Genomic DNA, 113,257 nt, shown 5'->3' with positions numbered 1-113,257 from the left:
CCGGGGATCTCGCCGGCTTTGATCTCTTCGCCGTTCGCCTCGATCGGCCGGTCGGTCCCGACGCAGAGATCCGTGCTGTACTTGGCCGGCGACGCAGGACGCCGCTCGGACCGCCAGACATTGAAGGTCGGACTTGTGCTGGGGTGCAGGCCAGCTGCCTTGCGCCACGCGATGAACCGCCGGATGGTGGCACCGAGCGTCGCCGGGTCGCCCCGATGCTCCATGATCGCCACCCTCGTGGCGGGCACGTCCCGTATCGTCACGTCGTCACTTGTAAAAGTCTTCATGAGCTTGCACCTCGCATTGTCGAGAGGCCCGAAGGCCGCAAGCCACGGCTCCCAGTCGGGAGAGTTGCGGAACGACCTCGGCGATTGCCCGAACCGTTGCCGAAAGGCGCGGGCGAAGGCGTCCGGTGCGTCGTAACCGGCATCCATCGCGATGTCCGTGACGCTTTGGGCGCCTGTGTAGGCCAGCAGGTAGGAAGCACGCTTCATACGGGCCAGCTGGACATAGCGATGCACGGACAGCCCGAAGGTCGCCGTGAACTGCCGATGGAAATGAAACCTCGAGAACGCCGCAACACCGCTCACCGTTTCCAGGTCCAGATCATCGTCGAGATGCCGGTCAATGTGTTCCAGCACCCGCCGCATCCGGGCCTGATAGTTTTGCAGCGCCGCCTTCATCGTCGTATCCTTCGTGGCGGCTTCATCTAGCCGCTGACGGCCATCACGTGCTCGACCGATCTTGCGGTTCTCACCCGCCGCCCATCAGCTCCTTCGCCAGCGACATGTAGGCCGGCAGCGTCACCGGATCATTGGCGGCGTTGCCCGCCACGGGGTGCGAGGCGTAGCGGGCGATCACCATTTCGGCCTTGGGATCGATGTAGATGCCCTGGCCATACACGCCGCGCGCCATATAGGCGCCGTGGGGATTGTGCGTGACCCACCATTGATTGCGGTAGGAGGCCCCTGGCAGCGTGGTGTAGCCGGCCGGCTTGAACTTTTCGGGATCGCCGCCGCGCGCGATGTCCTCGACCACGGATGACGGCACGATCTGGCGGCCGTTGAAACGGCCGTGATGGCGCATGGTCTCGCCGAAGCGGGCGAGATCGCGCAACGTGGTGGAGAGCCCACCGCCACCGCTTTCGGTGCCGATGCGGTCGACGTGATAATGCGCGTCCTCCTCCGCGCCGATTCGAGTCCAGATCCGCTCGGAGAGCAGGTCGGACAGCGTCATGCCGCTGGCGCGCCGGCAGATCCAAGCGAGCACGTCGGTGTTGACGGTCTTGTAGGCGAAGGCCTTGCCGTGCTCGCCCTGCTTCTTCTGCGCCATGAGAAAATCGAAGATGGTGGTCGGGCCGTCATAGCCCGGCTCGATCGGCGCCATGCCGTTGGCGCGCCGCAAGCCCCACACGGCGGAATTCTTGTCGGTGTAGATCTCGGTGTATGCAAGGCCTGTGGTCATATCCATGACCTCGTGCACGCGCGCATCGCCGAAGCCGCTCGGCTTCAGCTCCGGCACATAGTCGGTGACGGGCGCCTGCGGATCGATTTTGCCCTCGGTGACCAGCATGCCGGCCAGCACGCCGGTGAACGACTTCGTCACCGACATCGCGATGTGCGGCTTGTGCGGCTTCAACGCGCCGAAATAGCGCTCATAGATCAGCTTGCCCCGATGCAGCACGGCGATGCCGTCGGTGTAGGTTTCCTCCAGCATGGTCGCGAACGTCATGGGGCGGCCGTCCATCGTGATCGAGGCGACCGCGCCGATGTCATGGTCCTCCTGCGGCAGTACCGACGCCGGCCCTGCCCCGCGCCACACGTTCACGGTCGGCACCAGCTGGCGGATGTTGCTCCAGGCCCAGCGCAGCTCGGGGAAACTGCGGAACGAGCCATTCTGGAAGGCGATGGTGCGGTCGGGGGCTGGAGGAAAGCCGCGCATCCAGCCGAGGGTTTCGGGGTCGGTTTCGGTGGCGGTGGGTGGGAGGCTGGACATAAACTCGGGCTCCGAAGAAAACGACGCGACGTCGTATCACGGGACCACGTGGCCCACATCCAGCGTTTCTGCCGGGGTGCTCCGATGATCAGGACGTTGGCCGGAAGTTGGACTTGCGCAGCTTTGCACTATACCGCGTCGACTTCGGCAAGCCCTCGCATGAGGTTCGGCGTCGACCAGGTCGCGACGCCGGTCCCCGCAAAGTCGCGGTCCGTCGTCCAAACGTCAGCCTCGACGCTCCAGGCCAGCGCCAGCACGTGCGCATCGCGCACCGATCCGTTGCGGCCCGGCATCGCGTCGCGAAGGGCCTCTTCGCATCGGGCAAGAACAGGCTCCAGTGCGGCGACGGGAACGACCGTGAGCACCTCCGCGAGATCGTCAAGGACGCCGAGCAGCTCGGGGCGCTTCAATGCGAGCTCAATGCGCCGGCGCGCCTCCTGGACGACACGATCGGTCGTAACCAGGATCGCACTCGTGGTGGCCATCAGGATCGCGCCAGAACTTCGACCGCGAACCGCGGCGATCAGAATGGCCGCGTCGACGACGATCGTCGTCGCTGGCTGTCTCACGGCTTCGACTTGCGGGACTTGCCGCGCTTGCCCGTCAGGGCGTTCACGGCCGCGACCGACCAATCGACCGGATCGACATCGCCGAATGCCGCCAGCGCCGCGTCGTCCGCGCGCGCATCGCGGCCCTTGGCCAGCGCCGTCGCCCGCTTCAACACGGCGGCAAGGCGATCCGGATCAGCCGACTTGAGAGGAATAAGCAGCCCCACGGTCCGCTCGCCCGATTTCACGGCCGTCGGCCCCGGCAACGCGCCGATGGCTTCGCCGGAAATCTTCTGGAGATCGCGGATGCTGATGTGCGTCATGAAGATTACATGCGTCTATATGTAAATGATTGCAAGGTTTACATCGGTCGCTGGCCGCATGGGAGTTGAGTGCACTTGGGAGTTGAGTGCACTGTCACCGTAATTCCCCAGGATTTGTTCAGGAAGGAGCAGTAATCGATCCACCACCGTGTGATCGACGCCGAGAACCGGTCGCGCGCTAACTTCTTCGAGCAGCGCGCGACCGAATATTTGAAGGCCACAAGGTCGCGAGGGTTGGGTGGGCCTGACGGCGTATGTCAATGACGAGGTCCAGCGTCATGCGCGCGTTCGGATTAGCTCTCGGGATCTCGAAAGTGAGGAGTCAGAAGCCTCGCGCGCCGTTTCGCCCTATGGGCCCCCACAAGGGTCCTACTTGAAGCATGGGGAGTTTTATGCACTGTAATTCCTCCCGCTACCTCCGAACGGACTTGGCGGCTAAGCTGTCATCGCGCCGTCGACTGACGGCGCGATGTGGACGGATGGATTCGTGATATTTCCGCCGACGACGTCAATATAGGCGTGTGGTGATTACGCCTCCGGCCAATCCCCCGCGAGCGGCGCATAAGGTCAAGTGACTGCCGGCGTCTCAATCTTCAAGCGCGCCCGGATGGCATCGATCTTTGGTTCGAGCAACGTGCGATTTTTCTCGACGTAGATCGAACTCAGGCCGCGTCGTACGACAATCTCAGAAATGAAACCTAGTCTTTCTCCAAGTTTAGCGAAATAAAGGTGCGGATCCGTCGTATCAATTAAGACCAACTTGATTGCTGAGACAATCGCATCTTGCTTCACGGACGGACATTGACACCGCTGCTGGATGAAAGCCGACATTCCATCTGCATTATCGTGAATAAAACCGAAGACGATCGACTCTGGTGTGCCATCAGGCAACTCGATTACGTTGTCATTAGGTTCGACGAGCGGAGGATTGTCGCCATCGATGACTGCAACTGCTGGCACAACGACGGTAGGATTGGCGTTGTGGTGCTTAGAGCCGCCATGCTCGTTGTGCCTTCTCGAAGCGCCTTATCTCCTTTTCGTCGAGCAGCCCCTCGAGCGCCGCAACAAGGAACTCCAACTCCTTTTCCGCGAGGTCAGCCAAGTGGAAAGCGTAACGATTCATTTCGCGCTGGTTGAGAAGCGTGTCCTCGATGCGAAATTCGCCGCCATCTGCTCCGAGCGCACTTCCTTCGATGCTATCAATTACCTCCGCCTCGTCCTTCACTTGACGAGCGTTTCTGTCGGAAATCTCCTTCTTTAAATCTCGCAACGCCTGCAGAGAGATATTGTCACCTTTCATATCCTTCTGAAGCTTAGCAAGCCTCTCGAAGTCCTGAATATCGTCTCTCGTTGACTGCCCTTCCCACCATCTCTTTGAGATGTAGCCCCCGACGCTGAGTACTGCCCCCACTACGGCTCCCAACCCGACCAATAAGAATTGATCCATAGCGGTGCTCATTCGACGTCGGGGGCAGGCTCAAGGCAGGAAGGACACAACGATGCTCGGATGACACGACACCAAATCAGCGGATGCGGATAAACTGCCCTACTCCCACTCAATCGTCCCAGGCGGCTTGCTGGTCACGTCGTACACCACCCGGTTCACGCCCTTCACCTCGTTGATGATGCGCGTTGCGGTCTCGCCTAGAAACTTCATGTCGAACTGGTAGAAGTCTGCGGTCATGCCGTCGGTGGAGGTGACGGCGCGCAGGCCGACCACGAAGTCGTAGGTGCGGCCGTCGCCCATGACGCCCACCGTCTTCACCGGAAGCAGCACGGCAAAGGCCTGCCAGATTTCGTCGTAGAGGCCGTGCTTGCGGATCTGATCGATGTAGACGGCGTCGGCCTTGCGCAGGATGTCGAGCTTGTCCTTCGTGATCTCGCCGGGACAGCGGATGGCAAGGCCCGGGCCAGGGAACGGATGGCGGCCGACGAAGATTTCGGGCAGGCCGAGCTCGCGCCCGAGCTTGCGGACCTCGTCCTTGAACAGCTCGCGCAAGGGCTCGACCAGCTTCATGTTCATGCGCTCGGGCAGACCGCCCACATTGTGGTGCGACTTGATCGTCACCGAGGGGCCGCCGGTGAAGGAGACGCTCTCGATGACGTCAGGATAGAGCGTGCCCTGCGCGAGGAAATCGGCGCCGCCGATCTTCTTGGCCTCCGCCTCGAACACCTCGATGAAGAGGCGGCCGATGGTCTTGCGCTTGGTTTCGGGATCGGTGACGCCTTCGAGCTCGCCCAAAAATTGCTTCGAAGCATCCACGTGCACGAGCGGGATGTTGTAGTGGTGGCGGAACAGATCGACCACCGTCTTGGCTTCATCGAGGCGGAGCATGCCGTGGTCGACGAACACGCAGGTGAGCTGGTCGCCGATGGCTTCGTGAATCAACACGGCCGCGACCGCAGAATCGACGCCGCCGGACAGGCCGCAGAGCACCTTTCCCTTGCCGACCTGGGCGCGGATCTTCTGGATCTCCTCCTCGCGGAAGGCGCGCATGGTCCAGTCGCCGGAGAGGCCTGCGATCTTGCGCACGAAATTGCGGATCAGTTTTGCGCCGTCGGGCGTGTGCACCACTTCGGGGTGGAACATCAGGCCGTAATATTTGCGCGTCTCGTCCTGAATGATCGCGAACGGCGCGTTCGGCGAGGTGCCGGCGACGGAAAAGCCCGGCGGCATTTTGGTGATGCGATCGCCATGGCTCATCCAGACCTGGTTCTTGCCTCCGAGCGACCAGACGTCCTCGAACAGCTTGCTCTCTGCCTTCACCTCGACATCGGCGCGGCCGAATTCGCGGTGATGGCCGCCCTCGACGGTGCCGCCGAGCTGCTCCGCCATGGTCATCTGGCCGTAGCAGATGCCCATCACCGGCACCCCTGATGCGAAGATCAACTGCGGCGCGCGGGGCGAGCCGGCCTCATGCACCGACTCCGGCCCGCCGGAGAGGATCACCGCTTTCGGCTTCATCTCCAGAAAAGCCTGTTCGGCCTTGTTGAACGGGACGATCTCGCAATAGACGCCGTCCTCGCGGACGCGGCGCGCGATCAGCTGCGTCACCTGGCTGCCGAAATCGACGATGAGAATCTTGTCATGCGCCGAGGCCACCGAGGGCGTCGACGCGGAGCGGTCGTGCTGTGCTGCTGTCATGGCAAGCAAATACGCGACCATGCCCCGGGCCGCAACCGCGCGCCGACGCGCGCCCACATTCTTCTTTGGGCATGGACAAACGGATATAGGTAAGTATTATTGACATAATATGCCGCGCAGCGCCGATCAGGGAGGATGCCATGCCACAGCACCATCAGCCATCAGAGCTCGCCGCGCTCGGCCGGACCTGGGTCGAGGCCTGGAATGCGCGCGATCTCGAACGCGTGCTCACGCTCTACGACGAAGCCGCCGAGATGACCTCGGACCGCATTCCCATGATGGGGTTCGACGCCAGCGGCACCGTGCGCGGCAAGGACGCGCTTCGCGCCTATTGGGGCAAGGCGCTCGGGCTGTTGCCGGAGCTGCATTTCACAGTGATCGATGTGTTCGTCAGCCCCGACAGCGTGGTGGTGCATTACGAGAACGAGCGTGGAAAAAGGATTTGCGAGTATCTGCGGGTGAATGCCGCCGGGCTGATCGTGCAGGGATCGGCCAACCATTTGCCGCATTGAGGGCTCGTTGTAGTATGGGGATCGCCGCCTCACCCACCGCGCGAAAGCGGGGAATCCAGTACGCCGCGGCTTCTCCGCATCATATCGCCGCCTCTGGAATACTGGATCGCCCGCTCCAGTGCGCAAGTGCGCACAAGGCGGGCGATGACAGCGAGTGGAGGCACGTCCGTGCCTCAAACAGCCAAGCAATCCAGACTGGGGCGAACGGGTACGGTAACAACACGCACGCTAGCACCGACACAGGACCACCGCCATGAAACTCCCAGCCTCCCCCTTCACCGTCACCGACTGGAGCAAGGTGGAACCGACGCTGCATCCCGGCGAGACCGGGCAAGCCAAATGGCGCACGCTGAACATCGGCGACCTGCGCATGCGGATGGTGGAGTATTCGCCCGGTTACCTCGCCGATCACTGGTGCGACCGCGGCCACGTGCTCTACGTGCTCCAGGGCGAGCTCGACAGCGAGTTGCGCGACGGGCGCAAGTTCAAGCTGACGGCGGGAATGAGCTACCAGGTCTCGGACTTCGGGGACGCCGCGCATCGCTCCTCGACGGCCGTGGGCGCGACGCTGTTCATCGTGGATTGAGGGCCTTGGGCGGGCCTTTGTGCACCGCAAAATAGCAAAGTCCGGGGGACTCGCGACGAGCGCGTGCCGTCTTGAAGTTGCCCCAATAATTCGCTAGATTGTGATCATCGATCCTTGGCCGAACGACTGGGCCGCTCCGCCTCATTTCCAATGGGTGAGCACGTTTCAGGTATTTCTCCAAAATCGACCAAACGGGACGACGGGCGCAAATCATTGCGCACTAGTCCCCCTGAATGCATCCTCAATGAAGGGAAATGACTATGGCAATGGGCACAGTGAAGTGGTTCAACAACCAAAAGGGTTTTGGTTTCATCCAGCCGGACAACGGCGACAAGGACGTTTTCGTCCACATCAGCGCAGTTGAGCGCGCTGGTCTGAGCACCCTCAACGAGGGTCAGAAGGTTTCCTTCGACATCGTCGCGGACCGCCGCAGCGGCAAGTCCTCGGCTGACAACCTCCGCGCCGGCTAGTCCGCCGCGCACCTCGCAGTCTGACCGCGGACGTACCGGCCAGATCGCAGGAATCTCGAAGCCCCGTCACCGGCCTCCGGTGGCGGGGTTTTCGTTTGGGCAGGATGGTGTTGTCTCGGCGACGGGCGCGACGCTGTTCGTGAGGTCGTCATTCCGGGGCGCCCGGAGGGCGAGCTATGATGCGCAATGCGCATCATAGTTCGATGCTTTGCATCGCCCCGGAATGACGGCTCGTGATCAGCCGGCCTTCTTCAGCACCGACACGAAGAACCCGTCCGTGCCGGTCCGGCGCGGGGTCATCAGCCAGCCCTCGTCCGAGCGAAGCGCGGCTTGCGCGAAATCCTCGGCCTTGTCCCACAGCACGCTGGCGGTCTGCTCGGGCGGGACAACGGCAAACTCGGGATGGCGCGCGACGAATGCCCTCACCTGCTCGCCATTCTCCTCAGGCAGCACCGAGCAGGTGATGTAGGCGATGCGGCCGCCCGGCTTCACCAGCGGCACGGCGCGCTCCAGCACCTCGGCTTGGTCCTTGAGACGGATCTCCAGCGCGCCCGGGCGTATGCGCCATTTGGCGTCGGGGTTGCGGCGCCAGGTTCCGGTTCCCGTGCAGGGGGCGTCGATGACGACGAGATCGGCCGAGGCATGGATGTCCTGGAGCGGATCGGCCTCGCCCTTGGGCGTGCGGACATCGGCATTGTGGACGCCGGCGCGCGACAGCCGCTCGTGGATCGGCGCCAACTGCCGCTTGTCGCTGTCGGTCGCGATCAGCCGGCCCTTGCCCTGCATCATGGCGGCGAGCGCCAGGGTCTTGCCGCCGGCCCCCGCACAGAGATCGATCACCTGCTCGCCCGGTTTTGCCGCGGTGAGACTGGCCGCAAGCTGCGATCCCTCATCCTGCACTTCAACGCCGCCCTTGATGAAATCCTCTTCGGCCTGGATGCCGGGATTGCGCGCATCGGCCGAAAGCGCGATGCGCAGGCCGGTTGCCGACCACGGTGTCGGTTCCGCATGAAGATGAGCAAGCGCCCGCAGCACCTTGTCGCGATTGGATTTTAGGGTGTTGACGCGCAAATCGAGCGGGGCCCGGCTCGCCATTGCGGCGGCCTCCGCCGCGCGGTCCTCGCCGAACGCTTTGGCCAGATACGGATCGAGCCACTCCGGATAGTCGCCGGCGATCGCGGCGGGCGCGTTCTTCAGGGAGCGCGAGGCGAGCGCCGCCTGCTCGGCCTCCGTCAGCGGCGCCGGCGCGAACCGGCTGCCGTCGAACAATGCGGCCATAGTCGCCGCGTCCATGTTGCGCTCGAGGCGGAGCATGCCGATCAGCCGCGCCCGCGCGGTGTCGGCATCCATCAGGAACGCGCTCGAGGCGTAGCGGCGCAGCACGTCCCAGACCAGACCCGCAATGGCGGCGCGGTCGCCGGAGCCGGCGAAGCGGTGCGCGGTGCCCCACTCCTTCAGCGCCTTGGCCGCGGGCACGCGGTCTTTTTCGATGGTGTCGATCAGCTCGATGGCCGCGGACAGCCGGGCAGCGGGGGTCATTTCAAATCTTTCAGGTCAGGATTGGTTGTTTTTGCGCATGATCTTGTCGGAAAACCGGTATCCACTTTTCCGGATCATGCGCGCGCCTAGATCAGCAACAGCATCTTCAGCGCGAAGTAGATCCACATCGCCAGCAGCACAAGCACACCCGCAGCAACACCATTTGAACGGACATCGGAATCTTCGGCGGGACCGCCGCAGCGTCCATTAGCCACCACCGTTGCCGCTGACAATCAACGAGTTGAACCGGCGTTCCCGCTCAAGCGACCAACTGCCGATAGTTAAAGCGATTTCGGCTCCCGCGAGCCCGGCGAGATGGCGCCATGACCACCAATCTGATCAGCCTCCTCATCGAGTCGCCCGACGGCCGGCTCGGTATCCTGATGTCGGCGCTATCAGGCATCGCGGCCGCATTGGCGGTGGCGCTGGCGATGACGGTCTATTTCCGCATGAGCTATCGGACCTGGCGCGACGTCGTCAGGCATGGCCTCGCCGCCACGTCCGCCGCCGTCCTGTTCGTCTTTGTCGCCTACGACACCCGCCACGCCGCGCTGGCCTATCTCGGCCTCAACCCGTCCAAACCCGCGGTCGAGTTCGAGATCCGCATGCCCAGGGAGACCCTGACGGCGGCGTCGGATACCCAGATCGAGCTGCACACCGACCGCAACCAGACGCTGGCGCTGGTCGACGGCGTGAGTGACCTTGCCGACGGACGCGCTCTGTTGCGCGGCGCCGTGGCGCTCAACCACCGCACCGCGGACCGGGTGCTGGTCGTGAGCCTGCCCGGCAAAGGCACGTTCGAATTCCGCCTCCGCCTGCCCGCCGAGCCGCACCGCTCCGAGCAGTTCGGGCCCTGGCATCTCGCCGACCGCGTCGCCTCGCCGCTGGCGGGCAGCCTCGCGCCGCAGGACGCCTATACGATCCGCTACCGCGTGTTTTAAACTTTGTTCATTGCGATGCATGCCTGCGCCGTCATCGTTCCGACGCGCGACGACGGGTATGCTGATCCCATGTCCGAATTTCGCCTGACGCAGATTTCCGACACCCATCTCGGCCGGCGCTTTCCCGGCCTGATCGCCAACTTCCACCGCGTCAGCGAGCATATCGACGCTGATCGGCCCGATCTCGTCGTCAACACCGGCGATGTTTCCTTCGACGGGCCGACCAGCCGCGACGATGTCGAGTTTGCCAAGAGCCTGCACGACGCGCTGCCGGTCGCCTGCCGTTACCTGCCGGGCAATCACGACATCGGCGACAATCCCACCGCGATCGGGCCGGCACCCAAGCCGCCGGTCAGCGAGACGCACCGCGAACAATTCTGCGCCCTGATCGGCGAAGACCATTGGTCATTCGAGGCCGCGGGCTGGCGCTTCATCGGCCTCAACTCGCTGGTGATGAATTCGGGGCTTGCCTTCGAGGCCGAGCAGTTCGACTGGTTGGCGTCGGAAATCTCGCGCGCGAGCTGCAGGCCGGTCGCGCTGTTCCTGCACAAGCCGCTGTTTCTCGACCGGCCCGACGATGCCGAAACGCCGGACACCTCGATCCGGTACGTGCCGCAGCCGGCACGTGCGCGCCTGATCGAGATGTTTTCCCGCGTCGAGCTGCGCCTCATCGCCAGCGGTCACGTGCACCAGCGGCGCGACTTCACGTTCCGCCATACCCGGCACATCTGGGCGCCATCGGCCGGCTTCGTCATCAACGACAAGCGCCAGGACCGCGTCGCGATCAAGGAAACCGGTGTCGTCGAGTACCGCTTCCAGCCCGACCGTCTCGAGGTCCGCCACGTCCGGGCGCCCGGCCAGGTCGATGTCGATATTGAGGAACTCCTCGCGCAGATGGGCGCGCAGTAGCGACGATCGTCAGGCAACGCTCTTGAGGTCCTGCTGGATCGCGGCAAGCAGGGATTGCAGCGCCTCGCTGGTCACCGGCTTGGCCGCGCCGGAAGCAGGCCGATCATTGGGCGGCTTGGCCGCCCTGAGCGGACGTCTCGGAAATGGCGACGGAAGCGTGAGCATCGCGGATTGCGCGATGGCGCTCTCATAGTCGGCATGAACGAACTTGCCATGAATGACGTCGTCGCGACGCCCCATGACGAACATGATCGCCCAATAACCGGCGGCCAACAGCATGACGCAGAAAACACTGATCTCTAACATCGCAACACCCAAAATATGCGCGATGATTCAATGCCTTCGCTCAGCCGTCAATGAACCGCCGGTCACACCTGCGGCTTTTGCCGGCAGGTGTGGCCGATCGGTCACTCTTTGTTAACCATCTCCGGCCCCGAGAGTGGCGCCGTTGCAACCAGGCCTTGCAGCTAAGCCTTGTCCGGCCCGACCCGGACCAACTGCTTGCCGAAATTGGCGCCCTTGAGGAGCCCGATGAAGGCGCCGGGCGCGCTCTCCAGGCCCTCGGTGACGAACTCCTTGTACTTCACTCGGCCGTCGCGGACCCAGGCCGACATGTCGCGCAGGAAGTCGCCATGGCGGGCGGCGAAGTCGGAGACGATGAAGCCGCGGAAGGTCAGCCGCTTGGTCAGGATCGCGCGCATCATGGACGCGGCCCATTTCGGCGGCTTGGCCTCGGTGTCGTTGTAATGGGCGATCAGGCCGCACACCGGCACGCGCGCGAACGGATTGAGCAGCGGGAACACCGCCTCGAACACGGCGCCGCCGACGTTCTCGAAATAGACGTCGATACCCCCAGGGCAGGCGTCCTTCAGCTTCGCCGCCAGATCGGGATCGCGGTGATCGAGGCAGGCATCGAAGCCGAGCTCCTTCACGACGAAGTCGCATTTGTCCTTGCCGCCGGCGATGCCGATCGCGCGTGCGCCCTTGATCCTGGCGATCTGGCCCACGGCCGAGCCGACCGCTCCCGAGGCGCCGGCGACGACGACTGTCTCGCCTTGTTGCGGCTTGCCGATGTCGAGCAGGCCCGTATACGCCGTCATGCCGGGCATTCCGAGCACGCCGACAGCCGTCGAGATCGGCGCGAGCTTCGGATCGACCTTGGCAAGCCCCTTGCCGTCGGAGATCGCATGCGTCTGCCAGCCCGCGCGCGAGAGCACGATGTCGCCCTTGGCGAAGTTCGGATTGTTGGAGGCCGCGACCTCGCAGACCGTGCCGGCTTCCATCACCCCGTTCACGGGCACCGGCGTCGCATAAGACGGACCTTCGCTCATGCGCCCGCGCATATAGGGATCGAGCGACAGCCAGATCGTGCGCAGCAGGACTTCACCCTGCCCCGGCGTCGGGATCGCGAATTCCTCGATGCGGAAATCGGACGGCTTTGGCTCGCCGACGGGACGCGCGGCGAGAACGATGCGCTTGCCTTGGGACATGATGGCTTCCTCCAATTTTCTGTCGTTGCGAGCGAAGCGAAGCAATCCAGTCTCGTCAACACAAAAGGACTGGATTGCTTCGTCGCAAGAGCTCCTCGCAATGACGAGTTCGTGGCGCGCGCGAACCGCATACTCACTGTCATCGCCTGCCTTGTGCGCACTTGCGCACTGGGGCGGGCGATCCAGTATTCCAGAGACAGTAGTGATCAAGCCGAGAAGCCGCAGCGTACTGGATTCCCCGCCTTCGCGGGGAATGACAGCGGAATATGGCAAGCGCGCCAAATCCAGCGCGCAGCCGAACGCAGCCAACTAACCCCCACCCGGATAGTTCGGGGCTTCGCGCGTGATGGTCACGTCGTGGACGTGGCTTTCGCGCAGGCCTGCGCCGGTGATGCGGACGAACTGCGCCTTGGAATGCAGCTCGCTGAGGTCGCGCGCGCCGACATAGCCCATCGCGGCGCGAAGGCCGCCGGCGAGCTGGTGCATGACGTTGCCGACCGGGCCCTTGTAGGGCACCTGGCCCTCGATGCCTTCGGGCACGAGCTTGAGCGTGTCCTTGATGTCCTGCTGGAAGTAGCGGTCGGCCGAGCCGCGCGCCATCGCGCCGACGGAGCCCATACCGCGATAGGCCTTGTAGGAGCGGCCCTGCCACAAGAACACTTCACCGGGCGTCTCGTCGGTGCCGGCCAGCAACGAGCCGACCATGGCAATGTCGGCGCCGGCGGCAAGCGCCTTGGCCAGGTCGCCGGAGAACTTGATGCCGCCGTCGGCGATGACGGGGATGTTCGACTTCTTCGCCGCTTCCACCGCGTCCATGATCGCGGTGAGCTGCGGCACGCCGACGCCGGCGACGATGCGCGTGGTGCAGATCGAACCCGGGCCGATGCCGACCTTGATGCAGTCGGCGCCCGAATCGATCAGCGCCTGGGTGCCCTCCGCAGTCGCGACGTTGCCGGCGACGACCTGCACCGAGTTGGACAGGCGCTTGATGCGGTTCACGGCGTGAAGCACGTGGCGGGAATGGCCGTGCGCGGTGTCGACGACGACGAGATCGACGCCGGCATCGATCAGCCGTTCGGTGCGCTCGAAGCCAGTATCGCCGACGGTGGTGGCGGCGGCAACCCGCAGGCGGCCCTGCGCGTCCTTGCAGGCGAGCGGATGGGCGACCGCCTTCTCCATGTCCTTGACGGTGATCAGGCCGACGCAGCGATACTGGTCGTCGACGACGAGCAGCTTTTCGATGCGGTGATGATGCAGCATCCGCCTCGCTTCGTCCTGGCTGACATTCTCACGGACCGTGACGAGGTTTTCGTGCGTCATCAGTTCGGAGATTTTTTGCTGACGATTGGTCGCAAACCGGACGTCGCGGTTGGTGAGGATGCCGACCAGCTTGCCCGGCGTGGACTTGCCTGCGCCGGTGACGACGGGAATGCCGGAGATGCCGTGATCGCTCATCAGCTTGAGCGCATCGTCGAGCGTGGCGTCAGGGCTGATGGTGAGCGGGTTCACCACCATGCCCGACTCGTATCGCTTGACCTGCCGGACCTGGGCGGCCTGCCCCTCGGGGTCGAAATTGCGATGGATGACACCGATGCCGCCGGCCTGCGCCATGGCGATGGCCATGCGCGCCTCGGTCACAGTGTCCATGGCGGAGGCCATGATCGGAATGTTGAGCGGGATGGCGCGGGTGACGCGGGAGCGGATGTCGACCTCGCCCGGCATGACGTCGGACAGGCCCGGCTTCAACAGCACGTCATCGAACGTAAAGGCTTCGCGGATGCCTTGTTGCACCGTGGCCATGTGCCAACTCCTTCCTGCGGCCTTGCCGCAAATAGCTATGGATGAGCGCCGCCCTCGGCGTACCTTGCGGCAGCGCCGTCGAATCGGAGCCCATCAGTGGGGTTGACGCGGGTCGATAGCACGGCCGGGTGACGAATCAAAGCAATTCGGACCGCTGGCCAGCCATGCACAGGCTTTTTAGGCTAATTCAGCGCGCATAGCCCGTGCGCGACCCACCCGCCGTCATTCCGGGGCGCGACCAAGTCGCGAGCCCGGGATCTATCCCAAAGCGGTCTCTCGGCCCAATGGATTCCGGGCTCGCGCCAAGGAGGCGCGCTCCGGAATGACGAAGGGCGAGAGGTGTCACACCGTCGTTGCGCAGGATTTAGGTGCCATGCGCTGATCCGCAATGGTCCCCGCTCGGTGGCGGTGATAAGCCGCAATTCCACCCGTCCTGCCAATTTCAATTACCAATCCGTCATGATCGACAAGCAACGCGTCATTCCGCTGATCGTGGCCACCGCCCTGTTCATGGAAAACATGGACTCGACGGTGATCGCCACCTCGCTGCCGGCGATCGCGGCCGACATCGGCACCAGTCCGCTGACGCTCAAGCTCGCGATCACCTCCTATTTGCTGTCGCTCGCGGTGTTCATTCCGGCGAGCGGCTGGACTGCCGACCGCTTTGGTGCGCGCATGGTGTTTGCGATCGCTGTCGGGGTGTTCATGGTCGGCTCGGTCGGCTGCGCGCTCTCGACCTCGGTCCCCGATTTCGTGTTCGCGCGCATCCTCCAGGGAATGGGCGGGGCGATGATGACGCCGGTCGGACGCCTCGTGCTGTTGCGCTCGGTCAACAAGAGCGCGCTGGTCAACGCGATGGCCTGGGTGACGGTCCCTGCCCTGATCGGTCCCGTGATCGGGCCGCCGCTCGGCGGCTTCATCACCACCTACGCGTCGTGGCACTGGATCTTCCTGATCAACATCCCGATCGGGCTGCTCGGCATCTTCATGGCCTTGCGCTTCATCGATCCCATCAAGAGCGAGGAACGCGAGCCGTTCGATCTCTACGGCATGGTGCTCGCCGGAATCGGGCTCGCCGGCATTGCGTTCGGGCTGTCGGTTGCCGGCCTCAATCTGCTGCCGTGGAGCACCGTCGTCGCGCTTGTCGTCGGCGGATCGATCTCGATGACGCTGTATGTGCTGCACGCAAGGCGCACGGGATCGCCGGTGCTGGACTTTTCGCTGCTGAAGCTGCCGACGCTGCGCGCGGCCATTTTCGGCGGCTTCATGTTCCGGCTCGGCATCGGCGCGCTGCCGTTCCTGCTGCCGCTGCTGATGCAGATCGGCTTCGGCCTGTCGCCGTTCAAGTCCGGCCTCGTCACGTTCGGCTCGTCGCTCGGCGCCATGGGCATGAAGGCGCTGGCCGCGCGCATCATCCGCGCCTTCGGCTTTCGCAATCTGATGACGATGAATGCCATCATCAGCGCGGTTTTCCTCGCCGCCTGTGCGCTGTTCACGGTGACGACACCGCTGCTCATCATCATGATCATCCTGGTGGTCGGCGGCTTCTTCCGTTCGCTCGAGTTCACCGCGATCAACACGGTCGCCTATGCCGAGGTCGAGACCGCGCAGATGAGCCGCGCCACCACGCTCGTCAGCGTCAACCAGCAGCTGGCGGTCTCGGCCGGCGTCGCCGTCGGCGCCGCCTCGGTGGAGACGACGATGTGGCTCAGCCATGTCAGCGAACTCAACGCCACCGTATTCGCGCCGGCCTTCATCGTGGTCGCGCTGACCTCGGCGGCATCGAGCTGGTTCTTCTGGCAGATGCCCGACGATGCCGGCCACGAGATCTCCGGCCGCAAGGTCACCGAAATCTCCAGCCGCAAGGGCGCCGACAAGGGCGCGGCGAAGGCGGCCGTCAAGGCGGCGACCGAGGATACGCAGGACGCGCGGGACCAAAGGCTGGGGTGATCTCTCTTCTCGTCATTGCGAGCGAGGCGAAGCAATCCAGACTGCATCCGCGGAGACAGCCTGGATTGCTTCGTCGCAAGGGCTCCTCGCAATGACGGAGTTTACGGCTACGTCTTCGCTTCGCCCCGAAACCCGGTCGCGAGCACGTAGCGCTCGGACGAATCCTGCCGGCTGGCAGCCGGCTTGACGTGGCGCACGGTGGCGAAATCGCGCTTGAGCTGGGCGAGCAGATCGGCGTCGGCGCCGCTCTGGAACGTCTTGGCGAGGAACGTCCCGCCGGGCTTGAGCACGTCGCAGGCGAAGGCCGCGGCGGTCTCGATCAGGCCGACGATGCGGAGCTGGTCGGTCTTGCGATGGCCAGTGGTGTTGGCGGCCATGTCGGACATCACGACGTCGGCGCCGCCACCGAGCATGGCGTTGAGCTTGTCCGGCGCGTCGTTCTCCATGAAGTCGAGCTGCGCGAAGTCGACGCCGGCGATCTCCGGCATATCCAACAGGTCGATCGCCACGACCTTGCCCTTGCCGTCGACCGAGCCGACGCGCTTGGCCGCGATCTGGCTCCAGCCGCCGGGCGCAGCGCCAAGGTCGACCACGGCCATGCCGGGCTTCAGCAGGCGAAACTTGTCGTCGATCTCCAAAAGCTTGAACGCGGCGCGCGAGCGATAGCCCAGCGCTTTCGCCTTCACGACATAGGGATCGTTGAGCTGCCGCTCCAGCCAGAGCTTTGACGACAGTTTGCGCTTGCCGCCCGTCTTGACCTGGACATGCAAGCGGCCGGTGGTGTCCTTGGCCATCACCAGCTCCTGAGCGCGCCGTCCTCGCGCATCATCTCGACCAGCATGCCTTCGCGCAGGCCCCGGTCAGCGACGCGCAGGCGCGGCAGCGGAAAGGCGCGGCGGATCGCATCGAGAATGGCGCAGCCGGCCAGCACGAGATCGGCGCGCTCGGCGCTGATGCAGTTGTTGGCTGCGCGCTCCTCGTAGCTCATGCCGAGCAGCTTGCTGATAGTCGCGGTGACGTCGGCATCGTTCATCCAGATGCTGTCGATGCGGCGGCGATCGTAGCGCGCGAGGTTGAGATGAATGCCGGCGAGCGTCGTCACCGTGCCGGACGTGCCGAGCAGATGCATGTCGGTGAGATCGCGGCCGTGCTCCTGCGCAAACGGCGCCACGTGGCGTGCCACCTCCTGCTGCATCTGCGCGTAGATTTCCGGCGTGACGTCGCGGCCGCCGAACTGCTCGGCCAGCGTCACGACACCGAAAGGAATCGACATCCACGCCTTGATGCGCGGCTCCGGGTTCTCGCCGGCGGGATCGCGCTCGATCCGCACCAGCTCGGTCGACCCGCCGCCGATGTCGAACAGGATGGCGCCGCGTCCCCTGGGATGGACCAGCGGCGAGCAGCCGAGCACGGCGAGCGCGGCCTCGGTCTCGCGGTCGATCACCTCGAGCTCGATGCCGGTCTCGGCCGAGACGCGGCTGCGAAAGCCTTCCGCATTCGAAGCCGCGCGGCAGGCTTCGGTGGCGATCAGCCGCAAGCGCCGCGCTTTGCGCAGGTTGATCTTGTCGCGGCAGATGCTGAGCGCAACGATGGCGCGCTCGATCGCGGCCTCGCTGATGCAGCCGGTCGCCGAGACGCCCTCGCCGAGCCGGATGATGCGCGAGAACGAATCGACCACCCGAAAGCCGTCGCTGGTCGGACAGGCGATCAGGAGCCGGCAATTGTTGGTGCCGAGGTCCAGCGCCGCGTAGACGCCGGTTCCCGGCGCTTGCGCGGGGACGGCCGGTTCAGCGGCGAATGCCACCGCCGCCATCGACCCCTCCAGCTCACCGTGCGGCACAAGGCCGTCGCGGAGCCGCGTGTGGTCATTCATACAAACTGTCTTTCCGCGGCCGGTGAGGCCGATCTGGAATTGCTTTTTCGCCTGAAACATTAGCAGCGCGGCAGGTCTGCGCAACAACGCATCACATAGGACCATGCCCATTCGTGCGTTGTCGTGAACGGGTCCGTGGGCTATTTGGAGGGATCCGGTCCTTCAGGCGCCCACAAACCGCGCAATCGCCGGCTTTTCAGGTCAATCCCATGCAAGAACACACCAAATCGTCTACGCTCGAAAACGCTATTGCACTGCAAAAATACGGCGTCGGGCAGCCGGTCCGCCGCAAGGAGGATGACACGCTGGTGCGCGGCAAGGGCCGCTACACCGACGATTTCAACCTGCCCGAGCAGGCTCATGCCGTAGTCGTCCGCTCGACCCATGCCCATGGCGTCATTCGCGGCATCAACACCGACGCCGCCAAGGCGCTGCCGGGCGTGCTGGGGGTGTGGACCGGCACCGACCTCGATGCCGCCGGCTATGGCCCCTTCACCTGCGGCCTGCCGCTGAAGAGCCGTGACGGCTCGCCCCTGCTCCAGACCAACCGCCAGCCGCTGGCGACCGACAAGGTCCGCTTCGTCGGCGATCCCATCGCCTTCGTGGTGGCGGAGACGCTGGCCCAGGCGCGCGATGCGGCGGAGGCGGTCGAAGTCGACATCGACCCGCTGCCGGCGGTGACCGATCCCGAGGAAGCCGCCAAGCCGGGCGCGCCGCAGCTCTACGAGCACATCCCGAACAATGTCGCGCTTGACTATCACTATGGCGACACGGACAAGGTCAACGCCTCCTTCGCCAGCGCCGCCCATGTGACCAGGCTCGACATCGAGAACACCCGCGTCGCCGTCGTCTCGATGGAACCGCGCGTCGGGCTTGCCTCCTATGACAAGAAGGCCGAGCGCTACACCCTCCAGGTGCCGACGCAGGGGGTGGCGGGCAACCGCGCCAATCTCGCCAAGAACCTGAAGGTACCGAACGAGAAGGTGCGCATTCTCACCGCCAATGTCGGCGGCTCCTTCGGCATGAAGAACATCAACTATCCCGAATACATGTGCATCCTGTACGCGGCGAAGGCGCTCGGCCGCCCGGTGAAGTGGCTCGACGAGCGCTCGACCAGCTTCCTCTCCGACAGCCACGGCCGCGCGCAAAAGATCCATGCCGAGCTCGCGCTCGACGCCGAGGGGCACTTCCTCGCCGCCAAGCTCTCGGGCTACGGCAATCTCGGCGCCTACATCACCGGCGTCGCACCGGGACCGCTCTCGCTCAACACCGGCAAGAATTTTTCCAGCGTGTATCGCACGCCGCTGATGGCGGTCGACATCAAGACGGTGCTGACCAACACGACGTTGATGGGCGCCTATCGCGGCGCCGGACGGCCCGAGGCGAACTACTACATGGAGCGGCTGATCGACCGCGCCGCCGACGAGATGGGCATCAACCGTCTGACCTTGCGCAAGCGCAACTTCATCAAGCCGAACCAGATGCCGTTCCCGGCCTCCTCCGGCGTCACCTATGACAGCGGCGACTTCCAGGCGGTGTTCAACAAGGCGCTCGAAGTCTCCGACCACGAGAATTTCGCCAAGCGCAAGAAGGAGAGCAAGAAGGCCGGCAAGCTGCGCGGCATCGCGGTCGGCTCTTATCTCGAGGTCACCGCGCCGCCGAGCCCCGAGCTCGGCAAGATCGTGTTCGATGCTGACGGCTCCGTGCAGCTCATCACCGGGACGCTCGATTACGGCCAGGGCCACGCCACGCCGTTCGCACAGGTGCTGTGCGCGCAGCTCGGAATCCCCTTCGAGAGCGTCAAGCTGGTTCAGGGCGACAGCGACATCGTGCACACCGGCAGCGGCACCGGCGGCTCGCGCTCGATCACTGCGACCGGCATGGCGATCGTAGAGGCCTCGAAGCTCGTGATCGAGAAGGGCAAGCGCGCCGCGGCGCACATGCTGGAAGCGTCCGAGGTCGACATCGAATTCGAAGGCGGCAGCTTCACCATCGCCGGAACCGACCGCAGCATCGACATCATGGAGCTGGCCAAACGCCTGCATGACGGCAAGGTGCCGGAGGGCGTTCCCGACACGCTCGACGTCGACCACACCAGCGAGCCGGTGCCCTCCGCCTTTCCGAACGGCTGCCACGTCGCCGAGGTCGAGATCGATCCCGACACCGGCGTGGTGCAGATCGTGCGCTACAGCGCCGTCAACGATTTCGGCACGGTGATCAACCCGATGCTGGTCGCGGGCCAGCTCCATGGCGGCGTCGTCCAGGGCATCGGCCAGGCGCTGATGGAGCAGGTTCGTTACGACGAGAGCGGCCAGCCGATCACGGGCTCGCTGATGGACTACGCGCTGCCGCGTGCGGAGGACGCTCCCAACATGACGGTCGGCGACCACCCGGTGCCGGCCAAGAGCAATCCGCTCGGCAGCAAGGGCTGCGGCGAAGCCGGCTGTGCCGGCAGCATGTCGACAGTCGTGAATGCGGTGCTCGATGCCCTCTCCGACTACGGTATCAAGCACATCGACATGCCGCTGACGCCGGAGCGGGTCTGGCGGGCGATCCAGGATGCGAAGGGGAAGGCGGCGTAAGGGGCGCTCTCTTCCGCCTCCGCACTCTTACTGTCATCGCCCGCGAAGGCGGGCGATCCAGTATTCCGAGAAGTTAGTGATTGACCGATGGGCCGTGGCGTACTGGATTCCCCGCCTTCGCGGGGAATGACAGCGAATGTGAGGACGCGCTGTACCTCTTCCCCTACGCCGCTGCCTGCTCGCGCGGCTGGTAGATCGCGATGTGCTGGCAGTGCGCGAGCGGTGTCGTGCCGTTACTGACGACGAGTGCGTCGAGCTCGACGAAACGGTGGCCCTTCTTCTCATAGTTCGCTGTCACCTTGGCTCGTGCAATGATCTCGTCACCGGCGCGCGCGGCTGACAGAAGCTGCATGCGGCTGCCGACATGGATCCACGGGCCCAGAACGGTGTTGTCCACCAGCACCCGGTTCATGACCCGCTGGATCAGGCCGGGATGGCCAAGCCCCTCGCGCGCGAAGATCGGATCGGTTTCCCGGATGTCGGCGAGATAGTCAGCGGCCGCCTGACCAATCCACCGGCGGGGCTCGGTGCCAAGCCATTTGCCTGTCTCGAACGTCGCCGGGCTGACCGGCTTGCGCTCGGCTGCGGCCGGCACCTCGACATAATCGTTCAACGAGAACGCGGGCACAGTCGCCGGCAACGAGGCCGCTCCCGTGGCGCACAGCTCGCCGCGACTGAACGCCTCGATCGTCAGCACGTCGTTGTGCTCGGTCGCATCGACATCCGCGGTCTCACCGTCATAGACCGGCTTGATGAAGCGCGCCTCGACCAGCCCGCGCGCAAGGAATTCGCGGCCCCAGCGCGCCACCGGCACGTGCATCATATAGGCGAATACATCGACGCCCGGGACCAGCCCGCCGGAAAAGCCGAAGCGGCGCGCCACCGTGTCGTCATGCATCTTGTTTTCGGATTGCTTGGCGGTGTTGTGGGCCTTGACGCGGTAGGTTTCGAGCCGGTTCGGCATGGGGTTTTCCCTGAATTCTTGTTGTTTCGGCGTCGATCGTAGGCCGCCGGGAACCACGGTCAATCCCCCTCGCCTTTGCAGCCCGAATGGGGTACCACGCGGCGAATGACTGATACCCCCAACCGCATCTATGTCGACGCCGACGCTTGTCCCGTGAAGGACGAGATCTACCGCGTCGCGGCCCGCCATGGCGTGCCCGTGAGCGTGGTCGCCGGCAATTTCATCCGCGTGCCCCAGGACCCACTGATTGAGCGGATTGCGGCAGGCGCCGGCATGGACGCGGCCGACGACTGGATCGCGGAACGAGCCAAACCCGGCGACGTCGTCGTCACATCAGACATTCCGCTCGCCAGCCGCTGCGTCAAGGCAGGCGCAGACGTGATCGCACCGAACGGAAAGCCGTTCACGGAAGAGTCGATCGGCATGACGCTGGCGGTGCGCAATCTGATGACGGATCTGCGCTCGGCGGGCGAAGTCACCGGCGGTCCGCGATCGTTCGCGCCGCGCGATCGTTCGACATTCCTTGCGGCGCTCGACCAGACGCTGCGCCGGATCCAGCGCCGCCGCACTGATGCGGCCGCAACGAACCAGAATTCAAGCCAGGGCTGACGATGGCGCCGCCGCTGATCCAACTGAAGGACATCAAGCTGACCTTCGGCGGCACGCCGCTGCTGAGTGGCGTCGAGCTCAATGTCGCGGCAAGCGAGCGGGTCTGCCTGATCGGCCGCAACGGCTCCGGCAAATCGACATTGCTGAAGATCGCGGCCGGCATCGTCGAACCCGACGGCGGCACGCGTTTCGTACAGCCCGGCGCGACCGTTCGCTATTTGCAGCAGGAGCCGGACTTCGGCGATCACAAGACCACATTGGCCTATGTCGAGGCGGGCCTCGCGCCGGGTGACGATCCATACCAGGCGCGCTATTTGCTGGAGCAGCTCGAACTCACCGGTAACGAGAACCCAGAAAACCTTTCCGGCGGCGAGGCGCGTCGCGCGGCACTGGCGTGCGTGCTGGCGCCCTCGCCTGACATTCTTCTGCTGGACGAGCCGACCAACCATCTGGATCTCTCCACGATCGAGTGGCTTGAAAAAGAGCTCGACAGCCGCCGCAGCGCACTGGTGCTGATCAGCCACGACCGCCGCTTCCTCTCCAATCTCTCGCGCTCGACCGCGTGGCTCGACCGCGGCCGGATCAAGCAGATCGACCGTGGCTTTGCCGCATTTGAAGCCTGGCGCGACGAGGTGCTTGCCGAGGAAGAACGTGACCAGCACAAGCTCGACCGCAAGATCGTCGACGAGGAACACTGGCTGCGCCACGGCGTCTCCGGCCGGCGCAAGCGCAACGTCAAGCGACTCGGCAATCTGCACGCGCTGCGCGACCAGCGTCGCAATTACCGCGGCACGGCCGGCAGCGCCAATCTCGCAGCGGCCGAGGCGGAGCAATCCGGCAAGCTCGTGATCGAGGCCAAGGGCATCACCAAGGCCTTTGGCGAGCGCATGATCGTCGACAATTTCTCGACCCGCATCCAGCGCGGCGACCGGCTCGGCGTCATCGGACCGAACGGCGCCGGCAAGACCACGCTGGTCAATCTGCTCACCGGTGGCGCGCAGCCGGACTCCGGCACGGTGCGGTTAGGGGCCAACCTGGAAATAGCGACGCTCGACCAGCATCGCGAAAGCCTCGATCCGAAATCGACCTTGGCCGAAGCGCTGACCGGCGGCCGTGGCGACCAGATCATGGTCGGTGGCAAGCCGAAGCATGTGGTCGGCTACATGAAGGACTTTCTGTTCGCGCAGGAGCAGCGCGGCACACCGGTGGAGGTGCTCTCCGGCGGCGAACGCGGCCGGCTGATGCTGGCGCGCGCGTTGGCAAAGCCCTCGAACCTGCTGGTGCTCGACGAGCCGACTAATGACCTCGATCTCGAGACGCTCGACGTGCTCGAGGACATGCTCGGCGATTACGAGGGCACGGTCATCCTGATCAGCCATGACCGCGACTTCCTCGACCGCGTCGTCACCTCGGTGATCGCGCCGGAAGGCGACGGCAAGTGGGTCGAATATGCCGGCGGCTACAGCGACATGCTGACGCAACGCGGCGCCGACCTCAAGCGCGAGACGGCGAAGACGCAAGCCCCTGCGGAAAAGAAGGAGGATCGGCCCGCAGCGCCCGCCTCTGCACCCAAGCGGCGATTGAGCTTCAACGAGAAGCATGCGCTGGAAATGCTGCCGAAGAAGATGGAGACGTTGCAGGCCGATATCGCCAAGCTGCAACGCGTACTCGACGATCCCAATCTCTACGCTAAGGATCGCAAGACATTTGACGATACATCGGCCGCCATCGCCAAGGCGCATGACGAATTGTCCGCCGCAGAAGAGCGCTGGCTCGAACTGGAAATGCTCCGCGAAGAGATTGAACAGGTTTAACCCATGACAACCACTCTTGCCGCCAAGATCGCCCGCGAATACGGCACGCCCTGCGCCGTCATCGACATGGACAAGGTCGAGCGCAACATCGCGCGGATCCAGAAGGCCTGCGACGATGCCGGCATCGCCAACCGGCCGCACATCAAGACCCACAAGAACCCGACCATCGCGAAGATGCAGGTCGCGGCCGGCGCGAAGGGCATCACCTGCCAAAAACTCGGCGAGGCCGAGATCATGGCCAATGCCGGCATCGACAATATCCTGATCAGCTACAATCTCCTCGGCGAAGAGAAGATGGCGCGCCTCGCCGCGCTGCAGGCCAAGGCCAACATGACAGTCGCCGCCGACAATTCGACCGTGGTGGCCGGCCTGCCCAAAGCCGCGGCGGCATCGGGCCGGCCGCTGTCGGTGGTGGTCGAGTGCGACACCGGCCGCAAGCGCGCCGGCGTCGAGACGTCGGCCGAAGCGATCGCGCTGGCGCGCGAAATCGCGGCGTCCAAGGGGCTGCAATTCGCCGGCTTCATGCTCTATCCGACCGAGACCGGCTGGGCCGACGCGCAAAAATTCTACGATGAGGCGCTGGCCGGCGTACGCGCGCATGGGCTAGAGGCCACCATCGTCTCGACCGGCGGCACGCCCAACCTCAAGAACATCGGCAAGCTCAAGGGCGGCACCGAGCATCGCTTCGGCACTTACATCTACAATGATCGCATGCAGGTCGCCGCCGGCGTCGCCACCTGGGACGATTGCGCGCTGCACATCTATTCGACGGTGGTGAGCCGCGCCGCACCCGAGCGCGGCATTCTGGATGCCGGCTCGAAGACACTGACGTCGGACACCGGCGGGCTCGACGGCCACGGCCTGATCCTGGAGCATCCCGAAGCCAAGATCGCGCGCTTCGCTGAGGAGCACGGTTTCCTCGACCTGTCCCGCAGCAACACGCGGCCCAATGTCGGCGACGTCGTGCGCATCGTGCCGAACCACGTCTGCGTCGTCGTCAACATGATGGACGAGGTGGTGATGGTGCGCGGCGAGGAGATCATCGGCACGCTGCCGGTGGCAGCACGCGGGAAGCTGCGCTAGAACTGATGAAATGACGTCCGGTGGACGGCCCACGGTTCACCTCTCCCCAGCGGGGAGAGGTCGGATTGTGCCTGGCGATGCGAAGCATCGTCCAGTGCAATCCGGGTGAGGGCCGCAGCATTCGGTGAGTCTGTAACCCCTCACCCGGATCGCATCTCTCGATGCGATCCGACCTCTCCCTACGGGAGAGGTGACTTAAGCTCCGCCGCGCTCATCGATTCAACAAAGACTCATCTTGCGCTAAGCGCCGATCAGCGCTTTCAACTCCCGATCCAGCCCGTCACGAAACAGCTCGATCGGACGCGCCAATCGGCCGGCCGGCGGGCGGTGCACGATCCACGCGCGTACGGCCGGCTTGAAATCCCGAACCGCGACCGGCCTGAGCTTGTCGCGAAATGCGCTCCGCCTCAACCCAATCGGCGTCACCAGACCGACGCCGAGGCCGCGCGCGACCAGCGACAGGCGAAGCTCGCTGTCGAGGGCCTCCACCGCGATGTTGAAAGGCAAATGCTCGGCGTCGAACTGACGCTTCAGTGCGTCGCGAAATCCGCAACCATCCTGGTTGATCACCCAGGACATCTGCGACAGTCGCTCCATGTCGACGATGCGCGGCATCTTGATGTCGCGTGCGACGACGAACAGGACCGGCTGCGCACCGAGATCGTCGGCCAGGAGATCCGCCGGGGGCACGGCGCCGTCAGGCAGACAAATCGCGGCCGCATCGAGCTCGTTGCGACAGACGCGCTCGACCTGATGCGGCGACCAGCCGGAAACAACCCGCACGGCCAGAGCCGGAAATTCGGCACGCACCGCGTCTAGCGGTGCGGTGAGCCCGGCCTCGGACAGAAACGGCGTGAGACCGAGCCTGAACTCGCCGCGCACGACGCCGTCATTCGCAACACCGGACTTGAGGTCATCCAGCATCCTGAGCAGGCGCCTGCCCTGCTCATAGGCTTCATGGCCCGCGGCCGTCGGCTTGAGCGGTTTGGAGAGCCGATCCAGGAGCTGCGCACCCAACATCTCCTCGAGATTCTGGATGCGCCGGGTCACACCGGGCTGAGTGAGATTGAGACGGGCCGAGGCCGCAACGATCGATCCGGTCTCGACCACCGCGACGAAAGCGACGAGGTCATGGGTATTCATAACGAACTCGCATATTCTTTATAGGCTTATTTGAATTGTAGCATATTGTCCCGGCCGGTTAAAGGACCCGCACCATCGTTGCGAGGTCCACATGACCATTTCAGAAACCACCAGGCTTGCGCCTTCCAAGCAACTCTCCGAGCGGCCCCTGATCTGGCTCGGCGCGATCACCACCGGCGTTGTCGTCACCAATTTATTCGCACCGCAGATTTTGGTCGGTCTGATCGGCCGATCGCTTGCGATGCCAGACTGGCAGACGGGCCTCGTCAGCACGCTGACGCTGCTCGGTTATGCGCTCGGCCTGCTGTTGCTGGTCCCGCTCGTCGATCTCATCGAAAACCGCCGCCTTATCCTGCGCACGCTCGGCTGCGCCATCCTCGCCGCAATTGCGACGGCGCTGGCGCCGACGCCAACGCTGCTGCTGCTTGCCAGCTTCGTTCTCGGCGCCTCTTGTGCGGCGATCCAGATGATAGTCCCGCTGGTCGCGTCCATGGTCGCGCCGGAGCGTCGCGGCCAGGCCATCGGCGAGGTCATGAGCGGACTGATGATCGGCATCCTGTTGTCGCGGCCAGCGGCAAGCTTGATCGCCGATCTCTGGAGCTGGCGTGCCTACTACATCCTCTCAGCCGGCCTGATGGCACTGCTTGCCGGCGCGCTTGGCCGCTATCTGCCAGTACTTCAGCCGACGGCGCGCACGAGCTACGGCGAATTGCTGCGCTCCTTTCCGACACTGCTGCGGGAAGAGCCCGTGCTCCGTGTCCGGGCCTGGACCGCGGCACTGGTCATGGCCTCCTTCACCGCCTTCTGGTCTGCAGTCGCGCTGCGCCTGCCGGACGCGCCGTTCGGCCTCGACGCCAGGGGAATTGCCGCGTTCGCGCTGATCGGAGTGGTCGGCGCCGCGGCAACGCCGATCGCCGGCCGCTGGGGCGACAAGGGCTGGGCACGCCCCATGTTGCTCGCGGCCCACCTGCTCATCATCGGCTCGCTCGCGCTCTGCGCCTGGGCTGGCGTGCTGGAATCCGGTATCACCGCCCTGTGCATGTTGGGCTTTGGCACCATCCTGCTCGACGTCGGCATCACCACCGACCAGACGCTTGGCCGCCGCGCAGTCAACCTGCTGCGTCCCGAAGCACGCGGCCGCATCAACGGCCTGTTCGTGGCGCTGTTCTTCGTCGGCGGCGGGATCGGCGCCGCGGCAGCATCGCTGGCCTGGAGCTACGGCGGCTGGACGGCGGTCTGCACGGTCGCGGCTAGCTTCGGCGTGCTCGGTCTCGTCACGGATCTCATGACTCGAACCGGGACGTCGTGATCGCCCAGATCAGAAAGACGATCGCGCAATCCATCGCAGCGCGCCTCGCCCCGCGGCGGCGCCGGTCGCGAATGAGGCTTGCAGCAGGTATCCGCCGGTCGGCGCTTCCCAGTCCAGCATCTCGCCGGCGGCGAAGACGCCCGGAAGCTTGCGGATCATGAAATCAGGGTCGAGCTCCTCAAAGGCGATGCCACCGGCGCTGGAGATCGCGCGCGCAATGGGCGCGACGCCGGTGAGCTCGATCGGCACGGCGTTGATGAATTCCGCCAATCGTTGCGGCGGCATTGCCGATAGTGACTGGCCCGTGCCGATGGCGGCTTCCTGGAGCAGACCGACGGCGACGGGCGGAAGCTGCGCGGCCTTGCGCAGGAAGTTGGAGAAGGATTGCTTGCCGCGCGCGGCGGACAGGCGCTTGACCAGTTCGGCCCGACCGACATCCGGACGCAATGCGACGTGCAGGACCGCCTCGCCCTTTGCGGTCACCGCCTCACGCAACTCGGCCGACAGCGCATAGATCGCTCCGCCCTCGATTCCCGCGAGCGTGATGGTCGCCTCACCGCGCAGGCTGTGCGGGCCGAACGACAGCGCGATTCCCTTGAGCGGCTGGCCCTCGAAGCGCGTGCGGAAGACGTCGGACCAGGCGACAGTGAAGCCGCAATTCGCCGGTCGCAGTGGCGCAATCTCAACGCCCTTGTCGGCCAGGAGCGTGGTCCAGCCGCCGTCGGAGCCCAGCCGCGGCCAGCTCGCGCCGCCGAGCGCCAGCACCGTGGCGTCGGCGGCAACAGCGGACGTGCCGCCCGGTGTTTGAAACAGCAAGCGGCCCTCGGCGTCCCAACCGGTCCAACGGTGACGAAACGCGAAGCGCACGCCCGCTGCATCGAGCCGGCGCAGCCAGGCACGCAGCAACGGCGATGCCTTGAACGCCTTTGGAAATACGCGCCCGCTGGTGCCGACGAAGGTCGGCTCGCCCAACGCCTCGCACCAGGCGCGCAACGCTTCCGGCGGAAACGCTTCGATCGCTGATTGCAGGTTCGGCATCGCCTCGCGATAGCGCGCCATGAACTGCGGCAGCGGCTCGCTGTGAGTGAGATTGAGCCCGCCGCGGCCGGCCATCAGCAATTTGCGGCCCGCCGACGGCATGGCGTCGTAGACGGTGACGCGGACCCCGCCGTGCGCCAGCGCCTCCGCCGCCATCAGCCCGGCGGGACCGGCGCCGATGACGGCGACGTGGTTGTCAGGTGATGTCATGGTGGGAGTTTAGGCCAGGTGATGTCATGGTGGGAGTTTAGGCCAGGCCGGACGCGAAAGAACAGGTCGTCATGCCCGGGCTTGTCCCGGGCATCCACGAGAGCCACGCCCGCGGTGCCAAGAACGTGGATGGCCGGGACAAGCCCGGCCATGACGGAAAGTACGGTTCCGGGCGGCTTCGCGACGCCCCGGAATGACAGTCTCAGAGCTTGATACCCGCCCTAGCCGCAGCTTGCGCCACGTACTTCTGCGTCTGCTCGAATGCGCCGGTCAGCGCCCTGGCTTTCGACATGTCGCTGATCTCGGCGAAGTGGGCGGCAACCGCATCGGGGGTCCACTCGGCTTCCGGCAGGTTGATGCCCTCGCTCTCCAGAATTTTGATGACGGCAAAGGAGCCAGCGCCGGCGCCCATGATGGTGCGGGTCGGCGCCTCCTCGCTCAGCATGTATTCGACCGCCGGCGTGATGGCGTTCGGCTTCATCAGTTGCAGCGCCTGCGGCGGCAGCAGCTCTTCGGTCATGCGGGTCGCCGCAGTTGGCGAGATGATGTTGACGCGGATGTCGTTCTTGCGGCCTTCTTCCGCGAGCACGTTCATCAGGCCGACCATGCCGGATTTCGCCGCGCCGTAATTGGCCTGGCCGAAATTGCCGTAGAGGCCGGAGGACGAGGTGGTCAGCACGATACGGCCGTAGTTGCGGTCGCGCATACCCGCCCACACCGCCTTGCAACAGTAGAAGGTGCCGACGAGGTGCACGTCGAGCACCTTCTCGAAATCGGCCGCCTCCATCTTCCCGAACGATTTGTCGCGCAAAATGCCGGCGTTGGCGCACATCAAGTCGACGCTGCCCCACTGCTTCGTGGCGCGCTCGACCATCGCTGTGACCTGCTCGAAATTCGAGACATCGGCGCCGTCGGCCATCGCGGTGCCGCCGGCTTTGCGGATTTCCTCCACCACGGTTTCCGCCGGCGAGAGCGAGCCGCCGCTGCCGTCGCGCGCACTGCCAAAATCATTCACGACGACTTTCGCGCCGCGGCTCGCCAATCCCAGCGCGTGCGCGCGTCCGAGGCCATTGCCGGCGCCGGTGACGATGGCGACGCGTCCGTCAAACCTGATTGCCATGAGTGTGCTTCCTTTCTTCCTTCTCCCCTTGTGGGAGAAGATGGCGCGAAGCGCCGGATGAGGGGTTATCTCGGAGATGAGCGTGTGGAGAGAGACCCCTCACCCGGCTTCGCTTTCGCGAAGCCACCCTCTCCCACAAGGGGGAGAGGGGAAGAGCTCCGCGCAAGATTTGACAGCTTTTGAGCAGCGATGGGTTGCCGGGTCAAGCCCGGCAACGACGCCTGAGTTCAGGCGAAATAGATCAGCCCCAGCCAATCCGCGACCAGCGCGGGCTTGTCCTCGCCTTCGATCTCCACCGTGACGTTGGTGCGCGACTGCAATTCGTTGGGCTTGCGCAATTTGGCTTCCGCCAGCACGAAACGGCCGCGGACGCGTTTGCCTGACCGCACCGGCGAGATGAAGCGCAGCTTGTCGAAGCCGTAATTGACGCCCATCGTGGTGCCGGCGATGACCGGCATCACCTCATAGGACATGATCGACAGCAGCGACATCGTCAGGAAGCCGTGTGCGATCGTGGTGCCGAAGGCGGTTTCTTTCTTTGCGCGCTCGGGATCGACATGGATGAACTGGTGGTCCTCGATCACGTCGGCATAGGTGTCGATGCGCGGCTGGTCGATCAGGTGCCACGACGACACGCCGACCTCCTTGCCGATCATGGCCTGATAGGCCTCAAGCGTGATCGGCGGCTTCTTCCAGACTTCGTTCACTTAGGTCTCGCTCCGTGTTTTCGACAGCTCCGGAAAATCCTCTTCCCGGAATTCGTGGCCGCGCAGGGGATCGTTGCGGTCGTCGTCGCGCTCGAGCCGCCGCAGCTGCACCCGGCGGATTTTTCCGGAGATCGTCTTCGGCAGCTCGCTGACGATTTCGAGGCGGCGGATGCGCTTGAACGGCGCAAGACGCGCGTGGAGATGCCTGAAGATCGAGAGCGCGGTCTCCGGCGAGCGCTCCGCGCCCGACGTCAGCAGCACAAAGGCCTTGGGGATCGCGAGCCGGATCGGATCCGGGCTGGGTACAACGGCGGCCTCGGCGACGAGTTCGTGCTCGAGCAGCACGCTCTCCAGCTCGAACGGGCTGATGCGGTAGTCAGAAGATTTGAAGACGTCGTCGGAGCGGCCGACGAAGGTGAGATAGCCGTCTTCGTCAGCGAACACGACGTCGCCGCTGCGATAGAACTCGCCTTCCGCGCCCGACACCTCGCCGTCGTCGCCCTGATAGCCCTGCATCAGGCCGGCGGGGCGGTTCGAGCCCAGCATCAGTGTCACCTCGCCTTCCTTCGCTGGGTTGCCGTCGGCGTCGCTGACCTGCACACGATAGCCCGGCAGCGGGCGGCCCATCGAGCCGATCTTGATGGCCTGCCCCGGGGAATTGCCGGCGAGCGCCGTGGTCTCGGTCTGGCCGTAACCGTCGCGGATGGTGAGGCCCCAGGCAGCCTGCACCTGGTCGATCACTTCAGGGTTGAGCGGCTCGCCGGCGCCGCAGACCTCCCGAAGTGCGACCTTGAAGGACGCAAGGTTCTCCTGGATGAAGAGACGCCACACCGTCGGCGGCGCGCACAGCGTGGTGACGCCGCAGCGGCCAATGGTGGCGAGCAGGCCCTTGGCGTCGAAGCGCGGCTGGTTGACCACGAACACGGTCGCGCCTGCATTCCACGGCGCGAAAAAACAGCTCCAGGCGTGCTTGGCCCAGCCGGGCGAGGAAATGTTGAGATGGACGTCGCCGGGCTTCAGCCCGATCCAATACATGGTGGAGAGATGGCCGACGGGATAGCTGCGCTGGCTGTGCCGCACCAGCTTTGGTTTTGCGGTCGTGCCCGAGGTGAAATAAAGCAGCATCGGGTCGTCGGCGTTGGTCGGGCCGTCGGGCGCGAACGTGTCCGAGGCCCTCGTCGCTTCATCGTAGGCGAGCCAACCATCGGAAGCCGTGCCGACCACGATGCGGACGATATTCTCCGCGCCGAGGCTCGCAAACTTCGCGACCTGATCCTGTGCTGCGACCACCGCCTTGGCCTTGCCGCGGTCGAGCCGGTCGCGCAGTTCGTCGGCGGTCAGCAGCGTGGTGGCGGGGATCACGACGACGCCGAGCTTCATGGCCGCGAGCATGGTCTCCCACAGCGGAACCACGTTGCCGAGCAGCAGCAGAAGATGATCGCCGCGCTTCAATCCCTGCGCGCGGAGGAAGTTTGCGACCTGGTTGGAACGGCGCGACAGCGCCGCGAAGGACAGCTTGGTTTGCCGGTCCTGAGCGGCATCGACGATCCAGAGCGCGGGCCGGTCCTTGCTCTCCGCGCTCGCCGCCAATTCGGCGTCGAACCAGTCGAGCGCCCAGTTGAAGGGAACCGGATCGGGCCAGCGGAAACCTTGGACCGCGGTCTCGTAGTCCGTACGGTGTTGCAGAAGGAACGCGCGCGCTTCCTGAAACGTCGTCATCTCAGGTCGTCTCCCTCCGCGCAGATCCGTGTCGTCCAAGGATAGACGACCTTATTTCCCGGCCAGCCCCCTAACGTGCTTGATAATTCCGGAAAAATCCACCCCGCCCTGGCCCGCTCTATCGAACGCCTGATAAATCTCCTGCGCATGCTGGCCGAGCGGTGTCGCCGCACCTGCGGCCTTTGCAGCGTCCTGCGCCAGCGTCAGATCCTTCACCATCAGCGCGGAAGCAAAGCCCGGCTTGTAGTCGTTGTTGGCGGGCGAAGTCGGCACCGGGCCCGGCACCGGGCAATAGCTCGTCAGCGACCAGCACTGACCTGAAGATGTCGAGGCGACGTCGAACAACGCCTGATGCGAGAGCCCAAGCTTCTCGCCCAGCGCAAAGGCTTCGCTGACCGCGATCATGGAAATGCCGAGGATCATGTTGTTGCAGATCTTTGCCGCCTGCCCTGCGCCGGCGCCGCCGCAATGCACGATCTTCTTGCCCATGTTTTCCAGCACGGGCTTGGACGCGGCGAACGCCTTGTCGTCGCCGCCGCACATGAAGGTGAGCGTCCCGCCCTTGGCACCGCCGGTGCCGCCGGAGACCGGCGCATCCACCGACAGCACGCCATGCTTGGCCGCGAGCGCATGCGCCTGGCGCGCGCTTTCGACGTCGATGGTCGAGCTGTCGATGATCAGCGCGCCCTTGGTCATGGCGGGGACGACCTCGTTCCAGACGCCGAGCACGTGCTTGCCGGCCGGTAGCATGGTGACGACGACATCGGCGCCCTTCACCGCGCCGGCCGCGCTCTCGGCAATGGCCGCGCCGTCGGCCTTGGCTTGCGCGCGCGAGGCCTCGACGAGGTCGAAGGCCACCACCTTGTGGCCGGCCTTGACCAGATTGGCCGCCATCGGGCCGCCCATGTTGCCGAGACCAATGAATGCGATCGTGGCCATCTCGTTGTCCTCCGCTTGTAGCGTTGTTAGTTGAACTTGAGTTCGTCGGCGCCAATCTCGGCGAGATACGGCGCCAGTATGTCGGGCGTGACGTCCTCGATCCGCGGCGGCGACCAGATCGGATTGCGGTCCTTGTCGATCACGGCGGCGCGGACGCCCTCGCGGAAATCGTCGCTGCGGAACACCTCCAGCGCGGCGCGATATTCGCGCACCAGGCACTCTTCCAAGCTCGACGCGTTCCGCGCCAGCCGCAGCAGCTTCAGCGTCACCACCATGCCGCGCGGCGATTTCTCACTGAGCGCCTTCAGCGTCGCTATCGCAAACTCGGAGCCGTCGCGCTTGAGCGCGGCGATGATGTCTTCCATGCGGTCGAAGCCAAACACCGCGTCGATGGACGCCTGTTTTGCCGCCACCGGTCCAGAGGCCTCGCCGGTCGCAAAGCCGTTGATCAGCTTGCCCACATCGACCGCGGTCACGCTTTGAGAGACCTTCGTCAGCGCATCGCGCAGCTCTGGCCAATTCGCTGTCGGCACCACCCAATCGGCAAATCTTGCGTGGATCGCATCCGGCCCGTTCATGGTCTGGCCGGTCAGGCCGAAATAGCTGCCGATCTCGCCTGGTGAGCGCGACAGCAGCCAAGTGCCGCCGACATCGGGAAAGAAGCCGAGCCCGACTTCGGGCATCGCAAGCCTGGTGCGGTCGGTAACGATCCGGTGGCTGGCATGCGCGGACAGACCAACGCCGCCGCCCATCACGATGCCGTCCATGAACGCGACATAGGGCTTTGGAAATCTTTTGATGCGGGCGTTGAGGATGTATTCTTCACGCCACAGGATCGTGCCGAGATCGCCGTTGGCCTTCGAGCTTTCCCAGAGCGTGCGAATGTCACCGCCGGCGCACAGGCCACGCTCGCCGGCACCTTCGAGCAGGATCAGGGCGACGGCCGGATCGGTCTCGAAGCGGTCGAGCGCCTTCTCGATGTCGCGAAACATCTCCAGCGTCACGGCATTGATGGCCTTGGGGCGGTTGAGCCGGATCACGCCGGCCGCGCCCTCGATGCGGGCGACCAGGTCGCCCTCTTCCACAGCCGTCATCGCGCGCCCTCGATCAGTTTGCGCGCCACGATGAGCCGCATGATTTCATTGGTGCCTTCGAGAATCTGATGCACGCGCAAATCGCGCACGATCTTCTCAATACCGTATTCACTTAAGTACCCGTAGCCGCCGTGCAGCTGGAGCGCCTGGTTGGCGACCTCGAAACCAACATCGGTGCCGAACCGCTTCGCCATCGCGCACAGCATGGTGGCGTCCGGGTCCTTGCGGTCGAGCGCGGCGGCGGCGCGCCACAGGAAGGTGCGCGCGGCCTCGAGTTCGATCGCCATGTCGGCGAGACGGAATTGCAGCGCCTGGAATTCGTCGAGCCGCTTGCCGAAGGCCTTGCGCTCTTTCATGTAGGCGCGCGCCTTGTCGAGCGCGGTCTGCGCACCGCCGAGCGAGCAGGCCGTGATGTTGAGGCGGCCGCCGTCGAGGCCGGCCATCGCGATTTTGAAGCCGACGCCCTCCTCGCTCAACCTGTTGGCCACCGGCACGCGGGCGTTCTCGAACATCACCGCGCGGGTCGGCTGCGCATTCCAGCCCATCTTGCGCTCATTGGCACCGAAAGAGACGCCCGGCGTCTTGCCGTCGATAACCAGCGTCGAGATGCCGCCCGGGCCGTCGCCGCCGGTGCGTACCATTGCGACTAAGAGGTCGGTACCGCCGGCGCCGGAGATGAACTGCTTCTGGCCGTTGAGCACGTAATGATCGCCGTCGCGCACTGCGCGGGTGCGCAGCGCTGCCGCATCAGAGCCGGCGCCAGGCTCCGTGAGGCAATAGCTCGCGATCAGCTCCATGGTGCAGAGCTTTGGCAGCCATTTCTGGCGCTGGGTGTCGCTGCCGTAGGCATCGATCATCCAGGACGCCATATTGTGGATGGAGATGAAGGCCGCGGTGGTCGGGCAACCCGTCGCCAGCGCTTCGAAGATCAGCGCCGCGTCGAACCGCGTCATGGCGGAGCCGCCGACATCGTCGCGGATGTAGATGCCGCCCATGCCGAGCGTTGCGGCCTCGCGCATCACCTCGACCGGGAAATGCTTCTCCTCGTCCCAGCGCAGCGCATGCGGCGCGATCTTTTCCGCCGCAAACGCCAACGCCATGTCGCGAACCGCGACCTGATCCTCGTTCAGAGCGAACTGCATCGTTGCCGCTTACCTTTTGCCCCACCGTCATTACGAGCGCAGCGAAGCAAATCCAGACCGTCTCCGCGGAAAGACCCTGGATTGCTTCGTCGCTACGCTCCTCGCAATGACGGGCTGGGTGATAGCCCTACTTCATCAGCGGGATCGAGAACTCCGCACCTTCCTTGACGCCGGACGGCCAGCGCGAGGTCACCGTCTTGGTCTTGGTGTAGAAGCGAACCGAATCCGGGCCGTGCTGGTTGAGATCGCCGAAGCCCGACTTCTTCCAGCCGCCAAAGGTGTAATAGGCGATCGGCACTGGGATCGGCACGTTGATGCCAACCATGCCGACATTGACCTTGGCCGCGAAGTCGCGCGCGGCGTCGCCGTCGCGGGTGAAGATCGCGACGCCGTTGCCGTAATCATGCTCGGACGGCAGCGCCAGCGCTTCCTTGTAATCGTGCGCGCGCACGACCGAGAGCACCGGGCCAAAGATCTCTTCCTTGTAGATCCGCATGTCCTTGGTGACGTTGTCGAACAGCGAGCCGCCGAGATAAAAGCCGTTCTCGTAGCCCTGCATCTTGAAGCCGCGGCCGTCGACGGCGAGCGTTGCGCCCTCCTTGATACCGATGTCGATGTAGCCCTTGACCTTCTCGACCGCCTCGCGCGTGACCAGCGGGCCGTAATCGGCCGACGGGTCGATCGAGGTGCCGATCTTGAGGCTCTCGACGCGCGGGATCAGCTTTTCCATCAGGCGATCGGCGGTGGGCTTGCCGACGGGCACAGCAACCGAGACGGCCATGCAGCGCTCGCCGGCCGAGCCGTAACCGGCGCCAATCAGGGCGTCGACCGCCTGATCCATGTCGGCATCAGGCATGATGATGGCGTGGTTCTTGGCGCCGCCGAAGCACTGGCAGCGCTTGCCGGTCTGGGCTGCGCGCTCGTAGATGTACTGCGCGATCGGCGTGGAGCCGACGAAGCCGATGGCCTTGATATCGGGATCGTCGAGGACGGCGTCGACCGCTTCCTTGTCGCCATTGACGACGTTGAGGATGCCGGCCGGAAGACCCGCCTCGATCATCAGTTCAGCCAGCATCATCGGCACGCCGGGATCGCGCTCCGACGGCTTCAGAATGAAGGCGTTGCCGCAGGCGATGGCAGGCGCGAACTTCCACATCGGGATCATCGCCGGGAAATTGAACGGCGTGATGCCGGCGACGACGCCGAGCGCCTGACGCATGGAATAGATGTCGATGCCGGGGCCGGCGCCCTCGGTGTACTCGCCCTTCATCAGATGCGGGATGCCGCAGGCGAATTCCGCAACCTCGAGGCCACGCTGGATGTCGCCCTTGGCGTCGGGCACGGTCTTGCCGTGCTCGCGCGCGAGCAGCTCGGCGAGCTTGTCGTAGTCGCGCTGCACCAGCTCGACGAACTTCATCATCACGCGGGCGCGGCGCTGCGGGTTGGTCGCGGCCCATTCCGGCTGCGCGGCACGGGCGTTTTCGACGGCAGCGCGGACTTCGGCCTTGGACGCCAACGCCACCTTGGCCTGGACGTCACCGGTCATCGGCTCGAAAACGTCGGCGGTGCGGCCCGAAGTGCCCTTGACCTCCTTGCCACCGATGAAATGTCCGACTGAACGCATGGAATGATCTCCTTGAGGCCTGATCCGCTTTGACAAATCCTATCGACCTGCATTTTATAGGATTCAAGTCTGATATATTGCACCTTAGATGTGCGAAAATGCTGGATCAAGGTAGCATCGACTGGGACGACTTTCGCTTCGTGCTGGCCATCGTGCGGGGCGGCTCGGTCTCGGCTGCGGCAAAGCATCTCGGCGTTGACCACGCGACCGTGATCCGGCGCGTCGATCGGCTTGAAAAGCACCTCTCGGCAAAACTGTTTGACCGGCGCAAGACCGGCTACCTCCTCACCGAATCCGGCCAGCGCGTCGCCGACAGCGCGGAAACCATGGAATCGACCATCGTCGCCAACCAGGAGCAGGTCGGCGGCTCGGTGGCGCGGCTGACGGGCACGGTGCGGATCGGCGCACCGGATGGCTTCGGCACCGCCTTTCTGGCGCCGCGGCTGGCGCCGTTCGCGGACCGGTATCCCGATCTCGATTTGCAGCTGGTGGCCACCGCCCGGCTGTTCAGCCTCTCCAAGCGCGAGGCCGACATCGCCATCAGCCTGACCATGCCGAAGGAAGGCCGGATCGTCGGCCGCAAGCTGCTCGACTACCGGCTCGGGCTCTATGCCGCGCCCGCCTATCTCGAGCGCTTCCCGGCCATCACCTCACGCGAAATCCTGCCGCAGCACCGCTTCGTCGGCTACATCGAGGAACTGCTGTTCACGCCTGAGCTTGATTATCTGCCGCAGGTCTCGCCCCGGATTTCGGCGCGCCTCCGCAGCGCCAATCTGATCGCGCAGCTCAACGCCACCCTCGCCGGGTTCGGCATCGCCGTGCTGCCGCACTTCATGGCGAGCGACTATCCGCAGCTCGTGCCGGTGCTGCCGGAAGACGTCTCGATCACCCGCACCTTCTGGATGCTGATGCACGCCGACAGCAAGGACCTCGCACGGATCCGCGCGGTGGCCGATTACATCAGCGAGATCGTGGAGCGCGAGCGGGCGTTGTTCGCGGGGCGGTGAGTTGTAGGGTGGATTAGCCGACCCCAATGAACCGTGGCTCAACAACCACAGCGCAAGGCGTAATCCACCACGCCACAGCAAGAGACGAGATCGTAGGGACTAGATGGTGGGTTACGCCAGCGGACTGCGCTCCGCGCAGCCGCGGGGCTAACCCACCCTACGGCATCTCCGCCTAGTTCTGCTTCTCGCGCGGCTTCTTCGCCGGTTTCGTCGGCTCGCGGCGCGCGCCGTCGAGTGCGCTATCCTTGCCGGCCTTCAACACCTCATCCGACAGTTCGCTGGTGCCGGCTATGCGCGCCAGCAGCATGGTGCCGGCCATGGTCGCGAGCGTCGCGATCGCCTGCTTGCGCGCGGCCTTGCGCGGCTGGCCGGGAATGCAGTCCGCCATCGTCTCGATCATCTCGTCGAGCTTGCCGGCAAACGCCTTGCGCGTCTTCGGGCTCTCGCGGGCGATCTCCGCGCCCAGCGCCGGAATCGAGCAGCCGTGGCCGGGATTGTCGCGGTGCAACGCCGAGAGATAGGTCTCGACGATCTGGCTGAGCTGCTTCTCGGGGGCGACCTGATCGGACTGCTTGCGCCAATGCTCCATCGAGCGGTCCATGGCGTAGGCAAAAGCCTCAATCACCAGCGCCTCGCGGGAATCGAAATGCGCGTAGAAGCCGCCATGGGTCAGGCCTGCCTCCTTCATGAGGTCGGCGACGCCGATGCCATGGGCACCCTTTTCGCGCAGCCGCACCGAGGCTTTCTTCACGATGCGGTCGTGGGTTTCCTGCTTGTGTTCCCGGGAGTAGCGCATGTGGTGCTCATTGGATGTCGGAGGTCATCTCATAACACGCAAATGCTGAAATGGGTGCATTAATTCACGTTAAGCTGTTGCCGATCATGGAAAAGGTTGCAGTTGCATGGACCGCGAGCGCGCCCTTGCCGTCGCGGACGAAGCCCTCGCAGTAGCTGGTCTGGCGTCCCAGCTTGATCACCTTGCCTTCGGCGGAGATCATGCCGGAGCGGACCGAGAGCGGACGAAGGTAGGTCAGCTTCAGATCGAGCGTGACGGATCCCTGCCCCGCCTCCTGCCTGGTCGAGATCGCGCACCCCATGGCGGTATCGAGCAACGCGGCAGCGGTCGCCCCGTGCAGGAGGCCGATGGTATTTTCGAGGTCCTCTCGCGGCTCCAGTTCCATGACGATCCGCCCCGGCTCGACCACGGCCATGACAAGGCCAATCAGCTTTGCGAAGGGCGGAGGCGGCAGGCGGCCGTCGCGGATCCCGAGCATGGCGTCCATGCCGGAAAGCCCCATCGCGGCTTTCGCGACCGGCGCTGGCGCCTGCCAATCCACCACACGCTGGCGGCGCCGCGCCGGCGAAAACAGTTCGCCTTGATCGATGTCGATCATATCAGCCTCTTTAAATGTTCTAGATCATACTATGCCGCGAACTTTGCGCAGGCAACTCCGTCTCCCCGCCTGCTTGACAAGCCCAGCGTTTCGGCCCGGAAGTAACCGCGACCGGCGCACCGCCGCGCGCGTCCACCAAACTTCGAGATCTCATCATGGAAATGCTCAATCACCACTGCGGCGCGATGCGCGATGCGCGCGGCGTCGTTCATGTCACGATCTGCAATGCGGGTTCGCTCAATATCCTCGGCTCCCCCGTAACCGACGCGGTGCGCGAAGGCCTGCAGCAGCTCGCCACCGACCGCGGCATTCGCGTCGTGGTGCTGCGCGGCCAGAGCGAGAAAGGCATGATCGGCGGCGCCGACATCAAGGAGATGGCGAAGCTCGATCAGAAATCAGCCGAAGCCTTCATCAGCCGGTTGCGCGATCTCTGCGAAGCCGTTCGCGCCTTCCCTGCCCCGATGATCGCGCGCATGCCGGGCTGGTGCCTCGGCGGCGGGCTCGAAGTGGCCGCGGCCTGCGATTTCCGGATTGCCGCGCATGATGCGCATTTCGGCATGCCGGAGGTGCGCGTCGGTATCCCCTCGGTGATCCACGCCGCACTGTTGCCGCGCCTGATCGGCTGGGCGCGCGCGCGCTGGCTGGTGATGACGGCGGAAAACATCGACGCGCCGACGGCGCTGGCCTGGGGACTGGTCGACAAGATCGCGCCGGAAGGCGGGCTGGATGCGGCTGTCGAGCACCTTGTGACGGCGCTGCTCGAATGCGGTCCCGAGGCGCTGCGGTCGCAGAAGGCGCTGCTGCGCCAGTGGGAGGAGCTGCCGCTGACGGAGTCGGTGAATCTCAGCGTCAAGGTATTCGGCGAGTCGTTTCTGACGGACGAGCCGACACGGTTGATGCAGGCGTTTGTGGATCGGAAGCGGTAGGGTTGCCAGTCGACACAGTGGGGCCGTTCTGCGCCGCTGCCAACCGCCTCCTCGGCGTCGTCCTGGCGAAAGCCAGGACTCATTACCACAGGAAGAAATTTCGGCACGAACTCGTCACCACAAATCTTCGCCAAACTTCTCCCTGTGGGTATGGGTCCCGGATCGGCATGCGCTCAAGGCGCGCTTGTCCGGGACGACGCTGCTGAAGCACTACAGCTCGCAATCAACAAACCTCATCCAAATCACGACAATTTCTCATGCCGGGCGCGGTTGCATTTTTTGCGCCGCATCATATGATGATTATAATCTTACACGTCATCCGCTAGGGAGCCCCGCCATGGCCGAAGCCGCCGATCCCGTCGTTATCGTCTCCGCCGCCCGCACCCCGCTCGGCCGCTTCATGGGCGAGCTGTCGCCGCTGGCCGCGCACAAGCTCGGCTCGCACGTGATCGGCGCGGCGCTGGAGCGTGCAAGACTGGCGCCCGAGAAGATCGACGAGGTCTTCATGGGCTGCGTGCTGCCGGCCGGCCAAGGCCAGGCCCCGGCGCGGCAGGCAGCGCGCGCGGCTGGGCTTCCCGACGCCACCGGCGCGACCACCGTCAACAAGGTCTGCGGCTCCGGCATGAAGGCGACGATGCTGGCGCACGACATCATCCGTGCCGGTTCGGCCGACATCGTGGTGTCCGGCGGCATGGAGAGCATGAGCAACGCGCCATATCTCCTGGCAAAGGCGCGCAGCGGCTATCGCGCCGGCCATGACCGCATCATCGACCACATGATGATGGACGGGCTGGAGGACGCCTACGAGACTGGCCGCTCCATGGGCGATTTCGGCGAAGCCACCGCCGAGGCCTATCAGTTCACGCGCACGGATCAGGACGCCTATGCAATGGAGACGCTGAGCCGTGCCCGCAAGGCCGTCGAAGGCGGCGCGTTCAAGGCCGAGATTGCGCCGCTCACCCTCACCGAGAAAGCCGGCCCGCGCGTCGTCGCCAATGACGAGCATCCGCTGAAGGTCGACCCTGCAAAGATCCCCGGGCTGAAGGCGGCGTTCCGCGCCAACGGCACCATCACGCCGGCGGCCTCCTCCGCCAACGCCGACGGTGCCGCGGCGCTGGTGCTGACGAAGCGATCGCTCGCCGATCGCGACGGCCTGCCGACGCTAGCGGTGATCAAGGGCCACGCCACCCACAGCCAGGAGCCGCAATGGTTCACCACTGCGCCGATCCCGGCGATCCGCAAGCTGCTGGACAAGGTCGGCTGGAGTGCCGGCGACGTCGACCTGTTCGAGATCAACGAGGCCTTCGCCGTGGTGGCGATGGCGGCGCAGCGCGATCTCGGCATTCCCCGCGACAGGCTCAACATCAATGGCGGCGCCTGCGCGCTTGGCCATCCCATCGGTGCCACCGGCGCGCGGCTGATCGTGACGCTGCTGCATGCGCTGGAGGCGCAGAACCTCAAGCGCGGCGTCGCGGCGCTCTGCATCGGCGGCGGCGAAGCCACCGCGATCGCCGTGGAGCGCGTCTGACCTGCTGACGTGAAAGTCCGAAAATGAGGGAACCCTGTCATTTCCGACACACGACTCTCGTGCCATTCTGCAAGCTCGCGCAGGCCTCCCAAAAGCCTGCCCATCAACATTGAGGCCCAATGATCTCGAACTGGCTCGCGGCATCACTCGGCCGCCACAATATCCACTACGGCTGGGTGATGGTCGGCGTGACCTTCTTCGCTGCGCTGATCAGCGCCGGCACGGTCGGCGCGCCCGGCGTGTTCATCGTTCCCCTTCAGAAGGAGTTCGGCTGGAGCACGGCCGAGATCTCCTCCGCGCTGTCGATCCGCTTCATCCTGTTCGGGCTGATGGCGCCGTTCGCCGCAGCACTGCTCAATCGCTACGGCCTGCGTAACGTCACGCTGACCGCACAGCTGATCGTCGTCTCGGCGCTGGTCGCCTCGCTCGGCATGACCGAGGTCTGGCAGCTGGTGGCGCTGTGGGGCGTCGTGATCGGGATCGGCACCGGCATGACCGCGCTGGTTCTTGGCGCAACCATCGCCACGCGCTGGTTCGCCGCGCGCCGCGGCCTCGTGGTCGGCATCATGACCGCGAGCGTCGCCACCGGCCAGCTGGTGTTCCTGCCACTGCTCGCAAGCCTTACCGAACGCTTCGGCTGGCGCCTCGCGCTCGGCTTTGTCTGCATCATGCTCGGCGTCTCCGCGCTGGCGGTGCTGCTCATGATGCGCGACCGCCCGAGCGATCTGGGCCTGCGTCCGTTCGGCGACGAGGGCACCGAGCCCCTGCCCGCCCCGCCTGTCAGCCACGGCTCGATCACGGCCGTGGCGCTCGGCACGCTGCGCGACGCCTCCAAGTCGAGCGCATTCTGGATCCTGTTTGCGACCTTCTTCGTCTGCGGCGCCTCGACCAACGGTCTCGTCCAGGTGCACCTGATTCCGATGTGTCTCGATTTCGGCATCCCGCAGGTGCAGGCCGCGAGCCTGCTGGCTGCAATGGGCATCTTCGACTTCTTTGGCACCATCATGTCGGGCTGGCTGTCGGACCGCTACGACAATCGCTGGCTGCTGTTCTGGTACTACGGCCTGCGCGGGCTCTCGCTGATCTTCCTCCCCTTCAGCGATTTCTCGTTCTACGGCCTGTCGATCTTCGCGATGTTCTACGGGCTCGACTGGATCGCCACGGTGCCACCGACCGTGCGCCTCACTGCGCAGAAATTCGGCCCCGAGCGCGCCAATCTGGTGTTCGGCTGGATCTTTGCCGGCCACCAGCTCGGCGCCGGCACCGCCGCGTTCGGTGCGGGCCTGTCGCGCACGCTGCTGCAGAGCTACCTGCCCGCCTTCTTCATTGCCGGTGCGCTCTGCGTGTTCGCCTCGCTGATCGTGCTGGCGCTGTCGCGGCAGCCGAAACTACAGCCGGCGACAGCGTGAGCCGGCCTAATACCTGATCGTGCTGGTGACGCCGAACACTGCGGCGTCACCGATGCGCGATGTGCCAGTGGCATCGTTCGGGTTCGGGATGCCGCCCGAAGGATGGAACACATACTGGAAGTACGGCGCCACCAGCCAGCCCGGCTTGATGTGCGCCTCGTAGATCATCTCGATCAGGGTCTCGTTGCTTCGCACCGGGCTCTGGACGCCGGTGAAAAACTGGGAGTCGACATCGAGATGACGCGCGGTGTTCGATATCCGCATGTAGGCCGCCGCCACGCCGAAGCGGTCGAGCGGACGTCCCGGGACAAAGCCGACAAAGCCGATGCCGCCGTCCAGATAGAGGTCGATCAGGTTGCGGTCCGGCGGGCTGTAGGCGATGCGGGCGAAGGCAGTGACGCCCGGCAGCGAGGCCGAGGTGCTGTTTTCCGTCACCGATGGCGGACGGTAGAGCACCTGCTCGATGACCGCAAAGATCCCGTAATTGCGGCGAAGCTTTGCCGGAATTCCGGACCCGCCGGGATCGGCGATCGACGTGCCCTCCGCCGTGAAGCGCTGGCTGTCGAACGCGCCATAATGCTTCCAGGCGCCGGGCGTGAAATTGCCGGCGAGCGGGCGTCCGCCAATATCGATGTCGTAATTGAACCGGACCTGCCCGATCACCCACGGCGGATCATTGACGCGGAATGCGAGACCGTGATGGTCGCGCAGTTGCGGATCGGCCTCGCCCGGTCCCGACGGATCGCCATTGAACACCGCGCCGTAGGCGGTGATCTGGTCCGTCAACGCCGCCTTGACGCGGATGCCGGGTACCGCGATCGGCGGTGCCGGCCCGCCGGCCGGCAAGTTCGAGGCCTTGATGGCGGGCCAGCCAAACGTGCCGTTGATAAAGAGATCATCGGTCTGGCTGTCGAAGAACTCGACATCCGCTGCCTGCTGACCGGCCCTGATATTCAGCCTGTCGCCAAAGAAGCTCTGCTCGAAATAGGCGTTGTAGAGCCGCTGATCCGGCAGCGCCTCGATCTCGCTAATGGTCGCGAGATTGTGGACGTAGTTGCGGGAGAGCCCGCGACCGTAGATGACGAAGGCATTGGCGTAGAAACGGCCACCGGTCCAGCCGGACAGCTTGTCGAGATCGGCGTCAACCGAGAGATCGAGGCGGCCGAAATGCATGGCGCCGCGAGCGACACCGCCCGACACATTGCCGATGTTGTCGGCGATGTAGGTGGCGCCGAAGTTCAGGCCTTTGCCCGCGAGCCCGTCATGCCACGCGTTGAACCATTTTGGCGCCAGCCATTCGGCCGCGCTTTCGTCCTTGGCGCCGGCGAGCGCACTGCTGCTCGCCAGCGTACAGGCCAGCGCTGCTGCGAGCGAACTTCGCAACGGAGATCTCTGGGCAGTCCCGCTCACGGCTGATACCGGCTGGCGTGCGCTATTTGAAGATGCCCGTGCGCCGCATGAACAGGTAGGCGAGGCCAACCGAGCTCGCCATCAGGCCGGCGGCCCAGAGGAATCCGGTCTCGACATCGGTGAGCGGCAGGCCCTTGGTGTTCATTCCGAAGATGCCGGTGATCAGCGTCGGCGGCAGCAAGAGCGTCGTCACGATCGAGAGCGTATGGAGGTGGCGATTGCTCTCCTCCTCGTTCTTGAAGCGCAGCTCCTCCTCGAGCAATCGGCTGCGTTCCCGCAGCTCGACAATGTCGTGATCGAGCCCGTCGAGCCGCTGCGCGAGCTTGCCGGCGTGGATCCGCAAGGCCGGCGAGAGGTGATCGGTGTTCTTCTGGTCGAGGCGGTGAAACAGCACCCGCAATCCGGTCAGCTGACGATGCAGCCTGACGCAGGTCCGGCGCAGCCGGCCAAGCGTGCGGCGCATTTCGGGCTTTGCCACATCGGCGAGAATTCGCTCCTCGATGTCGTCGATCTCCTGCCCGAGCTTGTCGGCCATCCGGTCCAGGGTGTCGGCGACCTCGTCGACGATCTTCTCCAGGAGATGGGCGACATTGTCGACGCGGTAGCCGCCTTCGAGCACCCTGCGCGTCGCGTCCGCCGAGCACAAGGCCTGATGACGGCCGCTGACCAGGAGATGCTCGGTCATGGCAAAGCGCAGGAACGCGGTTTCCTCCGTCGCGCGGTCGATGTCGCGCACGAGGTCGGAGAACACGCCATAGACGCAATGGTCGATGACGTGAAGCTGCTGGAAGGTATCGTTGGACAGCAAGAGCTCGCGCGCGAGCGGCGGCAGATGCGAGGCCGCGATCCAGGGCCGCACGCGCGCGTCGGTCAGGTTGAAATGCAGCCAGAGCCGGCCGTCATGGCTGAACTCGATCGGCTGGTCGATCGGCAGTGCCTCGGCGCTGCCGTCGCCGTGCAGCCGGAACGCCCAGACCAGGCCGGGGATCGACGGCGCAGCATCCGAAATCGCGCTGACAAGCTTCGCCGCATCAGCCATGGCCAACCCTAACCGTCCACAAATGTCCCGTTCCGGAACATGGCCGACGGCACCTTCCGGATCCACGCGCGATACTCAATTACGGCTTTGTTACAGTTTGATGATGCCGCCCTACTCCGCAGCCAAACCCGTCGCGGCTACCGCCTCGGCTTCCCTGATGTAATCATGCACCACGCGGCCGAACGGCAGCGTCAGGTCGGCGATATAGTGATGCGCGCCGACGACGCGGCGAACCGGGAAATCGGCAACGGGCGCGTTGACATGCGGCACCAGATGCAGACGGCCGGGCCCCATCCACGATCCTTTCGGCACGATGTCGGTGAGGTTGATCGCGACGAGCTGGCAGATTTCGAGACGGCCGTCGACGCCGGGGATCATCTTCAGATTAACTTGCGTCTTCGACAGCGTGGCGCGGGTGAGATCGCCGTTCCCGGCCATGCTCTCGTGCTTGTAGCCCATCGTGCCCATGGCGACGAGCTGGCCGGCATATTCCAGCGTGCCCGTCAGCGTGTCCTTGACGATCTCGAGCTTGGGATGCGCGTATTTCTTGGGAAAGCCCCAGATCTCGCGCCCGGCCGCGATTGGCGGATCGTCGTCCAGATACATCTCCGAGACGAAGTTCACCTCCTCGCCGTGCAGGCGCGCGGGGATGACGAGACCGGATTCGGTGTAGCTGCCGAAGCCGGAGGAATCCGGCATCCTGATCCATTCGTAGTGCACGATCGCCTGGTCGATCGGCTCCAGCGGCTCGGGCAGCCCGGCGCAGATCAGCTCGGGATCGGTCTCGTAGGTGATGACGAGGAATTCGCGGTCGACGAAGCGATAAGGACCGGCCGGATAGCTCGGTCCGGCAGCCGGCATGGACGGAAGTCTCAGCAAATCCTCCCTGCGCATCGCTGGTCTCCTGTTGATGTCTGTGATGCCTGCCCGGCGACTTCTGGTTAGACGCAAATTGCTAGCCGGCCTCATTGACTGCGATGTGATGGATTTCCGTCAGAGGCGTGACCTTTCGCCCGGGCCGCCTTGCATGCCGGTGATGCAGCGGCGCGAGAATTGTCATCACGCCGTCACCGCCGGACGTAATCGTCCGGCCCAAGCAGGAGGCATCGGCCATGGACGCCCGCACGTATCAGACACATCAGCCGCCCTCACGTGGCTGGCGGCCCGAGCGCTGCGATCGCGTCGCGCTGGTGCTGCAAGGCGGCGGCGCGCTCGGCGCCTACCAGGCCGGCGTCTATCAGGCGCTGCACGAGGCGGGTATCGAGCCCGACTGGGTCTGCGGCGTGTCGATCGGCGCGATCAACTCGGCCATCATCGCCGGCAACAGGCCGGAGAACCGGCTCGATCAGCTCCGCATCTTCTGGGAGCGCATTACCAACCGCAAGATCTGGCACTACACGCCGGACGGCGACGTATTCCGCCAGGCGCGCAATTTCGTCAGCGCGTACATGACCTCGGCGTTCGGCCAGCCCGGCTTCTTCGCGCCGCACCAGGTCAATCCCTGGTTCAGCCCGGTCGGCGCCAGGACCGCGACCAGCTATTACGACACCGCGCCACTAAAGGAGACGCTGCTCGAGCTGGTCGACTTCGACCTCATCAACGAGAAGAAGGTCCGCTTCGCGGTCGGCGCGGTGAACGTGCTCTCGGGCAACTTCATCTATTTCGACAACGCCCATGACGAGATCGAGCCGGAGCACATCATGGCCTCCGGCGCGCTGCCGCCGGCACTGCCGATGGTGCGGATCGGCACCGATCATTTCTGGGACGGCGGCATCGTCTCCAACACGCCGCTGCAGCATCTGCTCGACCAGGAGGACGACCTCAACTCGCTGGTGTTCCAGGTCGACCTGTTCAGCGCCCGTGGCGTGCTGCCGCGCTCGATCCAGGACGTGATGGCCCGCCACAAGGACATCATGTATTCCTCGCGCACGCGCCACAATACCGACGTCTATCGCCGCACCCACAATCTCAAGGTCCAGCTCTACAAGGCCCTGGCGAAGCTTCCCGACGAGCAGTTGTCCGACGAGGACCGCGCGCTCAAGGCAAGCCTGCGCGACATGCCGGAGATCGCGATCCTGCATCTGATCTACCAGCAGAAGGCCTATGAGGGCGACGCCAAGGACCACGAATTCTCCGGCACCTCGATGCGCGAGCATTGGGCCTCCGGCTACGAGGACACCAAGCGCACGCTGAAGCGCCGCGACTGGATCAAGATGCCGGAGGAAGGCATGGGCCTCGTCGTCCACGACGTGCACCGGGAAACGGAGAGCGCGTAGCGCGCGGGGCACTCCACCAAAAGACGCGAAAACAACCCCATGCACAGTAGCCGACTTCTTACGGATCAATGACTTAGCGGCCCGGTCAGCAAGGCGGTGTGACTCGTCGGGCAAAACAGGGGCAGGATGGCATCATCGCGAATTGCCGGGCCGGCAGCACGCAGGGCGGCCTGCCGCTATTGTCAGCGGACGAGTGGCGCGCGCTGGGGGGATTTGCGGGGCGGGAAAGGTGTAACCTGTATCTCGCCCCGCTGTAGGCGGGGCGAGATGGTTGCTCCCGGAGCAACTCGCTCAGATGAGGAAGTCGGTCGGGTGCAGGTTCGCGGCGTGGACGCCGTCGAGCGTGATGGTGTCGCTCGCCGACAGATGAACCACGGCATCGCCGGCGGCATTGTCGCTGATCAGGCTGGATAGCGCCGTCCAGTCCGCAAACCCGTAATCGTGCAGGTTGATCAGATCGTGCTCGGTCGCGGTGCTGCCGACCGCCTTGTTTCCTTGATCGAAGTCGGTGATGAGGTCATTGCCGGAGCCGGTGTTGAAGACGAAGGTGTCGCTGTTTCCTCCGCCCGAAAGCTTGTCATTGCCGGCGCCGCCGTTGAGGATATCCCTGCCGCCGGTGATCGAGCCCGGCGTCGCGGGGTTATAGCGCGCGGCGTCGCCGTACAGGAAATCGTTGGTTGCTGCACCCTCGAGAATATCGTTACCGCCATGGGCATTGCCGGACATGGTCGGAGCATCGCCGTAGAGCACAGCGTGCGCGAACTCGGTGGTCGGGGGGCCGTCGGCCTTAAGGGTGAGAATGTCATCTCCCCCTTGGGCATTGTCGGTCAGTGAGGTCGCCGAATCTCCGTACACAGCTCCGCCAGCCCAGACATTCTCGGTGCTGATAGTGAAGGTGATGTTGTCGTTGCCGCCATGCGCATCGCCGCTGATGGAGCCGATGGCATCGCCGCTGGCTGTCGCTGAGCCCTCCATCGTGATCAGACTGACGTCGAGCGTGTCATTGCCGCCCTGCGCCGTGCCGCTCATGGAACCGCCGGCATCGCCGGCGTACACATTGTCGTAGCCTCGCCAGCCCACCGCGCCGGTGATGGTGTCACTGCCGCCGTGCGAATTGCCCGACATGTCGCCGGCGACATCGCCGAAAGCATGCACATTTGTGTACATCGAGTGGTCCTCGACATCGATCGTGTCGTTGCCGCCGCTGGCGTTGTCGGTCATCGCCTGGGCATCGCCGACCACGAGGGCGGCGTTCCAGCCGTAGTTGAAATTGACCGTCAACGTGTCATTGCCGCCGTGGGACTGGCCATGCAACGTCGCGTTGTCGTCGCCAAAGATCGTGACCTCTGCTTCGGGCTGGCTGATGGTTGCCGTCACGGTGTCGTTGCCGCCCCAGGCGTCCATGGTGGTCGGAAAGTTCGGATCTCCGTAGACGGTCTCGATTTGACCAAACTGGTCGAGCAGGACGTCGATGGTATCGTTCGGCAGATGTTGCATGGCGTAACTCCCAGTTCATTGTCGGAAGCGGGGCTGGCGCCGGCAAACTTCTTGCCCGACGCGCTGTGACTACGCTTCATCGTGAGGAATCTACTTTCGGTAGATGGCGGAGGTTTGCAGGAATTCGGGATAGAGTTTGATTGCGACGAAGATTGGCAGCGCGGCGGCGGAACCCGTCGCCGTGCTGTCGCAATCCCGGTGTCGCCCCGCGTTGCGGGGCGACACCGCCGCTTTTGATTCAACTTCCTCAGATGATGAAGTCGGTCGGATGCAGGTTGGCCGCCTGAACCCCGTCCAGCGTGATCGTGTCGCTCGCCGACAGATGAACCACGGCATCGCCGGCGGCATTGTCGCTGATCAGGCTGGATAGCGCCGTCCAGTCCGCAAACCCGTAATCGTGCAGGTTGATCAGATCGTGCTCGGTCGCGGTGCTGCCGACCGCCTTGTTTCCTTGATCGAAGTCGGTGATGAGGTCATTGCCGGAGCCGGTGTTGAAGACGAAGGTGTCGCTGTTTCCTCCGCCCGAAAGCTTGTCATTGCCGGCGCCGCCGTTGAGGATATCCCTGCCGCCGGTGATCGAGCCCGGCGTCGCGGGGGCATAGACCTTCGCATCGCCATACAGACGGTCGGTGGCCGCTCCGCCGGTGAGGATATCGTTGCCGCCATGGGCATTGCCGGACATGGTCGGAGCGTCGCCGAACAGCACATCGAACGCATCGTCGGTGTACTGGGTGCTGATCTTGACAGTGAGGATGTCGTCGCCACCCTGGGCGTTGTCGGTCAGTGACCTAGAGGAATCTCCCGACAGCGCGGCGCCGGCCCAGACGTTCTCACCGCTCATGGTCAAGGTGAGGTTGTCGTTGCCGCCATGCGCGTCGCCGCCCATGGAACCGATGGCGTCGCCGCTGATTCGCGCTGAGCCCTCCCGCGTGATCAGACTGACGTCGAGCGTGTCGTTGCCGCCCTGCGCCGTGCCGCTCATGGAACCGCCGGCATCGCCGGCGTATACATTGTCGTAGCCTCGCCAGCCCACCGCGCCGATGATGGTGTCACTGCCGCCGTGCGAATTGCCCGACATGTCGCCGGCGACATCGCCAAAAGCATGCACGTTCGTGTACAACGAGTGGTCCTCGACATCGATCGTGTCGTTGCCGCCCCTGGCGTTGTCGGTCATCGCCTGGGCATCGCCGACCACGAGGGCGGCGTTCCAGCCATAGTTGAAATTGACCGTAAGCGTGTCGTTGCCGCCGTGGGACTGGCCATGCAACGTCGTATTGTCGTCGCCGAAGATCGTGACCTCTGCTTCGGGCTGGCTGATGGTTGCCGTGACGGTGTCGTTGCCGCCCCAGGCGTCCGTGGTGGTCGGAAAGTTCGGATCTCCTAGACGGTCTCGATTTGACCAAACTGGTCGAGCAGAACGTCGATGGTATCGTTCGGCAGATGTTGCATGGCGTAACTCCCATTTCATTGTCGGACGCGGGCCTGACGTCGGCGAACTTTTTGCGCGACGTGCTTTGACCACGCTTCACCGTGAGGAATCTACTTTCGGTAGATGGCGGAGGTTTGCAGGAATTCGGGATAGAGTTTGATTGCGACGCTTTTGATTCAACTTCCTCAGATGATGAAGTCGGTCGGATGCAGGTTCGCTACGTGAATCCCGTCGAGCGTGATCGAATCATTGGCGGAGAGATGGATCACGGCATCGCCGGCGGTGTTGTCGCTGATCAGTTTCGACAGTGCCGTCCAGTCTGCAAAGCCGTAGTTTTGCAGGTCGATCAAATCGTGCTCCACCGCGGTGCTGCCGACAGCCTTGTTGCCCTGATCGAAATCGTTGATCGTGTCGTTGCCGGAACCGGTGTTGAAGACGAACAAGTCGCTGTTTCCCCCGCCCCACAGCTGGTCGTCACCCGCTCCGCCGTTGAGCGTATCGCTGCCGCCGGTGATCGAGCCTGGCGTCGCCGGTTCATAGGTCCACGCATCGCCATACATGACGTCCCGGCCGGCGCCGCCGTTAAGGATATCGTTGCCACCATGAGAATGACCCGCCATGATCGGCGCGTCGCCGTACAGTGACGAGATCGCATCCGCGGACTGGCCGTCGATCTTGACGGTCAAGACATCGTCGCCGCCTTGGGTGAGATCCATCAGGGACGTCGACGAATCCCCCGACAAGGTTGCGCCGGATATGGGGTTATCGCCGTCCAAGGTGACGGTGAGATTGTCATTGCCGCCTTGTGCAAGGCCGCGCAGGGCGCCGATGGCGTCGCCGCTGACAGTCGCCCCGCCGTCCGCGGTGAGTACGCTGACATCGAGCGTGTCATTGCCGCCATGCGAGGTGTCGATCATGGAACCGCCGGCATCGCCGGCGAACAGGTTGGCGCCACCGCGCCACGCGATCGAGCCGGTCATGTCGTCGTGGCCGCCCTGCGCATTGCCCGACATGTTGCCCGCGACATCGCCGAAGGCCGAGATAGTGGTGTAGACCGTGCCATGGGCATCCGCGACGATGGTGTCATTGCCGCCCTTGGCGTCGTCGATCATCGATTGGGTATCGCCCACCACGAGGGCGGTGTTCCAGCCGCCGCCGATGTCGGCGATGAGCGTGTCGTTTCCGCCTTGCGAGTGACCAAGCAAGATCGTGTGGTCGTCGCCGAAGATCGTGAGTCGCGTATTGAGCGCGGTGACGGTGGCCGTCACGGTGTCGTTGCCGCCCCAAACGTCCTTAGCTGCGGGAAAGCCGGGGTCTCCGTACACCGTCTCGATTTGACCAAACTGGTCAAGGGTGACGTCGAAAGTATCGTTCGGCAGATGCTGCATGACGTAACTCCCATTTCATTGTCGGAAGCGGGCCTGACGCCTGCAGAATTTTTTGCAAGACGCGTTGTTGACCACGCTTCACCGGGAGCGTTCTACCTTTGGTAGATGGCAGAGATTTGCAGGAATTCGGGTGAGAGTTTGATTGCATGCATGGAACCGCGGCGGCAATCGTGGAGATCGCCCACGCGGGTTGCGCATTCCGTGAAGGTTTGATGATCTACTTGCAGAAGCACGCTGGCGTGAACAGGCCGGCTCATGCGGAGGCAGCATCGCCCACTCCCCGCGGACTGCGCTCGTCCCGGTTTCCTATTCAAGTCATATTGCCATTAGACTCCACGGCCCAAACGTGGACAATACCCTGACCACGTCACGTGCGCAGTACACGCCAAGATGTACCGGGGGAAGCAAATGCCGGCTGCAATATTGTCGTCCGAACCGATTATCCCGACCACCCCACTGACAGCCCAGATGCGCGATGCATTGCGCGCGATCGTCGGCGAGAAGGGTCTCATCGAGGACGAACACGGCAAGCAGCCGTTCGTGACGGATTGGCGTGGATTGCTGGTTGGCGGTGCCGGGGCCGTCGTTCGTCCCGCCAGCACCGAGGAAGTCTCGAAAGTGGTCCGGCTTTGCCATGAGCACGGCGTCGCGATCGTGCCGCAGGGTGGCAACACCGGGCTGATGGGCGGAGCCACGCCCTGGCCTGCGCACACCGGCATCGTATTGTCGCTCGGCCGCATGAACCGCGTTCTCGACGTCGACCCTGTGGGTTACGCGATGACGGTCGAGGCCGGCTGCGTGCTGCAAACGCTTCAGGAGACTGCGGCCAACCACGACAGGTTCCTGCCCCTCAGCCTGGGCGCCCAGGGCTCATGCATGATCGGCGGCAATTTGTCGACGAACGCCGGCGGCGTGCAGGTGCTCCGCTATGGCAATGCCCGCAATCTCGTGCTGGGGCTCGAGGTCGTGCTGGCCAACGGCGACGTCTGGGACGGGTTGCGCGCCCTCAAGAAGGACAACACGGGCTACGACCTCAAGCATCTCTTCATGGGCGCCGAAGGGACGCTGGGCATCATCACCAAGGCCGTTCTCAAGCTATGGCCCGCGCCCAAGGACGTCTGCACGTCGTGGCTGGCAGTGCGGGATCCAGGCGCTGCCCTGCAGATCCTGTCCGAAGCGCATGCGGCATCGGAGGACAATGTCGGTTCCTGCGAGCTGATGAGCCGCGCCGCCGTCGACCTGGTGTTGCGCCACACTCCCGGCACCCAGGATCCGCTCAAGGCGGACACGCCTTGGTACCTCCTGCTTGAATGGTCGTCCGCGCGGGCACGCCAGGACGGGACCGAGGGCATGTCCGATAAGATGGAGCAGTTCCTCGCCGATCAACTCGAGGCCGGCCGCGTGCTCGATGCGGTGATCGCGCAAACGGGAAATCAGTCACGCAACATGTGGCGCATCCGCGAAAGTGTCGCCGAGGCCCACCGAGCCGAGGGGCCGGGGCTGAGCTTTGACGTCTCGGTCGCCATCTCCAGGATTCCGGAGTTCATCGACAAGGGACTCAAGGCCGTGCTCGACATCCTCCCGAGCATTCGACCCTATCCGCTGGGACACATCGGAGACGGCAATCTGCATTTTTCGTTCATGGGCCCCAAAGGAATGGATGAGCCGACGCTGAGCCAGTACAAGGGCGCCATCACGCGGGCCGTGAACGATCTCATCACCTCCATGGGCGGCTCGATCTCGGCCGAACACGGCATCGGCATGGACAAGCTCGACGAGCTCAGTCACTACCGGTCGAAGACCGAGCTCGACATCATGCGCACGATCAAACGCGCGCTCGATCCGCAAAACATCATGAATCCCGGCAAGGTGCTGCGGCTGTGATCGACACCGGGCAGCTTCAGCCGCGCCTCACAGCCTGCATTCCTGTTAACCGCCGATGCTTCCTCGACTAACAGGTCTTCTGTTGCAGATGCTGGATGCATGAGCACGTCGCCGCCGCGGGATACTTCACGTCGTAGTACGGAAAGCTCGACGAGGCCGGGCTGTTCGTCGAGCAGCGCGGGAACAGGTAGTAGCTGTCGGTCAATTTGACCGTGCCGGCGATCGTGTAGCCGAGGTTGGGCGTGTAGTCGTAAGAGACCTCGCTCAGGATGAGCGAGATGTTGGCATTGTTGCCAGTTGAGGTGAACGAAGACAGGGTCATCTCCTGACCAACTGCGCGCGCTCCCGACGTGCTGGTCGACTTGCTCCATTGAACCGTCGCCTTGCCGGTGCTATCGGTCGAGACTTCGGAGACGGTAATCGTCATCAGCGAGGTGCTGCCATTCTTGACGGGATAGGGAGCCATGATGGCCGTCGAAGCCGCAAGAATGCCGTCCATCTGGGCCGACGTGACCTGCGTGTTCTGCGACACCATGTCGGCGACACTGTGTGCAGTTGCGGAGACCTTGACGTTCATGGCGAGCCCGTTGCCGAGCTCGACGCCGCCGACATAGAGCACCAGCATGAACGGGGTCACGATAGCGAACTCCGTCGCCGCAACGCCCCTGACATCGGTCCACAGGTGCCGCGCGCGAAACGACAGGCCGGCAATCATGGCAAACTCCTTCTAAGGCTCGTTCTGGAAAGCGGCGGACGACATGATCAGCCGGTTTCCGTTCGACATATTTGAAAGATTGAAACCGAGCGGGCCGAGGACAACCGGCCAGACGTACATCACCCGGAGAACGACGATATCGCCGGCATCCCCGGGATTGAATTGCCAGTTGTTCGTGACTGTGCCCGTGCCGTCGAAGGTCAAGGAGGGCATGGCCGTATTCGCGGACGACCACGCATTGGCGACCTGCACGTCGACCATCAAGCCGCTGCAGGTGAAAAATATGACGACCTGATCGCAGACCTTCTGCTTGAATGCAGCCTGCGTCATCGCCTGATCCTTCACCTGTCCGGTCAGGATCAGGCGACTGGATTGACGCACCACGGATTCGAGCAGCTCCTGAGCGAAGAAAACGATAAACGTCTGAATCAGCGCGATGAGGAGCGCGAGGAACGGGGCGGCCACGAGCGCGAATTCGACCGCGGTGGCCCCCTTGCTGTCGCCTACGAAAGCGGCGCAGCGATTGCGGCGTCTCCTCTTTGTTGCGATGTCCGGTGCGGTCATGGCGGCTTCCTACTGCACCAGGTTGGCAGTGCTTGACGCAACCTGGATGAAGAGGTCCGTCAACGCTTTGGAAATGTCGCCGCCGCTTTGAACGCTCTTATAGAAGCCAGGCGAGGCGCACGCTTGGAGGTTTTGCGCGATCTTGCCGGTTGAGGAAGTAGGCTGGTCGTACTTGTCTATCCAGCTCATGTACCAGTTATCCGTTTTCTGGATACCGGTGGCGGAATTGGCGATAAGTTGCAGATACTCCGTGTAGAGGACGGCGATCTTGATGCCCCGGTTCTTGATGGTCGTGCACATCGTCGTGTCGAGCGGCTGCTGGCATCGACTGTTGGGGGCGAAGCTCGCGTTGGGGCAAGTCGCGGAGATCTTGTCTTCGACGCCGTCGGTGACAAGGAACACCACTTCCTGCGGCGTATCTCCCGCCACGTTGCTGCCAAGCCCGGGAGTGGGCATGATGCCGTTGATGCTTGTAAGCGCACCGGCGATATTTGTGCCATTGTCGGTCTTACAGTTGGTTGTCACAACGACGCAGTTCTGGTAGGCGACCGGCATCAGCGCGATGTTGGAAACCTGGAGTCCGGCGCTGGTCGGTGTGGTCAGCGAAGCCAGTGTGTTCAAACCTAAGTCGAACGTATAGAGCGCCGCTTTGTAGGTGGTGTTGTTGAGCGCCGCCATGCACTGCATGACGCCCCCCGAAACGCCCGACTGCGGGCAGTTCGACCATGTATTGAGCAACTGGTTGACGGCACTCGTCACGAGATCGATCCGCAAGGTGATATTCCTGGATCGTGCGATCGCGAGGTTATCCTTGGTCCCGCCGTCGTGAGCGATATTGGTTTGATGACAGGCGAAGCCGCAATTCTGCGAGGCCCCCGCTGACTGGTACGCGGGGGCGGTGTACTTGATGAGATTGCTGATGTCGTCCGTGGTCGCGCCGATCCCCATGGACGGCGAGTCATCCATCAGCAGATAGAAATTCATGTTGGGCGCGCTCGAAGCCTTAGCCGTCGCGGAACCGTTGATCTGCCAGGTCGGCGTGCGGAGAACGCCCGGGAAATTATTGACGGACTGCGCGGTATAGGAAACTGTGATGGTCCGCGAGAGCCCGGAATCGACGACAGTGACCGTCGGTGTCGGGGTCGTCGCCAGGCCGGGAAGGTTCGCCTTCGCCGCAAAAACGGCTTCCGCGGTCGCCCTGATGACGCTGCTGTCGGTCTGCGTCAGCATCGCCGGCCTCACGGCCGCGATCGCAGCCGCGTCGGCAGCCGCGTTCAACTGCTCGCGCTGGCGCAAGGCCAGCGTGTAGTCGAGCGCCATGCCGAGGAGAAAGATGATCGGGACCAGCATAAGCGCAAAGATGATGGCGACGTTGGCCTTCCGATCTCTCGCGAAACGAAGCACTGCGCGGCGGAGCATATGACCTTCATCCTGATTGCCGTCGCTGCGGCGCAGACCATTCCCTGAACACTTGCGACCGCAGGAGATGGTCAGGGTCTCGCCGCCGATCCCTCGCTCGTCACAGCGGAAATATGGCTATAGCCCCCTTAATCAACGCTTACGGGCAATCCATAAACATGGAGGCGACAGATTGAGATGTGTCATATTGAGAAGGCATCATTAACGCCAACTAAACGGGCTCGTCGTGATTCAGGCGACAGGATATCCGGGAGCCCCGTCGGGTCAGCCCGCCTCATATTCGGTGTCGTCCCGGCCGGAGGCATGGCTATCGCGTATGGCACTTGGGACGCCATGAAAGGCTCGGCTTGCATGGTTCGAGAGGCCCGCTTTGGCGGGCTCCTCACCATGAGGGTCTAAGGTTATGCCGAGAAACAAGACCTCATCCTGAGGGCCCGCCAAAGGCGGGCGTCTCGAAGGATGGGCCACACGGAAACCGCACGCCGACTTCCTTCTTATATGCGATCGCCCTGCCGGCGAAGGCGAGGCCACTTGCCGCGAAAACCGAAAGGTAGCCCTCGCGTCGCTTCGCAATGACGGGCCGAAGCTACGGCCTGATCGACATATTCGCCGCCGGACCCGGCTTGCGCAGCGGCTCGGCCAGCCGCGCAAACTCGCACAAGAGCGAGCGCGTCTTGCGGGGGTCGACGATCTCCTCGACCCAGAATTTTTCGGCGGAGCGGAACGGCGAGCGGAGCTTGTTGAGGCGGTCCTCGATTTCCTTCAGCTTGGCTGCCTTGTCCTCGGCCGCGTCGATATCGGCGCGGTAGGCGGCTTCGATGCCGCCTTCGAGCGGCAGCGAGCCCCAATAGGCCGACGGCCAGGCGTAACGGATCGAGAACCGGTCGGCCGGTTGATGCACCACGCCGGCAACGCCGAAGGCGTTGCGCAGGATCACCGTGCACCAGGGCACCGTGGTCTGGTTCACCGCCGCCATGGCGCGGACGCCGTGGCGAATGGTGGCCGCCTTCTCGGCGTCGAGGCCGATCATGAAGCCGGGGCAATCCATGAGATAGACGATCGGCAGATGGAAGGTTTCGGCGAAATCGACCCAGCGCACCACCTTCTGGCAGGCATCCGCGGTCCAGGAGCCGCCATAGTGAAAACTGTCGCTGGCGAGCAGCAGTACCGCCCTGCCCTCGAGCCGCGCGAGGCCAACGATGATCGGCCTGCCGAAATTGGACGCGACCTCGAAGAACGAACCCTTGTCGACCACGGACTCGATGATGGGGCGCATCTTGTAGACCTGCTTGCGGTTGCGCGGCACCACGTTCATCAGCGCCTCTTCGGTGCGCTCCGGATTGTCGGTGCAGGGCAAGGTCGCCGGCAACTCGTAGACCGATGACGGGAGGTACGAAAGGAAACGCCGCGCGCAGGCAAAGGCCTCCTCCTCGGTCTCGACGGCATGATCGATCGCGCCGGCGCGGGTCTGGATATCGGCGCCGCCCAGTTCCTCCTTCGAGAGGTCCTGCCCCAGTGCCTTCACCACCGGAGGGCCTGCGACAAACATCGCGGACTTTCTTGTCATGATCGAATAGTGGCTGGCGGCAAGGCGCGCTGCGCCGAGGCCGGCGACCGACCCCAGTCCCAGCGCGACCACGGGCACGCGCGACAGGTTCTCAGTCGTGAAGCGATACCAGCGTGTGCCGCCGATGCCGCCCGGCAGATTGGCCGCGCCCTTGGTCTCGATTGTCTTCACCGAGCCGCCGCCGCCGGAGCCTTCGATGATGCGGACGATGGGCAGGCGGAAATCGTGCGCCATCTCCTCCGCCATCAGCGGCTTGGCGGAGATCGACGCGTCAGCCGAGCCGCCGCGCACGGTAAAATCGTCGCCGACCACGACCACGGTGCGGCCCTCGATGCGCGCGCGGCCGAACACGCAGTTCGCCGGCGTCACGCTTTTGAGTTCGCCCGCTGGATCGTATTCGCCGACGCCGGAGACGGCACCGATCTCGTGAAAGCTGTCTTTGTCGATCAGTCTGTCGATACGCTCCCGAACAGTCAGCCGGCCCTGGTCATGCTGTCGCTTGACCTTGTCAACGCCGCCCATCTCCCGCGCGAAGGCCTCGCGCCGGGCGAGCTCGTCGAGTTCCGGCTTCCAGTTCATTCACTCCCTCCGAATTGATCGGCTTGTTATTGTTATGCACGGCCATCGCGATCGGCTTGCGCGCGTGACGGTTGTTGAAGACGTCGCCATCCGCGCCCTCGAGCAGGCTGCCGAGCGACCTGCCGAGCTCGACCATCAGCGGCGCGACTTCCGCATGCAGTCGTCGCTCGTCATACATTGCGGAGAGAAGGCCGATCGTGACGACGACGAAGGTCCGGTACTGCGGCGACCAGATCGGCACCGCGAGACCATTGATGTGCGGGCTCCACAGGCCGCAGGCCACGACATAGCCGTGCTCGCGCAAGGACTGCCGGTTGGCCTCGATGCGGGGCCTCAGGATTTTGGCAGCCTCGGGGGCTTCCCGTTCCATCTCCGCGATGAAGGCATCGCCGACCTCCGGCGCCATCGCCGCGGTGTAGGCCGCGCCCGCGGCGGTCGAGGCCATCGAGATGCGGCTGCCGGTGCCCTCGTGCAGGCCGAGTGCGGTTGCCGAGCGCGCGAACTGGAGATAGACCAGATGAAAGCGATCGGGAACGACGAAGCCGACCGTGCCCGGCAACTGCTCGGCGACTTCCTGGAGCCGCTGCCGGATCATGCTGCGCAGCTGCGCGCCCTTCATCATCGAGGCGCTCATCGCCACCGCGCTTGGGCCGATGCGATATTTCTGGTCGCGCGGCAAGTAGACCAGTTGGCCCATCCGCGTCAGCGTGTGCGTGAGCCGCGATACCGTCGAGCGCGGCAGGCCGCAGCGGTTTGATATTTCGAGATTGCCGAGCCGGGCCTCGTGGCCCTCGAAGCATCGCAACACGTCGAACGCGCGCGAGACCACCTGGATGACATCACCCTCACCGGCATCGCCAGCGAGCGCACCTTGCCTACTCAACCGCTCCGAACGTCGTCCCATGTTCCCTACCAGGTTGTTCCGCTGTGCGGAATTAAATTCCGCTTGCAGACGAAGCTACCTCAGGCATTTTGCGACGACAACAAAAAGGCGATTGGCATGCCAGAAATAAAGATCGTCACTGAAGTCGCGGGACGCATCTGCGCAACTCCCGTGCAAGTTGGAGGAACAGTGGCAGATGGCGACGAGATTGTGGTGGTCGAGGCGATGAAGATGGAGATACCGGTGCCCTCGCCCGCGGCCGGCACGATCAAATCGCTGCTCGTGAAGCTCGACGATGTCGTTGCCGAAGGCCAGGCCATCGCGATCGTTGCGAGTTGAGCTCGCACCGTTGCCGATTGTGGCCCGCGACAATCTGAAACACGTGACATTGCGATGGTGCACGGCGTCTTGCGCTTGGGCGTCACCACGGATGGCCTTCGGATACCAGCGGGTTGCGCGTGCCCTGATTGCGTTGCACAACAGGAGGTGATGAAACCGCAATCGCCTTCCGCCTCTGCCTGGACCCGCTCGAGACCGCCGTTGCTGCGGTTTCTGGACACTTGCCTCAACGAATTCTCAGCCGAGACCTCGGGCGCAGTGGCCGACTACATCCCCGAGCTGGGCAAGGCCGATCCTGCCTATTTCGGCATCAGCCTCGCGACGCTGGACGGCCATGTCTATGAGGTCGGCGACAGCCGGGTGCCCTTCACCATCCAGTCGATGTCGAAACCGTTCGTGTTCGCGCTGGCGCTCGACCTGCTCGGCGCAGGCAAGGTCGAGAGCGCGATCGGTGTCGAGCCGTCGGGCGATCCCTTCAACTCGATCCGGCTCAACTCCGAGAACCACCCGTTCAATCCCATGGTCAATGCCGGCGCGATTGCCTGCACCGGGCTGATCCAGGCGAGCAAAGGCGCTGACGCCTTCGAGCAGATCCGCCTCGCGCTCGGGCGTTTTGCCGGGCGCGACCTCAGTGCCGACGAAGCCGTATATGCTTCCGAAAGCCAGACCGGCGACCGCAACCGCGCCATCGCCTATCTGCTGAAAACAAATGCCGTGATCTCGGACAACGTTGCTGATGTGCTCGATGTCTATTTCCGGCAATGCGCGGTGCTGGTGACAGCGCGCGATATCGCGGTGATGGCGGCGACGCTCGCCAATCGGGGCGTCAACCCGGTCACCGGCGAGCAGGTGCTGACGCCCTACGCGATCTCGCGCACGCTATCGGTGATGACGTCGTCGGGCATGTACGACTATGCCGGCGAATGGATCTACCGGATCGGCATCCCCGCCAAGAGTGGCGTCGGCGGCGGGATTTTGGCCGCCCTGCCCGCGCGCCTCGGGCTCGGCAGCTATTCGCCAAAACTCGACAAGCACGGCAACAGCGTGCGCGGCATCAAGGTCTGCCAGGCGCTGTCCTCGCATTACGACCTGCACATGCTCAACCGCAGCGACGACGCCCGCAACGCGATCATTGCCGATTACGACATCGGCAAGAGCCCGTCGCGGCGCGTGCGCCGGCCGCAGGAACGCGAGATCCTGGCGGCCCATGAGCAGGATGTGCGGGTCATCGAGCTGGTCGGCACGCTGTCGCTCTCGGCCGTCGACTATGTCTCGCGCCGGCTCGCCGGGCGGCCGCGGCCGCAATTCGTGGTGTTCGACCTGCACCGCGTCACCTCCACCACGCGCGCCGGCGCACGGCTGGTGGCCGAGGCCTTCCAAGAGCTCGCAGCGCTGAACGTCACCGTCATCATCTCCGGCGTCAAGCGCGCCTCGAAGGAATGGAACACGTTGCGGGAATGGACTGCCGAGCTGAAGAACGTGCGCGACTTCTACCTGCTCGATACCGCGATCGAATGGGCGGAAGACCAGATCGTCTACCGCTATGGCGGCTCGATCGACTTCCACGAGACCACCGAGCTCACCGAGCAGCCTTTGCTTGCCGGCCTCGGCGGCGACGAGCTGACGGATCTGGCTTCGCTATGCACGATCCGCACCTATCAATCCGGCGCCAGGATCGTGGCGGCCGGCGATCCCGCCGCTTCCCTGTTCTTCCTGCGCAGCGGCGCCGTTCATGTCACGCTGCCCGACGGCGTGCGGCTGGCGACACTGACTGCCGGCATGGCCTTCGGCGAAATGGCGCTGCTGGAAGCCACCCGCTCCGCCGATGTTTTCGCCGACATGGCAGCGACCGCGTTCGAGGTGCCTCTCAAGGCCTTCGAGCGCTTCCGCAAGCAGCACCCGCACGCCAGCGAGCGCATCATGCGCAATCTGGCGCAGCTCCTGGCCGACCGCCTGATCGTCGCCAACGCCAAGGTGGATATTCTGACCTCGACGTGAGCGGCGGCCGAGGTCTTCACCTCTCCCCGCCGGGGAGAGGTGATCCGAACCTCCACTCACACCCAGCTCAGCGGCTCGCCGCCTCGCTCAGCCGCCGGTTGATCCGCGCCGCGCTGGCCTTGAGCAATTCGGACGGCTTCTGGCCAGTCGCTGCGCACAGGCAGGCCCAGTAGTAGATGACATCGCCGAGCTCATTGACGAGACCCGCCTGATCGAGCCAGCCATCGCGCAACAGCTTCTTGATATGATCGGCGACCTCGCCGGACTCACCTGCGAGGCCAAGACCGAGATAGGACAGCCGCTCGTTCGACGGATGCTCATCGACTTTCGCAACGCCAGCGGCCCAGGCCGCATATTCATCGATCGTCATCGGCATCTCCAGGCGTTTTCGGTTCAGCCCACCACTTCCGTGACCGGCTGGAGATCGATCTCGAAGGTCTCCAGGAATTTCGAGGTCATGATATAGAAGCCGACCGACAGTTGCAGCTCGACCAGTGCACCTGGAGTCAGTTTTGACGCGATCGCCTTGAAGGTGGCCTCCGTCGGCTTGTTCAGTTTCACGATCTCGTCGGTGAAAGTGAGTGCCGCGCGCTGCACCTCATTGAAGCAAGTCGCGGCCTGCCAGTTCTCAAGCGCTTCGTTCTGCGCGTCGGTGACGCCGACATTCTTGCCGATGCGCTTGTGCGCGACGATCTCGTATGGCGCCTCGCACAAAATTCCGGTGCGCGTGATCGCAAGCTCGCGCACGATCGGATCGAGTTCCCCCTTGTGGCGGATGGCGCCGCCGAGCCGGCAGTACTGCTCAAAATAACTCGGCGAATGTGCCATCATCCGGAAGATGTTGGCGTTGCGGTTCTTGTCGAGGATCTCGCGGGTGCGGTCGGAGGCCTTGAACGGATCGCTGTAGTTGATGCGGGCCATGATTTTCCTGAAGATTTTCCCTAAGCCTTTGATGCTTATTGTCGTTACCGGGATCGGTTCCCTGAAATTCTATTCGCGCGGGGACGCAGGAGCAACAACATCGAGTCAAAATGCCGCCGCATTGCTGATCGACCTTGGCACAGTCGATATTCGCCGCGTGGGGACACATTGCAGCGGATACTCGAAGTGGGGTGTTCCGAGTAACAAAATAAGGCCGTCGCCTGCGCTCGCGCGCAACGATGAGTCACGCCCAAGTCTAGGGAGAAAATGGCATGAAGGAAGCCACCAAGGGGGCAGCCTCGGGAGCGCTCGCGCATATGCTGGCGGTGACGGCGATGCTGGTCATCGCCAGCATCTTGTTCTACGGGCGTTAGTAAGAGCTGTAAGAGTTTTCGTCATTCCGGGGTGGCCCTCGCACGAGCCAGGCCCAGAATCCCGTTCCAGGCTCGGTCCCTTGTTGTTTTTCTTGGGACCGCCCCCGAATGACGAATCCTGCTGCTCACTGCGTAGCCCGGATGGAGCGCAGCGCAATCCGGGAAAGTCTATCGGTGAGGTGAAAACCCCGGATTTCGCTGCGCTCCATCCGGGCTACATTCGAGCATCCAAATTTCACTATTTGTCTTTGGCGAAGAACGGCACGAGCTTGCCGGCAAACGGCTTGAAGCTCGCAGTGACCTCATCGTCGATGGCAAGGCCCCTTACTCCGGCGCTGCACGCGTGACGCCATCGCGGACCATGGCGGCGATCTCGTCGGCGGAACAGCCGATCTCGCGCAAAATCTCCGCGCCGTGCTCGTTCAGCCGCGGCGCCAGCCGGACCGGCTCGGCTTCGGTCTCCGACCACGTCGCCGTCACCTTCATGCTGCGGATCGGGCCCTCGGTGGGATGGTTCACGACCGGGAAGAAATTCGTCGCCTCCAGATGCTCGTCGTGCAGGATCGACGCGAGGTCGTGCATCGGCATCACCGGCACGTCGGCCTTGGTCAGCAGGTCGATCCACTCGGCCGTGGTGCGCGTCTCGAAGATGCGGGCGAGCTCGGCATAGACGACGTCGATATTGGTGGCGCGGCCGGCAAAGGTTGCGAATTTGGGATCGGCACGAAGGTCGTCGCGTCCCGTCGCCTTGAAGAAGTTCTCCCACTGCTTGTCGTTGTAGACGATGACGCTGAGATAGCCGTCCGACGTCTTGTAGGGCCTGCGGTCGCGCGAGAGGTGGCGGGCATAGCCGCCCTTGTCGAGTGGCGGCTCATAGGTGAGCCCACCCATGTGGTCGCCCATGACGAAGCCGGCCATGGTCTCGAACATCGGGATGTCGACGCGCTGGCCGCGTCCGGTGCGATCGCGATGCACGAGGCTGGCGCAGATCGCGCCGACGGCGGTCAGGCCGACGATGCGGTCGACCAATGCGTTCGGCACGTAGCGCGGCACGCCATCGCCGGTCTGCGCCATCAGGGCCGGCAGCGCAGTGGCGCCCTGGATCAGATCGTCATAGGCGGGCTTTGCGGCATAGGGCCCGTCCTGGCCGAAGCCGAACACGCCGGCATAGACTAGGCGCGGATTGATGTCGGAGACGACGTCGTAGCCGAGTTGAAGCCGCGCCATCGCCTGCGGGCGGACGTTGTACACAAGAACGTCCGCGTCCTTCAGCAGCCGCAGCACGGCCTCGCGGCCGGCGGGCTTCTTCAGATCGAGGCAGATCGAGCGCTTGCTGCGATTGGTATTGAGGAACACCGGGCCCATGCCGGCATGGCGCATCGGGCCGATCAGGCGGGTGACGTCACCGTCGAGCGATTCCACCTTGATGACGTCAGCGCCGTAGTCGCCGAGCATCTGGGTCGCATAGGGCCCCATCAGCACGGTCGTCATGTCGATGACCTTGATGCCCTGTAGCGGCCCCATCGCTTGCTCCCGATTGCGCGGGCTCAAATCAGCCCGCGGTCGGTCCAGCTAACGGCAGTCGCAGTGCGCGCGCAAGGGCGGCCGGGGTATGGCCGCATGCGCCGCGCGGCGAAACGGCCGCTATTTCTTCTGGCGGGATTCGCGGATCTTCAAGAGCCTATCGAGCTCGTCGTTCTGCTGATTGATGCGGTCGGCGATGCGCGCCTCGTTCTGCTCACCCGAAGCGGCTGCGGCCTGCTCGATTAGCTGGCGGATATTGTCCTCGAGGATCGCGATGCGATCGTTGAGTTGGTCGAGTGAGAGTGTGTCATCGCTCATGATGCATTCCTTGCAAATCAATCAAGAACAGTAGGGTGGGCAAAACGAAGCGTGCTCACCATGATCTAGCGCAAGAAAGTAAGGTGGGCACGGCGCCCGCGCGCCTTTGCCCACCCGACAATAACCTACTTCAGCGGCTCCAGCACGGAGACGTAGTTGGCGACCGCGGCACCGCCCATGTTGAAGATGCCGCCGAGCCTGGCGTTCTTGATTTGCATGCCCTCGGGTGCCTGGCCCGCGAGCTGCATCGCCGTCATCACGTGCATGGAGACGCCGGTGGCGCCGATCGGGTGGCCCTTGGCCTTCAATCCGCCGGACGGATTGACAGGCAGCTTGCCGTCCTTGAGGGTCCAGCCTTCCTTGATCGCACGGGCGCCCTGCCCCTTCGGCGTCAGGCCCATCGCTTCGTACTCGATCAGCTCGGCGACCGTGAAACAGTCATGGGTCTCGACGAAGGAGAGGTCGGTGAGCGCCACGCCCGCCTTCTCCAGCGCGCGCTGCCAGGCGACCGTGCAGCCCTCGAACTGGAGGATGTCGCGCTTGGACATCGGCAGAAAATCCTGGGCATGCGCGGTGGCGCGGAAGCCGATCGACTTGCTCATGCCCTTGGCGGTCTCGGCATCGGCCAGCACCAGGGCGGCGGCACCGTCGGAGACCAGCGAGCAGTCGGTGCGCTTCAGGGGACCGGCGACGTAAGGATTCTTCTCGCTCTCGGCGCGGCAGAACTCGAAGCCGAAATCCTTGCGCATCTGGGCGTAGGGATTGGCGACGCCGTTCTTGTGGTTCTTGGCCGCGATCAGCGCCAGCGCATCGGACTGGTCGCCGTATTTCTGGAAATAGGAACTGGCGATCTTGCCGAATACCCCGGCAAAGCCGCCGACCGTGTCGCCGTCCTCCGGCAAATAGGACGCCTTCAACAGGTTCTTGCCGATCTCGGCGCTCGGCGTGCGCGTCATCTGCTCGACGCCGACGACCAGCACGATCCTGGCCGCCCCTGCGGCGATCGCGCGAACCCCCTGGTGAACGGCGGCGGATCCCGTGGCGCAGGCATTCTCGACACGGGTCGTCGGCTTGAAGCGCAGCTTCGGGTCGGCCTGGAGCACCAGCGAGGCGGTAAAATCCTGCGGCGAGAAGCCGGCATTGAAATGGCCGAGCACGATCTCGTCGACGTCGGAAGCGGAGATGCCGGCATCGGCCATCGCCTCATTGGCAACGCGGGTAATAAGGCTTTCGACGGTTTCGGTGTCGAACTTGCCGAACGGCGTATGCGCCCATCCGACGATGCTGGCGGTCATGGTCATTCTCCCTAGGATCTCTTGCTGACCTAAGTCTTAGCCCAAGGATGGCAAGACTTCACGCGGCTTTCAGGGCCTTGAGCGTGCGCTGGCAGATGGCAGTTATGCCAGCCCAGTTGCCGGCCCTGATCTCCGTGGCCGGGCACAGCCAGGAACCGCCGACCGCCACCACATTGGGTTCGGCGAGCCAGGTCGCCGCATTGGCTTCGCCGACCCCGCCGGTGGGGCAGAACCGCACGTTCGGGAACGGGCCACCGAGCGCGCGCAGGCCCTTGATGCCGCCGGCCTGCTCGGCCGGGAAGAATTTCGCGACGTCGAGGCCGTGCGCCAGCGCCATCATCAGCTCGGAGGCGGTGGCGATGCCCGGCGCGAACGGCAAGGCGCTGTCGGCCGCGGCCTTCAGCAGATCGGGGGTCAAACCGGGGCTGATGCCGAACTTGACGCCGAGCTTCTCGACACGGGCGAAGTCGGCCGGATTGAGGATCGTGCCGATGCCGACGTTGGCCTCGGGCACTTCAGCCATCATCGCCCTCGCGGCCTCGATCGCAACGGGGGTGCGCAGCGTCACTTCCAGCGTGCGGACGCCGCCGGCGACCAGCGCGCGCGCCAGCGGCACGGCATCCTGGATACGCTCGATGGTGAGAACGGGGATGACGGTCGCGTCGCGAAACAGCGCGACGAGGTGATTTTGTTGGGCAGTCGTGGTCATCGTTTCGCTTCTTTACTTGGTCGCCTGACGGGAGGTCGCCGGCCGGTGCCGCTTCTTCGGCAGCATGGCATAGCCCGGAATGATGGCGCCGGGATAGCAGATCACGAGGCTGGCGAGCCGATGCCCGGCCTGGGCGGCCTCGACCGGATCGGAACCGCCGAGCCGGGCGGCGATATAGGCTGCGGCAAAGCTGTCGCCGGCGGCGGTGGTGTCGGCCACGGGCCTGGTCATGGGTTCGGCGTGCACCTCGCTGGTGCCGCCGGGAAAGCGCAGCAGGCTCACCGGCTCGGCGAGCCGGAACACCAGCTCCGGCGAGGGAATGCGCGCCATCAACTGCTCGTGGCTCTCGCCGGGATAGAGCGCGAGCAAATCCTCGGTCGAGGTCAGCACGATATCGGCCGCGGCGAAGGCCGCTGCAAAAACCTCGCGGGCGACGTCGCGATCGGGCCAGCCGCGCGCGCGGAAATTGGTGTCGAACACGAAGCGCGTGCCGAGCAGGCGCGCACGCTTGATCGCCGCAAACAGGCGCTCGCGCCCGGCCGCCTCGTAGATCGACAGCGTGATGGCGGAGAGATAGACGATGTCGTAGCTCATCAGCGAGTTGAGCAGCTCGTCCGTCTCCGGCAGATCCATCAGCAGACGCGCCGCCGCGCTGTCACGCCAGTGAAAGAACTGCCGCTCGCCCTTTGCATCCAGCTGGATCATGTAGAGGCCGGGCAGCTTGCCCGGCAGGCGCACGACGCGCCGGGTCCCGACCCCCTCCGCGGTCCAGGCCGCAATCATTTCATCGCTCAAGGCGTCGTCGCCGAGCGCGGTGAGATAATCGACCTTGACCTCGAGCCGCGCGAGATAGACCGCGGTGTTGAGGGTGTCACCGCCAAAGCCGCGCGAGTACAGGCCACCGCCCTGCCCGACGGATAGTCCAGCAGACTGTCCGGCATGTTGCCCCCCTTGGGCCTGTCGGAGCTCGACCATGCATTCGCCGATGCAAGCAACGCTCGCCATTACTTTACCCGCTCGGTCACAGATCAGGCGACGAAATTGCCGCCGAGCTCGTCTTCGATGTGAATGCGGATGATATCGTCGAAGGTTTTCTCGGCGGTGGTGAATCCGAGCTCGAGCGCCCGCTTTGGATTGAAGTTGCGCGGCCAGCCGCCGACGATGCCGACGATGAAGGGATCCGGCTCCCGCTTGATGCGGGCGGCGACCTTGTCGCCCGCGACCCGCCTCAGCGCCGCGATCTGCTCGCCGACCGTGGCCGACAGGCCCGGCATGGTCAGGTTCCGGCGCGGGCCGACCGCAGCGAGGTCCATGGTGCCGGCATGGAGCAGGAAGCCGACGGCGGAGCGCGGCGTCGCATGCCAGTGGCGGACGTCCTCGGAGACCGGCAGCACGGCCTCCTTGCCGGCGAGCGGCTCGCGCAGGATGTTGGAGAAGAAGCCCGATGCCGCCTTATTGGGCAGGCCGGGCCGGATGCAGATGGTCGGCAGGCGGATGCCGATGCCATCGAGGAAGCCGCGGCGTGAATAATCGGCGAGCAGCAGTTCGCCGATCGCCTTCTGGGTGCCGTAGCTGAGCAGCGGCGTGTGGAAGAACTCATCGCCGATCGCGTCCGGGAACGGCGCGCCGAACACCGCGATCGAGGAGGTGAAGACCACGCGCGGCTTGTAACCGCCGCCTGCGAGCCTGACAGCATCGAGCAGCATCCGGGTGCCGTCGAGATTGATGCGGTAGCCCTTGTCGAAGTCGAGCTCGGCTTCGCCCGAGACGATCGCGGCGAGGTGGAAGATCACATCCGGGCGGCCGGCGATCAGTTTTTCAGCCGCGCCGGGGACGGCAAAGTCGCCCGACACCGTCTCGACCGCAAAACCGGCCTTTTCCGGCTTCTTCGGCTCGACCACGTCGTGCATGGTCAGCTTGGTGATGTCGCTCTTGCCGAGACGGCCGTCGCGCAACAGCCGTTCACACAATTTGCGGCCCACCATGCCGGCGGCGCCCAGAACCAGAATGTGCAAGAGCCTACTCCTTTTTATTGGCCGGAACGCGCTTATTGGCCGAAACGCGCCGCTCCTGGCACGTTCGCTTCGTTTTTCCCTTGGCGCGCTCTCAAGGCAGGCCCCGCGATCACTCCTTCACGGCGCCGGTCATTGCCGACACATAATGCTCCACGAAGAAGGCGTAAAGGATGACCAGCGGCAGCGAGCCGGCCAAGGCACCCGCCATCAGCGAACCCCAGCGGTAGATATCGCCGTCCACGAACTCGTTGACGATCGCGACCGGCACCGTCTTGTTGCTGGTCGACTGCAGGAAGGTCAGCGCGTAGATGAACTCGTTCCAGCACAGCGTGAAACAGAAAATAAAGGCCGAGATTAGCCCGGGGATGGAGAGTGGCAGCACGATCTTGACGAGGATCTGCCAGCGGCTCGCGCCATCGATCAGCGCGCATTCCTCGAGTTCGAACGGGATGGTCTTGAAATATCCCATCAGGAGCCAGGTCGAGAATGGGATCAGGATGGTGGGATAGGTTAGAATCAGGGCCATCGGCGAGTCGAACAGGCCGTACTGGAACACGACGGTGGCGAGCGGGATGAACAGGATCGAGGGCGGCACGAGATAAGCGAGGAAGATCAGGCCGCCGACCAGATTGGCGCCCTTGTAGCGCAGCCGCACGATGGCATAGGCCGCAAGCACGCTTGCGATGATCGACAGCACGGTGGCGCACACCGCCACATACATCGTGTTCCAGAGCCAGTGCGGATAATAGCTTTCAAAAAGCAGCTTGTGGAAGTGCTTGAACGTTGGGCTCCAGGTCCAGAACGGGCTGTAGGTCTCCATGTCGAGCAGTTGCTCGTCCGGTTTCACCGAGGTCAGCGCCATCCAGTAGAACGGAAACAGCAGGATCACGACGATGATCGTGAGCGGCAGATAGAGCGTCACGATCCGCCGCGGCACCGACTGCAGATAGCTCATGCCCTCGCTATGATCGGCCGTCGGCGAAGAGGCAGTCAGTACGGCTTTGAGATCGATGGATCTGGTGGGCAAGTCAGTCATTGCTTTCTCCCTGCTGCCACTTGCGGCGCTGCAAGCCGAACCAGGAGATCATGATGGCCGCGAGCAAGAAGGGAATCATGGCGCTGGAGATTGCGGCACCCTCCCCCAACTGTCCCGCGATGATCGCGCGCTGATAGGACAATGTCGCCATCAGATGCGTGGCGTTGACCGGACCGCCGCGGGTCATCGCCCAGATCAACTGGAAATCGGTGAAGGTAAACAGCACCGAGAAGGTCATCACGACGGCGATGATCGGGGTGAGAAGCGGATAGGTGATGTAGCGGAACCTCTGCCAGCTGGAGGCGCCGTCGAGGGTTGCGGCTTCGTAGAGCGACGGGGACACGGTCTGTAGCCCCGCGAGCAACGTGATCGCGACGAAAGGCACGCCGCGCCAGATATTGGCGAAGATCACGCAGATCCGCGCCCAGGTCGTGTCGCCGAGGAAGTTGATGTTCTGGCTGATCAGGCCGAGATGCTTCAGCGACCAGGAGATGATCGAGAACTGGGAATCGAAGATCCACCAGAAGGCCAGCGCCGACAGCACCGTCGGTACGATGAAGGGGATCAGGACCATCGCACGCAGCATCGCCTTGAACGGCATGTTCTCGTTCAGGAGCAACGCAAGATACAGTCCAATCGCGAATTTGAGGGCGCTGGCGACGAAGGTATAGAGCAGCGTGTTGAACACCGACAGCCAGAAAATGGAATCATCCCAGAGCCACTCATAATTTTCCGTGGCGATGAAGTGCCCGACCCGACCGATACGGGTGTCGGTGAAGGACAGCCAGATGCCGAGCCCCAGCGGATAGGCCAGGAAGAAGATCAGGAACCCCATGGCCGGCAGCATGAACCAGAAACCGAGCCAATTGCGGTTGTGCCTGAGCTGATCCCAGGCGGTCGCCTCGCGAAGTTGAGGCTTGGCTCGGGGGGCAATTGCGATATCAGCCATACCCGACATCCCTGATCGGAGTGCAAATGAGCGGGCGGCGAAAACCGCCCGCTCCATGACCTTAGCGATAGATCCGCTTCAACTGCCGCTCGGCTTCCGCGACGGCGCCCTTGGCGTCCTTCGCCCCGGTGCAGTAGTTGGCGAACATGTCGACCACGATGAAATCCGCGATCGCGGTCGCAGCCTTCTCGCCCGGCGTGCCGATGCCCGACGCCGGCAGTGCGCGCTTACTCGCCTGAGCGAACACCGCATTCTTCGGATCGGCGGTCCAGACCGGCGCCGAATCGTAGGCATTCAGCGTATGGGTGAGATAGCCGCGGGCACCCGACAGCCACTTCTCGAAATTTTCCTTCTCCAGCATGAACGCGGTGAAGGCCTTCGCAGCGTTTGGATATTTCGTGAAGTTGAAGGCGAGGATCGGAACCGTGAGCTGTAACTCGGTCGGCTTCCCGATCGGGCCGACAGGCCACAACGCGTGATAGGTATCTTCCGCAAGATCCTTCTTGGTCGCATCGTCCTTCGCGGCGACATAGATTGAGATACCGTTGGAGGTGCAGAAGAGCTCGCCGGCAAGAAACGCCTTGTTGTTGGAGGAATCGTTCCAGGAGGCGACGCCGGGGATGAAAGTGTCCGACAGCGCCTTGGCGTATTCCAGCGCCTTCAACGTCTCAGGCGAGTTGATGATGACCTTGTCGTCCTTGTCGACGGTCCAGGCGTTGTGACCCCAGAGGACCCAGTGCAGCCAGGCATTGGCGTCACCGCTGGCGTGTCCAAGCGCAAAACCGGCCGGCGTGTTGTTCGCCTTCATGGCCTTGCACATTTCGAGGAAGCCAGGGAAATCCTTCGGAAACTCCTTGAAGCCGGCCTTGTCAGTCGCCGACTTCCGGTAAGTCATATAGCCGCCGACGGTTGCGACGGGGATACCAAGCCAGTCATCGCCCTTCTTGCAGGTCTTGGCAGCGGCGTCGGTCCATCCGCCATACTTCTTGCCGAGATAGTCCGCGACGTCGTTCATCTTCAGAACCTTGGTCGGGAACAGCTGCGGCAGTGTGTGGAGGCCCCACGCCATGTCGAGGCCCGAGCCGGTGTTGGCGGCCACGGACGCCTTCGGCTGCACGTCCTCGAAGGACTCGCTGAACACATTCATGTCCGTACCGGTCGCGGCCTTGAACGCGGCAACCGTGGCATTGAACGCATCGTCTTCCGCCGGCACGAAGCGCTTCCAGCGCATCACCGTCAATTTGGCGCCCGCCTCGGCCTTCCAGGGCGAGTCCGCCGCCCAGGCCTTCGCGAACTCAAACAGTGCCGGCCCGGTCAGTGCGCCGGTGGCGGCCAGTGCCGTTCCGCCTTGAAGCAGAGCCCGGCGGGTAAAATCTTGCATGGTGTCCTCCCTGTGATGCTTTTTTTGTAACTTGCTTTATTCAGCTTGCCTTACGTATTGAGCCGTTTCCCTGTCGCCTCGTCGAACAAGTGAATCACGGACGGATCGGGCTTCAGCCGAACCTTGTCGCCGGGGTTGAATTGGTGACGCTCGCGGAAGACCGCGACGACCTGCTCGCCACCGAGCTTTGCAAACACCTGGGTTTCGGAGCCGGTCGGCTCGACCACGACGATCTCGGCTTCGGCACCGTCGTCGGCGATGGTGAAATGCTCGGGCCGGACGCCAAAGACCACAGGACGGCCGTCGGACGCCGCCGGCGCGGTCCGCAGCGGCAGCTTGACCCCGTTCGGTCCCTCGAAGGTCGCAACGCCGTTGGTGCGCACATGGCCCTTGAGGAAATTCATCGCAGGAGAGCCGATGAAGCCGGCGACGAATTGGTTCTCCGGCTTGTCGTAGAGCTCGAGCGGTGTGCCCATCTGCTCGACGATGCCGTCGTGCATGACGACGATCTTGTCGGCCATGGTCATGGCCTCGATCTGGTCGTGGGTGACGTAGACGGTAGTCGTCTTCAGCCGCTGATGCAGCTCCTTGATCTCGGTGCGCATGGCGACGCGCAGCTTGGCGTCGAGGTTCGACAACGGCTCGTCGAACAAGAACACCTGCGGATCGCGCACGATGGCGCGGCCCATAGCGACGCGCTGACGCTGGCCGCCGGAGAGCTGGCGCGGATAGCGCTCGAGCAGCGGCGACAGCGCTAGAATTTCGGCCGCGCGCTTGACGCGCTTGTTGATCTCGTCGGAGCTGGCATTGCGCAGCTTGAGCGAGAAGCCCATGTTTTCGCCGACCGTCATGTGCGGATAGAGCGCGTAGTTCTGGAACACCATCGCAATATCCCGCTCCTTGGGCTGGACATTGTTGACGACGCGGTCGCCGATCGAGATCGTGCCGGAGGTGATGTTCTCGAGGCCTGCGAGCATGCGCAGAAGCGTCGACTTGCCGCAGCCGGAGGGGCCAACCAGGACGACGAACTGGCCATCCTCGATCGGGATCGAGACTCCGTGCAGGACTTCAAAATTGCCGAACGATTTCCGCACGTCGCGGATTTGCACAGACGACATCTAGCTCCCTCCTTCGACTCGACGACGCAACTGTCTGTCGCGCCGCCACCGTCTTGTTTTTTCAGACTTCACCGAACGAAGCCCGACCTACTCGGACGACATTGTCGGCAGTTTGCGCGGTTTTGGCAATTTGTCTTTGGTTAGTCGTTGGTGGTAGCGCTGTCAACGTTCCTTTGTTTGCGGGATCGACTGTGTTAAGAGCAACATATGGGTCGAAAGCGCACCAAGTCAGGCAAGATCCGGCTGGCGGAAGTCGCTGAGCACGCCGGCGTGAGCCCGATCACGGCCTCCCGCTTCTTTCGCAATCCCGAGGCGCTGTCGGAGGCCAAGCGGGCGCGGGTCGAAAGCGCGGCCAAGGAGCTCGGCTACGTGCCGAACCTCGCCGCACGCGCGCTGGCCTCGCATCGCACCGAGGTGATCGGTGTCCTGATCCCGTCACTGACCAACAATGTGTTCTCAGACGTGCTGCGCGGCATCTATGATGCATCCGAGAACAGCCGTTACTCGATTCAGCTGTCCAACACACGCTACAGTATCCTCCAGGAGGAAAAACTGCTGCGGCTGTTTCTCGCGCAGAAGCCAGCCGGGCTGATCGTCACCGGCATCGACCAGACGGCGGAATCGCACGCGATGCTGGAGGCGGCCGACTGCCCGATCATGCAGATCATGGAGATCGGACCCAATCCCGTCGACATGATGATCGGCTTTTCGCACTATGATGCGGCCCGCGCCGCGATTGCGCACCTGTTCGAACAGGGCCATCGCAGAATCGGATTCCTCGGCGCGCGCATGGACCCGCGGGTGCAGCGGCGGCTCGACGGCTACCAGGCGGCGATGAAGGATGCGGGCCTGTTCGACCAGCGCCTGATCGTTGCCACGGCGACGCCGACCTCCGTCACGCTCGGCGGGGCGCTGTTCACCGATCTGCTGGCCAAGTCGCCCGATATCGATTCGGTGTTCTGCGCCAATGACGACCTCGCGCTCGGCGTGCTGTTTGAATGCCGCCGCCGCGATATCGCGATCCCCGAGCAGATCGCCATCATCGGATTCAACGACCTGGAATTCATGGCCTCCGCGGTCCCCACCCTCACCAGCATACGCACCAATCGCTACGAGATGGGCCGGATGGCCGCCACCATGCTGATCGATGCCATCGAGGGCCGCCGCCCGGAGCAACCGGTGCTCGACCTCGGCTTCAAGGTGATCGAGCGCCAGAGTTCGCCGGTGCGGCGTTCGGACAGCAGGCCCACGCCGACCGGCGCGGGCACCGCGAACAAAATGGTAGCGTTACCAAGCAGCCATGACTAGTATCGCATTTGTGAGGAAACCACCCGCCAGCGGGCCTGCGATTTATCGCGCGCGCCGTTGGGCATCGCACAAGCCGACACTATAGGACCGACGCCAGTGCGTTTGCATTGCAGGAGAGATCAATGACAAAAAAGCCGACCAACGGGCCTGCGCCCGCCAGCAACGGCAGCCGCCGCCACCTTCGCTCGCAGGAGTGGTTCAACAACCCGCATAATCCGGGCATGACCGCGCTCTATATGGAGCGCTACCTGAACTACGGCCTCACCCGCGCGGAACTTCAGTCCGGCAAGCCGATCATCGGCATCGCCCAGACCGGCAATGACCTCTCCCCTTGCAACCGCCACCATATAGAGCTCGCGCACCGGGTCCGCGAGGGCATCCGCGAGGCCGGCGGCATCGCGATGGAATTTCCGACCCACCCGATCCAGGAGACCGGCAAGCGCCCGACCGCCGCGCTCGATCGCAACCTTGCCTATCTCGGCCTGGTCGAGATCCTCTACGGCTATCCGCTCGACGGAGTGGTGCTGACCACCGGCTGCGACAAGACCACGCCGGCCTGCATGATGGCGGCGGCGACCGTCAATCTGCCCGCGATCGTGCTGTCGGGCGGGCCGATGCTAAACGGCTGGCACAATGGCGAGCGCACCGGCTCCGGCACCATCGTCTGGAAGTCGCGCGAGCGGCTCGCCGCCGGCGAGATCGACTACGAGGAATTCATGGAGATCGTGGCCTCCTCCGCTCCCTCGGTCGGCCATTGCAACACCATGGGCACCGCCTCGACCATGAACGGGCTGGCCGAAGCGCTCGGGTTCTCGCTGCCGGGCTGCGCTGCGATCCCTGCGCCCTATCGCGAGCGCGGCCAGATCTCCTACGAGACCGGCAAGCGCATTGTCGAGATGGTTTGGGAGGATCTGAAGCCCTCGGACATCCTGACCCGCAAGGCGTTCGAGAACTGCATCGTGATCAACTCGGCGATCGGCGGCTCGACCAACGCGCCGATCCACATCAACGCCCTGGCCCGCCATATCGGCGTGGAGCTGTCGATCGACGACTGGCAGAAAGTGGGCCACGACGTGCCGCTGCTGGTCAACATGCAGCCGGCCGGCTTCTATCTCGGCGAGGAATTCCACCGTGCCGGCGGCGTGCCGGCCGTGGTGCGCGAGCTGATGAAGCACAAGCGCATCCATGAGGACGCGGTCACGGTCAACGGCCGCGGCATCGGCGAGAACTGCGCCAACGCGCCGAAACCCGACAACGACGTGATCTGGGCCTACGACAAGCCGCTGGTCAAGGACGCCGGCTTCCTGGTGCTGCGCGGTAATCTGTTCGATTCCGCGATCATGAAGACCAGCGTGATCTCCAAGGAGTTTCGCGACCGCTACCTCAGCAACCCCAAGGACCTCAACGCCTTCGAGGGCCGCGCCGTCGTGTTCGAGGGGCCGGAGGATTATCACGCTCGGATCGACGATCCCGCGCTCGATATCGACGAGCGCTGTGTGCTGTTCATTCGCGGCACCGGGCCGATCGGCTATCCCGGCGGCGCCGAGGTCGTGAACATGCAGCCGCCGGCGGCACTGATCAAACGCGGCATCCACTCCCTGCCCTGCATCGGCGACGGCCGCCAGTCCGGCACCTCGGGCTCGCCCTCGATCCTCAACGCCTCGCCGGAAGCCGCCGCCAATGGCGGGCTCGCGATCCTCAGGACCGGCGACCAGGTCCGCATCGACCTCAACAAGGGCAGCGCCAACATCCTGATCTCCGACGACGAGTTGAAGAAGCGCCACGCCGAGCTGATGGCCAATGGCGGCTTCAAGCATCCGCCCAACCAGACGCCGTGGCAGGAGCTCTACCGCAACACCGTCGGCCAGCAATCGACCGGCGCCTGCATGGAGCTCGCCACGCGCTACCAGAACGTCGCTGGCGCGTTTGGCGTGGCGCGGGATAATCACTGAGTTAGGCACCCGTAGCCCGGATGGAGCGTAGCGCAATCCGGGGTCAACCTCGGTGAACGCAACATCCCGGATTACGCTGGCGCTCCATCCGGGCTACGGCGCTACGGCAATAAGGAAATCGAGGAAAACAAGAAAATGGCAGACCGCCTCAAAGGAAAGCGCGCTGTTGTCACCGCCGCAGCCGCTGGCATCGGGCGTGCATGCGCCATCGCATTCGCGCGTGAAGGTGCAACCGTCATCGCCACCGACATCAATGAAAGCGGCATCGCGAGCCTGGCGAAGGAAGGCATCGCCGAGACCGCAAAGCTTGACGTTCGCGACACCGCCGACGTCAACGCATTTGCCACGCGCATCGGCAAGGTCGACATCCTGCTCAATGCAGCAGGCTTCGTGCACCACGGCACCATTCTGGACTGCTCGGAGGAAGATTGGGATTTCTCGTTCGACCTCAACGTCAAGTCCATGCACCGGACCATCAAGGCGTTTCTGCCGGCGATGCTGGCGGGCGGCGGCGGCAGCATCGTAAACATCTCGTCATGCGCGGCGTTGCGGCCGCCGGTGAACCGCTATGCCTACAGCGCGTCCAAGGCCGCGGTATCGCTGTTGACGCGCGCGGTTGCGCTCGACTTCATCACCCAGGGCATCCGCTGCAACAGCATCTGCCCCGGCACGGTGGAAACGCCGTCGATGCTCGACCGCGCCGCCGCTCAGGGCCCGCAGGGCAAGGAGCAATTCATCGCCCGCCAGAAGATGGGCCGGCTCGGCACCGCGGACGAAATCGCGTCGATGGCGGTCTATCTCGGCAGTGACGAAAGCGCATTCACCACCGGCGTCGACCTCGTCGTCGACGGCGGTTACATGCTCTGATCACTCCTCATCCCGAGGAGGCGCGACCAGCGCCGTCTCGAGGGATGGACCACGGGCTCCATGGTTCGAAACGCGCGCAAGTGCGCGCTCCTCACCATGAGGGATAGATAAGGGGTTTCCGGCATGAACAAGATCGATCTCAACGGCCGTGCCGCCATCGTCACCGGCGGCGCGCAGGGGTTTGGCCGCGCCATCGTTCAACGCTTCGTCGATTCCGGCGCCAAGGTCGCGATCTGGGATTTCGATGCGACGTTGGCCGAGAAAACCGCAAAAGAGATCGGCGGCGAGACCAAGGTCTTCAAGGTCGACATCACCGACACTGCCGGCGTCGAGCAAGCGCGCGATGCGACGCTCGCCGCCTTCGGCAAGATCGACATCCTCGTCAACAATGCCGGCATCGCCGGCGTCAACAAGCCGGTCTGGGAGACCGAGCTGGAGGAATGGCGCAAGGTGCTGCGCATCAACCTCGACGGCCCCTTCATCTGCTGCAAGGCGGTCGTGCCCGCGATGCTCAAGCAGGAATACGGGCGGATCGTGAACATCGCGTCCATTGCCGGCAAGGAAGGCAATCCGAATGCCTCGCACTATTCGGCCTCCAAGGCCGGCCTGATCGCGCTGACGAAATCGCTCGGCAAGGAGCTCGCGCAACACGACATCCTCGTCAACGCGGTGACGCCGGCGGCGGCGAAGACCGCGATCTTCGACCAGATGACGCAGCAGCATATCGATTTCATGCTGTCGAAAATTCCAAAAGGCCGCTTCGTGCTGGTGGAAGAGCTCGCCGCGATGGTGGCGTGGCTCGCATCCGAAGATTGTGCCTTCTCCACCGGCGCGGTGTTTGATATTTCCGGGGGACGGGCGACGTACTGAGACATTGGCCGCCCGAGGGGGCGGACCATGCAGTTTGGGCGTCGGGATTTTGTGAAGCTCGCAGCGGGCGCAGGCGCGCTGCCGCTGCTGTCATCGACGACACTCGCGCAGTTCGCGCCCAACCCGCCGAGCATCCGCCCGCCCTCGCCGGCCGAGCGCGGCGCCATGGCACGGCTCGCGCACAGCTTCATGGACAAGTACGGCGTGCCTGCGCTGTCCTTTGCGATCGGCTATGCTGGCACTGTTGTCCACGAGGACTCCTTCGGTCTTGCCGATATCGAGCGGAACGAGGCCGTGACGCCGCGGCATCTGTTCCGGATCGCCAGCGTCAGCAAGATGATCACCTCGGTCACGATCTTCCGCCTGATCGAAGAGAACCGCCTCAAGCTGACGGATCGCGTGTTCGGCCCCGGCGCGTTGCTCGGCACCGACTATGGGCAGCCGCCCAACTCACCCGGTATCGACCAGATCACGCTCGAGCATCTCCTGACGCACACCGCCGGCGGCTGGAGCAACGACAACCGCGATCCCATGTTCACGCATCCGCGGATGGATCATGCACAGCTGATCGCGTGGACGCTCGCCAACCGGCCGCTGGACCGCCCGCCGGGCCAGCACTACGCCTACTCCAATTTCGGCTATTGCGTGCTGGGGCGGGTCATCGAGAAGCTCACGGGCCAACCCTATGCCGAGCACGTCCGCGCCGAGGTGCTGGCGCGCTGCGGTGTCGCCGACATGACGATCGCCGGCAACACGCGCGACCAGCGCCAGGCCGGCGAGGTCGCCTATTACGGCCAGGGCGAAGGTCCCTACGACATGAATGTCAGGCGGATGGATTCCCATGGCGGCTGGATCGCGACGCCGTCGGATCTCGTCCAGTTTCTGATGCATGTCGACGGCTACATGAGGCCAGCGAACATCCTGCGGCCGCGCACGATCGAGGTCATGACCACCGCGCCCGCCTACAGCCCCAACTATGCCAAGGGCTTCTGCGTCAACAAATTCGACAATTGGTGGCACAATGGCAGTCTGCCGGGCACCAGCACGATTGCCGTGCGGACCCATGGCGGCTTCTGCTGGGCCGCCTTCAGCAACGCCAGACGGAGGAATTCGAGCATGGATGGCGATCTCGACAACCTGAACTGGAGCATGGCGCGTCAGGTCGCCGAGTGGCGGGTCGCATGATCCGGGAGGGCGGATGCCTGTGCGGCGCGGTGCGGTTCAAGGCGGAGGGCGAACCGCTGAACGTCCGCATCTGCCATTGCCGCGTATGCCAGAAGGCGATGGGCTCGCCCTTCTTCGCCCGCGCGCAGTTCGACCAGAGCGCGCTCACGGTCGAAGGTGAGACCGCGCGATATGCATCCTCGGAAAACATCGACCGCGTGTTCTGCAAGCGCTGCGGCACGCGGCTGTTCGCCTGGCGGCGCAACGGCACGCTGGCGGGCGTCGCGCTCGCGACCTTCGACGATCGCAACGCCTTTGCGCCGACCGAGCACATCTGGGTCTCGGAAAAGCTCGCCTGGCTGAAGCTCGACGACGGCCTGCGGCAATATCAGACGACGATCCCGACGTGATATCGCGTTAGCCTGAGGCACCGGCCGCTTCAACGCGCCGGCCCGGCGTGGTCGCGATCCAGATCCCGGCAAGCACCGCGACGATTCCCGCCGCCAGATTCCAGCGCAGCGGCTCGTGCAGCAACCACGCCCCGACCAGCGACGCCGTGACCGGGTTGACCGTGACCGAGATCGCGACGCGCGTCGGTGTCGTCCGCTCCAGTGCGAAGGCCCAGAGATAGAATGTCAGTGCCGCGCCGAAGGCGCCGAGATACAGCGCCGCGAGCCATTGCGGCGCGGCAAAATTCGCGACCGGTGCAAAGCTGCCGCGCACATCGGAGAGCAGAATCAGGCAGGCCGCGCCCGCCGCCATGCTCATGGTGGTGAAGGCGATCGGGCTGGAGCGCCGGATCAGCGGCTTCGACCAGATGCCGTACAGCGCCATGCACAGCGCCGCAGCCATCATCAAGAGATCGCCGCGCCATGCGCCCGCTGGCGCCGCGGTCAGGTCGGACAGAAGCGCAACGGCAACGCCAGAGGTCGCGATCACGACACCGACCGATTTGCGCCAGGTCAGTGCTTCGGCGCCGACCGCAGCCCCGATCACCAGCGACAGCAGCGGAAGTGTCGACAGCGCGAGCGCGCCGCGCGCCGCGGTGGTGAAGATCAGCGATGCATTGAACAGGATCGGGAACAGGGCGAAGAACAGCAAACCGAGTCCGGTCGCAACCGCCCAGTCCCCTCGCCCCGGCCAACGATCGCCGCGCAGCAGCGCCAGCGGCAACAGCAGGAGAAAGCCGATACCGAACCGGAACGAGCCGATCGCCAGCGGATCGATCGCGTCGACGAGATAGCGCGTCGCGCCGATCGACGTGCCGCCCAGCGCGCTCGACAGCACGGCGGCCAAGACGCCAAAAATCTCGCCCACAGTCCCTCCCGTCGAACGGCTTTGCGCGCAGCATACGAGGCGCGCCGAAACTGGGAATGGAATTTCCGTCATGCTGGGATAAAGTTTCGTCATGAACGCGCCCGATCTCGATCCCGATCTGCTCAAGGCTTTCCTCGCCGTCGCCGAGCATCGCTCGTTCACACGCGCGGCCCACTTGCTCAACCGGACCCAATCGGCGGTGAGCCTCCAGGTCAGGCGCTTGGAGGAGCGGCTCGGCACAAAGCTGTTTCAGCGCGACAGGGCCGGCGTCTTGCCGACCGCGGCAGGCAACGAGCTGCGCAACTATGCGCGTCGCATCCTCGCCCTCAACGCGGAGGCGGTCGGCGCGCTGCGCGCACGCAAGACCGAAGCTGAGGTCCGCCTCGGCGTGATGGACGACTATGGCACGATCGTCATTCCGCCGTTGCTGGCGAGCTTTGCCCAAAACCATCCGCTGGTCAGGGTCGAGATCGAGACTGGCCTGACCGCAATGATGCCGGCGCGGCTTGGTGAGGCCTACGATCTCGTCATCGCCATGCATCCGCAAGGACGCGGCACCGGCGACCTATTAAGGCGCGAGCAGGCGGTCTGGGCGGCCGCCTCGTCTTATCGGACTGCGACGCAGGCGCCCCTCGCCATGGCGCTCTATCCGTCGGGCTGCCTGTTCCGCCAATGGGCTGCGGAGGCGCTCGATGCTGCGGGCCGTCCCTGGCGCCTTGCCTATGTCAGCCGGACGCTCGCGGCGGTCGAGCAGATCGCCGCCGCGGGCCTTGCCGTGACCGTGGTGAAGGCTGGCACTATGCCCGCTCGGCTTCGCCGTCTGTCAGGGCGGGATGGCTTTCCGCCCCTGCCGGCGGCCGACATCCGCCTGCACCGGGCTCGAAATCTTTCGCGTGCCGGCGCGCTGCTCGCCGATCATTTGCAGCGTGGCATTTCGGAACCTGCCGCCCTATGTTGACTTGAAGCGTCGCTGCACCGCCGGTTTGGCTGGGACGGCTGCAAGGCCGCAGGCAAAAAACCGGGACAGACGAGCCGTGAACATTTCCATTTATGACATCTCCGTCTGGGTGCTGCCGCTGGTGCTCGCCATTACCTTTCACGAGGCCGCCCACGGCTTCGTCGCGCATCGCCTCGGCGACGACACCGCGTCGCAGCTGGGCCGCGTCAGCTTCAATCCGCTCCGGCACATCGACCCGTTCGGAACCCTGATCCTGCCGGCGATGCTGTTGTTTGCGCATTCACCGTTCCTGTTCGGCTATGCCAAGCCGGTGCCGGTGAATTTCCGCAAACTCAACAACCCCAGGCTCGACATGGTCTGGGTGGCACTGGCCGGGCCGGTCACCAACATCCTGCTGGCACTGGTGGCGGCGCTCGCCCTCCACGCGCTGCCTTGGGTGCCGGCCAACTCGGCGCAATGGATCTTTGACAACCTCAAGAATGCCCTGTTGATCAACGCCGTGCTCGCGGTTTTCAACATGATGCCGATCCCGCCGCTCGATGGCGGGCGGGTCGCGGTCGGGCTGTTGCCCCGACCGCTCGCCCTGCCACTGGCGCGGCTCGAGCCATTCGGCATGCTAATCCTGATCGCCTTCCTGATCCTGCTACCCTTGGCGGGTTCCCAGTTCGGTCTAAATCTTGATGTTATTTCAGCGATACTACGAATGTTGACCGGTTATGTGATTCAAGCTGTTCTCTTTCTGACCGGCAATGCGTAGTTGAAGCGCAACAACCGAACACACGCCGAAGGGCCCGAGGCCGACTTGGTCAAAGCTGCCGATATGCTGATCGCGCGACGCGCCGACACCCGCGCCCGCGCCGATTTCGCCACCTGGAAGATGATGGCCAAACTCAACGGGTTGTCCGCGCTGCCGCCTGAGGCTCAGGAATTCCTCGCCAGTTACAAAAATCTCCTGGCGCAGATGGGCGAAGGCGAGGCCACCGAGGCCACCACGGCTGCGATCTACAAGGCCTACTATACCGAGATGGGCGGCGCCGGAATCGCGCCGGACGTCCGCCCCCGCCCGCCCGAGCCGGCGGCGGACAATGTTACCGCTTTCCGCCGTCCGGCGCCGAAGCCGAAGAAGGCGGCCTCCTTCGCGGCATCGACGTTTGGCGGGAGCCAGAAGCGTCCGCTGCCAGTGGCACTGATCTTCGCCTGCCTGGTCGTGGTCTATGTCGGGATCCGGCTTTACTGGCGCTGACCAAGCTATCGCCGCATCGCGGCCTCAGCCCTTACTCGCCGCCTTTTCGTTCTTCCTGAAGATCACCGGCAAGACGAATGTCAGCCCGTCGTCGGCGACCAGCGGCGGCGGCGTCGGCACGGGATCGGAGCGCTTCACCATGCCGATGGCGGCCTCATCGAAGGCCGGATCGCCAGAACCCTTTTCGATGGCGACGGTGACCACATGCCCGAGCCGGTCGAGCGTCAGCCGAACCGAGAGTTCAGCGGCCTTGAACAGGCCCTTGGGATAGCGCTTGTGCCGGTCGAGATGCGCGACCAGGTCCTTTTCCCAGCCCTGGCGAATGCGAACGGAGCGGTCGCTCTTCTTCTCGGCGTCCGAGGTCGGCATTGCCGTCGCTTCCGCGGCGGGCGACGCCACCGAGGCGTTGGTGGGGACAACCGACTCCTTGGTTTCCTCCTCGACCGGCTTCTTGGCCTCGTTCATCGTCACGGCCCGGTCAGCCTGTTCGGCCTCCATCGGGACGTCCTTCGGAAGGCTGCTCTCCTTGAGTTCCGCCTTCTGTTCGGTCAGCTCGGGGGACGCCACGGATTCGTTGGAGTCCGGCCCCGGCGGCAATTCGCTGGGTTCGCCGTTGGGCGACATTGCCTCGAGGCCGACCTCGATACCCTGCGGATCGGCGATGAAGTCCGGCTCGTCGCCACGGAGATTGGCGAGCGCCAGCGCTGCGCCGCCCAGATGAAGCGCGAGCGCGCCCACTGCGGCGGCGACCCATAGTTTCCGAGAGGGCTTCAGTTCGAGATCGGACATGGGCCTCAAGCCTTCGTCACGGCTTTGGTGCTTCCGGCGGCGCGCCCTGCGGCGGCGCAGCCCCCGGGACACCCTCCAGCGTCACCAGCTTGACCTTGGAATACCCCCCCTTGTTCAGGAACTCCAGCACCTCCATCAGCTCGCCATAGGGCACGGCGCGATCGGCGCGCAGGAAGATGTATTTGTCCTTGCTCATGTCCGCCGTGTTGTCGAGTGCACTGACAAGATCGACTCGCTTGACGAAGTTCTCCCCGATCGCCACCGAAAGATCCGGCTTGATGGTGACGTAGGTCGGCTTGTCCGGCTTCTTCTGCGGCGTCGATGTCGACGTCGGCAGATCGATCGGCAGATCGACCGTCGACAGCGGGGCTGCGACCATGAAGATGATCAGCAGCACCAGCATGACGTCGATGAACGGCGTGACGTTGATCTCATGCGTTTCGGCGAAATCGTCGTCATCGACGTCATGGTCTGCGATCGAAGCGCCCATCGTTCACTCCGCCGCGCGCGAATGCACGCTGCCATGGCTGCGATCGAGATCGCGCGACAACAGCCGCGCCGCCGCACCCGAGGCACGGCTGACGAGCTCGAGATAGCTCTTCGTCACGCGCGAAAAGTGGTTGTAGATGATAACGGCGGGGATCGCCGCGACGAGGCCGATCGCGGTTGCGAGCAGCGCTTCGGCGATGCCGGGCGCGACCACGGCGAGGTTCGTAGTCTGCGACTTCGAGATGCCGATGAAGCTGTTCATGATGCCCCAGACCGTGCCGAACAGTCCGACGAAGGGCGACGTCGAACCGATGGTCGCGAGCACGCCCATGCCGATGCGGATGCGCCGCCCCTCGGCGCGCACGATCTCGGCAAAGCTCGAGGCTGCACGCTCCTTGATGCCGGTGTCGCTGGAGATGCCCGCCGACATTCGCGCCTCGCGCAGCGCCAAGGCCAGGAAGGACGGCAACACGCCCTCCTTGGTACCGAGCGCCATCTGCGCTTCCGCGAGCGAGCGCGCGTCCGCAACCTTCTTCAGCGCCGAACGAAGCTTGGCGGAGGCAACCGACAGCTCGATCGACTTGGCGAGGAAGACGGTCCAGGTCATCAGCGAGGCGAAGGCAAGCCCGATCATCACCGCCTTCACGATGATGTCCGCTGACATGAACATCACCCAGGGTGACAGTTCCTTCATGGCCGGCGCGGCCGACTTCAGCGGACGGCTGCCTGCATCGGCGGGCGCCGCGTCCGGCGCAGAGGCCGACGGAGCGGCGGGCGCGGCGGACTGCGCCGCAGGCGTTGAGGTCGCAGGGGTGGAGCTCGCAGGCGCAGGGCTGACTGCCGACGGCTGAGTCACCGCCGGCTGGGGTTGTTGCTGGGCAGAAACGGGAGATGCGAGCCAGGCGGTCGCCAGCATCACGGCTGCGGCAAGGCTTGCTTGGACAAGGCTTGCTTGGAAAGATGTGCGCTTCATACTTCGGCCCAGTAGCGGATGAGGTTGTGATAGATGCCCGTCAATTTGACCGTTTCGGGATCGTCACGCCCGAGCCGTTTCACGAGCGCCTGAATGGCGGTGTCGAGGTCAAAGATCATGCTGCGGGCTTGATCGTCCCGTATCATGCTCTGAAGCCAGAAGAAAGACGCAACCCGCGTTCCCCGGGTCACCGGCGTCACGAGATGCAGGCTGGTCGAGGGATAGAGCACACAGTCCCCGGCTTGCAACTTGACTTCGTGCGAACCGTAGGTGTCCTCGATCACAAGTTCGCCACCATCGTACTCTTCCGGCTCGCTGAGGAATAGCGTCATCGACAGGTCTGTGCGGATGCGAAGGCCGGTCAGACGGTCGCCGCGGATCGCATTGTCGACGTGAAGGCCGAAATGGTGGCCGCTGCTGGCCGCATAGCGATTGAACAGCGGCGGGAAGATCTGGAGCGGGATGGCCGCGGCCAGGAACCGCGGGTTCGATGTCAGCGCCGAGATGATGCGGTTGCCGAGTTTTCGCGCGACCTCGCCGTCCGGGGGCAACTGCTCGTTGCGCTTGACCATTGCCGACTGCGCGCCCGCGGTGGAACGGCCGTCCTCCCATTCGCTGGCATCCATGATGCGGCGGAACTCCGCCACATCATCTTTGCTCAGGATGCCCTCGATGCATGTCAGCATGGTACCTCGTTGAAGCTTCTCAATAGCGCGCCGAGAGCACCAGATAGGCGGCGCGTCCCGGCGCCTCCAGCACGAACGGCGCAGCGCTCTGATACAGCGCGTCGTAGTAGCGCTTGTCGAAGATGTTGTTGACGAAGAGCTTGACCTGCCAATTCTTGTCGATCTTGGCTTCCGCGAACACATCGAAACGCCAGTAGCTCGGGATCGACGTGCCCTGGTTCGCCGCGAGCAATGTGCCGCCGTAGATCTTCGAGCGGTACACCGCCTGCCCACCCAGCTCCCAGGTGTCGCTGAGCTGGTACTTCGACAGCAGGCTGAAGGACTGATGCGCGATGTTGGCGAGCGGCAGCCCGACATTCGTTGGGTAGAGCGTTTTGTTCGCCGATGGAGCCAGTGACTTCGTGACCTCCGACTCCATGAGAACGAGACCGCCGAATACGCTCCATTTGTCCGTGATCTTGCCGCCGACGCCAAGATCGATGCCGCGGATGCGGTAGGAAGCGCCGGCCGTGATGCAGGAGATATTGCCCGTCGTTCCGGCTGGATACGAACATCCAAGCGCGGCAGCAGCGACTGCATTGCCCACGTTCTGCGACTCGCGGGCGTTTTCCTTTTCGGTCTGGAACAGCGCTGCAGTCAGCAGCAGATGGCGGTCGAACAGCTCCCATTTGGTGCCGACCTCGATGGCCTTGTTCTTCTCCGGCCCGAATATCTGGGTGTTGCCGCCGGCAAGGGTCGGGTTGAGGCCGCCATAGGCCGTGCTGGTGCCGTCGAACTCGGCGCCAACCGGATTTGCCGAGGTCGCATAGGCCACGTAGACGCTGCCGTTCGGCAACGGCTTCAAGGTGAGGCCGAGATTGAAGTTCGGGATCAGGAACTCCGCCGACTGCTGGCCGAAGGCGCCGCTCGCCGCATAGCCTGACGTCTTGATGCTGTAATCGTCATAGCGGAAGCCGCCGTTGAGGATCACCAGGTCGCGATAGTTCGCGCTGTCCATGACGTAGCCGCTGACGGTGTCGATCGCGATTTTGGTCGGCAATCCGGTGAGGCCTCCCGGTATCGGGAACGGAAGATTGGTGTATTGCGGATAGAACACGCTGACGTCGCTCTTTGATCCGCTGCCGCTGAAGGGTGTGCCGGTCGCCTGCTCGGAACTGAGACCGGTGTACCTGTCGATCGACGAACGCTCGCGGTCGTATTCGACGCCGCCGAGCAGCGTGTGCTTGAACCCGGCATCGTCGTTGAACTTGTAGGTCGCCTCGGTCTGGTTGGCGAACACATCAGTGACTTGGTAGCGGCTCTGCGGATTGGCGCTGAGGGTCGAGGCCGAGAGTGGATTTTTCAACGACGGCGCTTCGGGAAGCGTGCCGATGTAGTTCTGGGTCGAGCGCGAGTCCCGGATCTTGTTGCTGAGCATCAGGTCGGGCGTAATCTGGATCTCGGCATTGATGGTGCCAATGTCCTGGCCGGTCCGGAAGAAGTCGCGGTTGACGAAGCCGTAGAAATTATTGCGGTTGACGCCGAAGTCCGGGAACGGACCGCCGGCGGTCGACGACGTGCTCGGCCGATAATAAGGCACGCCGAAATCGGGAATGCCGGTCAATTCGGTGTGGATATAGCTGCCGGTGACCTTGATCGCATCGGTCGGATTCCAGGTCGTGGCGACGAAAGCACCGTTGCGATTGTCGGTGACATAGCTGCGTCCCGCGACATCGGCGTCCTGGAACAGGCCGCCGGCGCGAACGGCGAGCGTCGGGTTGATCACCTGGTTGACGTCGAGCGTCACTCGCTTGGCGTGATCGGTGCCAAACGTGGTGTCCATATTGTAGAAGCTCTTCTCCGTCGTAGCCTGCTTGGTGACGATGTTGATCGCACCGCCGGCGATACCGCGGCCGGAAAAGGTCGAGCCGGGACCGCGCAAAATCTCGACCTGCTCGGTGAAGAAATTCTCGCGGACGCTGACGCCGGAATCGCGCACACCATCGATGAAGATGTCATTGCGGGCATCGAAGCCGCGGATGAAGAAGCGGTCGCCGAAGGCGTTGCCGCCCTCGCCCGTGCCCAACGTCACACCGGCCGTGCTGAGAATGGCCTGCTTCAGCGTCGTGGCGTTCTTGTCCTCGAGCACTTCCTTGCTCAGCACGGTGATCGACTTCGGCGTGTCGACCAGCTTCTCCGGGAACTTGCCGCCGGCCTGCACGTGATCGACCTTGTAGGGCGCAGCGGGATCCGCATAGGGGTTGCGGTCTGCTGCCGGTCCGTTCGTATTGACGATCGGGGCCTGCGCCGCCTGCTGCCGCTGCGCCGCGCGCCGCAGCGCATTGCGCGCGCGGACTTGCTCGGCGGTCGGCTTCGAGGCGGCCGGACGCGGACGTTCGACGGGAGCGTCGACCGTCACCGGCGGCAGGTTCGATTGCTGCGCCTGGGCGCCGGTCGACACCGACGCCACCGCGATCAGGCTCGCAACTGCCGAGACCGTCTTGCCAGAACCACCCCACGATCTTTCATCCATCGAATCGAACGCTGCGACCGAACGCAACGACTTCGGTGCGACCACCTGCCCCATTACAACACGCCCCATCTTCTTATTCGCTCGCTCACTTCGGCGAACGATGGGAACGTTGGTATCGGCCGCAAAATAGCCGGTCAATGCGAGCAACTCGCAAGAACGCTTGAATAGGTCCAGATCAAAACGATTCTAAACTGTGGTTTGAAATCGTTCTAAATCGAGATTGGGATTCGTTCTAAAACCAGCGCGAAAAAGTACCGCAACACTCGGCGTCGCGCGCTCAATCGCTGCTTGAATCGCTGCTTGGCGGCTTCATCAGCGAGAACAACTCGTCGACGGTGTGCTGCGCGACCGTACGCACGCGATCGGAATTGTCCATGCCGGCGATGTTGATGCCACTGACGACGGCTTTGATCTCGTCGCGGAAGTCGGTCAGGAAGCGCAAGGGATCGCGCTGCTCGTTGGCAACGCGCGCGATCAGTCCCGTGATCAAGATCTGACACGCGATCAGCTTGCCGTTCAGCTCGTCCATCCTGCGCTCCCGTTGTGACGGGTCGATATGAACGATGCCGGTTTTCCTTGGCAACCCAAACACCGTGCGGACGATTTAGAACCGTTCTCGCGAAATTGCGCGAAGTGTCCCTTCGCTGGACCTCCTTCGGCTTTGCGGACGGCTGGACAGGTCAGCGCACACCGCCTCCGAGCATGTCCCAAGTTTTGCACGTGGATCGGTCGCGGCGGAAAAATGCAGCACTGCACACCGCTGCGGCACAAGGTTGCCTAAGCAATGCAAAGCTTTCCAATTGTTTAGGATTCTCAACTGATAGTGCTGTTTACACTGGAACTTGGCGTGTATTATACAAGCCTTGGAACCCTTCGATTGCCCTACAATTCGTTCGTTTTGGGCATTACGAGCCGACGCGAGCCGCTATGAAAAAAACACGGCCGATCCTCTGGATTCTGATCATCGCGGTCGCGGCCTTCGCAGGTTACTACGGCTGGCAGAAATTCGCCGGCCCTGACGCCAGAAAAACTCAAACCGCCCAGAAGGGGCCGCCGCGTCCGACCGCCGTCCCCGTCAGCGTCGCGCCGGTCCAGAAGGTCGACTTCCCGGTCTATCTGACCGGCCTCGGCACGGTTCAGGGTTTTAACACCGTGCAAGTCCGAAGCAGGGTCGACGGCCAGATCGACAAGATCGCCTTCACCGAAGGCCAGATCGTCAAGCAGGATGAGCTTCTGGTCTCGATCGATCCCCGCCCCTATCAAGCCACGCTCGACCAGGCCAAGGCGAAGAAGGCGCAGGACGAGGCCAATCTGGCCAACGCCAATCTCGAACTCCAGCGTGCCATGAAGCTCGGCGAATTCGCCACCGCGCAGCGGGTCGATACCCAGCGCTCGACCGTCGCCCAGCTCAACGCCCAGATCGCCGCCGACGAAGCCGCGATCTCCAATGCCCAGACCCAGCTCGACTACACCCAGGTCAAGGCACCGATCACCGGCGTGGCCGGCCTGCGCCTGGTCGACATCGGCAACATCGTCAACGCCTCGACGCAGACGGGGATTGTCACCATCTCCCAGGTCGAGCCGATCTCGGTGATCTTCACCGCGCCGGAGGATCAGCTTCCCTACATCGCCGAGGGCCAGAAGGCCGGCGCGCTCAAGGTGATCGCGTTCACCACCGACGGCAAGAAGACGCTGGCCGAAGGCAAGCTCGCGGTCATCAACAACCAGGTCGACACGACCAGCGGGACTATTCGCCTCAAGGCGGTGTTCGACAACAAGGACCACACGCTGTGGCCGGGCCAGTCGGTTTCGACACGCCTTCTGGTGCGGACCCTGAAGGACGCGACCGTGGTTCCGGATGATGCGGTCCAGCATTCGACCAACGGCCTCTACGCTTATACCGTCAACCAGGACAACAAGGCCGAGGTCCACAAGATCAAGGTGAGCTACGCCATCGACGGTCGTTCGGTGATCGACGAAGGGCTCACGCCGGGGCAGCAAGCGATCACCGGCGGTCAATTCAAGGTCCAACCCGGAAGCCTCGTCTCCACGGCCGTGGCGAGCTCTGATCCGGCCCAGAACAAGGTTCGACAGGAATGAACGCGGGCGGGATTTCGGCACCTTTCATCCGTTATCCCATCGGCACCTCGCTGCTGATGGCCGGCATTCTCTTTGTCGGTCTCGTCGCCTATCCCCTGCTGCCGGTCGCGCCGCTGCCGCAGGTGGACTTCCCGACCATCCAGATCACCGCCAATCTGCCGGGCGGCAGCCCCGAGACGATGGCCTCGTCGGTGGCGCAGCCGCTGGAGCGCCAGTTCGCCCAAATCCCCGGCATCGCCCAGATGACCTCGACGAGCTATCTGGGCACCGCGTCTATCACCATCCAGTTCGACCTCAACCGCAGCATCGACGGCGCCGCCAATGATGTGCAGGGCGCCATCAACGCGGCCAGCGGCCAGTTGCCCAAGAACCTGCCCTCGCCGCCGACCTACCGCAAGGTCAACCCGGCGGATGCCCCGATCCTGCTATTGTCGGCGACCTCGGAGACGATGCCGCTGACCAGCGTCAGCGACGCGGTCGACGCCCAGCTCGCCCAGCAGATCAGCCAGCTCTCCGGCGTGGCCCAGGTCTTCATCGGCGGCCAGCAGAAGCCCTCCATCCGGATTCAGATCGACCCGGCCAAACTGGTGGCCAAGGGCCTCTCGATGGAGGACGTGCGCAGCCAGATCGCAATCACCACGGTCGACAGCCCCAAGGGCAATATCGACGGCGAGAGACGCGCCTACACGATCTACGCCAACGACCAGCTCACCCAGTCCAAGGACTGGAACGATGTCATCATCGCCTACCGCAACGGCGGCCCGCTGCGGATTCGCGACATCGGCCAGGCGGTCAGCGGCCCCGAGGACGCCAAGCAGGCGGCCTGGGCCAACGGCAAACGCGGCGTATTCCTGGTGGTGTTCAAGCAGCCGGGCGCCAACGTCATCGAGACCGTCGACAGGATCAAGGCGACGTTGCCGCGCCTGGTCGCGGCGATCCCGCCCGCGATCAAGATCGAGCTGATCAGCGACCGCACCACGACCATCCGCGCCGCGGTTGAAGACGTCCAGTTCACGCTGCTCCTGACCATCGGCCTCGTGGTCATGGTCATCTTCATCTTCCTGCGCAGCTTCTGGGCGACCGTCATTCCCGCCATCACTGTCCCGCTGGCGCTGTTGGGCGCCTGCGCGCTGATGTGGGTGTTCGGCTATTCGCTGGACAATCTGTCGCTGATGGCGCTCACCATCGCGGTCGGCTTCGTCGTCGACGACGCCATCGTGATGCTGGAGAACATCACGCGCTACATCGAGGAGGGCGAAAGTCCGATGGCCGCGGCCTTCAGGGGCTCGAAGGAAATCGGCTTCACCATCGTGTCGATCAGCGTCTCGCTGGTGGCGGTGCTGATTCCGCTGCTGCTGATGGGCGGCATCATCGGACGTCTGTTCCGCGAATTCGCCGTCGTGCTGGCGATGACGATCTTCGTCTCGATGTTCGTGTCGCTGACGCTGACCCCGATGATGGCCTCGCGCTTCCTGCGTGCCCATGGCGAGGTGAAACACGGCCGGTTCTACCAGTGGAGCGAACGCGGCTTCGACGCGATGCTGCGCGGCTACGAAAACATCCTCAACCACGCGCTGAGCTGGCGCCGCACGACGCTCGCGATCTTCTTCGTCACGCTTGGGCTGTCGGTCTACCTGTTCGTCCTGATCCCGAAGGGCTTCTTCCCGCAGCAGGACGTCGGCCTGATTACCGCGACCGCCGAGGCATCGCAGGACATTTCCTTCAAGGAGATGGTCAGACGCCAGGAGAAACTCGGAACGATCATTATGGCTGATCCCGACGTTGCCAGCGTCGCGATGGCGATCGGCGGCAGCGGCCGGGCCGGTAACAATGGCAATCTGTTCATTACGTTGAAGCCGCGCAATGAGCGCGAGGCCTCGGCACAGCAGATCATCGCGCGGCTGCGCCCGAAGTTCGACAAGGTCGAAGGCGCCCGTCTCTATATGCAGGCGGCCCAGGACGTCCGGCTCGGCGGTCGCCCGACGCGTACGCAGTTCGAGTTCACGCTGCAGGATGCTGATCTTGCGGAGCTCAATGAGTGGGCCCCAAAGATCCTCGCCAAGATGCAGACCCTGCCGCAGCTGCGCGACGTCGCAACCGATCAGCAGACGCAGGGCACCACAGTCCAGCTCAAGATCAACCGCGATACCGCCTCGCGCTATGGCATCCAGCCGCAGCTGATCGACGACACGCTGTATGACGCCTTCGGACAGCGCCAGGTCACGCAGTATTTTACCCAGCTCAACACCTACAAGGTGATCCTGGAGATCGTGCCGGAGATGCAGGGCAGTCTCGAGAGCCTGAACAAGCTCCATCTGAAATCGCCGCTGACCGGCGAGCAGGTGCCGCTGTCGACGTTTGCAACCTGGACTACCGACCCGGTCCGCCCGCTCTCGATCAGCCACCAGGGCCAGTTCCCAGCGATCACGATCAGCTTCAACCTCGCCCAGGGCGTCGCGCTCGGCCAGGCCACCGAGGCCGTGCAGAAGGCGATGGCCGATCTCGGCGCGCCGCCGACGCTCAATTCAAGCTTCCAGGGCACCGCACAGGCGTTCCAGCAATCGCTCGGCACCGTGCCGCTCCTCATCCTCGCCGCGCTGGTCGTGGTCTATCTGATCCTCGGCATCCTCTATGAGAGCTACATCCATCCGATCACGATCCTATCGACCCTGCCCTCCGCCGGCGTCGGCGCACTCGCGATCCTGATGGCGGCCGGTTTCGAGTTCAGCCTAATCGCGCTGATCGGCATCATTCTCTTGATCGGCATCGTCAAGAAGAACGGCATCATGATGGTCGACTTCGCCATCGCCGCGGAGCGCGACGAGCACAAGACGCCGGAAGAATCGATCCGCCAGGCTGCGCTGCTGCGCTTCCGTCCGATCATGATGACGACGATGGCTGCCCTGCTCGGCGGCGTGCCGCTGATGCTCGGCCATGGCACCGGCGCCGAGATCCGCCAGCCGCTCGGCTACGCCATGGTCGGCGGCCTGATCGTCAGCCAGGCGCTGACGCTGTTCACCACGCCTGTCGTCTATCTCTATCTCGACAAGCTCAACAACTGGTTCTCGGGCTGGGGCCGCTCGGGTGACGGCGAAGGCGACGAGACGGTCGAGCACGGCACCGTTAAGGAAGCTGCAGAGTAGCAGCTTGCGCGGTGCGTCCGGCGACGGTACAGCGAGGCCCTCGGTTCATGCCAGCGCGGTACGTCATGTCCATGCAATCCAGACTTGTCGCCCTCGCCGCCACCGTCCTGTTGTCAACGGGCGCCGCGCACGCCCAGCAGGGCGCCAAGAAGAACGCGGCTCCGCCGGCCGCTCAGCCCGCGCCGGCTCCGACGCAGGCGCAGGGCGATGGCACGCCGGCGCAACAGCCAGGTTGGATTGCGCGCTGCACCAGCCCGGGCCGCGACGCGCCGCTCGAATGCGCGATCGAGCAGAACGCGGTGCTGACCAAGACTGGCCAGACCATCGTCCTGATCAACATCCGCATCCCGACCGACACTCGCACGCCGGTGGCGCTGCTGCAATTGCCGCTCGGCCTCAATCTGCCGGTCGGCGCAAAGCTCCAGGTCGACGAAGGCAAGGCGGTCGATCTCCAGATCCAGACCTGTGAAAATCGCGGCTGCTATGCCTCGACGCCGATCGCGCCTGATCTGCTCGCCAGCCTGAAATCGGGCAAGCAGTTGAAGGTCTCCTTCCAGAACATGGCCAAGGAGACGATCGCAATCCCGATGCCGCTGAACGACTTTGCGGCGGCCTACGACAAGATCAAGTAAGGCGCCGCTCTCCTATTGCCGCGCGCGCGTTGAGACAAGGCTCGCTGCCGGCGCGCCAGCGCTCAGCCGGTCACGTCGCGCGCCTGAAGCAGCGTGGTGAAGCCGCCATAGATCATGCGCTTGCCGTCGAACGGCATCCCGTCCAACTTCAACCGCGGATCGGCCATCACCTTCTTGTTGACGGCATCTCGGGTCTCGCGGTCGCGGTAGACGATCCAGGAGAACACCACGATCTCATCCTCTTTCGCCATCACAGCGCGCGGGAACGAAGTGAGCTCGCCATAAGGAACGTCGTCGCCGATGCATTCGACATAATCGAGCGCGCCATGTTCCATCCAGACCGCGCAGGCCGTTTTCGCCAGCGCCTTGTAAGCCTCGATCTTGTCCTTGGGCACGGCCAGCACGAAACCATCGACATAGGGCATCACGGATCTCCTTGGGTGACGTTGAGCTCCAAGGACGATGCGGCTCACGGCGATCCGACCCGCAAAGGCACTTTTCAGATGAGGCAAACCGTCGCGAGCGGCCTCGACCGCTGCGGAAGCACCAGCCTTCTGGCCGGCTCGCCGCCCTCATGCAGCCCGCAGAGCACCCTTTCACTGCGGCGCTTGCCAGCCCTGAAGCGAGCGGGTAGAAACCTGCCACGCCTGAGCCGTGATTTGCGCAAACCGCGCTTTCGGCAACAGCCGGACAAATCAACAAGTTATTGAATTTGTTCGGCTATTCCGTTGGGGAATGGTGTAACGGTAGCCTAGCCGTTTTGGGCTAGCTCACTAATTTCTCTCAGCTGGTTTTGCAATCCTATCATATCTTGATCCGGCCAAATCCGACCACTTCTGAGACGTCTGCAAAACTCTCGACGCTGTTGGTTTGCGTCGGTATGGGCAAAAGCCGTCGCAACCAAAGCAATTCTGCTGGCGATCGCGCTCGCATTCGCTCTGGTTGCAGGGCGCGACCAAATCCCTTCCCCAGAGCAACACGCTCCACCCCTTGCACCTACCGGAGTTCGATCTCACAATTGCACCTTGGGTCGGGGGCTTACCTATGGTCGTGGTATTCGGGGACAACCTACGCCGGAAGCGCATAGCCGTCGCAATCTACATTATTGCCGCCACCTGTTTGGTCGCGACGCTTGCCGTCGTGGTCCCGGTAGACGCGGGCGCAAAGGTTTTACGGGTGCTCGCGTTCGTGCCGGTAGACTTCAGCCGGCATCCCGTCGTGTCGCTCTACACGCTGTTCACCGCCGAGTTCGTTCACTCGGGACCGGTGCATCTTGTCGGCAACCTGATCTTCCTGGTCGCCTTCGGACGTTCTATCGAGAACCTTGTAGGCCCGGCCATCTTCGGGACAGCATTCGTCGGACTCGGAGCATTGTCGTTTCTAGGCTCTTGGCTGATCGGCCCGGCCTCTACTGTTCCGATCGTGGGCGCATCTGGCGCGTTGTCGTTCCTCATGGGGGCCTACACGATCGTATTCCCCAAGGCCAAGCTGCGCATGATCCCTTTCTTGCGCGTGCCGTATCTACGCGCATGGCAGTTCGCATCAGTATGGATCGCGCTCCAGATATGGAGCGCCGTAGCTGTCGGCGAAATGGCAAGCGGCGTTGCCTATGCCACGCACCTCGCGGGCTTCGTCATAGGCCTGGTTGCCGGCGTCGCCTGGAAGGAATTTGCACTCGACACTGACCGGCTTATTGCCGAACTTACCGACGAGGTTTCGTCATGAAGCACATCATCCTTCTGATCTCGATGGCAATCACCTGCATCCTGGCCGCTGTCGCCAACGTCATCATCACTAGGATGGTCGGGCTCAACATTTTTACGCTCAAATTATGGTTCATCGTCCCTGCCGGTGCGGTATGTGTGGGGATGCTTGGGGCGAGCGGTGCAATTCTCGCCGCGCGCTACTTCAACATCCGGCCAACACTCGTCGATGCCATTCTCATGGTGGTCATCGCCGCTGCGACCATGGTCCTCATCTATTTTCTCGACTACACAACGTTCGTTCTCGACGATGGCCGCAAAGTCGCAGATATTATCGACTTCGGCAGTTATCTTGATCTCGTCCTTACGAAAACACACATGCGCATCGGCCGAGGCGCTGGAGTTGATTCAGGAGAAGTAGGCCAGATGGGTTACGCGCTGGCCGGCATCGAGTTCGTCGGTTTTCTGATCGGCGGCGGTGCCACGTTCCTCTTAATCAAGGGCCTGTGGCGCTGTGCGGAGTGCGGTTCGTATCTGCGGAAGCTCAAAAGCAAGAAAACGAAAGAACTGACGTTCGACGAGGCGAGCAAGATCATAGATCTGTTCAAGGAAGGCAATTTTCAAACGGTGCAAGGTGTGATGGCGTGGTCACCGGCAGAGCGCACTCTTGATCGCGGTGGGCAGAAGGCGCTGATCTCGTTTGATCTCCATGGCTGCCCGAAGTGCAAGACTGAGGTGATCTCAGCCAAAGTCAACGCCTTTAACGGGAAGGAATGGAAGGACGTGCCCGCACTGACAACGCGGCGCGACCTGTTGAGCGGCGTGTCGTTACGGGATCAATTCGCCTAGGTAGCGTAGCATAACTCACCTACCAAGCTTGCGCTCAACCAACTACCTCCCGCGCCTGCAAGAGCGTCGCGAACCCGCCATAGATCATGCGCTTACCGTCGAACGACGATGCGGCTCATGGCGATCCGACCCGCAAAGGCGCTTTTTCAGATGAGGCAAACGGTCGCGAGCGGCCTCGACCGCGGCGGAAGCACCAGCCCTCTGGCCGGCTCGCCTGCCCTCAGGCAGCCCGCAGAACACCCTTTCACCGCGGCGCTTGCCAGCCCGGAAGCGAGCGGGTAGAAACCTGCCACGCCTGAGCCGTGATTTGCGCAAACCGCGCTTCCGGCAACAGCCGGACAAATCAACAAGTTATTGAATTTGTTCGGCTATTCCGTTGGGGAATGGTGTAACGGTAGCACAACAGACTCTGACTCTGTTTGTCTAGGTTCGAATCCTAGTTCCCCAGCCAAAAGCGTCTCCCTCTTGCCGACTGCGCCTGAAAGCTGGCGATGAGCGATCATGCCGCGACACGATCCGCAGACGTCAGTAACTGCGTAGCCTGGCTCGACAGGTGGTGCGCGGTCGCAAGAACGGTGTCGACAAATCGGCTGGCGAGTCCAGGCGGCGCGATCGCAGCGTCGGTTATGCCGTCCCGCTTCGGGTCTGCTTCGAGGGTGTCTGTTTCACGGCCGGCGTCGGAGGATACTTCCCCGATTGCGCCTCGATCGCCTGCACGGCCACGGTCGCCACCTGCCGCAGCGCCTCGCGGTCCGCGCCTGAGGACGCCATCACGCCCATGCCGACGGCGACGGCGGAGACGTAGCGCGCGAGCGCTGCCGGATCCGACGCCGGCTTGAGATCGCCTTCGGCCTTGGCGCGGATGAAGCGGTCGCGGAGCTGATCTTCGTTCTGGCTGCGGCGTGCGGCGAGCTCGAAGGGGACGTTTTCGGAGCCGGTGCCGCAGGCGATGCCGCCTTGCACGAGCAGGCAACCGGGCGGATTGGCGGGATCGGTCTGCTTGTCGGCGATGCCCATCAGCATCCGCTCGGCGACGTCGCGGGCGGTCGCCGCGGCGACCACCTCGTCCATCCAGACGCCGCGCAGCTTGGTGTAGCGGTCGAGCGCGGCCTTCAGCAGGCCTTCCTTGTTGCCGAAGCAGGCATAAAGGCTCGGCGGGTTGATGCCCATGGCCTCGGTCAGCTGGGCAATGGTCGCGCCCTCATAGCCGTGGCGCCAAAACACTTCCATCGCCTGGTCCAACGCCGTCTCGGCGTCGAATTCCCGGGGGCGTCCCATGCCCATGTGCCTGTCCTCCTTGAGAATCGGCGTCGCGCCTCGCGCTAACGCCTGATCCTATCTATTTGTTCTAACTTTCTTTTCTCTGCCGTCTTCCACTTTTCGCATTCCGCGGCTAAGATTTTTACAAGTGAACGGTACATAGGTATCTTGCACTGCGGCATCCAGCTCCACATCTGTAGTGAACACTACATATCTGGAGCGCGCAAATGCCCCCCTCCCAAAATACCTCTCGCCCTGGCCGCGTCCGCCGTCTTCTCGGTGGTGTTGCCATTGTTGGCGCCCTCGCGGTCGCCGGTTCGATCGCAACCGGCCGCTATTTTCACGCGGCGCAGGCGACCGCGCCGGCCGCCGCGGCCGAGCAGGCTGTCTCCGTCACGGTCGCGATGATCGAGCCGCGGCAGACCGTCCTGTGGGACGATTTCTCCGGCCGGTTAGAGGCCATCAACCGCGTCGAGCTCCGCCCGCGCGTTGCCGGCGCGATCCTGTCGGCCAATTTCACTGAAGGCGCGCTGGTGAAAGCCGGCGACGTCCTGTTCAAGATCGATCCGGCGCCTTATGCGGCCGAGGTCGACAAGGCCAACGCCCAGCTTGAAGCCGCCAAGGCGCGCGTCGTCTTCACCCAGAGTGAACTCGAGCGCGGCGCGCAGCTGGTCGGCAACGCCGTGGTGACCCGCCGCGACTACGATCAGCGCGACAACGCCCATCGGGAGGCGATCGCCAACGTCAAGGCGGCGGAGGCGACGCTCCAGACCGCTAAACTCAATCTCGACTACACCGAGGTGCGCGCGCCGATCGACGGCCGGGTCGGCAAGATCGAAATCACTGTCGGCAATCTCGTCGCCGCGGGCACCGCCTCCCCGGTCCTGACCTCACTGGTGTCGGTCAATCCGATCTACGCATCGTTCGATGCGGATGAGGAGGTCGTGCTACGGGCGCTGAACTCGATCGCGGATGGCTCGGGCAAGCGCGGCAATCTCGACCAGATCCCGGTGGAGATGACAACCTCCGGCGGCCTTTCGGCCAAGGGCCACATCCAGCTGATCGACAACCAGGTCAACGGCCAGAGTGGAACGATCCGTGTCCGCGCGGTATTCCGGAACGAGGACGGCCGTCTCATTCCCGGTCAGTTCGCGCGCGTGCGCATGGGCCAGCCGAAGCAGCAAACGCTGGTGATGATCGACGAGCGCGCGATCGGCACCGACCAGGACAAGAAGTTCGTCATGGGGGTCGGCGACGACAGCCGCGCGATCTACCGGCCGATTACGCTCGGCGGCTCCGTCGATGGGTTGCGCATCGTGACGGCGGGGCTGAAGCCCGGCGACCGTATCATCGTCAATGGCCTGCAGCGCGTGCGTCCGGGCGCCCTCCTCAAGACCGAGGTCGCGGCGATGGGGGCACGCGGGCCGCAGCAGGCCTCCAACCACAGCAACCAGGACGTCGTGCAGCGCTAATTGCGTCGTTCCGGGCGCGTGGGCAGCACGAACCCGGAATCGCGAAGTTTGAAAACTCCGAGCACATCACCTCCGGATTCCGGGTTCGCGCGCCTCGCTCGCGCCCCGGAATGACGGCGGAGCGGTCGGAGACTCGCAAGAAATTGCGCAGGGGCAAAGCCATGAATCTCTCAAAATTCTTCATCGACCGTCCGATTTTTGCCGGCGTCCTGTCGGTCCTGATCTTCCTCGCCGGCCTGATCTCGCTGTTCGCGATGCCGATCTCGGAATATCCGGACGTGGTGCCGCCGTCGGTGCTGGTGCGCGCGACCTATCCCGGCGCCAATCCCAAGGTGATCGCGGAAACGGTGGCAACGCCGATCGAGGAGCAGATCAACGGCGTCGAGAACATGCTCTACATGTCGAGCCAGGCGACCACCGACGGCGCAATGACGCTGACGGTGACATTCCGGCTCGGCACCGATCCCGACAAGGCGACGCAGCTGGTGCAGAACCGCGTGCAGCAGGCCGAACCGCGCCTCCCCGCGGTGGTGCGCCAGCTCGGCATCATCACCAAGAAGTCGTCGCCCGACCTCACCATGGTCGTGCATCTGCTGTCGCCGAACAACCGCTACGACATGACGTATTTGCGCAATTACGCAGTGCTCAACGTCAAGGACCGGCTGGCGCGGATCGACGGCGTCGGCGACGTCCAGCTCTACGGCGCCGGCGACTATTCGATGCGGGTGTGGGTCGATCCGCAGAAGGCCGCCGAGCATGGGCTGACCGCAAGCGACATCGTCAAGGCGATCCAGGCGCAGAACGTCGAGGCCGCCGCCGGCGTGGTCGGCTCCTCCCCGAACGTCAAGGGCATCGACCTGCAACTCTCCGTCAATGCGGAAGGACGGCTCGCGAACGAGGAGCAGTTCGGCGACATCGTGGTCAAGGCCGGAACGCGCGGCGAGGTGGTGCGGCTGCGCGACGTCGCGCGCATCGAGCTCGGCGCCTCTCAATACGGCCTGCGCTCGCTGCTCGACAACAAGCAGGCGGTGGCGATCCCGATCTTCCAGGCGCCGGGCTCCAACGCGCTCGAGATCTCCGACCACGTCCGCGCCACAATGGCCGAGATCAAGAAGAACATGCCGGAGGGCGTGTCCTACCAGATCGTCTACGACCCCACCCAGTTCGTACGCTCCTCGATCGAGGCGGTGATCCACACGCTGCTGGAAGCGATCGCGCTGGTGGTGCTGGTCGTCATCCTGTTCCTCCAGACCTGGCGCGCCTCCATCATTCCGCTGCTGGCGGTGCCGGTATCGATCGTCGGCACCTTTGCCGTAATGCACGTGTTCGGCTTCTCCATCAACGCGCTCAGCCTGTTCGGTCTCGTCCTTGCGATCGGCATCGTCGTCGACGACGCCATCGTCGTGGTCGAGAACGTCGAACGCAACATCGAGGCCGGACTGTCGCCGCGCAACGCCACCTACCAGGCGATGCGCGAGGTTTCCGGCCCGATCATCGCGATCGCGATGGTGCTGATCGCCGTGTTCGTGCCACTCGCCTTCATCTCCGGCCTCACCGGCCAGTTCTACAAGCAATTCGCGCTGACGATCGCGATCTCGACCGTGATCTCCGCCGTCAACTCTCTGACGCTGTCGCCGGCGCTGTCGGCGCTGCTGCTCAAGGGCCACAACGAGCCAAAGGACACGCTGACGCTGATCCTCGAAAAGGCGTTCGGCTGGTTCTTCCGCGGCTTCAACCGCGTTTTCACCCGTTCCTCGGAGAATTACAGCGGCACCGTCACCAAGGTGATCTCCGGCAAGGCCGCCGTGATGGGGCTTTACGTGGTCCTGGTCGGCCTCACCGCTCTGCTCTTCCAGCAGGTGCCGAGCGGGTTCGTGCCGGGCCAGGACAAGCAATATCTGGTCGGCTTCTCGCGGCTGCCTGATGGCGCAACGCTCGACCGCACCGAAGAGGTGATCCGCAAGATGAGCGACATTGCGCTGACGCAGCCGGGTGTCGAGAGCTCGGTCGCGTTTCCGGGCCTGTCGATCTCCGGCTTCACCAATTCCTCCAACGCCGGCATCGTGTTCTCGACGCTGAAACCGTTCGACGAGCGCAAGAGCCCGGCCCTGAGCGGGAATGCAATCGCGGCGGATCTCAACAAGAAATACTCCGGGATCCAGGAAGCTTTCATCGCCATGTTCCCGCCGCCGCCCGTCAACGGCCTCGGCACCATCGGCGGCTTCAAGCTGCAGATCGAGGACCGCGCCGGTCTCGGCTATGAGGCGCTGAACGAGGCGACGAAAGCGTTCATGGCGGCGATGCAGAAGGCTCCGGAGATCGCCGGCGTGTTCTCGAGCTTCCAGGTCAACGTTCCCCAGCTCTTCGCCGACATCGACCGCACCAAGGCGCTTCAGCTCGGGGTGCCCGTGACGGAAGTGTTCAACACGCTGCAGATCTACCTCGGCTCCTACTACGTCAACGACTTCAACAAATTCGGCCGCACCTATTCGGTCTATGTCCAGGCCGACGCACCGTTCCGCGCACGTGCCGACGACATCCGGCAGTTGAAGGTGCGCTCGTCATCCGGCGACATGGTGCCGCTGTCAGCGCTGCTCAATATCCGCCAGAGCGCGGGTCCTGAGCGCGCGATCCGCTACAACGGCTTCCTGTCGTCCGACATCAATGCGGCGGCTGCGCCAGGCTACTCCTCCGGTCAGGCGCAGGAAGTCGCGACGCGGATTGCTGCCGAAGTTTTGCCGACCGGCTTCGCCTTCGAATGGACCGACCTGACCTATCAGGAGTTCATCGCCGGCAATTCCGGCCTCTGGGTGTTCCCGCTCGCGATCCTGCTGGTGTTCCTGGTGCTGGCGGCGCTCTATGAGAGCCTGACACTGCCGCTCTCGATCCTCATGATCGTGCCGATGGGACTGCTCGCAGCAATGTTCGGCGTCTGGATCTCGAAAGGCGACAACAACGTCTTCACCCAGATCGGACTTATCGTTCTCGTGGGACTCTCTGCCAAGAATGCGATTCTGATCGTCGAATTCGCGCGCGAGCTCGAATTCACGGGCCGCACGCCGATCCGGGCCGCGATCGAGGCGAGCCGGCTGCGGCTGCGCCCGATCCTGATGACGTCGATGGCGTTCATCATGGGCGTGCTGCCGCTGGTGCTTTCGACTGGCGCCGGCTCCGAGATGCGCCGCGCCATGGGCGTGGCGGTGTTCTCCGGGATGATCGGCGTCACCGTATTCGGCCTGTTCCTGACGCCGGTGTTCTATGTGCTGCTCCGCACCGTCACAGGCATGAAGCCGCTCACACATCACGGCAGCGACACCAGCGCGGCGCCGGTTCAAGGCCTTGGGCATTAGCCTTGGGCATTCGCCTTGGGCATCAAACCAAGGAAATGCCTGACAACAGGAGAATGAGTGCGGTCTTGCGAAAGACCGTCTCGTTGGCGCGGTGAAAGGCGATCACACCAAGCGCGGAGCCGACGGGCAGGCTGATCGCGAGATCGATGAAGACGTCGACGAGAGGTCCCGATGTCCTCGCCGCGCTTTACTTCCGGTTCTCCTCACAAAACTTCAGCGCTGCCAGCGCTTCGCCGGCGCGCGGTATCTGCATCTCGATGCTGTCGTCGTCATCGTCCTCGAAATCAAGCGTGAGGCGCTTGGCCTTCGACAGGCGGTCCATGATCGACTGATCGTACTCGAAGATGCCGCGCACGGTGGTCTTGTCCATGACCTCCCACTTCGCCTTCTTCATGATCTCGACGTCATCGGTGCCGACATCGCCCTTCAGGATCTCGCCGACCTTGTCCCACTCCCAGCCGTCATAGATCATCACGATCACGATGGCTTTGTCGGAATAGGTGATGACGACGACGTAGTCGCGGTTCTCGTCATCCTTGTCCTTGTAGCCGCGGCTGGCGTTGCAGTGCGTGTCCTGGGTGCGCTTCTCGATGGTCCAGTCGCCGACCTTGGATTGTTGCGCGAGCGCCGGCCCGGCGCTCGCGACGCTTGCAAACAGCAAAGCGGCGAGAAGGACTCGTTTCATATCAGCCTCCAGGGTTCCCCGACCGAAGATGACCACCTCTCCCGGCAGGCCGCAAGGGCTCACGAGGCAAGCCAGTCGGCAAGCAGCTCTACTCCCGCCGCGGCACGATCACGATCGGGGTGAAGGTGTAAACCTCCTCGCCGTTCTGGTTGAACATCGTCCATTTCACCAGGGCGACGCCCTGCGGCTTCGACTTCGACGGCGTCAGGCTCATGACCTCGCCTTCGAGGTGGAGGCAGTCGTTGGGCCGGACCAGAATTGTCCAACGCAGGCCGTCGACGCCCGCGCCGATCAGCGGATGCGGGCCGAAGGGGCGGGCCTGGATTGCGAGATTCATGGCGATCGCCGCGGTGTGCCATCCCGACGCCGCGACGCCCTTGAACAGGGTGCATTGGGCAGCCTCGTGGTCGAGATGCATCGGCTGCGGGTCGAATTCGGCGGCAAAGCGCTTGATGTCGGCCTCGGTGACGCGAATCTCGGGAGACTTAAAACGCATTCCACGGTGAGATCGTCGAACCATTCCACCTTGGCCATTATTTTGGGCCATTATTTTGCCTCGCAACATAATTGCCACCCGCCGGAGGCGCGCGAGTTTGACTGACTGCGGAATGCACGGGTCCGCGGCACACAAACCAGCCTGAGGGTTCCCCGCGAAACCCCTTTCCCAATGCGACGAAATACGCCTGAAACAGAGGGGCGGCTATCTGGTTGTCAAAATCAAACAGGGACGGCCACCATGCAATTCTTGCTCGACCTCATCTGGGATTATTCCTGCTGCCAACATCTCGTCGCCCATCCGCTGCTGGAGGACGATCTATGATCGAACTTATCTCGGCCCTGCTCGCCCTTTGCAGCATCGGCGTCTTTGCAGCGCATGCCGTGGATGCCTACCGCACCACGCATTCCTGACCGGCCGGCGCCGGCGGCGCTGATCTAGAACGGCCGCCGGTAGAAATGCTCCGAATGCGTCGCCGCCGGAAACCGGTTGGCGAGCGTCAGCGCCCCCCTCTCGTCCGTCTCGAGCGCGATCTTCTGCGCCAGCATCACGTCGCCTGGCGCGAGGAAGCCTGACGGGACAAAGCACCAGCCCATCGTCGCAACCCCGGCGTCGTCGATTTCGTGAACATTGGCGGCGGTGCCGTAGTGGATGCGATACCGCTTGCCGGTATCGCATCCGATCACGTCGAAATACCGGTGCTGCTCGAACTGCGCACGCTGGGCCGGCGACAGCCATTCGGACAACAGCCGGCGGCCGCGGGCATCCGGCGTGTTCTCGCCGAAAAAGCGCCGGTAAAGCCCGCGCAGCGCGTGCAGGCGTGCTCGCGCCGGTGCGCGAAACCAAACTGCCGCAATCATGAGCAGCTCAGATCAACCGCCAACCAGGCGGGGATAGAACAGCGTTTCATGTGCGGTCGGGTCGAACGACCGGATACGGGTGACTTCGCCAGGCCCGGTTCGCAAGGCGGCGGTAAAGCCGGCTCCGGTCAGCTCCCGAAAACGCTGCTCGGCCCGCGCCAGCGCTTCGGCATTGTCCGGATCAAACTCGTGACGCGTGTCGCCGGTCTGATCCATCACGATCTGGGTAGCCATATCGAGTCTCCTCATGCCCAGCCCTGCCCTGATCAAGCAATCCTCATGCCGACGGTTCCTGACGGCAACAACTTTCTCGCGTACGGCGGTCACACCTTGCGGAGCTAATCCCTCGACGCCGCCGCCCCTCCGCCCTCGTCGATCTGCCGCCCCATCAGCGCGATCGCCTTCTGATAAACGCCGGCGGCATTCCAGGCCTCGATCGCGGCGAAATTCGGCTCGCCCGGCTGGTAACCGGCTCCCGCGCGCCAGCCATGGGCCTTGAGGAAATTCGCAGTCGAGCTCAGCGCGTTGGCAGCGACCTCGAGGTTGCCGGTGCCGTAGGCCAGGATGTTCTTGGGCATGAACTGGGTCTGGCCGACCTCGCCATGCATGGAGCCGCGGGTTGCCCCGGACAGCGTGCCGCGGTCGATCAGCTTCAGCGCGGCATAGAGCTGGTCGGCGAAGAATTCGGGGCGACGGCAGTCATAGGCGAGCGTCGCGATCGACGACAGCATGTTCTGGTTGCCGCGCTGGCTGCCGAATCCGGTCTCCATGCCCCAGATCGCGATCAGCGGCCCCGGCGGCACGCCATAGCGCTGCTGGATCGAGGCGAACAGGGCGGCCTGCGACTGCTTCAGGGAGCGGCCACGCGCGACGATGGTGGTGGCGCCGCGCTTGGCCAGGAACTGGTCGAGCGACAGCGAAAAGCTGCGCTGGCTGCGGTCGGCCGCAATGGTGGCGCTGGCGTAATTGGCCTGCATCAGCGCCGCGAGCGCGGTCGGGCCAATGCCTTTGGTCTGTGCCTCCGCACTGAACTCCCGCTTCCAGCCTTCGAAGCCGGCCGGCGTGCTGCCGCATTGCGCGGCCTCGGCGGCGGGCGCCAGGCAACCAAACAGCGCGATAGCGCCAAGAACCGCGCAAAGAACCGCCCCCGCAACAGCCCTGCCCCTGATCATACCCGCTATCTCCGTCCTGTACCGTTCGGCAGCGCAATCCTACCCGCTGGAAGGCGCCGACTCCATGGCCTGATCATGGGACAATTCGAGGCCTTCCAGCCCGCCCTCCTTGCGCCACCTTTCGAGCAGCCGCAGGAACGCCACCGGCCCGCGCCAATATTGGCTGTTTCTTGCCGCGATTGGATCGAACACGCCCTCATTGTTGTAGTAACCCGGCGTGCATTCAGCGAGGTAGGTCTGGCGGCCGAGCGCCGCCTTGACGACCTCGTCCACCCAGGCTTTCTCGGCGGCGAGCGTCGGCTCCAGCGTCCGGGCGCCGCGCTTGCGCGCTTCTGCGATCACATAGGCGATGTGCTGCGACTGTTCGTCGATGATGTGCGGGAAATTTGCGCTCTGGCCGGCCTGCACCATGACGATCAGGAAGCAGTTCGGGAAGCCGCGACTGTAGAAGCCGTGCAGCGTCTTGACGCCGTCGCGCCAGCGCTCCGAAAGACTCAAGCCGTCCCGGCCATAGACCTCGAATCCCATCCGGCGGGCGTAGTCCGTGCCGACCTCAAAGCCGCTGGCATAGATCAGGCAGTCGAGCTCGTAGGCCTTGCCGTCGACGACGACGGCGTTCTCGGTGATGCGCTCGACGCCCTCCCCTTTGGTGTCGACCAGATGCACGTTGGCGCGATTGAACGTGTCGAGATATTCGTCGTGGAAGCACGGCCGTTTGCAGAACGCCTTGTACCAGGGCTTTAACGCCGACGCAGTCGCTTCGTCCGTCACGACGGCATCGACGCGGGCGCGGATCTCCTCCATCTTGCGGTAGTCGGCTTGCTCGATGACCTTCAGCGCCTCCTCCATCGAGGTCACCGGCTGCGGCTGCCGACGCGGCGCGAGCAGTATCTCGCCGAGCAGGCCGGTCCAGCCGTCCTGCACCAGATCCTGTTCGAACGGCTCGCCCGAGATCACCGCGGTGAAATTGTCCATGCGCTCGCGCTGCCAGCCGGGCTTGAGGTTCTGCGCCCAGGACTGATCCGTTGGCCGGTCATCGCGCACGCCGATCGCCGACGGGGTGCGCTGGAAGACGTAGAGTTCTTTCGCGGAGCGGCCGAGATGCGGCACGCATTGCACGGCGGTGGCGCCAGTTCCGATAATGCCGACGCGCTTGTTGGCAAGGCCGGTGAGCCCGCCTTCGGCGTTGCCGCCGGTGTAGGTGTAGTCCCAGCGGCTGGTGTGGAAGCTATGGCCCTTGAAACATTCGATGCCGGGAATACCCGGCAGCTTCGGCCGGCTCAGCGGGCCGCCTGCGAGAACGACGAAGCGCGCGCGGATGCGATCACCGCGATCGGTCTCGACCAGCCAGCGCCCCTCGCGCTCCTGCCACGTCATCCGCGATATGACGGTCTGAAACAGCGCACGCTCGTAGAGACCGAAGTGACGGCCGATGCGGCGCGAGTGCTCGTAGATCTCCGGCGCGCGCGCATACTTCCGCACCGGCATGTAGCCGGTCGCCTCCAGCAGCGGCAGATAGATGTAGCTCTCGGTATCGCAGGCAGCACCGGGATAACGGTTCCAGTACCAGGTGCCGCCGAAGTCGGCAGCCTTCTCCACGATGCGAAAATCATCGATGCCGGCCTCGCGCAGACGCGCGCTGCACAGAAGGCCACCGAAGCCGCCGCCGACGATGAGCACCTCGGTCTGTTCGCTGACGGCCTCGCGTGCAAATCCGGGATCGGCCCAGGGATCGTCGAGATAGCGGCCGAAGTTGCCGCTGGCCTCGACATATTGCGCCTTGCCTTCAGCACGCAGCCGGCGATCCCGCTCGTCGCGGTAACGCGCACGCAGTGAGGCAATGTCGATCGTAGAGGCGCCGGCTGCGCCGGTCTTGTGTTTTTCCGCTGACATTCATCTCCTCCGCGGCGGACGCCGTTTCGCCGGCAGCTCACATCAGTTAGCCCCGAAAAAGCGACGCATGCAATCGCGTCCGCCGCTTTTTACGTGAACGTCGCGTGACGTTCCGCTACCCTGCCTTCAAATCACAAGCGTACGCCATGCAGCGACATGGCGACCCGGAGGAAACGATGCAGGGATTGATGATGGACATGCCGCTCCTGATCAGCGGCCTGATCCAGTACGCCGCCGACTATCACGGCGAAGCGGAGATCGTCGCGCGCGAGATAGAGGGCGATATCCACCGCTACACCTATGCCGATGCGCATCCGCGCATCAAGCGCATGGCGCGGGCCTTGCAGCGGCTCGGCATGAAGGCGGGCGACCGCGTCGGCACGCTCGCCTGGAATACTCACCGCCATTTCGAGATGTTCTATGCGGCACCGGGAATGGGCTATGTGCTGCACACCGTCAATCCGCGGCTGTTTCCCGAGCAACTCGTCTACATCATCAACCACGCCGAAGATCGACTGCTGTTCGTCGATCGCGCCACGCTGCCGATCGTCGAGGCGATTGCGCCGCAGCTCAAGACGATCGAGGCGTATATCGTGATGTCCTCGCGCGAGCGGATGCCGGAGACAAGGCTTGAGAACGCGCATTGCTACGAAGAGCTTCTGGAACAAGAGAGCGACGTCGAATTCGCCTGGCCAGTATTCGACGAAAAGTCCGCATCCACCATCTGCTACACCTCGGGGACCACAGGCAATCCCAAGGGGGTGATCTATTCGCACCGCGCCGCGATCCTGCAGACCATGACCAGCTGCAATTTCGATTTCCTGCCCGGGCATCTGGAAGGCGTGCGCGAGGTGATGATGCCGATGGCGCCCCTGTTTCACGGCAACGGCTGGAACATGCCGTTCACGGCGCCCTACACTGGCTCGAAGCTGGTGCTGCCCGGCCGCAACTACGAGCCCGACAAGCTCTATGAACTGCTCGAAGGCGAGAAGGTGACGCTCTCGGCGGGCGTGCCGAGCTTCTGGCTGATCCTGCTCGACTGGCTCGGGCGCACCGGCAACACATTCTCGACCCTGAGGGCGACACTGTCGTCGGGCTCGGCGCCGCCGCGCGCGATGGTCGAGAAGCTGAAGCGCGACTACGACATCGACTACATACAGGCCTGGGGCATGACCGAGGCCCTGGGCTGCTCGATGCCGGGCTTGCGGCCCGGATCGGAGCATCTCAGCGACAAGGAGAAATTCGACCGGCGCCAGGTGTCGGGCCGCGCCTGTTTCGGCACGAGCTTGCGCATCGTCGACGACGGCGGCAACGAGCTGCCGCGCGACGGCAAGACGGTGGGTCATCTGCGCGCCCGTGGTCCGTGGGTCGCCTCCGGCTACATGAAGCTGGACGAAGGCCTCGACCGCGACGGCTGGCTGATCACCGGCGACATGGCCGTGATCGATCCCCAAGGCCACGTCACGCTGACCGATCGCTCCAAGGACGTGATCAAGTCCGGCGGCGAATGGATCTCCTCGATCCAGCTCGAAGACATCGCGCTGTCGCATCCCGACGTGCTGCAAGCCGCGGTCGTCGCCATCACACACGAGAAGTGGCAGGGAGCGGCCGCTCCTGCTCGTCGTCCGCAAGAAGGGAGCGACCGTCGACGCCAAGACGCTGCTCGACCACATGCGCCCCAAGATTGCGAGCTGGTGGATGCCTGACGCCGTCGAATTCCTCGACGAATTCCCGATGACCGGCACCGGCAAGGTGCTCAAGTCGGCCCTGCGTGACAAGTTCAGGGAGTACCGCGTCGCATAGCCGGCGCACGATCTCGCAGCGCCCCATCGCCATGCGCGATCGTCTTCATCTTTTGGTAGATTCGGAAGCGATATATCGAGACGTCGCTGAATCCTGGATCGAGGACATCATGGCGTTTTCCGGATTGGGCATGCATCTCGGCAACCTGTCGCGCCTGTCGAATGCGCAGACGCGCTCGATCAGCCCCGAGAATTTCACCGGTGAGAAGGGCAAGGGCGGCATGTCCGTCGACGGGCCCGCGGCCCATCAGGCCCGTGATCTCGGACAGGGATGGAAGGTCTCGCCCTACGTCGTCATCGAACCCGGCGCGACGTTCAGCCTTGCTGACATCGCCGGCCAAGGCGCGATCCAGCAGATCTGGATGACGCTCGCACGGGGGCGCCTGCGCCATTCGATTCTGCGCGTCTATTGGGACGATCAAACGCTGCCGAGCGTGGAATGCCCGGCCGGCGATTTCTTTGCCTGCGGATGGGAGGAGTTTGCGCAAGTGTCCTCGCTCGCGGTCTGCGTCAATCCCGGCCGCGCCTTCAACTGCTATTGGGAAATGCCGTTCCGCAAGCGTGCACGCTTCACGCTGGAGAACCGCAGCGAGGAGCCGCTGACCGTCTACTACCAGATCAATTATACGCTGACCGAGGTGCCTGAGGACTGCGCCTATTTCCATGCCCAGTTCCGGCGCACCAACCCGCTGCCCTACAAGGAGGTCTACACCGTCCTCGATGGCGTCACGGGCCGCGGCCACTATGTCGGCACCTACATGGCCTGGGGCGTCAACAACAACGGCTGGTGGGGCGAAGGCGAGATCAAATTCTTCCTCGACGGCGACGGCGAATTTCCGACCATCTGCGGCACCGGCACCGAGGACTATTTCTGCGGCGCTTATAATTTCGATCCCTATGTCGCCCATTCCGGCCAAGGCCCGGCGCAGCAATCGCGCTACCAGGAATTCACCACGCCCTATGCCGGCCTGCCGCAGGTGATCCGACCCGATGGCGTCTACAAATCGCAGCAACGCTTTGGCATGTATCGCTGGCACATCCCGGACCCCGTGCGCTTCCAATCCGATCTTCGCGTAACCATTCAGGCGCTGGGATGGCTGCCCGGCACCAAGGAGGCGAAGTATCTTCCTTTGCAGGATGACATCGCCTCGGTCGCATTCTGGTACCAAACGCTGCCGACGCCGCCTTTCCCGCAACTGCCCGGCCCGGACTATCTCGAGATCGGCTAGACGCTGCCGCCGCCTCTCGATCAAGGAGACGAGGTCCACAGAAACCAGATCACGCGGCTGGAGCTGAAGAAATATTCGAACGCGTAAGAGAAGGGCGTTCTGCTCGTGATGCGACAGCGGCCCCTTCTTCCCTTCTCCCCTTGTGGGAGAAGGTGGCGCGAAGCGCCGGATGAGGGGTCTCTATCCGTGGAGACAGACCCTCACCCGAGTGAATACCTGTCCACCAGCGGAGCTGCCCTCTCCCACAAGGGGAGAGGACACAATTGTGCGCACCGCGATCGCTTCCTCGGCGCCCTCGCCTCAGTTCACCACATACACATCGGGATCGAATCTCGAGCTTGGCTTCTTGAAGGCATTGCGCAGGGACGGCGACATCGGGACGTTGTAGTTCAGGCCGTTCGGCGGCGTCGGCGATTGCAGCCACTTCTTGTAGAGGACATCGATCTCAGGGCTCGCGTAGAGTTCCGCCGTGGCGCGATCGGCGAGCGCCTTGAACGCCGCATCCTCCCTGCGCAGCATGATCCCGTACGGCTCGGGCTTAGAGAAGGTCTCCTGGCTGGTCGTGAAGAGCTGTGGTTCCTTCGATCGCGCAATCGCCACCGCAAGCTGGACGTCGTCGAGCGCGTAAGCCTGGGCGCGATCGGTCTCCAGCAACAGGAAGGCCTCGGCCTGATCCTTGGCCGGCATCAAATTGATGGCGAGATTGCGCTCAGTGTTGACGCAATCCGCTTTACGCTTCGATGCCGCGCCGCACCAGAATGCGCTCCGCGCTGTCGTTCCAGACGTCCATCTTGGTGATCTTGCCGTTCCTCACCACAAAGCGATCGACATAGCGATTGCCTTCGAATGCGGTCCCATCCTTCCACTCGCCGTACAACGTGCCGACGCTGTAGACGATGGTCTCGCCGTTACCCGGACAGACATCAAACCGATCCATCTTCTTCTTGACCCAGCGGTAACGCATCGCATTGAAGGAGGTGGGACCCCGCGGATGATCGAACTCACGCCCGCCCGTGAACGTGATGATCGTGCCCGGCGCCATATAGGCCGCCGCGGCGTCGGGGTCGGGAATCATCGATGCCGTAAGGTAGGCTTCCACGATCTGCGCGTCCGACAAGGACGTGCTTTCGCTTTTCACGGCAATGGACATGGCTATATCTCCCGGAGACTCTTCGAAATACTATCTCCCGCCTCGGGGAAGGAATGCACATATTTTGATCGGTTTCCACACCCCTTGCCGCCAAACCAAGCCGCCGAACGCAGCGAACTGCTATAGATACACTCCGTAAGATCCAGCACCATGATCGCCCAGACCGCTTTTGACCTGATCTTCCGTAACGCACTGTTGCGATCATCCGCCGCACCCGTCGATATCGGCGTGAAGGATGGCCGCATCGCTGCGATCGAACCAAGG

Annotated in this window: 101 protein-coding genes, 1 tRNA gene and 3 pseudogenes (2 of these 105 running past the window's edge); 39 read left to right on the top strand and 66 right to left on the bottom strand. The window is 63.9% G+C overall.

The features are described 5' to 3' along the window. From GWG65_RS19850 to guaA, 7 genes are all read right to left on the bottom strand, one after another. Window positions 1–683 carry the 5' portion of an AraC family transcriptional regulator gene (locus tag GWG65_RS19850; RefSeq protein ID WP_275197214.1) on the bottom strand. It extends 196 nt beyond the left edge of the window, so 683 of the gene's 879 nt are visible here — the first part of the coding sequence; its start codon is at window positions 681–683; its stop codon lies off the left edge, out of view. Window positions 684–753: 70 nt separating this feature from the next. Next, window positions 754–1,995, bottom strand: coding sequence for a serine hydrolase (locus GWG65_RS19845; RefSeq protein WP_275197213.1), 1,242 nt, complete (start codon window positions 1,993–1,995; stop codon window positions 754–756). Window positions 1,996–2,123: 128 nt separating this feature from the next. Then, window positions 2,124–2,564 carry a PIN domain-containing protein gene (locus GWG65_RS19840; RefSeq protein ID WP_275197212.1) on the bottom strand — a complete coding sequence of 147 codons (441 nt, stop codon included), beginning with the start codon at window positions 2,562–2,564 and terminating at the stop codon, window positions 2,124–2,126. Next, complete coding sequence (locus tag GWG65_RS19835) at window positions 2,561–2,866, bottom strand: hypothetical protein (RefSeq protein WP_275197211.1); 306 nt, start codon at window positions 2,864–2,866, stop codon at window positions 2,561–2,563. The genes GWG65_RS19840 and GWG65_RS19835 overlap by 4 nt, the downstream gene beginning before the upstream one ends. Before the next feature lie 567 nt (window positions 2,867–3,433). Next, window positions 3,434–3,826, bottom strand: coding sequence for a hypothetical protein (locus GWG65_RS19830; RefSeq protein ID WP_275197210.1), 393 nt, complete (start codon window positions 3,824–3,826; stop codon window positions 3,434–3,436). 28 nt (window positions 3,827–3,854) lie between these two features. Beyond that, window positions 3,855–4,313, bottom strand: coding sequence for a hypothetical protein (locus GWG65_RS19825; protein WP_275197209.1), 459 nt, complete (start codon window positions 4,311–4,313; stop codon window positions 3,855–3,857). Between the two features lie 99 nt (window positions 4,314–4,412). Beyond that, the gene (guaA, locus tag GWG65_RS19820; protein ID WP_275197244.1) at window positions 4,413–6,011 is read right to left on the bottom strand and encodes a glutamine-hydrolyzing GMP synthase; all 1,599 of its coding nucleotides are present in this window, start codon (window positions 6,009–6,011) and stop codon (window positions 4,413–4,415) included. Between the two features lie 140 nt (window positions 6,012–6,151). Here guaA and GWG65_RS19815 point away from each other — a divergent pair, with 140 nt between their 5' ends. From GWG65_RS19815 to GWG65_RS19805, 3 genes are all read left to right on the top strand, one after another. Further along, complete coding sequence (locus tag GWG65_RS19815; RefSeq protein ID WP_275197208.1) at window positions 6,152–6,523, top strand: nuclear transport factor 2 family protein; 372 nt, start codon at window positions 6,152–6,154, stop codon at window positions 6,521–6,523. Window positions 6,524–6,776: 253 nt separating this feature from the next. Next, window positions 6,777–7,109 carry a DHCW motif cupin fold protein gene (locus GWG65_RS19810; protein ID WP_275197207.1) on the top strand — a complete coding sequence of 111 codons (333 nt, stop codon included), beginning with the start codon at window positions 6,777–6,779 and terminating at the stop codon, window positions 7,107–7,109. Between the two features lie 260 nt (window positions 7,110–7,369). Continuing rightward, window positions 7,370–7,579, top strand: a complete 210-nt coding sequence (locus tag GWG65_RS19805) for a cold-shock protein (protein ID WP_045000506.1) — start codon at window positions 7,370–7,372, stop codon at window positions 7,577–7,579. 237 nt (window positions 7,580–7,816) lie between these two features. Here GWG65_RS19805 and GWG65_RS19800 read toward each other — a convergent pair whose 3' ends face one another. Both GWG65_RS19800 and GWG65_RS19795 read right to left on the bottom strand, forming a co-directional pair. After that, window positions 7,817–9,118, bottom strand: a complete 1,302-nt coding sequence (locus GWG65_RS19800) for an RsmB/NOP family class I SAM-dependent RNA methyltransferase (protein WP_275197206.1) — start codon at window positions 9,116–9,118, stop codon at window positions 7,817–7,819. Between the two features lie 86 nt (window positions 9,119–9,204). After that, window positions 9,205–9,333, bottom strand: a complete 129-nt coding sequence (locus GWG65_RS19795) for a hypothetical protein (protein WP_275197205.1) — start codon at window positions 9,331–9,333, stop codon at window positions 9,205–9,207. Window positions 9,334–9,441: 108 nt separating this feature from the next. Here GWG65_RS19795 and GWG65_RS19790 point away from each other — a divergent pair, with 108 nt between their 5' ends. Both GWG65_RS19790 and GWG65_RS19785 read left to right on the top strand, forming a co-directional pair. After that, window positions 9,442–10,059: an acriflavin resistance protein gene (locus GWG65_RS19790; RefSeq protein ID WP_275197204.1), complete on the top strand. Its 618-nt coding sequence runs from the start codon at window positions 9,442–9,444 to the stop codon at window positions 10,057–10,059. A gap of 69 nt (window positions 10,060–10,128) precedes the next feature. Then, window positions 10,129–10,968: a metallophosphoesterase gene (locus GWG65_RS19785; protein ID WP_275197203.1), complete on the top strand. Its 840-nt coding sequence runs from the start codon at window positions 10,129–10,131 to the stop codon at window positions 10,966–10,968. 9 nt (window positions 10,969–10,977) lie between these two features. Here the strand turns inward: GWG65_RS19785 and GWG65_RS19780 are convergent, their stop codons facing one another. From GWG65_RS19780 to guaB, 3 genes are all read right to left on the bottom strand, one after another. After that, window positions 10,978–11,274 (bottom strand): hypothetical protein, encoded by a 297-nt coding sequence (locus GWG65_RS19780; RefSeq protein ID WP_275197202.1) that lies wholly within the window; start codon window positions 11,272–11,274, stop codon window positions 10,978–10,980. A gap of 161 nt (window positions 11,275–11,435) precedes the next feature. Beyond that, window positions 11,436–12,458 (bottom strand): NADP-dependent oxidoreductase, encoded by a 1,023-nt coding sequence (locus tag GWG65_RS19775; protein ID WP_275197201.1) that lies wholly within the window; start codon window positions 12,456–12,458, stop codon window positions 11,436–11,438. Between the two features lie 309 nt (window positions 12,459–12,767). Further along, window positions 12,768–14,258 (bottom strand): IMP dehydrogenase, encoded by a 1,491-nt coding sequence (gene guaB, locus GWG65_RS19770; RefSeq protein WP_247386614.1) that lies wholly within the window; start codon window positions 14,256–14,258, stop codon window positions 12,768–12,770. Between the two features lie 459 nt (window positions 14,259–14,717). Between guaB and GWG65_RS19765 the strand changes: the two genes are divergently transcribed. Continuing rightward, window positions 14,718–16,208, top strand: a complete 1,491-nt coding sequence (locus tag GWG65_RS19765; RefSeq protein WP_275197200.1) for an MFS transporter — start codon at window positions 14,718–14,720, stop codon at window positions 16,206–16,208. A gap of 107 nt (window positions 16,209–16,315) precedes the next feature. On the opposite strand, the gene GWG65_RS19760 is transcribed toward GWG65_RS19765, so the two are convergent. Beyond that, window positions 16,316–17,002: an RlmE family RNA methyltransferase gene (locus GWG65_RS19760; protein ID WP_275197199.1), complete on the bottom strand. Its 687-nt coding sequence runs from the start codon at window positions 17,000–17,002 to the stop codon at window positions 16,316–16,318. Continuing rightward, on the bottom strand, window positions 17,002–18,081 hold the full coding sequence (locus tag GWG65_RS19755; RefSeq protein ID WP_275197198.1) for a Ppx/GppA phosphatase family protein: 1,080 nt from the start codon (window positions 18,079–18,081) through the stop codon (window positions 17,002–17,004). Before GWG65_RS19755 ends, GWG65_RS19760 begins: the two co-directional genes overlap by 1 nt. 209 nt (window positions 18,082–18,290) lie before the next feature. Between GWG65_RS19755 and GWG65_RS19750 the strand changes: the two genes are divergently transcribed. Next, on the top strand, window positions 18,291–20,663 hold the full coding sequence (locus tag GWG65_RS19750) for a xanthine dehydrogenase family protein molybdopterin-binding subunit (protein ID WP_275197197.1): 2,373 nt from the start codon (window positions 18,291–18,293) through the stop codon (window positions 20,661–20,663). A gap of 163 nt (window positions 20,664–20,826) precedes the next feature. Here the strand turns inward: GWG65_RS19750 and GWG65_RS19745 are convergent, their stop codons facing one another. Next, on the bottom strand, window positions 20,827–21,627 hold the full coding sequence (locus tag GWG65_RS19745) for a hypothetical protein (protein WP_275197196.1): 801 nt from the start codon (window positions 21,625–21,627) through the stop codon (window positions 20,827–20,829). 105 nt (window positions 21,628–21,732) lie between these two features. Between GWG65_RS19745 and GWG65_RS19740 the strand changes: the two genes are divergently transcribed. From GWG65_RS19740 to GWG65_RS19730, 3 genes are read left to right on the top strand one after another with little or no spacing between them, the layout of a single operon-like run. Beyond that, complete coding sequence (locus GWG65_RS19740; protein WP_275197195.1) at window positions 21,733–22,236, top strand: YaiI/YqxD family protein; 504 nt, start codon at window positions 21,733–21,735, stop codon at window positions 22,234–22,236. A 2-nt stretch (window positions 22,237–22,238) separates the two neighbouring features. Further along, complete coding sequence (locus tag GWG65_RS19735) at window positions 22,239–24,050, top strand: ATP-binding cassette domain-containing protein (protein ID WP_275197194.1); 1,812 nt, start codon at window positions 22,239–22,241, stop codon at window positions 24,048–24,050. Window positions 24,051–24,053: 3 nt separating this feature from the next. After that, entirely contained in the window at window positions 24,054–25,133 is a 1,080-nt protein-coding gene (locus GWG65_RS19730) for a D-TA family PLP-dependent enzyme (protein ID WP_275197193.1), read from the top strand. Between the two features lie 240 nt (window positions 25,134–25,373). Here GWG65_RS19730 and GWG65_RS19725 read toward each other — a convergent pair whose 3' ends face one another. Then, window positions 25,374–26,276, bottom strand: coding sequence for a LysR family transcriptional regulator (locus GWG65_RS19725; RefSeq protein ID WP_275197192.1), 903 nt, complete (start codon window positions 26,274–26,276; stop codon window positions 25,374–25,376). 91 nt (window positions 26,277–26,367) lie between these two features. Between GWG65_RS19725 and GWG65_RS19720 the strand changes: the two genes are divergently transcribed. Next, entirely contained in the window at window positions 26,368–27,585 is a 1,218-nt protein-coding gene (locus GWG65_RS19720) for an MFS transporter (protein ID WP_275197191.1), read from the top strand. A 9-nt stretch (window positions 27,586–27,594) separates the two neighbouring features. On the opposite strand, the gene GWG65_RS19715 is transcribed toward GWG65_RS19720, so the two are convergent. The 8 genes from GWG65_RS19715 to GWG65_RS19680 form a co-directional block, all read right to left on the bottom strand. Then, window positions 27,595–28,833, bottom strand: a complete 1,239-nt coding sequence (locus GWG65_RS19715; protein ID WP_275197190.1) for a TIGR03862 family flavoprotein — start codon at window positions 28,831–28,833, stop codon at window positions 27,595–27,597. A 202-nt stretch (window positions 28,834–29,035) separates the two neighbouring features. Next, the gene (locus tag GWG65_RS19710) at window positions 29,036–29,953 is read right to left on the bottom strand and encodes an SDR family NAD(P)-dependent oxidoreductase (RefSeq protein ID WP_275197189.1); all 918 of its coding nucleotides are present in this window, start codon (window positions 29,951–29,953) and stop codon (window positions 29,036–29,038) included. A gap of 227 nt (window positions 29,954–30,180) precedes the next feature. Next, entirely contained in the window at window positions 30,181–30,660 is a 480-nt protein-coding gene (locus tag GWG65_RS19705; RefSeq protein WP_275197188.1) for a MaoC family dehydratase, read from the bottom strand. Further along, window positions 30,661–32,379, bottom strand: coding sequence for an AMP-binding protein (locus GWG65_RS19700; RefSeq protein WP_275197187.1), 1,719 nt, complete (start codon window positions 32,377–32,379; stop codon window positions 30,661–30,663). It abuts the gene before it with no gap. Between the two features lie 51 nt (window positions 32,380–32,430). Next, window positions 32,431–33,435 carry a 3-hydroxyisobutyrate dehydrogenase gene (gene mmsB, locus GWG65_RS19695; RefSeq protein WP_275197243.1) on the bottom strand — a complete coding sequence of 335 codons (1,005 nt, stop codon included), beginning with the start codon at window positions 33,433–33,435 and terminating at the stop codon, window positions 32,431–32,433. Continuing rightward, on the bottom strand, window positions 33,345–34,412 hold the full coding sequence (locus GWG65_RS19690; protein WP_275197186.1) for an enoyl-CoA hydratase/isomerase family protein: 1,068 nt from the start codon (window positions 34,410–34,412) through the stop codon (window positions 33,345–33,347). The genes mmsB and GWG65_RS19690 overlap by 91 nt, the downstream gene beginning before the upstream one ends. Next, window positions 34,409–35,554: an isobutyryl-CoA dehydrogenase gene (locus GWG65_RS19685; RefSeq protein WP_275197185.1), complete on the bottom strand. Its 1,146-nt coding sequence runs from the start codon at window positions 35,552–35,554 to the stop codon at window positions 34,409–34,411. Before GWG65_RS19685 ends, GWG65_RS19690 begins: the two co-directional genes overlap by 4 nt. A 127-nt stretch (window positions 35,555–35,681) precedes the next feature. Further along, window positions 35,682–37,178, bottom strand: a complete 1,497-nt coding sequence (locus GWG65_RS19680; RefSeq protein ID WP_275197184.1) for a CoA-acylating methylmalonate-semialdehyde dehydrogenase — start codon at window positions 37,176–37,178, stop codon at window positions 35,682–35,684. 98 nt (window positions 37,179–37,276) lie between these two features. Here GWG65_RS19680 and GWG65_RS19675 point away from each other — a divergent pair, with 98 nt between their 5' ends. Beyond that, entirely contained in the window at window positions 37,277–38,185 is a 909-nt protein-coding gene (locus GWG65_RS19675; RefSeq protein WP_275197183.1) for a LysR family transcriptional regulator, read from the top strand. Between the two features lie 172 nt (window positions 38,186–38,357). Here GWG65_RS19675 and GWG65_RS19670 read toward each other — a convergent pair whose 3' ends face one another. Both GWG65_RS19670 and GWG65_RS19665 read right to left on the bottom strand, forming a co-directional pair. After that, window positions 38,358–38,981: a TetR/AcrR family transcriptional regulator gene (locus tag GWG65_RS19670; RefSeq protein ID WP_275197182.1), complete on the bottom strand. Its 624-nt coding sequence runs from the start codon at window positions 38,979–38,981 to the stop codon at window positions 38,358–38,360. A gap of 64 nt (window positions 38,982–39,045) precedes the next feature. Further along, the gene (locus GWG65_RS19665) at window positions 39,046–39,579 is read right to left on the bottom strand and encodes a PaaI family thioesterase (protein ID WP_275197181.1); all 534 of its coding nucleotides are present in this window, start codon (window positions 39,577–39,579) and stop codon (window positions 39,046–39,048) included. Window positions 39,580–39,734: 155 nt separating this feature from the next. Between GWG65_RS19665 and GWG65_RS19660 the strand changes: the two genes are divergently transcribed. The 3 genes from GWG65_RS19660 to GWG65_RS19650 all read left to right on the top strand — a co-directional run bounded on the left by GWG65_RS19660 (window position 39,735) and on the right by GWG65_RS19650 (window position 43,442). Beyond that, the gene (locus GWG65_RS19660) at window positions 39,735–40,505 is read left to right on the top strand and encodes an enoyl-CoA hydratase (RefSeq protein ID WP_275197180.1); all 771 of its coding nucleotides are present in this window, start codon (window positions 39,735–39,737) and stop codon (window positions 40,503–40,505) included. A 337-nt stretch (window positions 40,506–40,842) separates the two neighbouring features. Next, window positions 40,843–42,033, top strand: a complete 1,191-nt coding sequence (locus tag GWG65_RS19655) for an acetyl-CoA C-acyltransferase (RefSeq protein WP_275197179.1) — start codon at window positions 40,843–40,845, stop codon at window positions 42,031–42,033. Between the two features lie 119 nt (window positions 42,034–42,152). After that, a complete protein-coding gene (locus GWG65_RS19650) occupies window positions 42,153–43,442 on the top strand; it encodes an MFS transporter (RefSeq protein ID WP_275197178.1) in 1,290 nt (429 codons plus the stop codon). 6 nt (window positions 43,443–43,448) lie between these two features. Here GWG65_RS19650 and GWG65_RS19645 read toward each other — a convergent pair whose 3' ends face one another. From GWG65_RS19645 to GWG65_RS19635, 3 genes are all read right to left on the bottom strand, one after another. Continuing rightward, window positions 43,449–44,852: a carbohydrate porin gene (locus GWG65_RS19645; protein ID WP_275197177.1), complete on the bottom strand. Its 1,404-nt coding sequence runs from the start codon at window positions 44,850–44,852 to the stop codon at window positions 43,449–43,451. 22 nt (window positions 44,853–44,874) lie between these two features. Continuing rightward, on the bottom strand, window positions 44,875–45,891 hold the full coding sequence (locus tag GWG65_RS19640; protein WP_275197176.1) for a transporter: 1,017 nt from the start codon (window positions 45,889–45,891) through the stop codon (window positions 44,875–44,877). A 111-nt stretch (window positions 45,892–46,002) separates the two neighbouring features. Then, window positions 46,003–46,785 carry an acetoacetate decarboxylase gene (locus GWG65_RS19635; protein ID WP_275197175.1) on the bottom strand — a complete coding sequence of 261 codons (783 nt, stop codon included), beginning with the start codon at window positions 46,783–46,785 and terminating at the stop codon, window positions 46,003–46,005. Between the two features lie 218 nt (window positions 46,786–47,003). Here GWG65_RS19635 and GWG65_RS19630 point away from each other — a divergent pair, with 218 nt between their 5' ends. Then, entirely contained in the window at window positions 47,004–48,167 is a 1,164-nt protein-coding gene (locus GWG65_RS19630) for a patatin-like phospholipase family protein (RefSeq protein WP_275197174.1), read from the top strand. A 291-nt stretch (window positions 48,168–48,458) separates the two neighbouring features. Here the strand turns inward: GWG65_RS19630 and GWG65_RS19625 are convergent, their stop codons facing one another. The 3 genes from GWG65_RS19625 to GWG65_RS19615 form a co-directional block, all read right to left on the bottom strand. Continuing rightward, window positions 48,459–49,664 (bottom strand): hypothetical protein, encoded by a 1,206-nt coding sequence (locus GWG65_RS19625; protein WP_275197173.1) that lies wholly within the window; start codon window positions 49,662–49,664, stop codon window positions 48,459–48,461. A 247-nt stretch (window positions 49,665–49,911) separates the two neighbouring features. Then, a complete protein-coding gene (locus tag GWG65_RS19620; protein WP_275197172.1) occupies window positions 49,912–51,132 on the bottom strand; it encodes a hypothetical protein in 1,221 nt (406 codons plus the stop codon). Between the two features lie 146 nt (window positions 51,133–51,278). Then, window positions 51,279–52,481, bottom strand: a complete 1,203-nt coding sequence (locus tag GWG65_RS19615) for a hypothetical protein (RefSeq protein WP_275197171.1) — start codon at window positions 52,479–52,481, stop codon at window positions 51,279–51,281. A 408-nt stretch (window positions 52,482–52,889) separates the two neighbouring features. On the opposite strand from GWG65_RS19615, the gene GWG65_RS19610 reads away from it, so the two are divergent. Then, window positions 52,890–54,365: an FAD-binding oxidoreductase gene (locus GWG65_RS19610; RefSeq protein ID WP_275197170.1), complete on the top strand. Its 1,476-nt coding sequence runs from the start codon at window positions 52,890–52,892 to the stop codon at window positions 54,363–54,365. Window positions 54,366–54,432: 67 nt separating this feature from the next. Here the strand turns inward: GWG65_RS19610 and GWG65_RS19605 are convergent, their stop codons facing one another. From GWG65_RS19605 to GWG65_RS19585, 5 genes are all read right to left on the bottom strand, one after another. Beyond that, on the bottom strand, window positions 54,433–55,080 hold the full coding sequence (locus tag GWG65_RS19605) for a TadE/TadG family type IV pilus assembly protein (protein WP_275197169.1): 648 nt from the start codon (window positions 55,078–55,080) through the stop codon (window positions 54,433–54,435). 12 nt (window positions 55,081–55,092) lie between these two features. Then, on the bottom strand, window positions 55,093–55,644 hold the full coding sequence (locus tag GWG65_RS19600; RefSeq protein WP_275197168.1) for a TadE/TadG family type IV pilus assembly protein: 552 nt from the start codon (window positions 55,642–55,644) through the stop codon (window positions 55,093–55,095). A 9-nt stretch (window positions 55,645–55,653) separates the two neighbouring features. After that, window positions 55,654–57,063, bottom strand: a complete 1,410-nt coding sequence (locus tag GWG65_RS19595; protein ID WP_275197167.1) for a pilus assembly protein TadG-related protein — start codon at window positions 57,061–57,063, stop codon at window positions 55,654–55,656. A gap of 586 nt (window positions 57,064–57,649) precedes the next feature. Beyond that, window positions 57,650–59,209: a carboxyl transferase domain-containing protein gene (locus GWG65_RS19590; RefSeq protein WP_275197166.1), complete on the bottom strand. Its 1,560-nt coding sequence runs from the start codon at window positions 59,207–59,209 to the stop codon at window positions 57,650–57,652. After that, the gene (locus GWG65_RS19585; protein ID WP_275197165.1) at window positions 59,139–60,113 is read right to left on the bottom strand and encodes a helix-turn-helix domain-containing protein; all 975 of its coding nucleotides are present in this window, start codon (window positions 60,111–60,113) and stop codon (window positions 59,139–59,141) included. The genes GWG65_RS19590 and GWG65_RS19585 overlap by 71 nt, the downstream gene beginning before the upstream one ends. 96 nt (window positions 60,114–60,209) lie before the next feature. Here GWG65_RS19585 and GWG65_RS19580 point away from each other — a divergent pair, with 96 nt between their 5' ends. Further along, window positions 60,210–60,431 carry an acetyl-CoA carboxylase biotin carboxyl carrier protein subunit gene (locus GWG65_RS19580; protein WP_275197242.1) on the top strand — a complete coding sequence of 74 codons (222 nt, stop codon included), beginning with the start codon at window positions 60,210–60,212 and terminating at the stop codon, window positions 60,429–60,431. Between the two features lie 150 nt (window positions 60,432–60,581). Continuing rightward, the gene (gene glsA / locus GWG65_RS19575; protein WP_275197164.1) at window positions 60,582–62,429 is read left to right on the top strand and encodes a glutaminase A; all 1,848 of its coding nucleotides are present in this window, start codon (window positions 60,582–60,584) and stop codon (window positions 62,427–62,429) included. A gap of 67 nt (window positions 62,430–62,496) precedes the next feature. On the opposite strand, the gene GWG65_RS19570 is transcribed toward glsA, so the two are convergent. The 12 genes from GWG65_RS19570 to ugpC all read right to left on the bottom strand — a co-directional run bounded on the left by GWG65_RS19570 (window position 62,497) and on the right by ugpC (window position 74,069). Next, window positions 62,497–62,799: a nucleoside triphosphate pyrophosphohydrolase family protein gene (locus GWG65_RS19570; RefSeq protein ID WP_275197163.1), complete on the bottom strand. Its 303-nt coding sequence runs from the start codon at window positions 62,797–62,799 to the stop codon at window positions 62,497–62,499. Window positions 62,800–62,822: 23 nt separating this feature from the next. Next, entirely contained in the window at window positions 62,823–63,350 is a 528-nt protein-coding gene (locus GWG65_RS19565; RefSeq protein WP_275197162.1) for a carboxymuconolactone decarboxylase family protein, read from the bottom strand. A gap of 698 nt (window positions 63,351–64,048) precedes the next feature. Next, entirely contained in the window at window positions 64,049–65,248 is a 1,200-nt protein-coding gene (locus tag GWG65_RS19560; RefSeq protein WP_275197161.1) for a CoA transferase, read from the bottom strand. Between the two features lie 120 nt (window positions 65,249–65,368). Next, the gene (locus GWG65_RS19555; RefSeq protein ID WP_148741185.1) at window positions 65,369–65,566 is read right to left on the bottom strand and encodes a hypothetical protein; all 198 of its coding nucleotides are present in this window, start codon (window positions 65,564–65,566) and stop codon (window positions 65,369–65,371) included. 125 nt (window positions 65,567–65,691) lie between these two features. Beyond that, window positions 65,692–66,861: an acetyl-CoA acetyltransferase gene (locus GWG65_RS19550; RefSeq protein ID WP_275197160.1), complete on the bottom strand. Its 1,170-nt coding sequence runs from the start codon at window positions 66,859–66,861 to the stop codon at window positions 65,692–65,694. 58 nt (window positions 66,862–66,919) lie between these two features. After that, complete coding sequence (eda, locus tag GWG65_RS19545; RefSeq protein ID WP_275197159.1) at window positions 66,920–67,570, bottom strand: bifunctional 4-hydroxy-2-oxoglutarate aldolase/2-dehydro-3-deoxy-phosphogluconate aldolase; 651 nt, start codon at window positions 67,568–67,570, stop codon at window positions 66,920–66,922. A 12-nt stretch (window positions 67,571–67,582) separates the two neighbouring features. Next, window positions 67,583–68,575 (bottom strand): sugar kinase, encoded by a 993-nt coding sequence (locus GWG65_RS19540; protein WP_275197158.1) that lies wholly within the window; start codon window positions 68,573–68,575, stop codon window positions 67,583–67,585. Window positions 68,576–68,598: 23 nt separating this feature from the next. Beyond that, window positions 68,599–69,585 carry a D-erythronate dehydrogenase gene (gene denD / locus GWG65_RS19535; protein ID WP_275197157.1) on the bottom strand — a complete coding sequence of 329 codons (987 nt, stop codon included), beginning with the start codon at window positions 69,583–69,585 and terminating at the stop codon, window positions 68,599–68,601. A gap of 109 nt (window positions 69,586–69,694) precedes the next feature. Beyond that, window positions 69,695–70,621, bottom strand: a complete 927-nt coding sequence (locus tag GWG65_RS19530) for a carbohydrate ABC transporter permease (RefSeq protein ID WP_275197156.1) — start codon at window positions 70,619–70,621, stop codon at window positions 69,695–69,697. Next, window positions 70,614–71,570 carry a sugar ABC transporter permease gene (locus GWG65_RS19525; RefSeq protein WP_275197155.1) on the bottom strand — a complete coding sequence of 319 codons (957 nt, stop codon included), beginning with the start codon at window positions 71,568–71,570 and terminating at the stop codon, window positions 70,614–70,616. The genes GWG65_RS19530 and GWG65_RS19525 overlap by 8 nt, the downstream gene beginning before the upstream one ends. Window positions 71,571–71,631: 61 nt before the next feature. Beyond that, window positions 71,632–72,951, bottom strand: coding sequence for an ABC transporter substrate-binding protein (locus GWG65_RS19520; protein WP_275197154.1), 1,320 nt, complete (start codon window positions 72,949–72,951; stop codon window positions 71,632–71,634). 50 nt (window positions 72,952–73,001) lie between these two features. Further along, on the bottom strand, window positions 73,002–74,069 hold the full coding sequence (ugpC, locus tag GWG65_RS19515) for a sn-glycerol-3-phosphate ABC transporter ATP-binding protein UgpC (RefSeq protein WP_275197153.1): 1,068 nt from the start codon (window positions 74,067–74,069) through the stop codon (window positions 73,002–73,004). A gap of 207 nt (window positions 74,070–74,276) precedes the next feature. On the opposite strand from ugpC, the gene GWG65_RS19510 reads away from it, so the two are divergent. The 6 genes from GWG65_RS19510 (at window position 74,277) to GWG65_RS19485 (ending at window position 80,640) form a co-directional block, all read left to right on the top strand. Further along, the gene (locus GWG65_RS19510; RefSeq protein WP_275197152.1) at window positions 74,277–75,377 is read left to right on the top strand and encodes a LacI family DNA-binding transcriptional regulator; all 1,101 of its coding nucleotides are present in this window, start codon (window positions 74,277–74,279) and stop codon (window positions 75,375–75,377) included. Between the two features lie 122 nt (window positions 75,378–75,499). Next, window positions 75,500–77,329, top strand: a complete 1,830-nt coding sequence (locus GWG65_RS19505; protein ID WP_275197151.1) for an IlvD/Edd family dehydratase — start codon at window positions 75,500–75,502, stop codon at window positions 77,327–77,329. 135 nt (window positions 77,330–77,464) lie between these two features. Continuing rightward, window positions 77,465–78,196: an SDR family oxidoreductase gene (locus GWG65_RS19500; RefSeq protein WP_275197150.1), complete on the top strand. Its 732-nt coding sequence runs from the start codon at window positions 77,465–77,467 to the stop codon at window positions 78,194–78,196. Between the two features lie 123 nt (window positions 78,197–78,319). Further along, the gene (locus tag GWG65_RS19495) at window positions 78,320–79,066 is read left to right on the top strand and encodes an SDR family NAD(P)-dependent oxidoreductase (RefSeq protein ID WP_275197149.1); all 747 of its coding nucleotides are present in this window, start codon (window positions 78,320–78,322) and stop codon (window positions 79,064–79,066) included. A 27-nt stretch (window positions 79,067–79,093) separates the two neighbouring features. Further along, a complete protein-coding gene (locus GWG65_RS19490; RefSeq protein WP_275197148.1) occupies window positions 79,094–80,251 on the top strand; it encodes a serine hydrolase in 1,158 nt (385 codons plus the stop codon). Next, entirely contained in the window at window positions 80,248–80,640 is a 393-nt protein-coding gene (locus GWG65_RS19485) for a GFA family protein (RefSeq protein ID WP_275197147.1), read from the top strand. The genes GWG65_RS19490 and GWG65_RS19485 overlap by 4 nt, the downstream gene beginning before the upstream one ends. 7 nt (window positions 80,641–80,647) lie before the next feature. On the opposite strand, the gene GWG65_RS19480 is transcribed toward GWG65_RS19485, so the two are convergent. Beyond that, window positions 80,648–81,547, bottom strand: a complete 900-nt coding sequence (locus tag GWG65_RS19480; protein WP_275197146.1) for a DMT family transporter — start codon at window positions 81,545–81,547, stop codon at window positions 80,648–80,650. A 91-nt stretch (window positions 81,548–81,638) separates the two neighbouring features. On the opposite strand from GWG65_RS19480, the gene GWG65_RS19475 reads away from it, so the two are divergent. From GWG65_RS19475 to GWG65_RS19465, 3 genes are all read left to right on the top strand, one after another. After that, on the top strand, window positions 81,639–82,505 hold the full coding sequence (locus GWG65_RS19475) for a LysR family transcriptional regulator (protein WP_275197145.1): 867 nt from the start codon (window positions 81,639–81,641) through the stop codon (window positions 82,503–82,505). A gap of 76 nt (window positions 82,506–82,581) precedes the next feature. Continuing rightward, window positions 82,582–83,262, top strand: a complete 681-nt coding sequence (locus tag GWG65_RS19470; RefSeq protein ID WP_275197144.1) for a site-2 protease family protein — start codon at window positions 82,582–82,584, stop codon at window positions 83,260–83,262. Window positions 83,263–83,325: 63 nt separating this feature from the next. After that, window positions 83,326–83,748 carry a hypothetical protein gene (locus GWG65_RS19465; protein WP_275197241.1) on the top strand — a complete coding sequence of 141 codons (423 nt, stop codon included), beginning with the start codon at window positions 83,326–83,328 and terminating at the stop codon, window positions 83,746–83,748. Between the two features lie 24 nt (window positions 83,749–83,772). On the opposite strand, the gene GWG65_RS19460 is transcribed toward GWG65_RS19465, so the two are convergent. From GWG65_RS19460 to GWG65_RS19435, 6 genes are all read right to left on the bottom strand, one after another. Continuing rightward, window positions 83,773–84,537 carry a TonB family protein gene (locus GWG65_RS19460; RefSeq protein WP_275197143.1) on the bottom strand — a complete coding sequence of 255 codons (765 nt, stop codon included), beginning with the start codon at window positions 84,535–84,537 and terminating at the stop codon, window positions 83,773–83,775. Between the two features lie 16 nt (window positions 84,538–84,553). Then, window positions 84,554–85,027 carry a TonB system transport protein ExbD gene (gene exbD, locus GWG65_RS19455; protein WP_275197142.1) on the bottom strand — a complete coding sequence of 158 codons (474 nt, stop codon included), beginning with the start codon at window positions 85,025–85,027 and terminating at the stop codon, window positions 84,554–84,556. A gap of 3 nt (window positions 85,028–85,030) precedes the next feature. Then, window positions 85,031–85,999, bottom strand: a complete 969-nt coding sequence (gene exbB / locus GWG65_RS19450) for a tonB-system energizer ExbB (RefSeq protein ID WP_275197141.1) — start codon at window positions 85,997–85,999, stop codon at window positions 85,031–85,033. Beyond that, window positions 85,996–86,685 carry a Fe2+-dependent dioxygenase gene (locus GWG65_RS19445; protein ID WP_275197140.1) on the bottom strand — a complete coding sequence of 230 codons (690 nt, stop codon included), beginning with the start codon at window positions 86,683–86,685 and terminating at the stop codon, window positions 85,996–85,998. Before GWG65_RS19445 ends, exbB begins: the two co-directional genes overlap by 4 nt. Before the next feature lie 19 nt (window positions 86,686–86,704). Further along, the gene (locus GWG65_RS19440; protein ID WP_275197240.1) at window positions 86,705–89,251 is read right to left on the bottom strand and encodes a TonB-dependent receptor; all 2,547 of its coding nucleotides are present in this window, start codon (window positions 89,249–89,251) and stop codon (window positions 86,705–86,707) included. A 223-nt stretch (window positions 89,252–89,474) separates the two neighbouring features. Beyond that, entirely contained in the window at window positions 89,475–89,726 is a 252-nt protein-coding gene (locus GWG65_RS19435) for a hypothetical protein (RefSeq protein ID WP_275197139.1), read from the bottom strand. Between the two features lie 398 nt (window positions 89,727–90,124). Here GWG65_RS19435 and GWG65_RS19430 point away from each other — a divergent pair, with 398 nt between their 5' ends. The 3 genes from GWG65_RS19430 (at window position 90,125) to GWG65_RS19420 (ending at window position 95,072) form a co-directional block, all read left to right on the top strand. Beyond that, window positions 90,125–91,297 (top strand): efflux RND transporter periplasmic adaptor subunit, encoded by a 1,173-nt coding sequence (locus tag GWG65_RS19430; RefSeq protein WP_275197138.1) that lies wholly within the window; start codon window positions 90,125–90,127, stop codon window positions 91,295–91,297. Further along, the gene (locus GWG65_RS19425; RefSeq protein WP_275197137.1) at window positions 91,294–94,440 is read left to right on the top strand and encodes a multidrug efflux RND transporter permease subunit; all 3,147 of its coding nucleotides are present in this window, start codon (window positions 91,294–91,296) and stop codon (window positions 94,438–94,440) included. Before GWG65_RS19430 ends, GWG65_RS19425 begins: the two co-directional genes overlap by 4 nt. Before the next feature lie 65 nt (window positions 94,441–94,505). Beyond that, window positions 94,506–95,072 (top strand): invasion associated locus B family protein, encoded by a 567-nt coding sequence (locus tag GWG65_RS19420; RefSeq protein ID WP_275197136.1) that lies wholly within the window; start codon window positions 94,506–94,508, stop codon window positions 95,070–95,072. 62 nt (window positions 95,073–95,134) lie between these two features. Here GWG65_RS19420 and GWG65_RS19415 read toward each other — a convergent pair whose 3' ends face one another. Then, window positions 95,135–95,497: a DUF1428 family protein gene (locus GWG65_RS19415; RefSeq protein ID WP_275197135.1), complete on the bottom strand. Its 363-nt coding sequence runs from the start codon at window positions 95,495–95,497 to the stop codon at window positions 95,135–95,137. 619 nt (window positions 95,498–96,116) lie between these two features. On the opposite strand from GWG65_RS19415, the gene GWG65_RS19410 reads away from it, so the two are divergent. The 3 genes from GWG65_RS19410 (at window position 96,117) to GWG65_RS19400 (ending at window position 98,075) form a co-directional block, all read left to right on the top strand. Then, the gene (locus GWG65_RS19410) at window positions 96,117–96,797 is read left to right on the top strand and encodes a rhomboid family intramembrane serine protease (protein WP_275197134.1); all 681 of its coding nucleotides are present in this window, start codon (window positions 96,117–96,119) and stop codon (window positions 96,795–96,797) included. After that, entirely contained in the window at window positions 96,794–97,624 is an 831-nt protein-coding gene (locus tag GWG65_RS19405; RefSeq protein ID WP_275197133.1) for a hypothetical protein, read from the top strand. Before GWG65_RS19410 ends, GWG65_RS19405 begins: the two co-directional genes overlap by 4 nt. Window positions 97,625–98,001: 377 nt before the next feature. Then, a tRNA-Gln gene (locus GWG65_RS19400) sits at window positions 98,002–98,075 on the top strand. Between the two features lie 173 nt (window positions 98,076–98,248). Here GWG65_RS19400 and GWG65_RS19395 read toward each other — a convergent pair. Further along, window positions 98,249–98,908: a TetR/AcrR family transcriptional regulator gene (locus GWG65_RS19395; protein WP_275197132.1), complete on the bottom strand. Its 660-nt coding sequence runs from the start codon at window positions 98,906–98,908 to the stop codon at window positions 98,249–98,251. A gap of 203 nt (window positions 98,909–99,111) precedes the next feature. On the opposite strand from GWG65_RS19395, the gene GWG65_RS19390 reads away from it, so the two are divergent. Together GWG65_RS19390 and GWG65_RS19385 are read left to right on the top strand one after the other, a co-directional pair. Beyond that, window positions 99,112–100,356, top strand: coding sequence for an efflux RND transporter periplasmic adaptor subunit (locus GWG65_RS19390; protein ID WP_275197131.1), 1,245 nt, complete (start codon window positions 99,112–99,114; stop codon window positions 100,354–100,356). A gap of 161 nt (window positions 100,357–100,517) precedes the next feature. Beyond that, window positions 100,518–103,706, top strand: coding sequence for a multidrug efflux RND transporter permease subunit (locus GWG65_RS19385; protein ID WP_275197130.1), 3,189 nt, complete (start codon window positions 100,518–100,520; stop codon window positions 103,704–103,706). Between the two features lie 187 nt (window positions 103,707–103,893). On the opposite strand, the gene GWG65_RS19380 is transcribed toward GWG65_RS19385, so the two are convergent. The 6 genes and pseudogenes from GWG65_RS19380 to GWG65_RS19355 form a co-directional block, all read right to left on the bottom strand. Continuing rightward, complete coding sequence (locus GWG65_RS19380; RefSeq protein ID WP_275197129.1) at window positions 103,894–104,391, bottom strand: hypothetical protein; 498 nt, start codon at window positions 104,389–104,391, stop codon at window positions 103,894–103,896. An 88-nt stretch (window positions 104,392–104,479) separates the two neighbouring features. Continuing rightward, a pseudogene (locus tag GWG65_RS19375) lies at window positions 104,480–104,925 on the bottom strand (MaoC family dehydratase). A 399-nt stretch (window positions 104,926–105,324) separates the two neighbouring features. Then, a complete protein-coding gene (locus tag GWG65_RS19370; protein WP_275197128.1) occupies window positions 105,325–105,747 on the bottom strand; it encodes a hypothetical protein in 423 nt (140 codons plus the stop codon). A gap of 12 nt (window positions 105,748–105,759) precedes the next feature. Further along, window positions 105,760–105,981: a hypothetical protein gene (locus tag GWG65_RS19365; RefSeq protein WP_148741211.1), complete on the bottom strand. Its 222-nt coding sequence runs from the start codon at window positions 105,979–105,981 to the stop codon at window positions 105,760–105,762. Between the two features lie 104 nt (window positions 105,982–106,085). After that, a complete protein-coding gene (locus GWG65_RS19360) occupies window positions 106,086–106,919 on the bottom strand; it encodes a lytic murein transglycosylase (protein WP_275197127.1) in 834 nt (277 codons plus the stop codon). 39 nt (window positions 106,920–106,958) lie between these two features. Then, window positions 106,959–108,812: an NAD(P)/FAD-dependent oxidoreductase gene (locus GWG65_RS19355; protein WP_275197126.1), complete on the bottom strand. Its 1,854-nt coding sequence runs from the start codon at window positions 108,810–108,812 to the stop codon at window positions 106,959–106,961. Between the two features lie 176 nt (window positions 108,813–108,988). Here GWG65_RS19355 and GWG65_RS19350 point away from each other — a divergent pair. Together GWG65_RS19350 and GWG65_RS19345 are read left to right on the top strand one after the other, a co-directional pair. Next, window positions 108,989–110,615, top strand: a pseudogene (locus GWG65_RS19350) (long-chain fatty acid--CoA ligase). A 109-nt stretch (window positions 110,616–110,724) separates the two neighbouring features. Beyond that, on the top strand, window positions 110,725–111,843 hold the full coding sequence (locus tag GWG65_RS19345) for a glycoside hydrolase family 172 protein (protein WP_275197125.1): 1,119 nt from the start codon (window positions 110,725–110,727) through the stop codon (window positions 111,841–111,843). Between the two features lie 300 nt (window positions 111,844–112,143). Here GWG65_RS19345 and GWG65_RS19340 read toward each other — a convergent pair. Continuing rightward, window positions 112,144–112,563 (bottom strand): annotated as a pseudogene (locus tag GWG65_RS19340) (transporter substrate-binding domain-containing protein); the annotation flags it as partial. 10 nt (window positions 112,564–112,573) lie between these two features. Further along, complete coding sequence (locus GWG65_RS19335; RefSeq protein ID WP_275197124.1) at window positions 112,574–112,993, bottom strand: nuclear transport factor 2 family protein; 420 nt, start codon at window positions 112,991–112,993, stop codon at window positions 112,574–112,576. 150 nt (window positions 112,994–113,143) lie between these two features. Between GWG65_RS19335 and GWG65_RS19330 the strand changes: the two genes are divergently transcribed. Next, window positions 113,144–113,257, top strand: partial view of an amidohydrolase family protein gene (locus tag GWG65_RS19330; RefSeq protein ID WP_275197123.1) — the 5' end (the start) only. The gene runs 1,161 nt beyond the window's last position; 114 of the gene's 1,275 nt are visible here — the first part of the coding sequence; it begins with the start codon at window positions 113,144–113,146; its stop codon lies beyond the right edge, outside the window.

The sequence above is a fragment of the Bradyrhizobium sp. CSA207 genome (genome assembly GCF_029051685.1).
Lineage (GTDB): Bacteria > Pseudomonadota > Alphaproteobacteria > Rhizobiales > Xanthobacteraceae > Bradyrhizobium.
This window is presented reverse-complemented; position numbering and strand designations above follow the sequence as displayed.

What these genes read in the sequence shown, in the direction of transcription:
- GWG65_RS19660 (WP_275197180.1), top strand. Translation starts at nt 39,735, where the DNA reads ATGGAAATGCTCAATCACCACTGCGGCGCGATGCGCGATGCGCGCGGC.
- GWG65_RS19460 (WP_275197143.1), bottom strand. Translation starts at nt 84,537, where the DNA reads ATGTCCGATCTCGAACTGAAGCCCTCTCGGAAACTATGGGTCGCCGCC.
- GWG65_RS19835 (WP_275197211.1), bottom strand. Translation starts at nt 2,866, where the DNA reads ATGACGCACATCAGCATCCGCGATCTCCAGAAGATTTCCGGCGAAGCC.
- glsA (WP_275197164.1), top strand. Translation starts at nt 60,582, where the DNA reads ATGAAACCGCAATCGCCTTCCGCCTCTGCCTGGACCCGCTCGAGACCG.
- GWG65_RS19690 (WP_275197186.1), bottom strand. Translation starts at nt 34,412, where the DNA reads ATGACGGCTGTGGAAGAGGGCGACCTGGTCGCCCGCATCGAGGGCGCG.
- GWG65_RS19445 (WP_275197140.1), bottom strand. Translation starts at nt 86,685, where the DNA reads ATGCTGACATGCATCGAGGGCATCCTGAGCAAAGATGATGTGGCGGAG.
- GWG65_RS19710 (WP_275197189.1), bottom strand. Translation starts at nt 29,953, where the DNA reads ATGGCAATCAGGTTTGACGGACGCGTCGCCATCGTCACCGGCGCCGGC.
- GWG65_RS19590 (WP_275197166.1), bottom strand. Translation starts at nt 59,209, where the DNA reads ATGAACTGGAAGCCGGAACTCGACGAGCTCGCCCGGCGCGAGGCCTTC.
- GWG65_RS19425 (WP_275197137.1), top strand. Translation starts at nt 91,294, where the DNA reads ATGAACGCGGGCGGGATTTCGGCACCTTTCATCCGTTATCCCATCGGC.
- GWG65_RS19520 (WP_275197154.1), bottom strand. Translation starts at nt 72,951, where the DNA reads ATGCAAGATTTTACCCGCCGGGCTCTGCTTCAAGGCGGAACGGCACTG.
- GWG65_RS19410 (WP_275197134.1), top strand. Translation starts at nt 96,117, where the DNA reads ATGGTCGTGGTATTCGGGGACAACCTACGCCGGAAGCGCATAGCCGTC.
- GWG65_RS19785 (WP_275197203.1), top strand. Translation starts at nt 10,129, where the DNA reads ATGTCCGAATTTCGCCTGACGCAGATTTCCGACACCCATCTCGGCCGG.
- GWG65_RS19610 (WP_275197170.1), top strand. Translation starts at nt 52,890, where the DNA reads ATGCCGGCTGCAATATTGTCGTCCGAACCGATTATCCCGACCACCCCA.
- GWG65_RS19345 (WP_275197125.1), top strand. Translation starts at nt 110,725, where the DNA reads ATGGCGTTTTCCGGATTGGGCATGCATCTCGGCAACCTGTCGCGCCTG.
- GWG65_RS19750 (WP_275197197.1), top strand. Translation starts at nt 18,291, where the DNA reads ATGCAAGAACACACCAAATCGTCTACGCTCGAAAACGCTATTGCACTG.
- GWG65_RS19390 (WP_275197131.1), top strand. Translation starts at nt 99,112, where the DNA reads ATGCCCCCCTCCCAAAATACCTCTCGCCCTGGCCGCGTCCGCCGTCTT.
- GWG65_RS19395 (WP_275197132.1), bottom strand. Translation starts at nt 98,908, where the DNA reads ATGGGCATGGGACGCCCCCGGGAATTCGACGCCGAGACGGCGTTGGAC.
- GWG65_RS19615 (WP_275197171.1), bottom strand. Translation starts at nt 52,481, where the DNA reads ATGCAGCATCTGCCGAACGATACTTTCGACGTCACCCTTGACCAGTTT.
- GWG65_RS19800 (WP_275197206.1), bottom strand. Translation starts at nt 9,118, where the DNA reads ATGACCCCCGCTGCCCGGCTGTCCGCGGCCATCGAGCTGATCGACACC.
- GWG65_RS19600 (WP_275197168.1), bottom strand. Translation starts at nt 55,644, where the DNA reads ATGACCGCACCGGACATCGCAACAAAGAGGAGACGCCGCAATCGCTGC.
- GWG65_RS19485 (WP_275197147.1), top strand. Translation starts at nt 80,248, where the DNA reads ATGATCCGGGAGGGCGGATGCCTGTGCGGCGCGGTGCGGTTCAAGGCG.
- GWG65_RS19670 (WP_275197182.1), bottom strand. Translation starts at nt 38,981, where the DNA reads ATGCGCTACTCCCGGGAACACAAGCAGGAAACCCACGACCGCATCGTG.
- GWG65_RS19725 (WP_275197192.1), bottom strand. Translation starts at nt 26,276, where the DNA reads ATGAATACCCATGACCTCGTCGCTTTCGTCGCGGTGGTCGAGACCGGA.
- GWG65_RS19370 (WP_275197128.1), bottom strand. Translation starts at nt 105,747, where the DNA reads ATGATTGCGGCAGTTTGGTTTCGCGCACCGGCGCGAGCACGCCTGCAC.
- GWG65_RS19430 (WP_275197138.1), top strand. Translation starts at nt 90,125, where the DNA reads ATGAAAAAAACACGGCCGATCCTCTGGATTCTGATCATCGCGGTCGCG.
- GWG65_RS19475 (WP_275197145.1), top strand. Translation starts at nt 81,639, where the DNA reads ATGAACGCGCCCGATCTCGATCCCGATCTGCTCAAGGCTTTCCTCGCC.
- GWG65_RS19490 (WP_275197148.1), top strand. Translation starts at nt 79,094, where the DNA reads ATGCAGTTTGGGCGTCGGGATTTTGTGAAGCTCGCAGCGGGCGCAGGC.
- eda (WP_275197159.1), bottom strand. Translation starts at nt 67,570, where the DNA reads ATGACCACGACTGCCCAACAAAATCACCTCGTCGCGCTGTTTCGCGAC.
- GWG65_RS19595 (WP_275197167.1), bottom strand. Translation starts at nt 57,063, where the DNA reads ATGCTCCGCCGCGCAGTGCTTCGTTTCGCGAGAGATCGGAAGGCCAAC.
- GWG65_RS19780 (WP_275197202.1), bottom strand. Translation starts at nt 11,274, where the DNA reads ATGTTAGAGATCAGTGTTTTCTGCGTCATGCTGTTGGCCGCCGGTTAT.
- GWG65_RS19415 (WP_275197135.1), bottom strand. Translation starts at nt 95,497, where the DNA reads ATGCCCTATGTCGATGGTTTCGTGCTGGCCGTGCCCAAGGACAAGATC.
- GWG65_RS19675 (WP_275197183.1), top strand. Translation starts at nt 37,277, where the DNA reads ATGCTGGATCAAGGTAGCATCGACTGGGACGACTTTCGCTTCGTGCTG.
- GWG65_RS19540 (WP_275197158.1), bottom strand. Translation starts at nt 68,575, where the DNA reads ATGGCGAGCGTTGCTTGCATCGGCGAATGCATGGTCGAGCTCCGACAG.
- GWG65_RS19385 (WP_275197130.1), top strand. Translation starts at nt 100,518, where the DNA reads ATGAATCTCTCAAAATTCTTCATCGACCGTCCGATTTTTGCCGGCGTC.
- GWG65_RS19810 (WP_275197207.1), top strand. Translation starts at nt 6,777, where the DNA reads ATGAAACTCCCAGCCTCCCCCTTCACCGTCACCGACTGGAGCAAGGTG.
- GWG65_RS19730 (WP_275197193.1), top strand. Translation starts at nt 24,054, where the DNA reads ATGACAACCACTCTTGCCGCCAAGATCGCCCGCGAATACGGCACGCCC.
- GWG65_RS19760 (WP_275197199.1), bottom strand. Translation starts at nt 17,002, where the DNA reads ATGGCCAAGGACACCACCGGCCGCTTGCATGTCCAGGTCAAGACGGGC.
- exbD (WP_275197142.1), bottom strand. Translation starts at nt 85,027, where the DNA reads ATGGGCGCTTCGATCGCAGACCATGACGTCGATGACGACGATTTCGCC.
- GWG65_RS19735 (WP_275197194.1), top strand. Translation starts at nt 22,239, where the DNA reads ATGGCGCCGCCGCTGATCCAACTGAAGGACATCAAGCTGACCTTCGGC.
- GWG65_RS19555 (WP_148741185.1), bottom strand. Translation starts at nt 65,566, where the DNA reads ATGAGCGATGACACACTCTCACTCGACCAACTCAACGATCGCATCGCG.
- GWG65_RS19745 (WP_275197196.1), bottom strand. Translation starts at nt 21,627, where the DNA reads ATGCCGAACCGGCTCGAAACCTACCGCGTCAAGGCCCACAACACCGCC.
- GWG65_RS19605 (WP_275197169.1), bottom strand. Translation starts at nt 55,080, where the DNA reads ATGATTGCCGGCCTGTCGTTTCGCGCGCGGCACCTGTGGACCGATGTC.
- GWG65_RS19335 (WP_275197124.1), bottom strand. Translation starts at nt 112,993, where the DNA reads ATGTCCATTGCCGTGAAAAGCGAAAGCACGTCCTTGTCGGACGCGCAG.
- GWG65_RS19700 (WP_275197187.1), bottom strand. Translation starts at nt 32,379, where the DNA reads ATGACGACGTTTCAGGAAGCGCGCGCGTTCCTTCTGCAACACCGTACG.
- GWG65_RS19620 (WP_275197172.1), bottom strand. Translation starts at nt 51,132, where the DNA reads ATGAAATGGGAGTTACGCCATGCAACATCTGCCGAACGATACCATCGA.
- GWG65_RS19685 (WP_275197185.1), bottom strand. Translation starts at nt 35,554, where the DNA reads ATGCAGTTCGCTCTGAACGAGGATCAGGTCGCGGTTCGCGACATGGCG.
- GWG65_RS19805 (WP_045000506.1), top strand. Translation starts at nt 7,370, where the DNA reads ATGGCAATGGGCACAGTGAAGTGGTTCAACAACCAAAAGGGTTTTGGT.
- GWG65_RS19510 (WP_275197152.1), top strand. Translation starts at nt 74,277, where the DNA reads ATGGGTCGAAAGCGCACCAAGTCAGGCAAGATCCGGCTGGCGGAAGTC.
- GWG65_RS19585 (WP_275197165.1), bottom strand. Translation starts at nt 60,113, where the DNA reads ATGGGACGACGTTCGGAGCGGTTGAGTAGGCAAGGTGCGCTCGCTGGC.
- guaA (WP_275197244.1), bottom strand. Translation starts at nt 6,011, where the DNA reads ATGACAGCAGCACAGCACGACCGCTCCGCGTCGACGCCCTCGGTGGCC.
- GWG65_RS19625 (WP_275197173.1), bottom strand. Translation starts at nt 49,664, where the DNA reads ATGCAACATCTGCCGAACGATACCATCGACGTCCTGCTCGACCAGTTT.
- GWG65_RS19565 (WP_275197162.1), bottom strand. Translation starts at nt 63,350, where the DNA reads ATGGCCCGCATCAACTACAGCGATCCGTTCAAGGCCTCCGACCGCACC.
- ugpC (WP_275197153.1), bottom strand. Translation starts at nt 74,069, where the DNA reads ATGTCGTCTGTGCAAATCCGCGACGTGCGGAAATCGTTCGGCAATTTT.
- exbB (WP_275197141.1), bottom strand. Translation starts at nt 85,999, where the DNA reads ATGAAGCGCACATCTTTCCAAGCAAGCCTTGTCCAAGCAAGCCTTGCC.
- GWG65_RS19360 (WP_275197127.1), bottom strand. Translation starts at nt 106,919, where the DNA reads ATGATCAGGGGCAGGGCTGTTGCGGGGGCGGTTCTTTGCGCGGTTCTT.
- guaB (WP_247386614.1), bottom strand. Translation starts at nt 14,258, where the DNA reads ATGGCCACGGTGCAACAAGGCATCCGCGAAGCCTTTACGTTCGATGAC.
- GWG65_RS19365 (WP_148741211.1), bottom strand. Translation starts at nt 105,981, where the DNA reads ATGGCTACCCAGATCGTGATGGATCAGACCGGCGACACGCGTCACGAG.
- GWG65_RS19440 (WP_275197240.1), bottom strand. Translation starts at nt 89,251, where the DNA reads ATGGGGCAGGTGGTCGCACCGAAGTCGTTGCGTTCGGTCGCAGCGTTC.
- GWG65_RS19680 (WP_275197184.1), bottom strand. Translation starts at nt 37,178, where the DNA reads ATGCGTTCAGTCGGACATTTCATCGGTGGCAAGGAGGTCAAGGGCACT.
- GWG65_RS19355 (WP_275197126.1), bottom strand. Translation starts at nt 108,812, where the DNA reads ATGTCAGCGGAAAAACACAAGACCGGCGCAGCCGGCGCCTCTACGATC.
- GWG65_RS19720 (WP_275197191.1), top strand. Translation starts at nt 26,368, where the DNA reads ATGACCATTTCAGAAACCACCAGGCTTGCGCCTTCCAAGCAACTCTCC.
- GWG65_RS19655 (WP_275197179.1), top strand. Translation starts at nt 40,843, where the DNA reads ATGGCCGAAGCCGCCGATCCCGTCGTTATCGTCTCCGCCGCCCGCACC.
- GWG65_RS19650 (WP_275197178.1), top strand. Translation starts at nt 42,153, where the DNA reads ATGATCTCGAACTGGCTCGCGGCATCACTCGGCCGCCACAATATCCAC.
- GWG65_RS19775 (WP_275197201.1), bottom strand. Translation starts at nt 12,458, where the DNA reads ATGTCCCAAGGCAAGCGCATCGTTCTCGCCGCGCGTCCCGTCGGCGAG.
- GWG65_RS19495 (WP_275197149.1), top strand. Translation starts at nt 78,320, where the DNA reads ATGAACAAGATCGATCTCAACGGCCGTGCCGCCATCGTCACCGGCGGC.
- GWG65_RS19530 (WP_275197156.1), bottom strand. Translation starts at nt 70,621, where the DNA reads ATGACTGACTTGCCCACCAGATCCATCGATCTCAAAGCCGTACTGACT.
- GWG65_RS19755 (WP_275197198.1), bottom strand. Translation starts at nt 18,081, where the DNA reads ATGAATGACCACACGCGGCTCCGCGACGGCCTTGTGCCGCACGGTGAG.
- GWG65_RS19580 (WP_275197242.1), top strand. Translation starts at nt 60,210, where the DNA reads ATGCCAGAAATAAAGATCGTCACTGAAGTCGCGGGACGCATCTGCGCA.
- GWG65_RS19845 (WP_275197213.1), bottom strand. Translation starts at nt 1,995, where the DNA reads ATGTCCAGCCTCCCACCCACCGCCACCGAAACCGACCCCGAAACCCTC.
- GWG65_RS19380 (WP_275197129.1), bottom strand. Translation starts at nt 104,391, where the DNA reads ATGAAACGAGTCCTTCTCGCCGCTTTGCTGTTTGCAAGCGTCGCGAGC.
- GWG65_RS19405 (WP_275197133.1), top strand. Translation starts at nt 96,794, where the DNA reads ATGAAGCACATCATCCTTCTGATCTCGATGGCAATCACCTGCATCCTG.
- GWG65_RS19640 (WP_275197176.1), bottom strand. Translation starts at nt 45,891, where the DNA reads ATGGCTGATGCGGCGAAGCTTGTCAGCGCGATTTCGGATGCTGCGCCG.
- GWG65_RS19550 (WP_275197160.1), bottom strand. Translation starts at nt 66,861, where the DNA reads ATGACCGCCAGCATCGTCGGATGGGCGCATACGCCGTTCGGCAAGTTC.
- GWG65_RS19740 (WP_275197195.1), top strand. Translation starts at nt 21,733, where the DNA reads ATGACTGATACCCCCAACCGCATCTATGTCGACGCCGACGCTTGTCCC.
- GWG65_RS19505 (WP_275197151.1), top strand. Translation starts at nt 75,500, where the DNA reads ATGACAAAAAAGCCGACCAACGGGCCTGCGCCCGCCAGCAACGGCAGC.
- GWG65_RS19790 (WP_275197204.1), top strand. Translation starts at nt 9,442, where the DNA reads ATGACCACCAATCTGATCAGCCTCCTCATCGAGTCGCCCGACGGCCGG.
- GWG65_RS19525 (WP_275197155.1), bottom strand. Translation starts at nt 71,570, where the DNA reads ATGGCTGATATCGCAATTGCCCCCCGAGCCAAGCCTCAACTTCGCGAG.
- GWG65_RS19420 (WP_275197136.1), top strand. Translation starts at nt 94,506, where the DNA reads ATGTCCATGCAATCCAGACTTGTCGCCCTCGCCGCCACCGTCCTGTTG.
- GWG65_RS19465 (WP_275197241.1), top strand. Translation starts at nt 83,326, where the DNA reads ATGCTGATCGCGCGACGCGCCGACACCCGCGCCCGCGCCGATTTCGCC.
- GWG65_RS19560 (WP_275197161.1), bottom strand. Translation starts at nt 65,248, where the DNA reads ATGGGGCCGCTACAGGGCATCAAGGTCATCGACATGACGACCGTGCTG.
- GWG65_RS19635 (WP_275197175.1), bottom strand. Translation starts at nt 46,785, where the DNA reads ATGCGCAGGGAGGATTTGCTGAGACTTCCGTCCATGCCGGCTGCCGGA.
- GWG65_RS19715 (WP_275197190.1), bottom strand. Translation starts at nt 28,833, where the DNA reads ATGACATCACCTGACAACCACGTCGCCGTCATCGGCGCCGGTCCCGCC.
- GWG65_RS19665 (WP_275197181.1), bottom strand. Translation starts at nt 39,579, where the DNA reads ATGATCGACATCGATCAAGGCGAACTGTTTTCGCCGGCGCGGCGCCGC.
- GWG65_RS19825 (WP_275197209.1), bottom strand. Translation starts at nt 4,313, where the DNA reads ATGGATCAATTCTTATTGGTCGGGTTGGGAGCCGTAGTGGGGGCAGTA.
- GWG65_RS19815 (WP_275197208.1), top strand. Translation starts at nt 6,152, where the DNA reads ATGCCACAGCACCATCAGCCATCAGAGCTCGCCGCGCTCGGCCGGACC.
- GWG65_RS19500 (WP_275197150.1), top strand. Translation starts at nt 77,465, where the DNA reads ATGGCAGACCGCCTCAAAGGAAAGCGCGCTGTTGTCACCGCCGCAGCC.
- GWG65_RS19630 (WP_275197174.1), top strand. Translation starts at nt 47,004, where the DNA reads ATGGACGCCCGCACGTATCAGACACATCAGCCGCCCTCACGTGGCTGG.
- GWG65_RS19570 (WP_275197163.1), bottom strand. Translation starts at nt 62,799, where the DNA reads ATGACGATCGATGAATATGCGGCCTGGGCCGCTGGCGTTGCGAAAGTC.
- GWG65_RS19435 (WP_275197139.1), bottom strand. Translation starts at nt 89,726, where the DNA reads ATGGACGAGCTGAACGGCAAGCTGATCGCGTGTCAGATCTTGATCACG.
- GWG65_RS19765 (WP_275197200.1), top strand. Translation starts at nt 14,718, where the DNA reads ATGATCGACAAGCAACGCGTCATTCCGCTGATCGTGGCCACCGCCCTG.